122 protein-coding genes and 4 tRNA genes (2 of these 126 only partly in view) are annotated in these 111,986 nt (G+C 59.7%); 93 read left to right on the top strand and 33 right to left on the bottom strand.

What is annotated here, in order from left to right; genetic code table 11:
• Positions 1–599, top strand: the final stretch of a protein-coding gene (locus tag EL234_RS02975) for a glycosyltransferase family 2 protein (protein WP_126416071.1). 2,443 nt of this gene lie to the left of the window's left edge; 599 of the gene's 3,042 nt are visible here — the last part of the coding sequence; the start codon falls outside the window, past its left edge; its stop codon occupies positions 597–599.
• Positions 596–2,056, top strand: a complete 1,461-nt coding sequence (locus EL234_RS02970) for a DUF5719 family protein (protein WP_126416070.1) — start codon at positions 596–598, stop codon at positions 2,054–2,056. The genes EL234_RS02975 and EL234_RS02970 overlap by 4 nt, the downstream gene beginning before the upstream one ends.
• A gap of 40 nt (positions 2,057–2,096) precedes the next feature.
• On the opposite strand, the gene EL234_RS02965 is transcribed toward EL234_RS02970, so the two are convergent.
• Complete coding sequence (locus tag EL234_RS02965; protein WP_126416069.1) at positions 2,097–2,510, bottom strand: DUF3499 domain-containing protein; 414 nt, start codon at positions 2,508–2,510, stop codon at positions 2,097–2,099.
• Between the two features lie 132 nt (positions 2,511–2,642).
• On the opposite strand from EL234_RS02965, the gene EL234_RS02960 reads away from it, so the two are divergent.
• Positions 2,643–2,990, top strand: coding sequence for a metallopeptidase family protein (locus EL234_RS02960; protein ID WP_241969066.1), 348 nt, complete (start codon positions 2,643–2,645; stop codon positions 2,988–2,990).
• Here the strand turns inward: EL234_RS02960 and EL234_RS02955 are convergent, their stop codons facing one another.
• On the bottom strand, positions 2,991–3,821 hold the full coding sequence (locus EL234_RS02955) for an RDD family protein (RefSeq protein WP_126416067.1): 831 nt from the start codon (positions 3,819–3,821) through the stop codon (positions 2,991–2,993).
• A 49-nt stretch (positions 3,822–3,870) separates the two neighbouring features.
• On the opposite strand from EL234_RS02955, the gene EL234_RS02950 reads away from it, so the two are divergent.
• A complete protein-coding gene (locus EL234_RS02950; protein ID WP_164712309.1) occupies positions 3,871–4,851 on the top strand; it encodes a stage II sporulation protein M in 981 nt (326 codons plus the stop codon).
• 20 nt (positions 4,852–4,871) lie between these two features.
• Here EL234_RS02950 and EL234_RS02945 read toward each other — a convergent pair whose 3' ends face one another.
• Genes EL234_RS02945 through EL234_RS02925 form a run of 5 tightly spaced genes read right to left on the bottom strand, consistent with a single transcriptional unit; the run spans position 4,872 to position 10,085 of the window.
• Positions 4,872–6,158, bottom strand: coding sequence for a DUF58 domain-containing protein (locus EL234_RS02945; protein ID WP_126416065.1), 1,287 nt, complete (start codon positions 6,156–6,158; stop codon positions 4,872–4,874).
• Positions 6,158–7,180, bottom strand: a complete 1,023-nt coding sequence (locus tag EL234_RS02940) for an AAA family ATPase (protein WP_126416064.1) — start codon at positions 7,178–7,180, stop codon at positions 6,158–6,160. The genes EL234_RS02945 and EL234_RS02940 overlap by 1 nt, the downstream gene beginning before the upstream one ends.
• The gene (locus EL234_RS02935) at positions 7,170–8,267 is read right to left on the bottom strand and encodes a DUF4350 domain-containing protein (RefSeq protein WP_126416063.1); all 1,098 of its coding nucleotides are present in this window, start codon (positions 8,265–8,267) and stop codon (positions 7,170–7,172) included. The genes EL234_RS02940 and EL234_RS02935 overlap by 11 nt, the downstream gene beginning before the upstream one ends.
• The gene (locus tag EL234_RS02930) at positions 8,264–8,902 is read right to left on the bottom strand and encodes a DUF4129 domain-containing protein (RefSeq protein WP_164712307.1); all 639 of its coding nucleotides are present in this window, start codon (positions 8,900–8,902) and stop codon (positions 8,264–8,266) included. Before EL234_RS02930 ends, EL234_RS02935 begins: the two co-directional genes overlap by 4 nt.
• A 1-nt stretch (position 8,903) precedes the next feature.
• Positions 8,904–10,085: a glycerophosphoryl diester phosphodiesterase membrane domain-containing protein gene (locus EL234_RS02925; protein ID WP_126416061.1), complete on the bottom strand. Its 1,182-nt coding sequence runs from the start codon at positions 10,083–10,085 to the stop codon at positions 8,904–8,906.
• 136 nt (positions 10,086–10,221) lie between these two features.
• On the opposite strand from EL234_RS02925, the gene mtrA reads away from it, so the two are divergent.
• The 12 genes from mtrA to EL234_RS02865 all read left to right on the top strand — a co-directional run bounded on the left by mtrA (position 10,222) and on the right by EL234_RS02865 (position 20,798).
• Positions 10,222–10,896 (top strand): MtrAB system response regulator MtrA, encoded by a 675-nt coding sequence (gene mtrA / locus EL234_RS02920; RefSeq protein ID WP_126416060.1) that lies wholly within the window; start codon positions 10,222–10,224, stop codon positions 10,894–10,896.
• Positions 10,893–12,563, top strand: a complete 1,671-nt coding sequence (mtrB, locus tag EL234_RS02915) for an MtrAB system histidine kinase MtrB (protein WP_126416059.1) — start codon at positions 10,893–10,895, stop codon at positions 12,561–12,563. Before mtrA ends, mtrB begins: the two co-directional genes overlap by 4 nt.
• 98 nt (positions 12,564–12,661) lie before the next feature.
• Positions 12,662–14,248 carry an LpqB family beta-propeller domain-containing protein gene (locus EL234_RS02910; RefSeq protein ID WP_164712305.1) on the top strand — a complete coding sequence of 529 codons (1,587 nt, stop codon included), beginning with the start codon at positions 12,662–12,664 and terminating at the stop codon, positions 14,246–14,248.
• Positions 14,249–14,429: 181 nt separating this feature from the next.
• Complete coding sequence (locus tag EL234_RS02905; protein ID WP_126416057.1) at positions 14,430–15,134, top strand: ComF family protein; 705 nt, start codon at positions 14,430–14,432, stop codon at positions 15,132–15,134.
• A gap of 170 nt (positions 15,135–15,304) precedes the next feature.
• Positions 15,305–15,967 carry a ribosome hibernation-promoting factor, HPF/YfiA family gene (hpf, locus tag EL234_RS02900; protein ID WP_126416056.1) on the top strand — a complete coding sequence of 221 codons (663 nt, stop codon included), beginning with the start codon at positions 15,305–15,307 and terminating at the stop codon, positions 15,965–15,967.
• Positions 15,968–16,157: 190 nt separating this feature from the next.
• Entirely contained in the window at positions 16,158–17,546 is a 1,389-nt protein-coding gene (locus tag EL234_RS02895) for an FAD-dependent oxidoreductase (RefSeq protein ID WP_126416055.1), read from the top strand.
• A 117-nt stretch (positions 17,547–17,663) separates the two neighbouring features.
• Positions 17,664–17,744, top strand: a tRNA-Tyr gene (locus EL234_RS02890).
• An 84-nt stretch (positions 17,745–17,828) separates the two neighbouring features.
• Positions 17,829–17,901 (top strand) — tRNA-Thr (locus EL234_RS02885).
• Positions 17,902–17,941: 40 nt separating this feature from the next.
• Positions 17,942–18,015: transfer RNA gene (locus EL234_RS02880), tRNA-Met, on the top strand.
• A 71-nt stretch (positions 18,016–18,086) separates the two neighbouring features.
• Positions 18,087–18,257, top strand: coding sequence for a 50S ribosomal protein L33 (gene rpmG / locus EL234_RS02875; RefSeq protein ID WP_126416054.1), 171 nt, complete (start codon positions 18,087–18,089; stop codon positions 18,255–18,257).
• 176 nt (positions 18,258–18,433) lie between these two features.
• Positions 18,434–19,624: a peptidoglycan bridge formation glycyltransferase FemA/FemB family protein gene (locus EL234_RS02870; RefSeq protein ID WP_126416053.1), complete on the top strand. Its 1,191-nt coding sequence runs from the start codon at positions 18,434–18,436 to the stop codon at positions 19,622–19,624.
• A 7-nt stretch (positions 19,625–19,631) separates the two neighbouring features.
• Positions 19,632–20,798 carry a UDP-N-acetylmuramate dehydrogenase gene (locus tag EL234_RS02865; RefSeq protein WP_126416052.1) on the top strand — a complete coding sequence of 389 codons (1,167 nt, stop codon included), beginning with the start codon at positions 19,632–19,634 and terminating at the stop codon, positions 20,796–20,798.
• Here the strand turns inward: EL234_RS02865 and EL234_RS02860 are convergent.
• Positions 20,795–21,823 carry an adenosine deaminase gene (locus EL234_RS02860; protein WP_126416051.1) on the bottom strand — a complete coding sequence of 343 codons (1,029 nt, stop codon included), beginning with the start codon at positions 21,821–21,823 and terminating at the stop codon, positions 20,795–20,797. The two genes, EL234_RS02865 and EL234_RS02860, sit on opposite strands and share 4 nt — an antisense overlap.
• A gap of 80 nt (positions 21,824–21,903) precedes the next feature.
• Here EL234_RS02860 and EL234_RS02855 point away from each other — a divergent pair, with 80 nt between their 5' ends.
• Positions 21,904–23,136 carry a phosphotransferase gene (locus EL234_RS02855; RefSeq protein ID WP_126416050.1) on the top strand — a complete coding sequence of 411 codons (1,233 nt, stop codon included), beginning with the start codon at positions 21,904–21,906 and terminating at the stop codon, positions 23,134–23,136.
• On the opposite strand, the gene EL234_RS02850 is transcribed toward EL234_RS02855, so the two are convergent.
• Positions 23,133–24,335: a pyridoxal phosphate-dependent aminotransferase gene (locus tag EL234_RS02850; RefSeq protein WP_126416049.1), complete on the bottom strand. Its 1,203-nt coding sequence runs from the start codon at positions 24,333–24,335 to the stop codon at positions 23,133–23,135. The two genes, EL234_RS02855 and EL234_RS02850, sit on opposite strands and share 4 nt — an antisense overlap.
• 190 nt (positions 24,336–24,525) lie before the next feature.
• Here EL234_RS02850 and EL234_RS02845 point away from each other — a divergent pair.
• From EL234_RS02845 to rpoC, 10 genes are all read left to right on the top strand, one after another.
• Positions 24,526–24,598 (top strand) — tRNA-Trp (locus EL234_RS02845).
• Between the two features lie 58 nt (positions 24,599–24,656).
• Complete coding sequence (gene secE, locus EL234_RS02840) at positions 24,657–24,899, top strand: preprotein translocase subunit SecE (protein ID WP_126416048.1); 243 nt, start codon at positions 24,657–24,659, stop codon at positions 24,897–24,899.
• Positions 24,900–24,926: 27 nt separating this feature from the next.
• Positions 24,927–25,763 carry a transcription termination/antitermination protein NusG gene (gene nusG, locus EL234_RS02835; protein ID WP_126416047.1) on the top strand — a complete coding sequence of 279 codons (837 nt, stop codon included), beginning with the start codon at positions 24,927–24,929 and terminating at the stop codon, positions 25,761–25,763.
• Positions 25,764–25,882: 119 nt separating this feature from the next.
• Entirely contained in the window at positions 25,883–26,317 is a 435-nt protein-coding gene (gene rplK, locus EL234_RS02830; protein ID WP_126416046.1) for a 50S ribosomal protein L11, read from the top strand.
• Positions 26,318–26,391: 74 nt separating this feature from the next.
• The gene (gene rplA / locus EL234_RS02825) at positions 26,392–27,105 is read left to right on the top strand and encodes a 50S ribosomal protein L1 (protein WP_126416045.1); all 714 of its coding nucleotides are present in this window, start codon (positions 26,392–26,394) and stop codon (positions 27,103–27,105) included.
• Between the two features lie 385 nt (positions 27,106–27,490).
• Positions 27,491–27,913 carry a hypothetical protein gene (locus EL234_RS02820; RefSeq protein WP_126416044.1) on the top strand — a complete coding sequence of 141 codons (423 nt, stop codon included), beginning with the start codon at positions 27,491–27,493 and terminating at the stop codon, positions 27,911–27,913.
• A 246-nt stretch (positions 27,914–28,159) separates the two neighbouring features.
• Positions 28,160–28,681, top strand: coding sequence for a 50S ribosomal protein L10 (gene rplJ, locus EL234_RS02815; RefSeq protein ID WP_126416043.1), 522 nt, complete (start codon positions 28,160–28,162; stop codon positions 28,679–28,681).
• 60 nt (positions 28,682–28,741) lie between these two features.
• Positions 28,742–29,128, top strand: a complete 387-nt coding sequence (rplL, locus tag EL234_RS02810) for a 50S ribosomal protein L7/L12 (protein ID WP_126416042.1) — start codon at positions 28,742–28,744, stop codon at positions 29,126–29,128.
• Between the two features lie 377 nt (positions 29,129–29,505).
• Positions 29,506–32,970, top strand: a complete 3,465-nt coding sequence (rpoB, locus tag EL234_RS02805; RefSeq protein ID WP_126416041.1) for a DNA-directed RNA polymerase subunit beta — start codon at positions 29,506–29,508, stop codon at positions 32,968–32,970.
• An 84-nt stretch (positions 32,971–33,054) separates the two neighbouring features.
• Positions 33,055–37,029 (top strand): DNA-directed RNA polymerase subunit beta', encoded by a 3,975-nt coding sequence (rpoC, locus tag EL234_RS02800; RefSeq protein WP_126416040.1) that lies wholly within the window; start codon positions 33,055–33,057, stop codon positions 37,027–37,029.
• A gap of 104 nt (positions 37,030–37,133) precedes the next feature.
• Here the strand turns inward: rpoC and EL234_RS02795 are convergent, their stop codons facing one another.
• Positions 37,134–37,517, bottom strand: a complete 384-nt coding sequence (locus EL234_RS02795; RefSeq protein WP_126416039.1) for a hypothetical protein — start codon at positions 37,515–37,517, stop codon at positions 37,134–37,136.
• Positions 37,514–38,119 (bottom strand): hypothetical protein, encoded by a 606-nt coding sequence (locus EL234_RS02790; RefSeq protein ID WP_126416038.1) that lies wholly within the window; start codon positions 38,117–38,119, stop codon positions 37,514–37,516. Before EL234_RS02790 ends, EL234_RS02795 begins: the two co-directional genes overlap by 4 nt.
• Positions 38,120–38,362: 243 nt before the next feature.
• On the opposite strand from EL234_RS02790, the gene EL234_RS02785 reads away from it, so the two are divergent.
• The 6 genes from EL234_RS02785 to tuf all read left to right on the top strand — a co-directional run bounded on the left by EL234_RS02785 (position 38,363) and on the right by tuf (position 43,698).
• Positions 38,363–38,953 (top strand): Panacea domain-containing protein, encoded by a 591-nt coding sequence (locus EL234_RS02785; protein WP_126416037.1) that lies wholly within the window; start codon positions 38,363–38,365, stop codon positions 38,951–38,953.
• Complete coding sequence (locus EL234_RS02780) at positions 38,950–39,156, top strand: hypothetical protein (RefSeq protein WP_126416036.1); 207 nt, start codon at positions 38,950–38,952, stop codon at positions 39,154–39,156. Before EL234_RS02785 ends, EL234_RS02780 begins: the two co-directional genes overlap by 4 nt.
• Positions 39,157–39,414: 258 nt before the next feature.
• Positions 39,415–39,786 (top strand): 30S ribosomal protein S12, encoded by a 372-nt coding sequence (gene rpsL, locus EL234_RS02775; RefSeq protein ID WP_126416035.1) that lies wholly within the window; start codon positions 39,415–39,417, stop codon positions 39,784–39,786.
• Between the two features lies 1 nt (position 39,787).
• Positions 39,788–40,258 (top strand): 30S ribosomal protein S7, encoded by a 471-nt coding sequence (gene rpsG, locus EL234_RS02770; RefSeq protein WP_126416034.1) that lies wholly within the window; start codon positions 39,788–39,790, stop codon positions 40,256–40,258.
• Between the two features lie 94 nt (positions 40,259–40,352).
• Positions 40,353–42,422 carry an elongation factor G gene (gene fusA / locus EL234_RS02765; RefSeq protein ID WP_241969104.1) on the top strand — a complete coding sequence of 690 codons (2,070 nt, stop codon included), beginning with the start codon at positions 40,353–40,355 and terminating at the stop codon, positions 42,420–42,422.
• 85 nt (positions 42,423–42,507) lie between these two features.
• The gene (tuf, locus tag EL234_RS02760; protein WP_126416032.1) at positions 42,508–43,698 is read left to right on the top strand and encodes an elongation factor Tu; all 1,191 of its coding nucleotides are present in this window, start codon (positions 42,508–42,510) and stop codon (positions 43,696–43,698) included.
• Positions 43,699–43,969: 271 nt separating this feature from the next.
• Here tuf and EL234_RS02755 read toward each other — a convergent pair whose 3' ends face one another.
• From EL234_RS02755 to EL234_RS02740, 4 genes are read right to left on the bottom strand one after another with little or no spacing between them, the layout of a single operon-like run.
• Positions 43,970–44,218 (bottom strand): helix-turn-helix transcriptional regulator, encoded by a 249-nt coding sequence (locus tag EL234_RS02755; protein WP_126416031.1) that lies wholly within the window; start codon positions 44,216–44,218, stop codon positions 43,970–43,972.
• A 1-nt stretch (position 44,219) separates the two neighbouring features.
• Positions 44,220–44,399 carry a hypothetical protein gene (locus tag EL234_RS02750; protein WP_126416030.1) on the bottom strand — a complete coding sequence of 60 codons (180 nt, stop codon included), beginning with the start codon at positions 44,397–44,399 and terminating at the stop codon, positions 44,220–44,222.
• A 10-nt stretch (positions 44,400–44,409) separates the two neighbouring features.
• Entirely contained in the window at positions 44,410–45,054 is a 645-nt protein-coding gene (locus EL234_RS02745) for a hypothetical protein (RefSeq protein WP_126416029.1), read from the bottom strand.
• Positions 45,051–45,890, bottom strand: a complete 840-nt coding sequence (locus tag EL234_RS02740) for an ABC transporter ATP-binding protein (protein ID WP_126416028.1) — start codon at positions 45,888–45,890, stop codon at positions 45,051–45,053. Before EL234_RS02740 ends, EL234_RS02745 begins: the two co-directional genes overlap by 4 nt.
• 169 nt (positions 45,891–46,059) lie before the next feature.
• Between EL234_RS02740 and EL234_RS02735 the strand changes: the two genes are divergently transcribed.
• The 39 genes from EL234_RS02735 to rplQ all read left to right on the top strand — a co-directional run bounded on the left by EL234_RS02735 (position 46,060) and on the right by rplQ (position 72,362).
• Complete coding sequence (locus EL234_RS02735) at positions 46,060–46,701, top strand: HAD family hydrolase (protein ID WP_126416027.1); 642 nt, start codon at positions 46,060–46,062, stop codon at positions 46,699–46,701.
• Positions 46,698–47,447, top strand: a complete 750-nt coding sequence (locus EL234_RS02730) for a GntR family transcriptional regulator (RefSeq protein WP_126416026.1) — start codon at positions 46,698–46,700, stop codon at positions 47,445–47,447. The genes EL234_RS02735 and EL234_RS02730 overlap by 4 nt, the downstream gene beginning before the upstream one ends.
• 127 nt (positions 47,448–47,574) lie before the next feature.
• A complete protein-coding gene (locus EL234_RS02725; protein ID WP_126416025.1) occupies positions 47,575–48,714 on the top strand; it encodes an ABC transporter substrate-binding protein in 1,140 nt (379 codons plus the stop codon).
• A gap of 1 nt (position 48,715) precedes the next feature.
• Positions 48,716–49,630: an ABC transporter permease gene (locus EL234_RS02720; protein ID WP_126416024.1), complete on the top strand. Its 915-nt coding sequence runs from the start codon at positions 48,716–48,718 to the stop codon at positions 49,628–49,630.
• Entirely contained in the window at positions 49,615–50,457 is an 843-nt protein-coding gene (locus EL234_RS02715) for an ABC transporter permease (protein ID WP_126416023.1), read from the top strand. The genes EL234_RS02720 and EL234_RS02715 overlap by 16 nt, the downstream gene beginning before the upstream one ends.
• A gap of 33 nt (positions 50,458–50,490) precedes the next feature.
• Positions 50,491–51,594: an ABC transporter ATP-binding protein gene (locus EL234_RS02710; protein WP_126416022.1), complete on the top strand. Its 1,104-nt coding sequence runs from the start codon at positions 50,491–50,493 to the stop codon at positions 51,592–51,594.
• Positions 51,591–52,481: an alkaline phosphatase family protein gene (locus EL234_RS02705; protein WP_197718455.1), complete on the top strand. Its 891-nt coding sequence runs from the start codon at positions 51,591–51,593 to the stop codon at positions 52,479–52,481. Before EL234_RS02710 ends, EL234_RS02705 begins: the two co-directional genes overlap by 4 nt.
• Before the next feature lie 178 nt (positions 52,482–52,659).
• Positions 52,660–52,824, top strand: coding sequence for a hypothetical protein (locus EL234_RS09285; protein ID WP_164712303.1), 165 nt, complete (start codon positions 52,660–52,662; stop codon positions 52,822–52,824).
• 62 nt (positions 52,825–52,886) lie between these two features.
• On the top strand, positions 52,887–53,195 hold the full coding sequence (rpsJ, locus tag EL234_RS02700) for a 30S ribosomal protein S10 (protein WP_024963332.1): 309 nt from the start codon (positions 52,887–52,889) through the stop codon (positions 53,193–53,195).
• 11 nt (positions 53,196–53,206) lie between these two features.
• The gene (gene rplC / locus EL234_RS02695) at positions 53,207–53,869 is read left to right on the top strand and encodes a 50S ribosomal protein L3 (protein ID WP_126416021.1); all 663 of its coding nucleotides are present in this window, start codon (positions 53,207–53,209) and stop codon (positions 53,867–53,869) included.
• Positions 53,870–53,872: 3 nt separating this feature from the next.
• Positions 53,873–54,517 (top strand): 50S ribosomal protein L4, encoded by a 645-nt coding sequence (gene rplD / locus EL234_RS02690; RefSeq protein ID WP_126416020.1) that lies wholly within the window; start codon positions 53,873–53,875, stop codon positions 54,515–54,517.
• On the top strand, positions 54,514–54,825 hold the full coding sequence (gene rplW, locus EL234_RS02685; protein WP_241969065.1) for a 50S ribosomal protein L23: 312 nt from the start codon (positions 54,514–54,516) through the stop codon (positions 54,823–54,825). The genes rplD and rplW overlap by 4 nt, the downstream gene beginning before the upstream one ends.
• A 30-nt stretch (positions 54,826–54,855) precedes the next feature.
• The gene (gene rplB / locus EL234_RS02680) at positions 54,856–55,692 is read left to right on the top strand and encodes a 50S ribosomal protein L2 (RefSeq protein ID WP_126416018.1); all 837 of its coding nucleotides are present in this window, start codon (positions 54,856–54,858) and stop codon (positions 55,690–55,692) included.
• Between the two features lie 15 nt (positions 55,693–55,707).
• Positions 55,708–55,989 (top strand): 30S ribosomal protein S19, encoded by a 282-nt coding sequence (rpsS, locus tag EL234_RS02675; RefSeq protein ID WP_126416017.1) that lies wholly within the window; start codon positions 55,708–55,710, stop codon positions 55,987–55,989.
• Positions 55,990–56,007: 18 nt separating this feature from the next.
• Entirely contained in the window at positions 56,008–56,364 is a 357-nt protein-coding gene (gene rplV / locus EL234_RS02670) for a 50S ribosomal protein L22 (RefSeq protein ID WP_126416016.1), read from the top strand.
• 2 nt (positions 56,365–56,366) lie between these two features.
• Positions 56,367–57,206, top strand: a complete 840-nt coding sequence (gene rpsC, locus EL234_RS02665) for a 30S ribosomal protein S3 (protein WP_126416015.1) — start codon at positions 56,367–56,369, stop codon at positions 57,204–57,206.
• 2 nt (positions 57,207–57,208) lie between these two features.
• A complete protein-coding gene (gene rplP / locus EL234_RS02660) occupies positions 57,209–57,625 on the top strand; it encodes a 50S ribosomal protein L16 (RefSeq protein WP_126416014.1) in 417 nt (138 codons plus the stop codon).
• Positions 57,625–57,858, top strand: coding sequence for a 50S ribosomal protein L29 (gene rpmC, locus EL234_RS02655; RefSeq protein ID WP_277870838.1), 234 nt, complete (start codon positions 57,625–57,627; stop codon positions 57,856–57,858). The genes rplP and rpmC overlap by 1 nt, the downstream gene beginning before the upstream one ends.
• Before the next feature lie 8 nt (positions 57,859–57,866).
• Positions 57,867–58,154, top strand: a complete 288-nt coding sequence (rpsQ, locus tag EL234_RS02650) for a 30S ribosomal protein S17 (RefSeq protein WP_126416013.1) — start codon at positions 57,867–57,869, stop codon at positions 58,152–58,154.
• An 86-nt stretch (positions 58,155–58,240) separates the two neighbouring features.
• The gene (gene rplN / locus EL234_RS02645; protein ID WP_126416012.1) at positions 58,241–58,609 is read left to right on the top strand and encodes a 50S ribosomal protein L14; all 369 of its coding nucleotides are present in this window, start codon (positions 58,241–58,243) and stop codon (positions 58,607–58,609) included.
• Positions 58,609–58,953 (top strand): 50S ribosomal protein L24, encoded by a 345-nt coding sequence (gene rplX / locus EL234_RS02640; RefSeq protein ID WP_126416011.1) that lies wholly within the window; start codon positions 58,609–58,611, stop codon positions 58,951–58,953. Before rplN ends, rplX begins: the two co-directional genes overlap by 1 nt.
• On the top strand, positions 58,950–59,498 hold the full coding sequence (gene rplE / locus EL234_RS02635) for a 50S ribosomal protein L5 (protein ID WP_126416010.1): 549 nt from the start codon (positions 58,950–58,952) through the stop codon (positions 59,496–59,498). The genes rplX and rplE overlap by 4 nt, the downstream gene beginning before the upstream one ends.
• Before the next feature lie 2 nt (positions 59,499–59,500).
• Entirely contained in the window at positions 59,501–59,686 is a 186-nt protein-coding gene (locus EL234_RS02630; protein WP_126416009.1) for a type Z 30S ribosomal protein S14, read from the top strand.
• A 55-nt stretch (positions 59,687–59,741) separates the two neighbouring features.
• Positions 59,742–60,140, top strand: coding sequence for a 30S ribosomal protein S8 (rpsH, locus tag EL234_RS02625; RefSeq protein WP_126416008.1), 399 nt, complete (start codon positions 59,742–59,744; stop codon positions 60,138–60,140).
• A gap of 18 nt (positions 60,141–60,158) precedes the next feature.
• Positions 60,159–60,695, top strand: a complete 537-nt coding sequence (gene rplF / locus EL234_RS02620; RefSeq protein WP_126416007.1) for a 50S ribosomal protein L6 — start codon at positions 60,159–60,161, stop codon at positions 60,693–60,695.
• Complete coding sequence (rplR, locus tag EL234_RS02615; RefSeq protein WP_126416006.1) at positions 60,695–61,054, top strand: 50S ribosomal protein L18; 360 nt, start codon at positions 60,695–60,697, stop codon at positions 61,052–61,054. Before rplF ends, rplR begins: the two co-directional genes overlap by 1 nt.
• A gap of 22 nt (positions 61,055–61,076) precedes the next feature.
• Complete coding sequence (gene rpsE, locus EL234_RS02610) at positions 61,077–61,766, top strand: 30S ribosomal protein S5 (RefSeq protein WP_126416005.1); 690 nt, start codon at positions 61,077–61,079, stop codon at positions 61,764–61,766.
• Positions 61,766–61,942 (top strand): 50S ribosomal protein L30, encoded by a 177-nt coding sequence (gene rpmD / locus EL234_RS02605; RefSeq protein ID WP_126416004.1) that lies wholly within the window; start codon positions 61,766–61,768, stop codon positions 61,940–61,942. Before rpsE ends, rpmD begins: the two co-directional genes overlap by 1 nt.
• Positions 61,942–62,430: a 50S ribosomal protein L15 gene (gene rplO / locus EL234_RS02600; RefSeq protein ID WP_126416003.1), complete on the top strand. Its 489-nt coding sequence runs from the start codon at positions 61,942–61,944 to the stop codon at positions 62,428–62,430. Before rpmD ends, rplO begins: the two co-directional genes overlap by 1 nt.
• A 262-nt stretch (positions 62,431–62,692) precedes the next feature.
• Entirely contained in the window at positions 62,693–63,979 is a 1,287-nt protein-coding gene (gene secY / locus EL234_RS02595; RefSeq protein ID WP_126416002.1) for a preprotein translocase subunit SecY, read from the top strand.
• Positions 63,976–64,569, top strand: a complete 594-nt coding sequence (locus EL234_RS02590) for an adenylate kinase (RefSeq protein WP_126416001.1) — start codon at positions 63,976–63,978, stop codon at positions 64,567–64,569. The genes secY and EL234_RS02590 overlap by 4 nt, the downstream gene beginning before the upstream one ends.
• Positions 64,566–65,390 (top strand): type I methionyl aminopeptidase, encoded by an 825-nt coding sequence (map, locus tag EL234_RS02585; protein ID WP_126416000.1) that lies wholly within the window; start codon positions 64,566–64,568, stop codon positions 65,388–65,390. The genes EL234_RS02590 and map overlap by 4 nt, the downstream gene beginning before the upstream one ends.
• A gap of 212 nt (positions 65,391–65,602) precedes the next feature.
• A complete protein-coding gene (locus tag EL234_RS02580; protein WP_126415999.1) occupies positions 65,603–69,052 on the top strand; it encodes a coiled-coil domain-containing protein in 3,450 nt (1,149 codons plus the stop codon).
• 226 nt (positions 69,053–69,278) lie between these two features.
• Entirely contained in the window at positions 69,279–69,497 is a 219-nt protein-coding gene (gene infA, locus EL234_RS02575; protein WP_126417224.1) for a translation initiation factor IF-1, read from the top strand.
• Between the two features lie 43 nt (positions 69,498–69,540).
• Positions 69,541–69,654 carry a 50S ribosomal protein L36 gene (gene rpmJ / locus EL234_RS02570; RefSeq protein WP_126415998.1) on the top strand — a complete coding sequence of 38 codons (114 nt, stop codon included), beginning with the start codon at positions 69,541–69,543 and terminating at the stop codon, positions 69,652–69,654.
• Between the two features lie 170 nt (positions 69,655–69,824).
• Positions 69,825–70,196 (top strand): 30S ribosomal protein S13, encoded by a 372-nt coding sequence (gene rpsM, locus EL234_RS02565; RefSeq protein ID WP_126415997.1) that lies wholly within the window; start codon positions 69,825–69,827, stop codon positions 70,194–70,196.
• Positions 70,197–70,213: 17 nt separating this feature from the next.
• Positions 70,214–70,609, top strand: coding sequence for a 30S ribosomal protein S11 (rpsK, locus tag EL234_RS02560; protein ID WP_126415996.1), 396 nt, complete (start codon positions 70,214–70,216; stop codon positions 70,607–70,609).
• Between the two features lie 101 nt (positions 70,610–70,710).
• Positions 70,711–71,709, top strand: a complete 999-nt coding sequence (locus tag EL234_RS02555) for a DNA-directed RNA polymerase subunit alpha (RefSeq protein ID WP_126415995.1) — start codon at positions 70,711–70,713, stop codon at positions 71,707–71,709.
• Positions 71,710–71,780: 71 nt separating this feature from the next.
• Positions 71,781–72,362 (top strand): 50S ribosomal protein L17, encoded by a 582-nt coding sequence (gene rplQ / locus EL234_RS02550; RefSeq protein WP_126415994.1) that lies wholly within the window; start codon positions 71,781–71,783, stop codon positions 72,360–72,362.
• Between the two features lie 78 nt (positions 72,363–72,440).
• Here rplQ and EL234_RS02545 read toward each other — a convergent pair whose 3' ends face one another.
• The 4 genes from EL234_RS02545 to EL234_RS02530 all read right to left on the bottom strand — a co-directional run bounded on the left by EL234_RS02545 (position 72,441) and on the right by EL234_RS02530 (position 76,075).
• Positions 72,441–73,193, bottom strand: coding sequence for an amino acid ABC transporter ATP-binding protein (locus tag EL234_RS02545; protein ID WP_126417223.1), 753 nt, complete (start codon positions 73,191–73,193; stop codon positions 72,441–72,443).
• A gap of 23 nt (positions 73,194–73,216) precedes the next feature.
• Positions 73,217–74,206, bottom strand: coding sequence for an amino acid ABC transporter permease (locus EL234_RS02540; protein ID WP_126415993.1), 990 nt, complete (start codon positions 74,204–74,206; stop codon positions 73,217–73,219).
• A gap of 28 nt (positions 74,207–74,234) precedes the next feature.
• On the bottom strand, positions 74,235–75,146 hold the full coding sequence (locus tag EL234_RS02535) for an ABC transporter substrate-binding protein (protein ID WP_126415992.1): 912 nt from the start codon (positions 75,144–75,146) through the stop codon (positions 74,235–74,237).
• A gap of 134 nt (positions 75,147–75,280) precedes the next feature.
• Positions 75,281–76,075, bottom strand: coding sequence for an ROK family protein (locus EL234_RS02530; RefSeq protein WP_126415991.1), 795 nt, complete (start codon positions 76,073–76,075; stop codon positions 75,281–75,283).
• Positions 76,076–76,140: 65 nt separating this feature from the next.
• Between EL234_RS02530 and truA the strand changes: the two genes are divergently transcribed.
• Both truA and EL234_RS02520 read left to right on the top strand, forming a co-directional pair.
• Positions 76,141–77,037, top strand: coding sequence for a tRNA pseudouridine(38-40) synthase TruA (truA, locus tag EL234_RS02525; protein WP_126415990.1), 897 nt, complete (start codon positions 76,141–76,143; stop codon positions 77,035–77,037).
• Between the two features lie 307 nt (positions 77,038–77,344).
• Positions 77,345–77,797, top strand: a complete 453-nt coding sequence (locus EL234_RS02520; protein ID WP_126415989.1) for a methylglyoxal synthase — start codon at positions 77,345–77,347, stop codon at positions 77,795–77,797.
• A gap of 76 nt (positions 77,798–77,873) precedes the next feature.
• Here EL234_RS02520 and EL234_RS02515 read toward each other — a convergent pair whose 3' ends face one another.
• On the bottom strand, positions 77,874–79,055 hold the full coding sequence (locus EL234_RS02515) for a M20 metallopeptidase family protein (protein WP_126415988.1): 1,182 nt from the start codon (positions 79,053–79,055) through the stop codon (positions 77,874–77,876).
• Between the two features lie 70 nt (positions 79,056–79,125).
• Entirely contained in the window at positions 79,126–80,664 is a 1,539-nt protein-coding gene (locus tag EL234_RS02510) for an AbgT family transporter (protein WP_126415987.1), read from the bottom strand.
• Between the two features lie 296 nt (positions 80,665–80,960).
• Here EL234_RS02510 and rplM point away from each other — a divergent pair, with 296 nt between their 5' ends.
• From rplM to glmM, 3 genes are all read left to right on the top strand, one after another.
• Positions 80,961–81,404 carry a 50S ribosomal protein L13 gene (gene rplM, locus EL234_RS02505; protein WP_126415986.1) on the top strand — a complete coding sequence of 148 codons (444 nt, stop codon included), beginning with the start codon at positions 80,961–80,963 and terminating at the stop codon, positions 81,402–81,404.
• Positions 81,405–81,437: 33 nt separating this feature from the next.
• A complete protein-coding gene (rpsI, locus tag EL234_RS02500; RefSeq protein ID WP_126415985.1) occupies positions 81,438–81,923 on the top strand; it encodes a 30S ribosomal protein S9 in 486 nt (161 codons plus the stop codon).
• A 187-nt stretch (positions 81,924–82,110) separates the two neighbouring features.
• Positions 82,111–83,439, top strand: a complete 1,329-nt coding sequence (gene glmM / locus EL234_RS02495) for a phosphoglucosamine mutase (RefSeq protein WP_126415984.1) — start codon at positions 82,111–82,113, stop codon at positions 83,437–83,439.
• 45 nt (positions 83,440–83,484) lie between these two features.
• On the opposite strand, the gene coaA is transcribed toward glmM, so the two are convergent.
• A complete protein-coding gene (coaA, locus tag EL234_RS02490; RefSeq protein ID WP_126415983.1) occupies positions 83,485–84,420 on the bottom strand; it encodes a type I pantothenate kinase in 936 nt (311 codons plus the stop codon).
• Positions 84,421–84,519: 99 nt separating this feature from the next.
• Between coaA and EL234_RS02485 the strand changes: the two genes are divergently transcribed.
• The 10 genes from EL234_RS02485 to tsaD all read left to right on the top strand — a co-directional run bounded on the left by EL234_RS02485 (position 84,520) and on the right by tsaD (position 94,791).
• The gene (locus EL234_RS02485; RefSeq protein WP_126415982.1) at positions 84,520–86,016 is read left to right on the top strand and encodes a bifunctional ADP-dependent NAD(P)H-hydrate dehydratase/NAD(P)H-hydrate epimerase; all 1,497 of its coding nucleotides are present in this window, start codon (positions 84,520–84,522) and stop codon (positions 86,014–86,016) included.
• Positions 86,013–87,128: an alanine racemase gene (gene alr / locus EL234_RS02480; RefSeq protein ID WP_126415981.1), complete on the top strand. Its 1,116-nt coding sequence runs from the start codon at positions 86,013–86,015 to the stop codon at positions 87,126–87,128. The genes EL234_RS02485 and alr overlap by 4 nt, the downstream gene beginning before the upstream one ends.
• Positions 87,129–87,221: 93 nt before the next feature.
• Positions 87,222–87,806 (top strand): tRNA (adenosine(37)-N6)-threonylcarbamoyltransferase complex ATPase subunit type 1 TsaE, encoded by a 585-nt coding sequence (tsaE, locus tag EL234_RS02475; RefSeq protein WP_322787200.1) that lies wholly within the window; start codon positions 87,222–87,224, stop codon positions 87,804–87,806.
• A gap of 2 nt (positions 87,807–87,808) precedes the next feature.
• Positions 87,809–88,738 (top strand): hypothetical protein, encoded by a 930-nt coding sequence (locus EL234_RS02470; RefSeq protein WP_126415980.1) that lies wholly within the window; start codon positions 87,809–87,811, stop codon positions 88,736–88,738.
• A complete protein-coding gene (gene tsaB / locus EL234_RS02465; RefSeq protein WP_164712301.1) occupies positions 88,719–89,417 on the top strand; it encodes a tRNA (adenosine(37)-N6)-threonylcarbamoyltransferase complex dimerization subunit type 1 TsaB in 699 nt (232 codons plus the stop codon). Before EL234_RS02470 ends, tsaB begins: the two co-directional genes overlap by 20 nt.
• The gene (locus tag EL234_RS02460; RefSeq protein ID WP_126415978.1) at positions 89,414–89,893 is read left to right on the top strand and encodes a GNAT family N-acetyltransferase; all 480 of its coding nucleotides are present in this window, start codon (positions 89,414–89,416) and stop codon (positions 89,891–89,893) included. The genes tsaB and EL234_RS02460 overlap by 4 nt, the downstream gene beginning before the upstream one ends.
• 186 nt (positions 89,894–90,079) lie before the next feature.
• On the top strand, positions 90,080–90,790 hold the full coding sequence (locus EL234_RS02455) for a succinate dehydrogenase cytochrome b subunit (protein WP_206750439.1): 711 nt from the start codon (positions 90,080–90,082) through the stop codon (positions 90,788–90,790).
• A 14-nt stretch (positions 90,791–90,804) separates the two neighbouring features.
• A complete protein-coding gene (locus EL234_RS02450) occupies positions 90,805–92,799 on the top strand; it encodes a fumarate reductase/succinate dehydrogenase flavoprotein subunit (protein WP_126415976.1) in 1,995 nt (664 codons plus the stop codon).
• Positions 92,796–93,539, top strand: coding sequence for a succinate dehydrogenase/fumarate reductase iron-sulfur subunit (locus tag EL234_RS02445; RefSeq protein ID WP_126415975.1), 744 nt, complete (start codon positions 92,796–92,798; stop codon positions 93,537–93,539). The genes EL234_RS02450 and EL234_RS02445 overlap by 4 nt, the downstream gene beginning before the upstream one ends.
• A gap of 214 nt (positions 93,540–93,753) precedes the next feature.
• Positions 93,754–94,791, top strand: a complete 1,038-nt coding sequence (gene tsaD / locus EL234_RS02440; RefSeq protein ID WP_126415974.1) for a tRNA (adenosine(37)-N6)-threonylcarbamoyltransferase complex transferase subunit TsaD — start codon at positions 93,754–93,756, stop codon at positions 94,789–94,791.
• Between the two features lie 61 nt (positions 94,792–94,852).
• Here tsaD and EL234_RS02435 read toward each other — a convergent pair whose 3' ends face one another.
• Positions 94,853–96,049, bottom strand: coding sequence for a class I SAM-dependent methyltransferase (locus EL234_RS02435; protein ID WP_126415973.1), 1,197 nt, complete (start codon positions 96,047–96,049; stop codon positions 94,853–94,855).
• Between the two features lie 213 nt (positions 96,050–96,262).
• Here EL234_RS02435 and groES point away from each other — a divergent pair, with 213 nt between their 5' ends.
• Complete coding sequence (gene groES, locus EL234_RS02430) at positions 96,263–96,559, top strand: co-chaperone GroES (RefSeq protein ID WP_126415972.1); 297 nt, start codon at positions 96,263–96,265, stop codon at positions 96,557–96,559.
• 124 nt (positions 96,560–96,683) lie between these two features.
• Here groES and EL234_RS02425 read toward each other — a convergent pair whose 3' ends face one another.
• Positions 96,684–96,980: a WhiB family transcriptional regulator gene (locus tag EL234_RS02425; RefSeq protein WP_126415971.1), complete on the bottom strand. Its 297-nt coding sequence runs from the start codon at positions 96,978–96,980 to the stop codon at positions 96,684–96,686.
• Between the two features lie 235 nt (positions 96,981–97,215).
• On the opposite strand from EL234_RS02425, the gene guaB reads away from it, so the two are divergent.
• Entirely contained in the window at positions 97,216–98,721 is a 1,506-nt protein-coding gene (guaB, locus tag EL234_RS02420; protein WP_126415970.1) for an IMP dehydrogenase, read from the top strand.
• An 80-nt stretch (positions 98,722–98,801) separates the two neighbouring features.
• Here the strand turns inward: guaB and EL234_RS02415 are convergent, their stop codons facing one another.
• From EL234_RS02415 to EL234_RS02385, 7 genes are all read right to left on the bottom strand, one after another.
• The gene (locus EL234_RS02415; protein ID WP_126415969.1) at positions 98,802–100,217 is read right to left on the bottom strand and encodes an MFS transporter; all 1,416 of its coding nucleotides are present in this window, start codon (positions 100,215–100,217) and stop codon (positions 98,802–98,804) included.
• 175 nt (positions 100,218–100,392) lie between these two features.
• Positions 100,393–101,085 carry a response regulator transcription factor gene (locus EL234_RS02410; RefSeq protein WP_126415968.1) on the bottom strand — a complete coding sequence of 231 codons (693 nt, stop codon included), beginning with the start codon at positions 101,083–101,085 and terminating at the stop codon, positions 100,393–100,395.
• Entirely contained in the window at positions 101,078–101,878 is an 801-nt protein-coding gene (locus EL234_RS02405; protein ID WP_126415967.1) for a sensor histidine kinase, read from the bottom strand. The genes EL234_RS02410 and EL234_RS02405 overlap by 8 nt, the downstream gene beginning before the upstream one ends.
• A 27-nt stretch (positions 101,879–101,905) precedes the next feature.
• Complete coding sequence (locus EL234_RS02400) at positions 101,906–102,976, bottom strand: ABC transporter ATP-binding protein (protein ID WP_126415966.1); 1,071 nt, start codon at positions 102,974–102,976, stop codon at positions 101,906–101,908.
• Positions 102,960–104,408, bottom strand: coding sequence for a hypothetical protein (locus EL234_RS02395; protein ID WP_126415965.1), 1,449 nt, complete (start codon positions 104,406–104,408; stop codon positions 102,960–102,962). Before EL234_RS02395 ends, EL234_RS02400 begins: the two co-directional genes overlap by 17 nt.
• Positions 104,395–105,333, bottom strand: a complete 939-nt coding sequence (locus EL234_RS02390) for an extracellular solute-binding protein (protein ID WP_164712299.1) — start codon at positions 105,331–105,333, stop codon at positions 104,395–104,397. The genes EL234_RS02395 and EL234_RS02390 overlap by 14 nt, the downstream gene beginning before the upstream one ends.
• Positions 105,334–105,383: 50 nt before the next feature.
• Positions 105,384–106,076: an exonuclease domain-containing protein gene (locus EL234_RS02385; RefSeq protein WP_126415963.1), complete on the bottom strand. Its 693-nt coding sequence runs from the start codon at positions 106,074–106,076 to the stop codon at positions 105,384–105,386.
• Positions 106,077–106,234: 158 nt separating this feature from the next.
• Between EL234_RS02385 and EL234_RS02380 the strand changes: the two genes are divergently transcribed.
• The 3 genes from EL234_RS02380 (at position 106,235) to EL234_RS02370 (ending at position 109,854) form a co-directional block, all read left to right on the top strand.
• On the top strand, positions 106,235–107,344 hold the full coding sequence (locus EL234_RS02380; protein WP_126415962.1) for a GuaB3 family IMP dehydrogenase-related protein: 1,110 nt from the start codon (positions 106,235–106,237) through the stop codon (positions 107,342–107,344).
• A 111-nt stretch (positions 107,345–107,455) separates the two neighbouring features.
• Positions 107,456–108,841 carry a class II fumarate hydratase gene (locus tag EL234_RS02375; protein ID WP_126415961.1) on the top strand — a complete coding sequence of 462 codons (1,386 nt, stop codon included), beginning with the start codon at positions 107,456–107,458 and terminating at the stop codon, positions 108,839–108,841.
• Positions 108,842–109,167: 326 nt separating this feature from the next.
• On the top strand, positions 109,168–109,854 hold the full coding sequence (locus tag EL234_RS02370) for a ribulose-phosphate 3-epimerase (protein WP_197718454.1): 687 nt from the start codon (positions 109,168–109,170) through the stop codon (positions 109,852–109,854).
• Between the two features lies 1 nt (position 109,855).
• Here the strand turns inward: EL234_RS02370 and EL234_RS02365 are convergent, their stop codons facing one another.
• Positions 109,856–110,287 carry a GNAT family N-acetyltransferase gene (locus EL234_RS02365; protein WP_126415960.1) on the bottom strand — a complete coding sequence of 144 codons (432 nt, stop codon included), beginning with the start codon at positions 110,285–110,287 and terminating at the stop codon, positions 109,856–109,858.
• A 35-nt stretch (positions 110,288–110,322) separates the two neighbouring features.
• Positions 110,323–110,940, bottom strand: coding sequence for a TetR/AcrR family transcriptional regulator (locus EL234_RS02360; protein WP_126415959.1), 618 nt, complete (start codon positions 110,938–110,940; stop codon positions 110,323–110,325).
• A 194-nt stretch (positions 110,941–111,134) separates the two neighbouring features.
• Between EL234_RS02360 and EL234_RS02355 the strand changes: the two genes are divergently transcribed.
• Positions 111,135–111,986, top strand: partial view of an acyl-CoA dehydratase activase-related protein gene (locus EL234_RS02355; protein ID WP_126415958.1) — the 5' portion only. It continues 3,750 nt past the right edge of the window; only the first 852 of its 4,602 coding nucleotides appear in the window; the start codon lies at positions 111,135–111,137; its stop codon lies off the right edge, out of view.

Below are 111,986 nucleotides of genomic sequence, written 5' to 3'. Positions count from 1 at the left end.
GGCCGGAACCGGCGGCTGGCACGGAACAGGTGGCTCAGCCAGACTCTGATCTGGCGACCGAGCACCTAGAAACAGCAGTCCTTGGTTTATTAGGCGGCTCGGAGACGGCCGCGAGCGAGCTTGCTCAGCACTCAATTTCTGTAGTGCTCGTGCCGGCTGAACATTCCTCTGAGCAGGCACGCAATGAGCTTGTGGGGCGTTTGCAAGCCGTGCCCGGGCTCCAATATGTGTCCGACGGGGAAACGGGCGCATTTTGGCGGGTCACAGCTCCCACGGACCGAGTGTATGCCGAGGATGCCATCACGGCCTCCGGCGTGGTCGGTGGTAGCGGAGAGATCATGGCAGGCCAGGCCCGAGAACTTCGCCTATCTGAACGGGCTAATCCGCGGTGGCAGGCAACCGTGGCCGGCCAGAAACTCGAACCGGTAGGTACCGCGTGGTATCAGGCCTGGCACATTCCAGCCGGCACACACGGCCCGCTCGTGGTGAGCTACAACGATCCGCTCCACCGTGCACTCACCTTCAGCCACATGGCTGTGCTGGTAGCGAGTTTCGTGATGTCCTTGCCGATACGACGGCGTAAAGGCGGTGTTGAATGAGCTGGGTCAACAAACTGACTAAACAGTTGGTGGCAGCTGTGACGGGTGCGCTCGCGCTCGGCTTGGCCGCCGGAGCTGCAACGGCCGGATATCGCGCCGACAGGCAGGCCCCTGAGTTCATTGCCGCACCGCGAGCCGAAGTACCGCACACAGACGGCGCAATCGTGTGTACGGGTGGCGTGATCCGGGCCGTGCAGGGCGGAATCAACGTGAGCGACGTCGACGAAGCGATCACCGGCTGGGCCGGTGCCTACAGCTCACACAGTGCGGCAGCGAAGCCCCTCGGTGGCGGATCAGATACCGACGGCGCACCTACCAGCGCTGAGTTCACGGGCGTGTTACCAGCTGATGCGCTACATACCTCAGACTTGGGAGTGCCCGCACTAACGGGTGCGATCCACACCGGTGGCACTGTGGTGACCGGCGCGAACACGCACAGCGCGGCAGCAGGCGACCTGCGCGGAGTGAGCGTGAATCCGTGTCAGTGGCCGGCAAACACGGTGTGGCTTGTGGGCGGGGCATCCGACGTCGGCTCTTCGCTGAGGGTGACGATCGCCAACCCGGGTAAGACCCCGATCACCGTGGACATGACGGCGCTGTCGTCACGAGGCATACTCGACCTAGGCGCAAATTCGCAGGTGGTTCTCGCTCCTGAATCGACCCAGAGCGTGGTCTTGGATGGGCTGATCCCCGCCGATCCGCGGATCGCCCTCCGGCTGGCGAGTGCCGGCGGGGCGTTTTCTGCCACCATGCAAACAGCAACCCTCGAGGGCGTGACCCCTGCGGGGATCGACACGATCACTCAGTCCGAGGCGGGAACCAAGCTGGTCATCCCCGGCCTGGTCATCAACGCTGCCGCGGGTCAAGAAGACTCCACGCTGCCAGACCCGGCATACAGCGCCACCTTGCGCGTGGTTAACCCGAATGACGAGCCTGCCACGGTCAGTGTTGGCGTGCGCGGCACGGGCGGCACTGAGCCGCTGACAGGGGGAACCGACGTCGTCGTCGCAGCCCAATCCGTCCTCGACCTGTCACTGGACGGGATCGCACCGGGCGCCTACGCGATCGACGTCACGGCAAATCGCGGCGTCACCGCAGCCGTCAACGTCACACGAACAGACGAGGCCGGCAAGGATGTCGCATGGCTTGCCGCCACCGAACCCGTAAGCGGCACGGGCGCTGCCGCGTTCGGCCCTCTTCCAGCCAGCCTCGTGCTCGTTGGGCAACAGGCCACGTGGATTGCTTACGACGACGCCGGAAACGAACTTACCCGTGAACAGGTCACCATCGACGGCACAACGGTGGTGCAGATGCCCGAGCAGGCAGCCTTCGTGTCAGTCGACGCCGACGACGTCTACGCCAGCCTGTGGATTACGACCGAACATGGCATCGCCTCAGTTCCGCTCATCCAAGATATGAGTGCAAGCAGCTCGGTCAGGCTCACGGTCGGCAACTAAAACGTCGGCATGTTTCTCGGCAGATTCTCCCGCTAGTCAGCTAGTCAGCAGATTCGGCAGACTGGGCCGAATGTGACTCCCCACCGGGAATGACCGTAAACCGCGGGCGCGCATGCGGGCGCCGGTTGACGTCAGCTGGCCGGCGAATCTCACGCTGTGCAGGCTTGGGAGGGGGAACATCGCGCTGTGAGGCCGCCCGGATCGCATCCGCAAGGGCAAGCAGATCATTATCCGACGGCGGGGGATCATCAAACTCGGTTTGCAAACGCACCATCTGCCAGCCCACCGGAACGGTCACGGTTTGGGCATGCTCCTTACACAGGTCGAGTGCGCCCGGTTGGGCGACGGGCGCGAGCGGGCCGATCACTGCTGTTGCTTCTTTATACCCGTACGTCATGGTGGCGACGGCGGGATTCGAACAGCGATCACGGGAGCATTTTCGGATGGGACTCACGTGGTTAACCTTAATCGCTTACGTGTAAAAATCGGGCGAGGCGCTAGGGTGGAGGGTATGGATATTCCACGCAGATCACACGCCCCACGCAGGGACCGGCATGGGCGTGGGCCGCGCGGACCACTCCTGCCCATGTCCGTTCCCGCTTGGCGCACGCGAGCCGACCAGTTCGACGATCTGATAGCCTGGGAAATCGGCGAGTTCAAAAAACACCTCGGCCGGCGGATCGACAGGCTCGACTTCGGGGTGATCGACGTGCCCGGCAGCGAGCCTGCACCCTGGGAACGTGGCGTACCCCTAGCACGCTTCCTACCGTTTGAACGACCAGCAAAAATTCACGGACGGATCGTGTTCTATCGCATGCCCATCCTGCGTGCGATGAACAAAGAACCCGATCCGCGCATGTTCATCCACGTGATTGTGACCAGCCAGATAGCAAGCGCACTCGAGGTGCCACCTGAGGAGATCGACTATCTGTGACTATCCGGTTAGTCCGTAGGGCAGGTGAGTGACGTGCCTGTGCAGTCTCATACGCCGCTCGCTTAGCCGTTCGTGCCGGCGTCGTTCCACGTCATAGCGGACGACGGTGACTGCTTCAAGGAAGTGCTCCGGATTCGTACCCCACGGCGGTGGTGGCGAGACGTACTTTTCGCAAGCTGCGGCAAGGGTACGCGCGTGTTTGGCCCGGTAGTCGGGCAGCAGACGCTCGCGGTTCCTGAGAAAATCAGTGACGTTAAGCGAAAGCGCGGTAGGTAGCGGGCGGGTCTGTGCCAGGGAGGCCCATTCGGCCAGCTGCTCTGGCATCGTCACGTCCGGCTCCCACGTTTTACCCTTCGGCCACCGCACCACATAGGTGCCCGCTGCCATGTCGCCAAGGCGTTGCCCACGCTTGGACGCGAAAGAAACGATCGTTGCCAGCGTGCCGAACGTCAGGAGCACTTCGGCAATCCCCACAGTGGCACGAATGAATGATTGTTGCATGGTGACCGTGCCGCCGTCGATCGTCACAACGCGCGTTTTCGCTATTGCTTTCCCTAGCGACGAACCCCCAGTAATTCCGGTGATGAGGGCGGGCGTCAGCCAGAAGAAGACGGCGATCGAGCCAATGACGATCGCCATCGCGAGCGCTTCGGTCATGCTCCAAAAGAAGGGAATCAGGTTGATCAGGAAGATGATCCAGCCAATGACGAGCAGGCCGTAGTCGATGATGGCACTACCAACGCGGGTGAGGGCAGTTGCCGCAGGAAGTTCCAGGGCCACGCCTTCACCGGTGATAATCGCATCAGGGGGTGCGCTACTGTTAACCGTCACCCTCCAAGACTACCTGCATCTGGGGCCGAACTTGTGGCACTGTAGTGGTATGGATTCTCTCGCGTTCGCCAAAGCCCACGAAGACCAGTGGGAAAGGCTGCGCTACTTGACGGACAAACGCTCGCTGACGGGCGCCGAAGCCGACGAGTTCGTACAGCTGTATCAGGCTGCCGCCTCCCATTTAGCTACGATTCGCACGCAGGCTCCGGATCCGGATGTGGTGCTCACATTATCGGCAACCGTGTCGAAAGCTCGCGGCCAACTCACCGAACCGCGAGGCGCAACCCTTCGTAGCTTGTGGCGAGAAATCACGGAAACGATGCCGTATGCGTTCTATCGGATCCGGTGGTGGATTCACGGTGTGACGCTGGCGTTCCTCGCCGTCGCCGCGATCGTTTTCTTTTATTTCGCCACGAATCCAGATCAGATCAACCTGCTGGGAACCGACACCGCACTGCGCCGTTATGCTGACGAAGCTTTCGCCGCCTACTATCGCGAATACCCGGGATTCGATTTCGGCGGGATGGTGTGGACGAACAACGCGTGGATCGCGCTACAGGCCATCGGCGGTGGCGTGACGGGTATCTATCCGGTGTGGATACTGTTCCAGAACGCGGTTTCCATTGGGCAATCAGCAGCCGTCATGAACTACGCCGACAACCTGGACGTGTTCTTCAAACTCATCCTGCCGCATGGACTCATGGAGCTGACCGCAGTTTTCGTGGCCGGAGCAGCCGGGATACGGCTCTTTTGGGCACTCCTCATGCCCGGTGATCTGCCGCGTTCACGTTCGCTTGCCCGGGAAGCTAAGTGGACGATGCATGTAGCATTTGGGCTGATTGCCGTGCTCTTCATCTCAGCTCTCGTCGAAGCGGGCATCACCCCAAGCTACCTGCCGTGGCAAGTGAAAATCATGATTGGCGCGGCTGTGCTTGGCACATTTTGGACGTGGGTATACATCTTTGGCAGGGAGGCCAGTCGCAACCAAGAAACGGTAGCCGAACGCGAGCTGGTCCAGTACGCCGCGTAGCGCTGGGCGGCGGCAGCGTCTTAGAGCCGTCCGCGCGCTTTGAGTTCGATATAGGTGTCGACGACGGCGGTCGGCAGCTTGTCCGCCTCCGCCCGTACCACGAAGCCCCCTGCACGTTCGATCGTGCGCATAAGATTCTTCGCCTCGATCTGGGAACGCTCGTAGGCGGCTTGGTCGAACGCGTCTTTAGCTTCGGGTTTGTCTGGCCACTTAAAAGGCTCAGCCTGCGCCGAGCCAATAAGCACGGTGTGCGACTGATCGAGCTGCGCTACGGCGTCGATGAGCCCGGATGCCGGGGTGCCACCGCCGAGAGTCGTCAGAATAACCACGAACGCGGGCCTGTTCGTCATCGTCGCAATCTGGTGGGGAAGACCAGTCCAGTCAGTAGCATGCAGGCTCGGTTCAACATCGGCAAGAGCGCGTGCCACGTGGTGAGTGATCGTGGCCGAACGCTGGCTGAGCAGCCGGGCCTGAACGGCGTCGGACAGCGCCACAACGCTCACCCGATCGCCAGCACGCTGGGCAATCGCACACTGCAAGAGCGCCGCTTCAATGAACGCGTCAAACGCGGGCGCGTCCGATACCCGCAAAGCACCGGCCCGCCCGGCGTCTAAGACCACGATCACGTGCCGATCACGTTCCGGGCGCCACGTGCGCACTACGGTCTCGCCAAGCCGGGCGGTTGACCGCCAGTCGATCGCCCGCACGTCGTCGCCAGCCACGTATTCACGCAGCGAATCAAACTCGGTGCCCTCCCCGCGCACAAGCAACAAGGCACGCCCGTCCATCTCACGCAGCTGACGTACTCGAGACGGGATGTGCCGCCGCGCTGTAAACGGCGGCAGCACGGTCAGCTGCCAGTCGGTGGGCATAGACCACTGGCGCCCGGCAAAACCGAGTGGCCCGTTCGTGCGGATCGTCACAGCATCAGAATGGGCGGTACCCCGCCGGGATGGCGAGTACACAACCGGAAACGTCTGACTGCTTTGTGCTCGCAACCGAAAATAATGACGGGATGGGGAAACGTTCACCGACGGCGGCCAGGCATCACGTAAGTGCCCGGTGATCGTGCGCCTCGTAGGGTTAACGATCGTGAGTTCGGCGCGCGCCTCCTGGCCGACCCGCGTGCTGGCCGCGCCCGTGCGCGTCACGTTCAGGCGCGTCGGCGACGGGGCGAGCGCGGCGTCCAGCACGCACAGCGCCGCAACAATAATGCTCACCATCACCGCGGCAGAAAAATCGTTGAGCGCGCCGGCAAGAATCACCCCGATAAGCGAGGCGATGACGGCGGGAAGGCGAATAAACATCAGCGCGGCACCGGCACAGAATTGAGCACTGATTCGATGACGTCGGGCGCCGAAATTCCATCGAGCTCGGCCTCGGCATGCATCTTGATCCGATGATTGAGAGCAGGCTGGGCAAGTGCTTTGACGTCGTCGGGGGTAACGTACGCGCGCCCGGATAGCCATGCCCAGGCTCGCGCGCCGTGCAAAAGCGCCGTCGCACCACGCGGTGACACGCCCAAGGCGACCGCCGGCGCTTCCCGCGTAGCCCGCACCAAATCAACAATGTAGTCAAGAATCTGAATGCTTGCCTCCACGCCAGCAACCTCGCCACGGGCAGCCAGCACGTCGCTTGCCGTGGCCACAGTTTCCACCTGAGCAGACGTGAGATCAGTCGGATCGAAATTCGCGGCGTGCCGGCGCAACACCTCTACCTCAGCCTCACGGCTCGGCAACGGCAGCGACACTTTCAGCATGAACCGATCCAACTGCGCCTCGGGAAGGGGATAGGTGCCCTCGTATTCGACCGGGTTTTGCGTAGCAACCACCATGAACGGCTCGGGCAGCGCTCGCGGATCGCCGTCAACCGACACCTGGTGTTCAGCCATCGCTTCCAGCAGAGCCGCCTGTGTTTTGGGCGGTGTGCGGTTGATTTCATCAGCGATCAGCAGGTTTGTAAACACTGGTCCGGGCCGGAACGTGAACTTCCCATCCGACGAACTGTAGATGAGCGAACCAGTAAGATCGCCAGGCATGAGATCTGGAGTGAACTGAACCCGTTTCGCATCCAGGTCGAGGGTAGCGGCGAGCGTGCGCACGAGCAGTGTTTTTGCCGTGCCCGGCACACCTTCCAGCAACACGTGCCCTTCACACAGCAGACCAATGAGCAAACTGGTGACGGCATGATCTTGACCAACCACAGCCTTGGCAATCTCGGTGCGCAACGCACCAAACTTTTCTGCGCTAGCTGACTGGGCAGGCCCGTCCGGTTCAGGCTGGCTGGGCACGGGACGGAACGAGCCGTGGGGCATGAAACTATTGGACATTGAGATCCCTTTCGAATCTACGTAAATCGGTAGCGAGGTCTGTAAGTTCTCTATCGTTGTTGACGCGCCGTTCGTAGAACAGATCGGCGACGACGTCCGGCGGGTAACCGCTTGCCTGAGCGAGCGTTGAGATGACGACGTCGGGGTTCGCCTCGGCGCGGATTCCGCGGCCGCTTCCCACCCGCGCGATCGTTCCCGCACGTAGTGCTTGAGCCGCGTGCTGATGGTTCTTGCCTCGCTGGTAGAGGATCGAGCGCCCGCGCGTGGTTTCCGCGGCGGGAACCACAACGGGAAGCGGTTCGGCCACGAGTTTGCCAAAGCGTCTACTGCGGTAAAGCGCCCACCATCCCAAGCTCAGTGCCAGGGCTCCGGCCACGGGATAAAACCAGTCAGGAAGTCCCGCAGACATTCTCGAGCGCCTGGGGGCGTCCTCGTCGCCGCTGCCGGACACCCAATACACGTGCGGGTGCGCGCCGAGCTTGCGCATCAAGAACGCCGTATTGCCCGCCTGCGCGAGCTTCGCGTTAGTCAAAATCGAGGTGTCCGCCACGAGGGTCACGTGCGGGTTGTCTGCCGACTGTACCCACGCAAAGCCGCCATCAGCGGGGAAACACCCGGTCACAGAGCGTGGATCATCGGGGACGAACACGGAGGAGATCGGCCCAATCGTGCCAGCTGCCAGCGCATCTGGATCATCACATTTCGGCGTGAGCAAGGTGGGCTGAAGATAATTCACATCACCCTCGAATCCCCACATTTTAAGTAACATATCGGCAGTCACAATGATGTTCGCGCGGGTGGCGATCAGATCTTTTGCGAGCGTGTCACCCACCATGGCCTCAGGGTCGATGAGCAGCGTCGTCTCCGGCGTGGCCAATGTGAGCGCCTCAAGCGGGGTCACCTCAGACACTTTAACGCCGTGATCGCGCAGAATCTGAGCGAGCGCATGCGTGCCATCTGGCGCCGCCGACTCCGGTGACAGGCGCCTGCCTTGAGACGGCAAACGCACCACGGCGATCACGAGGATGCTGACGATCACGATCACCGCAATCACGATGGTCGAACCTGTTGACCTCCGCTTTGTCATGCCACCACCTGCGCCTGTGTGACCTGGCGATGCAACTCGTGTAATGCCCGTACGTCGTCGCCGCCCGCCTTGCCATGCCAGTAGTAGATCTCGTTGAACGTCGTCGCACACCTGGTAAACAACGGCATGTTGCCCAGCGTGTCACCGCCGGCGCGGGCCGCTTCGAACGCCGTCATTCCCGGGATAACCGTGATCAGCTCACGTTCATCAAGCAGGCGAACAATCCCGCGATATAGTTCGACGACGGCGAGGTTCAGATCGCCAGCACGCTCGGCAGCCTCAGCCGCGGCAAAAAGTTGTGCCGAGGTCCGATCGTCGTCGAACAGGGCAACCCGAGCGGTGCGGCTTGCGCGAGCCGAACCAACGCGTCCGCGGCGAACTGCTAGCACGATGACGAGCGCGATCAGAAAGAGGATCACGCCAATCACGATGTAATTTCCGGTACCGCGCTCGGTGGGATCAAGGTTGATGACGATGTCTTCAAAAATCTCGCCAAGCCAGGTGAAGAACTTGGTCAGCAGCGTGTCTTCGCCGAGGTACATCCTCTTCGACAACTCTCGTTCAGCAAGGCGGCGAGCCTCATCCGAATCCGGAGTAAGCGGAGTGAAACCGTACGGCGTCAACAGGGGGATCATGCTAGTACGCCGTCTTGTCGTCGTCGCCTGAATACCACTGCGGCCGCCCATCCCACGGTTCCGCATCGAACTGCCCGTAGCCGCCATATTGGCCATAGGAGCCCGCTGACGACGGCGGGTTGTCTGGCGCCTGAGAGCTCGGCGCCTGCTGCGCGGCTGGCGCGGTGGAAGCGCTGCCGGGGCTGTGCTCAGCATTCGCGCCGATATCTGTTGGGACGTGGAACTCAGGGCGCTGATGGAAGTTTTCGCGCTTCATCCGCATGTTGACGTAGACGAGGTTCGTGGTCGCCGTCAAAACCGGGGTAATGATCACCGACGCCGCGAGCGACGTGACCAGCGACGACACAATCGTTGACGGCATGGAACCTCCCGAGTTCAGGCCCATACCCGTCACCAGCCCGAGGATTATCGCCATCGCAACGCTGAAAAAGAAAACGATCGCGCCGAGCGCCAAGTAGAGCAAGATGAAATATCCCAGCTGGCCCTTCGTCAGCTTCCACGAGCGTACAAGCGCAGCGCCTGGCCCAATATCCTCGGCGATCATCGCCGGCACGGTACACATGAGGCGGTACATGAACACGAAAAGGGTCACGAACACGATCGCCAAAAACAGCAAGAGCCGCATCACGCTGCCCGATTCGCCACTAAGAAGCAGGTAGCCGATGAGCGCGAAACCAAGGACGAGCCCACTCGTCAACAGGAACGTGATAACGACTAGCCCGATCAGGCGCAGGAAAATCCGCCCGATCTGATTGGTGGCCATACGGAACGTCTCACCAATCGTCAGCTTTTTCCCCTGAACTGACGCTATCGTGACCCGGACGCCAGCGATCAGGACGATGAGGTAGGAAATCCCTCCAATAAGCCCCAGGATGATAAGCAAACCAAGCGTACCGTTAAGCGAGGCGTTGATAGCGCTGCGGGTCGGGTCGGTCACCACCACCAGATCGACGGGGCCGTTCAGGAACAGCGCCATAGCGAGAACCTCGATGGCGCTAGCCAGCACGTTGACGATGATCGGGAAGACGATAAACGGCGCCGGATTGAAACGCACGAGCCGCAGCGCAGCATCGAGAGTTTCGCCGACTGACAGCGGGCGCATCGGGATGACTGTGCGCCAGCCGCTGACGAATGTATGCGGATTGACCTTCACGGAATCAGGATCGTTAGCCCAGGCTGACATGCGGATACCTTTCGTCGTCGTTCTAGTGTTAATTTACCCGAATAGTAATCGTAAATCCCCGCCGTCTATCATTCGCAAGAATGAGATCTTTAACTGGTATAATGGCGATGTTTGGCAGCGCGAGGTAGGGGCTAACATGCACATTCTTGTCGTAGACGACGACCCGGCGATCACCGAAATGGTTGCGATCCTGTTGGAAACCGACGGCTACGAAGTATCTGCGTGTGCGCATGGCGACGCCGTCCTACCGCTGTATCGAGCACAGCGCCCTGATCTTGTGCTCTTGGATGTCATGTTGCCCGGCATGGACGGCGTGTCGGTGGCTCGTGCCCTGCGTGAAGAATCTGACGTGCCGATCATTATGATGAGCGCGAAAACTGACTCGGTTGACGTGATCGCGGGGCTGGAAGCTGGCGCGGACGATTACGTGACCAAACCTTTCGAAAACTCCGTGCTGTTAGCGCGCATTAAGGCGCGCCTGCGCCGCCAAGAACCTGAGTCAGACACGCTGAAGATCGCCGATCTCGTCATCGATCCGAAGGCTCACGAGGTTCGCCGCGGCGATGAAGTTTTACATTTGACCCCGCTGGAATTTGATCTGCTCAAGGTGCTCGCGAGCAAGCCCTACCAGGTGTTCACACGTGAGGAGCTGCTTGAACAGGTGTGGGGATACCGGCATTCATCTGACACGCGCCTAGTCAACGTCCACATTCAGCGCCTGCGCGCCAAGGTGGAAAAGGATCCGGAAAACCCCGAGGTCGTGTTGACCGTGCGCGGGGTTGGGTACCGAGCAGGATCTACAGAGCAGTGAACTTGCCAGCGCCGGCTGGCGGGAGGTTCCGTTCACTTACTCGCCGTATCGGTGGGCTGCGAGAACGGTGGTATTCGTCCCTATCACTGCGGGTGATCGTCAGCATCGTTGCGGCCGGTGTGATGGGAATCGTCATCATGGGATTCGCGATCACCGCACAAGTGCGTGCATCTGTTTTTGACGCCGCAGTCGACGCCGATGTCGAACAGTTTTCAACAGACGTCCAGCTCGCACAAGATCGCTTTGGTGCTTCTGCGCCATCCGCTGGGCGCACCCAAGAAGTAGCCAACACGCTCGTAGCTTCCATGTACGATCCGACGCGCGGAGTGTTGGGTGCCGTGCTATTGCGCGCTCCCGATCAGCCAGCGATGGCAACCCAGATTTTCGAACCGGCCACCGCGTCAGCAACACGTGTGCGGTCGCTCATCACCCCAGAGTTACGCGAGCTTGTGCTTGAAAGTTCCGAGATCGGCTGGCAATCAGTAGGTATTCCCGATGGCGATTCGATTCAGCCCGGCATCATTATTGGCACCACGATCGACATCCCCGGTGCTGGTCTGTACGAAATCTACGCGGCTTATTCGATGGCCAACCAAGAAGAGCTCATATCAAGCACCACCCGGGTGATGTGGATTTCTGTTGCCGTGCTGCTCTTCCTGCTGGGCGTGGTGACGTGGGCAGTGATGCGCTGGGTGCTCTCCCCAGTGCGCGAAGCGTCAGAAAATGCGCGCCAGCTTGCCGACGGCGAATTCCACACGCGCATGGAAGTCAAAGGATCAGATGAGATCGCCCAGTTGGCAGAATCGTTCAATCAGATGGCGGAATCCTTAGAAACACAGTTCACTCAAATGGAGCGGCTATCGAAGGTGCAAACCGAGTTCGTCTCGGCGGTCTCGCACGAGCTACGCTCCCCGGTGACGACCGTGCGTATGGCCGGCCAGCTCATCTACGACAAACGCGAGGAACTGCCTGCCAACCTGAAACGTGCCGTTGAGCTGCAGTACAGTCAGCTGCTCAACCTGGATGCCACGCTAGCGGACTTGTTAGAGATATCCCGATATGACGCCGGCGGCATGACCTTGGCCACCGAATCAGCGGATGTAGGCGATCTCGTGGCTGAAGTGATCGAGGCCGCCGAACCGCTCGCCCAATCGAACTCGGTGCAAGTGAGTTTTACTATCCACGGGGACACGCAAGCAGAGGTGGAGCCACGCAGGATCCGGCGCCTCGTACGAAACCTGCTTGTCAACGCGCTTGAACACGCGGAAGAAAAGCCAGTCGACGTCGTCGTGCAAGCTAACGACACCGCTGTCGCCGTCATGGTCCAAGACCACGGAATCGGAATCTCATCAGACCAGATCGAACACGTTTTTGAACGGTTCTGGCGAGCGGACGCCTCGCGCGTACGAAAGTCGGGAGGCACGGGCCTGGGGCTGACAATCGCACGTGAAGACGCCCAAATCCACGGGGGAACGCTCGAAGTGGCAGGTGAACTGGGTGTGGGAGCAACCTTCCTGCTCACGCTGCCGAAAGTTCCACACAGCTCTTTCGTGCCGCCAATACCGCTCACGCCTCCCGCTGCCTGCGAGCCACTTGCAGAAGATGAACCCGCACCGGAAAGCGAGCCTGTACCCGAAGAAGACCAGGTGAGCGGAGGTGCGCTGTGATGACGTCACGCAAAACACGGTGGATCTGCACTCTGGTCGCGCTGGTGATCGCTCTTGCCGGATGTGCAGGGCTACCGGTGTCAGGAGAACCACAGCGTGTGTCACGTCCAGATAGCCCAAACGCCGGCGTGATCATCGACCCGCAAGGCCCGGCACAGGATTCATCTCCCGAAAATCTTGTGACGGACTTCCTACGAGCCTCCGGTGCAAGTGTGGCCGGAGACTTTTCGGTCGCCCGCCAATTCCTCACACCCGAGGCTGCAGCACGGTGGAATCCGGCCACGGAGTTACGCATCTACCAAGACACCCAAAACCCGGCAGTATCGCAAACCCGCAACGGTGCAATCCGAGTAAGCGCGGCCGCAGCTGGCACACTCGACGACCGCGGCCGCTACACGAGCGCCACCCCGGATGCGATCCTCAACGCGGAGTTCTCCCTCGTCAAGAACGCGGAAGGCCAGTGGCGAATAGCCACGCTTGACGATGGCATCATGATTCCCTCCTCGATTTTCCAATCCCTGTACGCCGAAACGATCCTGTACTTTTTGACACCGGATCGCGCCGCACTCGTTCCCGAAGCACGCTGGTATTTGAATTCGAGCCAAGCTGTTTCCGCGGTAGAAGGTCTGATAGGAGGCCCCTCGCAGTGGTTGGCCACTGGCGCGCACAGCGCACTTCCCGCAGAAGCCTCGCTCACCACCCGAGGCGTGACCATCACCGACGGGGTTGCCCATGTCGATTTTTCAGCCGATGTAGCAACGCTCCCAGAAGCTGATCGCATCGCTATGGAAGCGCAAGTATCCAAAACGTTGATGAACGTTTCCGGAGTGCAGTCTGTGAAGTTAACGTCGCAGGGGGCAGAACTTGATATCCCAGAAAAGCGTGATCTGAGTTCATACCCCTATTCGTCGTACACGCTGACCGGGTTGTCCAACGGACTACCCGCCACGGTCAGCAGTGGAACAGTCACGCAGATCTCCGCTCCAGAAGGCCTAGCGCTCACGGCCATTGCGCCGTCGTATTCCGATCCGGCGTCCTGGGCAGCCGGCCTTGGTAACGGCGGCCAGACGATTTACAACGTGAGCCTTAGCGGCGACGGCGCGAGCCCGATGATTCAAGGTACCAACTTAGTGGCGCCCTCTGTTGATCGGCACGGCTGGGTGTGGACGACCGAGCGTGAAGCTAACGCGAAGATGCAAGCTTTCCACCGTGACAGCGGGCAACACGTGGTGTTCGACGTGTCCTGGTTGCAAGGCTTAACGGTCCGTGACATCGCCGTATCACGGGAAGGTGCCCGGATGGTGGTTGTGGCCGAACGTGACGGCCAAGCTCAGATGATTGCCGCGGCGATCGCCCGCGACACCGCAGGGGTTCCGATCGAGATCGGTGAACCATTGCGGTTTGGCCAATCCCAATACGATGTGGCAGATGTTGCATGGACGTCAGAGGTTCGCGTGGCAGCGCTCGCGCGTAATCAGGGGACGAGCACGAGCGGGGTCGTCACCGTGGGGCTGGGAGTGCCCGGCGCTCCGCTGGCAAGCGCAGATAACGTGGTGGCGATCGCAGCGGGTAGAGGCACCGACTCCGTCGTCATCCAAAACGCCAACAACGACCTGCTCTCCTACGACGGCGCAGGCTGGCGAGTCATTGCCGAAGACGTGACGGCGCCGGCCTATCCCGGCTGAGCGAGCCTGCATAGCTTCTTGCATTCCCGGGGTACACGTTTGCTTGCCGGGGTAGACAATTCGCCGGATTCGGTACCCCGGGAACGAAACATGTACCCCCGGAATGCGGTAGACGTGACCCCTATCCACAGCTCGCCGGATCGCCGTGCGGGAAGAGTGCGGGTCATGCCACGGTTATCCCATGGAGACAACGGAATGGCTCACGCGGCTGCGCGACGTATGGAATGACGCGCTGGATATTGTCTTCCCACGATCATGTGCGGGATGCGGACAGTGGGATGAAGACCTCTGCGCGCAATGCGCTGCACTGTTTTCAACCACGTGGTACCGGGTGGATGAGCAACTGCCCTATCTCAGCCACGTCGACCCCGAAGGAGGACCGGACATCTCGCCCTTCCCGGTTTTCGCGCTAGCTGACTACGCGGGCGCCGTAGCCCAGGCTATCGTTCGCTGGAAAAACGTCGCCGACCAGCGGCTTGACCGCGCCTTTTCGGACGTGATTGGAAGAACCGGCGTACCGCAGATTCCTGCCCAACGCGGACCCGCTACGATCGTCGCGGCTCCGTCGTCGGGAAAACGAACCCGGCAAGGTCGCTTCGTCGCGGGCGTGATTGCCCAAGCGCTCGCGGATCACACGGGAGCAAACTACGTGAACGTGCTCCGCCGCGGCCGGACCGGGCGTGTGCGAGGACTAGAGGCGCGCGGGCACAAAACACGAAACGTGGCCGTCGTTCACGGAGCGCAGTTACGCGGACGCGACGTCGTCATCGTCGACGACGTCGTCACCACCGGTGCCACACTCGCCGGGGCTTCGCGAGCGGTGAAATCTGCAGGAGGGCGCGTGATCGCTAGCTTCGCGCTCGCAGCCACTCCCAACCCACGATGAGTTCGTGCGTTGAGTCACAAAAATAGCGTATTTCTCGTATACTAATGTCATTAAAACTTTCGGTAACCAGAAGGTCAAAACTGCTGGTGGAGGTGATGAATAGCTCGCTTGGAGCGAGAACATGTTTCGGGGTTGAGACCCACATTCAACAATGGCCATAGGAGGTCATCATGGAAATCGTAGTCACCGGTAGGAACACCGAGGTCAAGGGTAGCTTCCGCGCACACGTTGAAGACAAGCTTGCGAAGATCGAACAGTTTGCGCCCCACACTCAACGAGTCGAGGTGGAGATCACGCACGAAGCGAATCCTTCCCAGGTGGAAACGTCGGAGCGGATCGAGATCACGGTTCGCGATAAGGGGCCGGTGGTGCGCGCAGAAGCGTCCGCCTCAGACAAGTACGGGGCGCTCGATCTAGCCGCCCAAAAACTGTTTGAACGGCTACGTCGCAAGCACGAAAAGAAGAAGAATCGGCGCAAGGGAGACCGGCGCGAACAGCCCGTGGCAGATCTACCCATCGAAGAATTGTTGGCAAAGCCGGCACCGGAGCCGGAGCCAGAAGACGAACGGCGAGTACCAGCCGAAGTTGGTGAAGCTGTTGAGAGCCAGCTCGGCGATTCACCGGCCGTGGTACGTCAAAAGCTTTACGAAGCTAAGCCCATGTCGGTTGAGCAAGCGATCGACGAAATGGAACTGATCGGCCACCCGTTCTACCTCTTCATCGACGAAGAGACGAAACAGCCCTGTGCCGCCTATCGGCGTCGCGGATGGACGTACGGCGTCATCCGACTAGATGCCACCACATCAGACTACGGGCCTGGTGCGGAATCGTAAGAAACGCTATGTGAGAACCGCGGTGGCGGGTGACGATTTGGTCACCCGCCACCGCCATGTCATAGGCAGAACATATCGTGCCAACTAGGATATGAGGGTCTAGACCGGGCGGCTCACTTAGCGTCCGGTGTCCCGCCGGCTTGCCCGGCACGTGCCGAACATTCGGTGCTTACGATCGGAAGAGGTTTACGTGGCCAAACGTTCACTCCATGTAGCAGTCATTGGGGCCGGCCCGGCTGGCATCTACGCGTCAGACATCCTGTCCAAATCGGGGATTGACGTGAAGATTGACCTGTATGAGAAACTGCCTGCCCCCTATGGTTTAGTGCGCTACGGCGTCGCCCCGGATCATCCCCGTATCAAAGCGATCATCAGGGCACTTTACAACGTGCTCAAGCGCGGCGATATCCGCCTGGTTGGTAACGTGGAGATCGGCGCTGATCTCGATCTTGATGAGATTCACGAGCATTACGACGCCGTCGTGTTCGCCACCGGAGCCGATCGGGACGCCCCGTTCAGCATTCCCGGTTCGGACCTGCCCGGCGTGTATGGTGCCGCCGATTTCGTGTACTGGTATGACGGCCACCCCGATTACCCGCGCACGTGGCCGTTGGAAGCCGAACAGATTGCCGTGCTGGGCGTGGGTAACGTGGCTCTCGACGTGGCACGTATGCTCGCCAAGCATCCGGACGACCTCATGGTCACCGAGATCCCGAAGAACGTGGAAGACGGCTTCCGTGCCTCACCGGTGACTGACGTGCACGTGTTCGGCCGGCGTGGGCCCGCCCAAGTGAAGTTCACGCCTATGGAACTGCGCGAACTCGGCCAGCTCAACGACGTCGATATCATCGTCTACCCCGAAGACTTCGACTACGACGAAGGTTCAGAACAAGCCATGGAAGCTTCGAAGATGACCCGCCAAGTAGTCGAGCAACTCACGGAATGGGTGTTCCAAGAAGAAGAGGACCTGACGGCGTCGCGTCGAATCCACATTCACATGCTGCAGGCACCCCACGAAATCCTCGGCAACGGCAAAGTGGAAGGCATCCGCATGGAACGCACCGCGTTGCAAGGTGACGGCTCGGTGAAGGGGACCGGCGAATACATCGACTACCCGGTGCAAGCCGTCTACCGTGCCGTCGGCTATTTCTCCTCCCCGATTCCGGGTGCGCCGTTTGACGACGAGCGCGGTATCGTCCCGAACGTCGAAGGCCGCGTCACCGACGGCCCAGGCGGCGATGTTGTGCCGGGCATGTATGCCACTGGCTGGATTAAGCGCGGGCCGGTCGGCCTGATCGGCTCAACCAAGTCGGACGCCCAGGAAACCATCGGGCACCTCATTGAAGATTACGAAGCCGGTGTTCTTCACGCGACCACGGACGCCGTGGGTTGGGAAGAAACCCGCAAGGTGCTCGAAGAGCGCGGCGTGCGATACACCACGTGGCACGGCTGGGAGTTGCTCGAAGAATACGAGAAAGCACTCGGTGCCGAACAGGGACGCGAACGGATCAAGGTTGTGGAACGAGAGACGATGACGGCGATTTCCCGCGGCGAAGAGCACGACGGCAAACTCTACTGAGAAAGCCGCCCCGTGAAAGTGTGACCAGCACGGCAGCCGTAAAGCGCTTTTTGGTTTGACACCGACACGGGTGAGTTTGCTAATCTCAATAGTCGCATATGGATCATTCCATAGCGAGGCGGATTGACCGAGCGGCCAATGGTATCTGACTGTAAATCAGACGCGAAAGCTACGGGGGTTCGAATCCCTCATCCGCCACAGCTACGAAAGTAGTCACGCGAATGGTGATTTCCATCCGTAAATGTTGGAAAGCATGCCAACACTGGTAGGCTTGCCAACGCCGCCCCGATAGCTCAGTCGGCAGAGTGTCTCCATGGTAAGGAGAAGGTCGAGGGTTCGATTCCCTCTCGGGGCTCAAACCATTCTTGGAAGGATTCCTATCCAGGAATGTTTTTGGCGAGGTAGCTCAGTTGGTCAGAGCGCACGACTCATAATCGTGAGGTCGCGGGTTCAAACCCCGCTCTCGCTACGACCGGCAGGGCAGGGTGCCTAGCCGAGAAGCAATCCCGCTTCAATCCAACCGAACGTGAGGAAAACACAGTGGCTACTAAGTCTGCAGACGTTCGCCCCAAGATCACCCTCGCATGCGAGGATTGCAAGGAGCGCAACTACATTACGAAGAAGAACCGTCGCAACACGCCGGATCGTCTCGAAATGAAGAAGTACTGCCCGCGGTGCAACTCGTCGACAGTGCACCGTGAAACGCGCTAGTTCGCGCGGCGATTCCACTGCGCAACGAGCCCGGTCAACCCGGCGTTGGGCGTGGATCAGGAAGACCTCCGCATCGCGGGGGTCTTTTTCGTATTCGGGCTGGGCGAGTGGTTGGGCTCGGCGAGTGGCTGGCCGGGCTCGGGTAGACTTACAGGCGGTAATGAAGGAGGGCACAGGTGCAGTTTGATCCCCAGGTCAGCACGGGCGAATATGATGCCTTTGTGACGGCGCAGCCGCAGTGTAACGTGTTGCAGTCGCCGCAGTGGGCGCAGGTCAAGTCAGGCTGGACGCATCTGCTCACCGGGTTGCGTGACGACGACGGCGCGCTGGTCGCCGCCGGTCTGGTACTTCGCCGCCGGCTGCCGTTCGGCTTTAGTTTTTGGTATCTGCCCCATGGCCCGATTCTTGACTATGAGCGCCCCCAGGCCTTGGAGACGTATCTGCGTGAGCTTGGCGTCTACGCTAAAAAGGCGCGGGCTGTTGCCGTGCGAATTGATCCGCTGATTCCCGTACGCCACGCACCCGTTGATGAGCTACCTGAAGAACGTGATGAGCGCGCACTTGCAATATTGAAGCGAATCGAGGCGGAGAACTATAGGCATCGCGGGTTCACGATGAGTTTTTCTGAGTCTTTCCAGCCGCGCCATATTCCGGTGGCCTATGCTCCGGATGGCGACTTTTTCGCTAGCCTTCCTAAGCGTTCGCGCACGATGGCGAACAATGCGAGAAACCGTCACGTTGAGGTCATCCACGGGGGTGTTGAACTGTTGGATGACTTCGTGGATGTTATAGCTGACACCGAGAAAGCGAAGCAGATCAATCTGCGTGCCAAGCCGTATTACGAAAAGATTTTGAGCGCTTACGGGGATGATGCCCGGATTTACCTCGCCAAGCTGGATATCGTGGCGACGATCAACAAATATCGTTCGGATATCCGCCAGGCCGAAGAGCAGCTCGAGAACACCAGCGCCGCTAAGACGGTTAATCGGCTGCGTGATCAGATAGCGGGCACCACGAAGCGGCTTGCTGAATTGGAAGAACGCCATCCGATTGACGGGGATGTTGTTACGCTCGCGGGTGTGCTCATGGTGCGTTACGGGCCGTCTGCGGAAATGCTTTATGCGGGAACCAATCGGGATTACGGTAATATCCCCGCGCAGCATCTGCTGTGGGTGGAAGCGCTGAGCGATGGGTTTGCAGATGGGATTCAGGCCGTGTCGCTTGGCGGGGTTGATGGCACGTTGGACGATTCGCTCATGCGCTTTAAGTCCCGTTTCAACCCGAAGATTTTTGAAAAGATTGGCGAATTCCAATTGGCGTTGCGCCCGCTTATTGCTCGCGCGATTGACGTGTATACCCGCAGATAGGAGCCACATGTCCTGCTCGATACCTGAACCGTCTGAACCAACCTCTACCGTTCCGCCCGTCCCGTCCAGCCGTATGACCGGCGAGGAGAGCCTTGCTCAGATGACGACGATCGCCGTGGGCGGGAAAGCCGCGCGCGTCGTCACTGCTACGACTGAAGACGAGCTCGTGGACACGATCGCACAAGCCGACCACGAGGGCACGCCCGTTTTAGTACTCGGCGGCGGTTCGAATGTGCTGGCATCCGACGAACCGTTCGACGGCGTCGTCGTGCGTGATGGCCGGCGTGAGATCACCACACTGGGCGACGACGGATGCGGGGGAGCGCAACTGCGGGCGACTGCGGGAACGCCGTGGGACGACGTCGTCGTTTACGCTGTTGAGCACGGATGGATGGGTGTAGAGGCGCTGTCGGGGATTCCCGGTTCGGTTGGGGCTGCGCCCGTGCAAAATATCGGGGCATACGGGCAAGAAATTGCGGAAACGCTGGCGTCGGTGCGCGTGTATGACAGAGCGGAGAAGCGCATCCGCACCCTATTCCTGTCGGACCTCAAGTTCGGGTATCGCGATTCGATACTGAAACGCTCGATTGGCAAGTTTGGGGCTTCGCCGCGCTATATCGTGCTGTCGGTGGAGTTGCACCTGCGTAGGGCCACGCTGTCCCGCCCGGTGGGTTACTCGCAGCTTGCGGGCAAGCTCGGTATCGACCTTGGTGAGCGCGCCCCCAGTAGCGACGTGCGGGCAGCCGTGTTGGAGTTGCGGCGTTCGAAGGGGATGGTTCTCGAAGACGCCGATCGCGACACGTATTCTCTGGGCTCGTTTTTTACTAACCCAGTGTTGACCGAAGCTGAGGCGGCGCAGCTGCCGGAGGAAGCTCCGCGCTTCGGGGTGGCCAAACATGATGCGGTCAACCAGATCGGTGCGGCCGCGCCGCAGATTCCCGGCCAGGTGAAAACCTCAGCGGCGTGGCTTATTGATCATGCTGGATTCCACGCGGGCTACAACATGCCCGGCCCGGCCGCCCTGTCCACGAAGCACTGCCTTGCACTGACAAATCGGGGCGGGGCGAGTGCCGCTGATATTGTGCGGCTTGCCCGTGAGGTTCGCGACGGCGTGCAGGCCCGGTTTGGCGTGCGGCTTGTGCCTGAGCCGGTGCTGGTCGGTCTAGAGATTTAATCCGCAGATGGATTGACTGCCAGCCAGTCGTCAACCTCGCTGAGCCAGCACTGTTTCGACTCGGCACTTGCCAGCGACGCCGTAATGGAGGCTTTCGCAAAACCGGCGAGTTCGGCGTCGGAAAAGCCCTGATCGCGTGCAATCTGGTACTGGTCGGTGAGCCGAGACAGGAACAGCAACGGATCGTCGGCTCCGAGGGCTACCTGTGCGCCGGCGTCAGCAAGGCGGCGTAGTGGCACGTCGCCTGGTGAATCGTAAACGCCGAGCTGCACGTTCGACGTCGGGCACACTTCGAGCGCGATCCCGGCGTCAACAATGCGGGCAAGAAGCTCGGGGTCTTCTGCGGCGCGTACGCCATGCCCGAGCCTCGTGGGCTGGAGGTGGGTGACAACTTCGCGGATGTGGTCGGGCCCCAGCAGTTCACCGGCATGTGGCACGGAGGCGAGCCCGGCCCGGCGTGCAATCTGGAAAGCTCCGGCCCATTGGGACGTCTGGCCGCGCCGTTCGTCGTTGGACAGCCCAAAGCCGACCACTTGGCCGGGCCCATCCCCGGCATGTTTTGCTGCGAGGCGTGCGAGTGTACGAGCATCAAGCGGGTGCTTGATCCGCGAGGCAGCCACAATAATTGCCACCTCAACTCCGGTTGCCTGCGACGCCGACGCCGCCTCGTCTAACACGATCTCAAGAGCGGGCGTGATACCGCCAACGAAAGGAGCGTACGACGTCGGGTCGATCTGTAATTCGAGACGGCGGGAGCCTTCTGCGGCGTCGTCGGCAGCGGCCTCCCGGACGATCCGGCGCATTGCTTCTTCGCTGCGGACCACTTTGCGGGCGGCGTCGTAAGAACGTTGGAAACGGAACCAGCCGCGTTCGTTCGCGGGAACTTGAAGTGCCGTGGCGTCGGTGAGATTCGCCGGCAAACGGATGTCCTGCTCCGCTGCAAGATCAACAAGCGTGGACACCCTCATTGATCCTGTGAAGTGCAAATGGACATGCGCTTTTGGCAAGGTTTTCAAATCCCGCATGGCCTCATTCTAGCCACGCCCTACCTGCCCATACACTCCGGCGGTTTGAACGGAGCCGGAAGACCTTCTATAAAAGACATATGGCAGGAACACGGAGTGAGGAGACCCGGGCGCTCAGGCTACTCACCGGCCAGTCCGCAGGAGAAATGCTACGCCTCGGATTGTCCGACCTTGGCATCGTGCGCTCGTGGCACGTTCATGCTGTCAATCACCGCCCCGGCGCAGGAATATCCGTGGGTTATTCGGTGGTGTGGGACGAGTTCACGGGAACAAACCGCAATGAACGCATCCGTGGCGACCTCTACGTCGTCGCCTCAACCGCCCGTATTGCGCCGGATCTGCTCAAACTGGCAGGCGCTCAAACCCTGTATGCCGATAACCTGCCGGTCCATGTGTGGCAGTTCCCGCACGATCCCGAACTGCCCGCACTCGAACTCGCTTGCGATCCTGAGAAGCTTGGCAAGCACGTGAACGACGACGTCGAAGTTGAGCTACTCAGTTACCGCCCAACACGCAGGGCAGTCGTCCGCGCGAGCACATCTGACCACGATATTTACGCGAAAGTGATCCGCCCGGTAGATGTGGCGCAGCACGTCCAGCGCCTGCACATCTGTGAGGCGGCACAGTTACCGACCCCGCGGCTGGTTGGCTCCACTCCTGAGGGGCTCATTTTGACAAGCGCGGTCACGGGTAGGGCGCTCTCTGCCGCTTACGTGCGCGGTGAGAACCTTGACGCCACCTTCGAATCGCTGTCAACCACTCTCGATTCCCTGCCACTCATCGGACGCGGCCTGAAACGCCGGCCCGCATGGTCCGAGCGAGCCGACCAGTACGCAAGATCGATCGCAGCGTCAGCACCGGAGCTCGCCAGCCGGGCACGGCAAGCCGCCGCAGACATCACCCAGCTCCGCGCAGACGCAGACCTCGGCCCGCTCACCGCCACACACGGCGACTTCTACGAAGCCAACATCCTCGTCTCACCCGCCACCGGGCAGGTGACCGGCCTGCTCGATCTTGACTCGTTCGGCCCGGGATACCGCGCCGACGACTGGGGCTGCCTGCTCGGACACCTATCAGTTCTGCCCAGCCTCAACCCTAAATACGCAGGGCTTGGCGCACTAGCTCAGACGTGGTTTGCTCGAGCTCGTCGCGAGGTTGATCCGGTTGCGCTCGCGGCCTCCTCAGCCGGCGTCGTGCTCTCACTCGTGGCCTCAGCACGCCAACGCGCCAGCACCAATTGGAAGAAACAGGCGCTGGCGCGTATGGACGTTGTTGATAGCTGGCTGGCACGCGCGGGCGTGCGCTGCGCCTAGCCGAAGAGCTTTTGCAGGCGCTGGGCTCCTTCGACGAGGTCGTCGTCGGACAGCGCGTAACCCATTCGAATGTAGCCGGGGGCGCCGAAAGCCTCCCCGGGTACGACTGCCACTTCGGCCTCGTCGAGGATCAACTCGGCAAGCTCCGAGGTGGTGTTAGCCACCTTGCCGTTGATCTCCTTGCCGAGCAGGGCCTGCACGTTGGGGTACACGTAGAAAGCGCCGGTGGGCATGGGGACCTCGAAACCGTCGATCTCGCGGAGCATCTCGACGAGCTTGCGACGACGCCGATCGAAGGCCTGCTTCATGTCTGCCACAACCTCTTGGTCACCTTCCAGAGCGGCGATCGCCGCACGCTGAGAGACGTTGGACACGTTGGAGGTGATATGCGACTGGAAGTTCGCCACCTTCTTCATGACGTCGGCCGGACCATGCATCCAGCCCACGCGCCAACCCGTCATCGCGTACGTCTTGGCCACGCCGTTGACCACGATCGTCTGGTTCTGTAGCTCCGGTACTTCGGCGAGGATGTAGGACATCTCGCCTTCGTAGACGAGGTGCTCGTAAATTTCATCGGAGATCACCCACACGCCGTTATCGAGCGCCCACTGGCCGATCTCCCGCAGCTCGGCGGGGGAGTAGACCGCGCCCGTCGGGTTCGACGGCGAGCACATAAGCAGCACCTTCGTACGTTCGGTGAGGGCCGCATCGAGCTGGGCAACGGTGACCTTGTAGTCCTGATCCGAACCAGCCAGCACTTCGACGGGCACGCCGCCAGCCAGGCGGATCGCCTCCGGGTAGGTGGTCCAGTACGGGGCCGGCAGGATTGCTTCGTCGCCGTCGTCAAGCAGCGAGACGAACGCCTGATAGACGGCCTGCTTGCCGCCGTTCGTGACGATAATGTTGTCCGGATCAACGACGACGCCGCTGTCCGCCTTCGTCTTGGCCGCAATGGCCGCGCGCAGTTCGGGCAGTCCCTTAGCCACGGTGTACTTGTGGTTCTTCGGATCGACCGCCGCTGCGACTGCAGCATCGACGATGTGCGCCGGCGTCGGGAAATTTGGCTCGCCCGCGCCGAAACCAATAACCGGCTTACCCTGCGCTTTGAGCGCTTTCGCTTTCGCGTCAACCGCGAGAGTGGCCGATGGTTGCAGCGCGGCGAGGCGCTGGGAAACTCTGTTCTTTGGTTCTTGTGCCATGCTTGTATCGTGGCAGAAATCGCCGGTTCGTGCACGGACGTCCGGCATGTGTCCGCAGATGAACGTGGTGAGAATTACAAGCTCGAGCCCCACCGTGCCTAGAGTTTTGGGATTCTTCTGACTACAATTGTGCGAGTTGCCAGTCTGGCAATCCTAAGGCTTCGTCAGGCATAATGAAGTGACAGGCCATAGGGTAGTGGCGCAATTGGTAGCGCACCGGTCTCCAAAACCGGCGGTTGTGGGTTCGAGTCCCTCCTACCCTGCTCAGAAGGCGGCCCAATCGATGGGCCGTTTTCCACATAGACCGAGAGGAGACAACCGATGAGCCGTGCAGCAAGCGGATCATCTCGCGGGCGTGAGTCCGTTGAGAAGAAGAGCCTGTGGCAGCGCATCGTCACGTTCTTTAAGGAAGTCATCGCCGAGTTCAAAAAGGTGCAGCGCCCAACCCGTAAGGAGTTGTGGAACCTGTTCCTCACCGTCATTTTCTTTGTGACGATTGTGATGATTTTCGTGACGATTCTCGACGTCGTCTTCAACCAGTCGATGTTCTGGATCTTCGGCTAACGCCGGTGCTAACTGAAAGTAGGGAGAATGTCTGAGGAAGAATTCGCAGTCAACGAGCTCTTTTCCGACGCCGAAACGGCCGACACCACGCCTGTGGGTGAGGTAGCTGACGCCTCGGAGGAAGTGGAACTGCCTGACGCTCCCGAAGTTGACGAGTCCGAGGCTGCGGACGACGTCGCTGAAGATACGGCTGAAGCCGAGGCAGACGGCGTCGCTGACGAAGCTGAATCCGCTGAGGAAGACGACGGCGTGGTCACCGAAGAAACGGTGCGCAAGCGTATCAAGGGCCTACCTGGCGACTGGTATGTGCTGCACACGTACGCCGGCTACGAAAAGCGCGTCAAGCAGGATCTCGAATACCGTATCCACACCCTGAACATGGAAGATTACATCTTCGAAGTACAGGTGCCGATGGAGCAGGTCTACGAGGTGAAGAAGGGCCAGCGCAAGCTCGTTTCCCGCGTGCGGATGCCCGGCTACGCGATTGTGCGTATGGAGATGACGGACGACTCGTGGCGTGCCGTTCAAGACACGAACGGTGTGACTGGCTTCGTTGGTAACGGCCGCGATCCGGTTGCGCTCACGGAGCGTGAAGTCGTGCAAATGCTCACGCCCGTCGTCGAACAAGAAGCTGCTGAAGCGGCCAAGGCTGCAGGTAAGCCGGTTGTTTCTGGCGCCCCGCAGGTGGTCGCAGACTACGAGGTTGGCGAAACCGTGACGCTCACCACCGAGCCGTGGGTTGGAATGCCAGCTACAATTTCACAAGTTGACGCGGCGAACCAGAGGCTCACCGTGCTCATGACTCTTGTCGGCCAGGAAACCCCGGTCGACCTGTCCTTCAGCCAGGTTAAGAAGATGGACTAGTTCGGGCACTCCACCCGAACTGCTGGCGGCTTCGGCCGCGGCGCCACCTCTTGATCACTGTTGGACGCCCATCATCGTTGCCATGATGATGGTTCCCTAGTAAAAAGAAGGATCAAATTATGCCTCCCAAGAAGAAGGTTGCAGGTCTGATCAAGCTCCAGATCGAAGCTGGTGCTGCATCTCCTGCACCGCCGATTGGCCCCGCTCTGGGTCAGCACGGCGTGAACATCATGGACTTCGTCAAGGCGTACAACGCTGCTACCGAGTCCATGCGTGGAAACGTCATCCCGGTCGAGATCACCGTGTACGAGGATCGCTCGTTCGACTTCATCACGAAGACCCCTCCGGCCGCTGACCTCATCAAGAAGTACGCGGGCATCAAGAAGGGTTCCGGCGTGCCGCACACCGACAAGGTTGGGCACCTCACCGCAGACCAGCTGCGTGAGATCGCCAAGACGAAAGAGCCGGACCTCAACGCCAACGACATCGACAACGCCGCCCGCATCATCGCCGGCACCGCGCGCTCGATGGGCGTGACCACCGACGAGATTTAAATCGCGACTACCAAGTTGCCGTGGTAGAGCCTGGAGCTGGCTCGTTTCCCACGACTGCCGAAGGAGAAAGCAGAATGGCAAAGCGCTCAAAGAACTATCGCAAGGCCGCTGAACTTGTTCAGCGCGGCGAAGTGTACACCCCTCGCGAGGCGTTCGACCTCGCTAAGAAGACCTCCGTGACCAAGTTCGACTCGACTGTCGAAGTGATGTTCCGCCTCGGCGTTGATCCGCGCAAGGCAGACCAGCTTGTTCGCGGCACGGTCAACCTGCCGCACGGTACGGGTAAGACCTCGCGCGTCGTCGTGTTCGCACAGGGCGCGAACGCCCAGGCGGCACTCGACGCCGGAGCCGACGAGGTTGGCGACGACGACCTGATCGCCAAAGTTGAAGCCGGCTGGACCGACTTCGATGCCGCAGTGGCAACCCCGGACATGATGGGCAAGGTGGGCCGTCTTGGCCGTGTGCTTGGTCCGCGTGGTCTCATGCCGAACCCGAAGACTGGCACCGTGACGATGGACGTGGCCAAGGCCGTGTCTGACATCAAGGGTGGCCGGATCGAGTTCCGTGTTGATAAGCACGGTAACCTCGCCTTCATCGTTGGCAACACGAGCTTCGAACTCGACCAGCTGCTCGACAACTATGCAGCTGTCCAGGAAGAAGTTCTGCGCCTGAAGCCGGCATCGGCCAAGGGCAAGTACATTCGCAAGGCCACCGTGTCCACCACGATGGGCCCGGGCATTCGCCTTGACGCTTCGAAGACCCGCAAGGATCTCGAAGAAGAGAAGTAGATTTAACTGCTGCGCTCGTGCGCAAAGCTAGTGGCAGGTGGGTGCGACTCGTAAGGGTCGCACCCACCTGCTTTTTCGGCCGGTTTCAGGCCGGTGCTCGCCCGTTTCTGCTTATATAGCAATTCTGCCGGACTCGACGCCGCCAAACGGGCTCGTTTCTGCTTATATAGCAATTCTGCCGGGGTCGAGGGCCCTGAACCTCATCGTTTCTGCTACCACAGCAATAACGCACAAGATAGATTTTCCGAAACCTATTGACACACTTTACCCACCTGCGTAATTTAGTGCCTAACACCACAACGATGTGGGGTTGTTCTCACCAAGAGGTGGTAGGCGAGTGCGCTATCACGCGTATCCGCCTATCCGAATATGTTAGGAGGCGAAGATGTCGACGAGTGAATCGATTATGTGGTGGGACAGAATTCGTTTTCTGCCATTACTCATGGTTGTCCTGAGTCCCTTCATAACTGGGCGGACGCTCGAGGTAACTAATCACCACTGGCATTGGCTGGTTATTGTCATGACCATCGCCTGTGACATCGGGCTGCTGCTGTTCGCTTTCCGGGCAGACACCTCACCGAATCCAGTGGCGTGGAGATTTCTCGTGTCAAGTGTGGCGCTATTCTGTGTTGCAGCCATCGTTCTCCTTGTGCAGTCAGCAATGACCAATTCCGATGCTGTCTTTGATCTGGCAGGTGGTGTTGGCATCGGAGTGATTGCGCTGGGATGGATGATCTACGCTCGCCACCGGAAGAATCCGACTCGCCAAACAAAGTCACCGGCACTTGTGCGGGAGACTGAATCTTAAGCCTGCGCCGTGAACTCGCGCACGTTGGCGGCCTTGGTCTTGAAAGCAGACCAAGGCCGCCACTACAGTAGGGGATGCCCAAGACCGCAGGTCTCTTCGGAGATAATTCGAGCAATCGAAGCCAGCGCAGGTGAGAGAACTTAATCAATCCAGCTCAAGCATGTCGCTGGTTGTGTTGACCTCGTACCTGTGCGTGCGAGGTTTTTTATTGCTCGAAACTGCGGCACAACATCGGAAGGAGGTCCCATGAAAAGGACCGAAAAGCAGGCTGAGATCGCGGCCCTCACGGAATCGTTCCGCGAGGCTGACGCTGTTCTGCTGACTGAGTACCGCGGCCTGACCGTGGAGCAGATGAAATCTCTGCGCCGCGCGCTTGGTGCCGGAGTGCGTTACCACGTCGCAAAGAACACGCTTGCCAAGATCGCAGCTAAGGAGGCAGGACTCGAGGCCATCGCAGATGACCTGACGGGCCCGACCGCCCTGGCTTTCGTCACCGGTGACGTCGCTTCCGCAGCTAAGACTCTCAAGAACTTCGCCAAGGAAAATGACAAGCTCATTGTCAAGGCTGGCGTGATGGAAGGTACGCGACTTGACGCCGACGGCGTCAAGGCACTCGCTGATCTCGAATCGCGTGAAGTCCTCCTCGCGAAGGCAGCTGGAGCCCTCAAGGCTTCGCTGGTCAAGGCTGCATTCGTCTTCAAGGCTCCCGCCACGAAGACTGTTCGTACCGTTGACGCCCTGCGTGCGAAGCAGGAAGCCGCTGCCTAAAAGGCAGCACAAACCACTAAGTAACTGCCTCGCAAGTAGGCATAAGGAAGGAAGGTCATCATGGCCAAGCTCACTGCTGAAGAGCTTATTGAAGCGTTTAAGGAGCTCACCCTCGTTGAGCTCAATGACTTCGTGAAGAAGTTTGAGGAAGAGTTCGATGTCGAAGCTGCGGCTCCGGTTGCTGTTGCGGCTGCTGCTCCGGCTGCTGGTGGCGACGCCCCGGCTGAGGAAGAGAAGTCGGAATTCGACGTCGTCCTCGCTGAGGTTGGCGGCACCAAGATTGCTGTCATCAAGGCTGTCCGTGAGATCACGGGTCTTGGCCTGAAGGAAGCTAAGGCTCTCGTTGACGAAGCTCCGAAGCCGGTCCTCGAAGGCGCTGCTAAGGAAGCTGCTGATGAGGCGAAGGCTAAGCTTGAGGAAGCTGGCGCGACCGTCGAGCTCAAGTAACCTAAAGCTCCATGCGAAGGCCCTCGGGGTTCACCCGGGGGCCTTCGTCATGTCCGCCTTGCGCGCCATACTTGCAATGATCGGTTTTGTGTGCGAAAGTCAATGGTGGAAAAAGGCTTCGTGTATCGAGGAACCCTGGGCAGCTACACACCCGCCCAGGTGATTCGAGGATCACGAATGTTATCAGGTGTCGTGACCCCTTCCACATGGCCGGGGCTAGACTTCCTCTTGCCTGCAGAGTAAATTAGAAAATTGCGTGAACTCTCATTTGCCGTACCCAAGTTCGTGCGGTTGCGTAGCAGGCGTTACCCGAACTTTGGCGTTTGTGCAGGTGTGAGCCGCGCTGGCCCAACCAAGTTTTCGGGAAGGATCGCCCTTTGGCTGCTTCGCGCACCTCTAATACCACCGTTGTTAACGGTAAGCTGACCTCTGATCGCGTGTCATTCGCGAAGATTGAGGAACCGCTTCCGGTTCCTGATCTTCTTGGGCTGCAGACCTCCTCTTATGGGTGGCTGATCGGCTCTGAAGAATGGCGTGCAAGCGCTGCCCCCGGTGAAAAGTCCGGCCTGGAAGAGATTTTTGACGAGGTTTCTCCCATCCAGAATACGGCTGACACGATGGGGCTCGTGTTGTCTAATCCGCACTTGGAAGAACCGAAGGCGTCGATCGCCGAGTGCAAAGAGAAGGATCTCACCTATTCGGCGGCGCTGTATGTGACTGCCGAGTTCCAGAACTATGAGACTGGTGAGATTAAGTCGCAGACCACCTTCATTGGTGATTTTCCGTTGATGACTCCGCAGGGTACGTTCATTATCAACGGCACTGAGCGTGTGGTGGTCTCGCAGATGGTGCGTTCGCCTGGCGTGTACTATGAGCAGACTGCGGATCCGACGTCGGACAAGCTGATCTATAACGTTAAGATCATTCCGTCGCGGGGTGCGTGGCTCGAGTTTGAGATCGATAAGCGTGACATGGTCGGTGTGCGTGTGGACCGTAAGCGTAAGCAGTCGGTCACCGTGTTCCTCAAAGCGCTGGGGATGACTGAGTCAGAGATCCGTGAAGAGTTCGCGGACTACCCGATTCTTATTGACACGCTCGAGAAGGACACGGTTCACAACCAGGAAGATTCGCTGCAGGATCTGTACCGTAAGTTGCGTCCGGGTGAACCTCCGACGGCGGAGGCTGGCCGTACGCTGATCAACAACTTCTACCTGAATCCGAAGCGTTACGATTTGGCGAAGGTGGGCCGCTACAAGGTCAACAAGAAGCTGGGGCTTCCGGAAGAGATCACGGATCGTCAGCTGACGCTGAACGATATTACGGCAACCATCCGCTACCTGCTTGCGCTGCATGCGGGGGAGAAGGAAACGACGACGATCGACGGCGGCCGTGAAGTGTTCGTGGAAGATGATGATATCGACCACTTTGGCAATCGTCGTATTCGCGCTGTTGGTGAGTTGATTCAGAATCAGGTGCGTACCGGTTTGGCGCGCCTTGATCGTATGGTCCGTGAGCGGATGACGACTCAGGATGCCGAAGCTATTACGCCGTCGTCGCTGATTAACATCCGTCCGATTGTGGCGGCGATTAAGGAGTTCTTCGGAACGTCGCAGCTGTCGCAGTTCATGGATCAGAACAATCCGCTTGCGGGGCTGACCCACAAGCGCAGGCTGTCGGCTCTTGGTCCGGGTGGTCTGTCGCGTGATCGTGCCTCGATGGAGGTGCGTGACGTTCACCCGTCGCACTATGGCCGTATGTGTCCGATCGAGACGCCGGAAGGTCCGAACATTGGTCTGATCGGCTCGCTGGCTACCTACGGGCGTGTTAACTCGTTTGGTTTCATTGAGACCCCGTACCGCAAGGTTGATAACGGGCGTGTGACCGATCAGATTGATTATTTGGACGCCGCTGACGAGGACCGCTACACGGTCGCTCAGGCCTCGGCTCCGATGGACGCTGATGGCAACTTTATTGAGGATGAGGTGCTCGTGCGCCTGCCTGGTGGTGAGCCTGCGCTGATCCCGGCAGCGGACGTGGACTACATGGATGTGTCTGCACGTCAGATGGTGTCCGTCGGTACGGCTGCGATTCCGTTCCTCGAGCACGACGACGCGAACCGTGCGTTGATGGGTGCGAACATGCAGCGTCAGGCAGTGCCGCTGATTAAGCCGGTGGCTCCACTTGTTGGCACGGGTATTGAGACGCGTGCCGCTGTGGATGCTGGCGACGTGCTCGTGGCTGAAGCGCCCGGCGTCGTCATCGAAGTTGATGCGGATCACGTGACTGTGGAACAGGACGACGGCACGTACCGTACCTACCGTCTGGCGAAGTTCGAACGGTCGAACCCGGGTAATTCGACGAACCAGAAGGTGATGGTCTCCGAAGGCGACCGCCTAGAAGAAGGCTCGTTGATTGCGGACGGCCCGGCTACCGAAAATGGTGAGTTGGCGCTTGGCCAGAACCTGCTCGTCGCGTTCATGGCATGGAACGGCTACAACTTTGAGGACGCGATTATCGTGTCTCAGCGTTGCCAGTCGGAGGATCTGCTGACCTCGATCCACATTGAGGAACACGAGATTGATGCTCGCGATACGAAGCTTGGCCCGGAGGAAATCACGCGGGATATTCCGAACGTGTCCGAGGAAATGCTCGCTCACCTAGATGAACGCGGAATTATTCGCGTGGGCGCGGAAGTGACCGCCGGCGACATTCTGGTTGGCAAGATCACGCCGAAGGGTGAAACGGAACTGACGTCCGAAGAACGTCTGTTGCGCGCAATCTTTGGTGAAAAGGCGAAGGAAGTACGCGACACGTCGATGCGTGTGCCGCACGGTCAGTCCGGCATTGTTATTGATGTCAAGGAGTTCTCGGAAGAGAATCATGACGAACTGCCGTCGGATATTCGCCAGTCGGTGCGCGTACATATCGCGCAGCGCCGCAAGATCGCGATTGGTGACAAGATGGCTGGCCGTCACGGCAACAAGGGTGTCATCTCTCGTATTTTGCCGATTGAGGACATGCCGTTCATGGAAGATGGCACTCCGGTTGACATCGTGCTCAACCCGCTGGGTGTGCCTTCCCGTATGAACCTCGGCCAGGTCTTTGAACTGCACTTGGGCTGGGTTGCCAAGCACGGCTGGGATGCTACCGAGGCTCGTGAAGCCGGCGAAGAGTGGGCTGTGCGCCTGCCTGAGAACGCTGTGAAGGCCGATGCCGAACGTACGGTAGCGACCCCGGTGTTTGACGGCGTGCAGTCCGATGAGCTCAAGGGTCTATTGGGCGTGACCAACCCGAATCGCGACGGCGACAGGCTGGTTGACGAAACCGGTAAGGCTCGCCTGTTCGATGGCCGTACCGGCGATCCGTTCCCGGAGCCGGTGTCGGTGGGCTACATGTACATGCTCAAGCTGCACCATCTTGTGGATGACAAGATTCACGCGCGTTCCACTGGCCCGTACTCGATGGTCACCCAGCAGCCGCTGGGTGGTAAGGCTCAGTTCGGTGGTCAGCGTTTCGGCGAGATGGAGGTGTGGGCACTCGAAGCTTACGGTGCGGCTCACACCCTGCAGGAGATGCTGACGATCAAGTCTGATGACACGGTCGGCCGAGTCAAGGTTTATGAGGCGATCGTCAAGGGCGATAACGTTCCCGAACCTGGGCTGCCGGAATCGTTTAAGGTTCTGGTTCAGGAAATGCGTTCGCTGTGCTTGAACGTTGAGGCTCTGGACGCGGGAGGCAATGCCATCTCGCTGCAGGATTCAGACGAGGATGCGTTCCGTGCCCCGCAGTCGGCGGGCGTCACCACCGGCCTTGAAGAACTCGAGACCGGCGCAGACTTCTAACAACTAAACCGTGTGTGGGGCGGCGCGCGCCCGCCGCCCCAGACGCGAATAGTAATAGGCGTAAGAACAGAGGAAGTAGGAATCTTGCTCGACGTCAATCTTTTTGACCAGCTGTCGATCTCTCTCGCGACGTCGGATGACGTGCGTGCGTGGTCGCACGGCACAGTTACCAAGCCTGAAACGATTAATTACCGTACGCTCAAGCCGGAGAAGGACGGCTTGTTCGGCGAACAGATTTTTGGTCCCACTCGCGACTGGGAGTGTGCTTGCGGCAAGTACAAGCGTCCGCGTTACAAGGGCATTGTGTGTGAACGTTGTGGCGTTGAGGTCACGCGTGCCAAGGTGCGCAGGGAGCGGATGGGCCACATTGAGCTGGCCGCGCCGGTGACTCACATTTGGTACTTCAAGGGTGTGCCCTCGCGTTTGGGTTACCTGTTGGATATCGCGCCGAAGGACCTGGAAAAGGTCATTTACTTCGCTGCATACATGGTGACCGACGTCGATGAGCAGCGCCGTCACGACGACATGGCAACGCTGACCGCCGAGTACGAGCTCGAGCGGGACAACCTAGAAAAGGAACGCGACGCCGCCGTCGAAGAATCGCTCAAAGAGGAAGAGCGTACGCTCGCCGAGGCCGAAAAAGCGGGGGAGGATGCGGCGTCGATCGCAAAGATCAAGCGGACGCTGCAGGCTAACACGCGCCGGGTGCGTACTCGTTACGAGAACGACCTGAAGAGTCTCGAAGAGATTTGGGACAAGTTCACCAAGATGAAGGTGGGCGACTTGGAAGGTGACGAGATCGCCTACCGGGAGATGGAAGCTCGTTGGGGCGACTACTTTGCTGCCTACCGTGGTGCTGAAGCGATCCAGCGTCGTCTGCGGAATTTCGATCTACAGGCTGAGCACGATCTGCTCGTTGACCAAATCGAAAACGGTACGGCTCAGCGTAAGACGCGCGCTCTGAAGCGGATCAAGGTGGTCAACGCCTTCCTGCATTCGAAGACTCCGCCAGAGGCAATGGTTCTGGATGCGATTCCGGTTATTCCGCCGGATCTGCGCCCGATGGTGCAGCTTGACGGCGGACGTTTCGCGACGTCGGACCTCAACGACCTGTACCGTCGCGTCATTAACCGCAACAACCGCCTCCAGCGCATGATCGACCTGAACGCGCCGGAGATCATGGTCAACAACGAAAAGCGGATGCTGCAGGAGGCCGTGGACGCGCTGTTCGACAACGGTCGCCGTGGCCGTCCAGTTCAGGGTGCGGGTAACCGTCCGCTGAAGTCGCTGTCCGACATGCTTAAGGGTAAGCAGGGGCGTTTCCGTCAGAATCTGCTCGGTAAGCGTGTGGACTACTCTGGCCGTTCCGTGATCGTGATTGGCCCGACCCTCAAGCTTCACCAGTGTGGTCTGCCGAAGACGATGGCCCTCGAACTGTTTAAGCCGTTCGTGCAAAAGCGCCTGGTGGATCTCGAGTTGGCGAAGAATATCAAGGCTGCCAAGCGCCTGATTGAGCGTCAGCGCGACGAAGTGTTCGACGTGCTCGAAGAGATTATTCAAGAGCACCCGGTGCTGCTTAACCGCGCACCCACGCTGCACCGCCTTGGTATTCAGGCGTTTGAACCGAAGCTGATTGAAGGTAAGGCCATCCGCTTGCACCCGCTTGTGTGTGCAGCGTTCAATGCTGACTTTGACGGCGATCAGATGGCAGTTCACCTGCCGCTGTCGGTTGAAGCGCAGGCTGAGGCTCGTATCCTCATGCTGTCGGCGAATAATATTCTCAAGCCGTCGGATGGCCGCCCGGTTACGGTTCCTTCGCAGGACATGATTATCGGCCTGTACCATTTGACGAGCCAGCGTGATGATGAGGAAGGCGCCGGGCGTTACTTCACGTCGGTTGCGGAAGCCCAGATGGCCTACGACCTGGGTGATTTGCACCTGAACGCGCCGTGCCATATTCGCTGGAAGGCCGACGAGATCGTTCTGCCACGCGGGTGGAAGGCTCCCGAAGGCTACGAAGAAGGCGATTCTGTCCTGTTGACGACGACGCTCGGACGCGCCCTGTTCAATGACGCGCTTCCGACGACGTTCCCGTTCGTTAACAAGACTGTTGACAAGAAGGTTCTCGGCAACATTGTTAACGAGCTTGCCGAGCGTTACCCGAAGGTAGACGCAGCGGCCTCGCTCGATGCGCTGAAGGAAATCGGCTTCTACTGGGGTGGTCGTTCTGGTGTGACGATCGCCGTGTCCGACGTCGTCGCACCCGATACCAAGGCAGAGATCCTGGAGAAGGCCGAAGAGCGTGCCGCGAAGATCGAACAGGACTTCCAAGAAGGTAACATTCGTGACGAGGATCGCCGCCGCGACCTGGTGGCGCTGTGGTCTGAAGTGACCGACGTCGTCGCCGATGAGATGCGGAAGAACTTCGACGACCTGAACAACATCAACCAGATGGTGAGCTCGGGTGCTCGTGGTAACTGGATGCAGATTCGTCAGGTTGCCGGTATGCGTGGCCTTGTGGCTGATCCGAAGGGCGAGATTATTCCGCGTCCGATCAAGTCGAACTACCGTGAAGGTCTGTCGGCGCTCGAGTACTTTACGGCGACCCACGGTGCGCGTAAGGGTCTGGCCGATACGGCTCTGCGTACAGCCGACTCGGGTTACTTGACCCGTCGTCTTGTTGACGTGGCTCAGGACGTGATCGTGCGCGAGTCTGATTGCGGAACGTCGCGCGGGCTGAAGAAGACGATCGCGTTGACTGACGCCGAGGGCAACGAGTTGCGTATGGCAGACGTTGACGGCGTCGCACGTGAGGTTGCGCAAGCCGAAGTGTCTGAGGACGTGTGGGCGAGCGCTGAGGTGCTGCGTGCCGCCGACATCGACACATCGGTGTACGCGCGTACGTTGGCGAAGGACGTGACCGACGCGGACGGCAACGTGCTTGTTGAGGCCGGTGTTGATATTGGCGACGTCGCACTCGAGACGCTGCTTGACGCGGGCATTATCGAGATCACCGTGCGTTCCGTGCTGACCTGTGACTCGCGCGTTGGTACGTGTGCCAAGTGCTATGGCCGTTCGCTTGCCACGGGCAAGCTCGTCGATATCGGCGAGGCTGTCGGCATTGTGGCCGCCCAGTCGATTGGTGAGCCGGGTACCCAGCTGACGATGCGTACCTTCCACACTGGTGGTGCGGCGTCGGCAGAGGATATCACTCAGGGTCTGCCGCGTGTCCAGGAGCTTTTCGAAGCTCGTACGCCGAAGGGTGAGGCACCGATCGCGGAAGCGTCCGGCCGTCTCGAAACTGAGGAGTTGGAGCGTTCGCGTAGGCTGATCATCAAGCGTGACGACGGCGACGAAGACCTCACGTACCTCGTGGGCAAGCGTGCCAAGCTGCTCGTGCCTGAGAATTCGCACGTGCAAGTCGGCCAGCAGCTCGTTGAAGGTTCGGTGGACCCGAAGAAGGTCCTGCGTATCTCTGGTCGGCGCGTTGCGCAGCTGCACCTTGTGCGTGAAGTGCAGAACGTGTACCGCTCGCAGGGCGTGGAAATCCACGACAAGCACATCGAGGTTATCGTGCGCCAGATGTTGCGCCGCGTGACCGTGCTCGACTCGGGCACCACATCGCTGCTTCCGGGTGAGCTTGTGGATGTGTCGAAGTTCGAGACCGCGAACCGTGCAGCGATGGCCGAGGGCGGTAAGCCGGCGTCGGGCCGTCCGGAGCTCATGGGTATCACGAAGGCGTCGCTTGCCACGGATTCGTGGCTGTCGGCCGCGTCGTTCCAGGAGACCACGAAGGTGTTGACTGAGGCGGCACTGAACGCGAAGTCCGATCCGCTTGAGGGGCTGAAGGAGAACGTCATCCTCGGTAAGCTCATCCCGGCCGGTACTGGCTTGGAGCAGCTGCGTAAGCCGAAGGTGGAGCCGACTGCTGAGGCTCGTGCTGAGTACGATCAGCTCAACACGTTCGCAGGGCTGGATGCTTTTGATGACATCTATGGCTATGGCCAGATGGACGACTATGACACGTCCATGGGCTATGGCTACGGCCTCGACTTCTAACCTGGCAGTGACTACCTAGCAGGTAGTGAACTCGTCGAAAGTGGGCGGGCGGTGAAAACTTCACCGCCCGCCCACTTCTTACCCAGGATTATTGGGTGTTTGGCTTAGTGGGCCTCTAAGAGAGTTACGCCTTTGAAGACCACGTGTACAGCGGAGTCGTAGTGGTTACCGCCGCAGTCGTAGCCGCCCTCGAGTGGTTTGAGGTCGGACGTTTCGAAAGTGGAACCGACCTTTAGCTTGATGCCATCGACATCGAGGGTGGCCCCGTCGTCGGATGAGGAGGCTTTATCGGAAAAGATCACGAGTGTGTCTGGCTCGATGATGGGGCAGACCTCGCCGTCTCCGACATCCAATCGTTCAATTGTGCTGGAAATGGCAATGGTGTTCCATTCACGCTCGGGAGCCATATGGGGCGCTTTCAGCGAGGCGGAACATCCTGCAAGAAAGAATGCCGCGACCAGCGTAATAGCACGTTTAACAATCATCATTCACTCCCGCTAGTAGCGGACGACACTACGGCGCCCTCAAATACAATAGGGAGTGAAGTCGGTGGTAGAGCGGAAACATCGATGTCCTGAGGATCTCCCAACAAAACGATGGTATCCGTCCATCCGTCATATTCGAGCGCGCCCGAAATTCCCTCAGCTTCCAGATAATCCTGAATAGCGTCCAAACTAGCTTCTATCTCCTCACCCGTGAATTGGGAAACCCTTAGCACGGTCTGATCCGGATCAGAATCGGTCTGAGCTGAGAAGGGAATACCAGCGATTTCGGGATGGTTGTTTCCGAATTGATGTGTGAGCACAGCACGGTCTACTGGAATAGTGAGTAAGGCCTGTCCGCGGTCATCATCGTAGACGTAGAACTGTTTGAGATCTCCGTCCTCAGAAATGAGCTCGAAGAGGTTAGGCGGGCCTACGGCAAGCTCTGAAGGATTTGATAGCGAAAGCGTGTCTTGAGTGTGTAGTGTCACTTCTTGCTCGAGAGCGTCAAGTGTTGGTGAGTCCCCAGTAGAGTCCGTGTGGGGATCCGATGTGAGGTAGGCGAGTGAAAGCGTAGTGGCACAAATAAGTGCGGTGATGGTTTTCATGGAAATCACCTCCAGGATCTTGGATCGTGCTTTAGGGATAGCTCGAGATGTCACGTCCGCGAGCCACGCCCATAATCTGATTATAGTGTGAAGGGTCACAATGTGGTAGGGTTTTCTTTTATTAATTCAACGTTCTGTATTGCAGGAAGTCGCATGGATCGGTCTACGTAGTGCGCGCAGTGCAAATGGCGGCATCCCGTTAAGCGCGACAGGAAGAGATGAGATTGAAGGAGGAGTGTAGAAATGATTACCGTATTCGATATCGCAAGTGAGTTTTTAGATCGCGCAGGTGGAAAAGTTAACGCAGTTAAGCTGCAGAAACTGTGTTTCTACGCCTATGGATGGTTCGCACATCTGACCGGGGAACCCCTGTTTGGAGAGCGGTTTTACGCAATGCAATATGGCCCCGTCGTCGGAGAGTTGCTCAGCGCCCACGCTGGTAAAAAGGAAGTAGACGCCTCCATGATGCAAACTCAGCTTGAGGAGCGCGATGTAGACCGAGAGTCGATGACCGGCTATGTCACGGCGATTCTTGATGAAGTCTGGGACTTTTACGGAAGCATGGATAGCTTCGAGCTAGCGGAATATTCCCGCGGGGAGGCCATTTGGCAAAGCTCCTGGGAGTCTAGACCGGATGACAGCAAGCGTTGCGATCTTACGCAGTCTGAACTTGTGAGCTATTTCCTGCAGAGAGCTCCTAAAGAGGGTGAGGCCCCGGGCATGCCTGCGCCTCGCCGTGTAACTGTGCCTGAAGAACTACTCCGAGACGCCGAACGCCAAGAGGCGGTCCATCAACCTTTCGTCGATGCCATCAGAGCGCTTCATGCGGTGTGATGCTCGTCAATCTCGAGGCTGCTCAGAAGGTGGATGCCATGTTATTACTTCTGGACGCTCAGCACGAGAGTCTCAGAAAATATTACAGTGACAAATTCGGCTTCTTAGAGCATCGAGACGGCGATGCCCGCTGGCGTATGTTCAAGGCAACGGCGCATATCGACGAGGAAATGCAAAAGGCGCTCGCTCACGATTTGCTTTAACGGGCGCAGACACTGTTTGTGGGTAGTGCCACTGCCCATTTACCTCACAAACTTGGACATCGGGCGCTTCGAAACGTTAATCTATTACACGGTGCCCGTTCCGTGGGTCGCGTTGCTTTGCCGAAAAGCCACGTAGTTGCACAGCGCTTTTGGCTAACGACTCGCGGACGCTAGGAAGATACGGTGTGCTTCCGAAACGCAGGTTCCTCGTGAACAGGCGGGCAGTTCGACGATCTGAACTCAAAAACAGGAGAAATAGTGCCTACTATTCAGCAGTTGGTCCGCAAGGGCCGCTCACGCAAGAAGAGCGCTACCTCGACCCCTGGCCTCAAGGGAGGCCCGCAGCGTCGAGGCGTGTGCACGCGTGTTTACACCACTACACCGAAGAAGCCGAACTCCGCTCTTCGTAAGGTTGCTCGTGTCCGTCTGTCGACTGGCATCGAAGTCACGGCGTACATCCCCGGCGAAGGTCACAACCTTCAGGAGCACTCGATCGTGCTCGTCCGCGGTGGCCGTGTGAAGGATCTTCCCGGTGTTCGCTACCACATTGTCCGTGGCGCACTCGACACGCAGGGCGTGAAGTCCCGCGGTCAGGGTCGTTCCAAGTACGGTGCGAAGAAGGAGAAGTAAGATGCCACGTAAAGGCCCAATCCGCAAGCGCCCGCTTGTTAACGATCCGGTCTACGGTTCGCCCATCGTCACACAGGTGATCAACCGTGTGCTTCGCGATGGCAAGAAGTCCGTGGCTGAACGTATCGTCTACGGCGCACTTGGCGCAGTGGAAGAAAAGACTGGTCAGGACGCCCTCACCGTTTTGAAGCGCGCTCTTGACAACATTCGCCCGTCGCTTGAAGTCCGCTCCCGCCGTGTGGGTGGTGCTACCTACCAGGTTCCGACCGAAGTCAAGCCCCACCGTGCGAACGCTCTCGCGATCCGCTGGCTTGTGGACTATGCACGTGACCGTCGTGAGAACACGATGCTTGAACGTCTCCAGAACGAGATCATGGACGCTTCCAACGGCCTGGGTGCCGCTGTTAAGCGCCGTGAAGACGTTCACCGTATGGCTGAGGCCAACCGCGCCTTCGCTCACTATCGCTGGTAAGTCGTTTACAAGGCCGGCAAGGCCTGGACAAGGAAAGTAATCAGTGGCACACGAACCACAAAAGGATCTGCGTAAGGTCCGTAACATTGGCATCATGGCGCACATCGACGCGGGTAAAACCACGACGACGGAGCGCATCCTGTTCTACACCGGTCTGAACTACAAGCTCGGTGAAACCCACGACGGCGCGTCAACGACCGACTGGATGGAGCAGGAGAAGGAGCGCGGCATTACGATTACGTCGGCTGCCGTGACCACCTTCTGGAAGCAGAACCAGATCAACATCATCGACACCCCCGGACACGTGGACTTCACTGTTGAGGTGGAGCGTTCGCTGCGCGTCCTCGACGGCGCTGTTGCCGTGTTCGATGGTAAGGAAGGCGTTGAACCGCAGTCTGAAACCGTGTGGCGTCAGGCCGACAAGTACAACGTTCCGCGCGTCTGCTTCATCAACAAGATGGACAAGATGGGCGCCGATTTCGACCATGCCATCCAGACGATCAAGGATCGTCTGAAGGCTAAGCCGCTCGTCATGGCGTTCCCGATCGGTGCTGAAGATCAGCTGGCCGGCGTCGTCGACGTCCTAGAAATGAAGGCCTACCGCTTCCCGGCGAAGGACGACAAGGGTAACCCCACGTTGGGCGCGCTCGTCGTCACCGAAGACATCCCGGAAGACCTCGTCGCCAAGGCTGAAGAGTACCGCAACGAGCTCATCGAGACCGTCGCAGAAAACGACGAGGAACTTCTTGACAAGTACCTCGGCGGCGAAGAAATCTCGATCCCCGAACTCAAGAAGGTCATTCGCCGCCTGACGATCGACGGCGAACTGTTCCCGGTCTACGCGGGCTCCGCATACCGCAACATTGGTGTGCAGCCGGTGCTTGACGCCGTCATTGACTACCTGCCGTCGCCAGTGGACGTGGAATACGTGCTCGGCACGGACGTCAAGGACGAAACCGTTGAACTCAAGCGTAAGCCGGCAGTCGACGAGCCGTTCTCGGCACTCGCATTCAAGATCGCTGCGCACCCGTTCTTCGGCCGCCTGACGTACGTTCGCGTCTACTCGGGCAAGATCGACGCCGGCGACCAGATCCTGAACGCTACCAAGGGCAAGCGCGAGCGCGTCTCAAAGATCTTCCAGATGCACTCCAACAAGGAGCAGCCGGTTGATCACGCGTCAGCGGGTAATATTTACGCCGTCGTTGGTCTGAAAGACACGACGACGGGCGACTCGCTGTCCGCACAGGACGCCCCGATCCTGCTCGAATCGATGACCTTCCCTGATCCGGTTATTCACGTGGCCATCGAGCCGAAGTCGAAGGCCGATCAGGAGAAACTCGGCACCGCGATCCAGAAGCTTGCCGAAGAAGATCCTACGTTCACCGTTCGCCTCGACGAGGAGTCCGGCCAGACCGTCATCGGCGGTATGGGCGAACTCCACCTCGACATCCTTGTTGACCGCATGAAGCGCGAATTCAAGGTGGACGCGAACGTTGGTGCACCGATGGTTGCTTACCGCGAGACCATTACCGGTACCGCGCAGTCCGTCGAGTACACCCACAAGAAGCAGACCGGTGGTTCGGGCCAGTTCGCAAAGGTTATCGTGACCTTCGAACCGCTCCCGGAAAATGAAGAAGGCGACATCTACGAATTCGTCGATTCGGTCACCGGTGGGCGTGTGCCGCGCGAGTACATCCCGTCCGTGTCTGAAGGTATTCAGTCCGCGATGGAAAATGGTACTCTCGCTGGTTACCCGATGGTGAACGTGAAGGCCACGCTCGAAGACGGCGCGTACCACGACGTCGACTCTTCGGAAATGGCATTCAAGATCGCAGGCCAAATGGTGTTCCGCGAGGGCATCAAGCGTGCCAAGCCGGTTATCCTTGAACCGCTTATGGATGTCGAAGTCCGTACTCCGGAAGAGTACATGGGCGACGTCATCGGCGATCTCAATTCTCGCCGCGGCCAGATCTCGTCGATGGAAGATGCCACCGGCATCAAGATCGTTCGTGCCCTGGTCCCGCTTTCCGAAATGTTTGGTTACGTTGGCGATCTGCGTTCGAAGACGCAGGGTCGTGCAGTGTACACCATGCAGTTCGCGAAGTACCAAGAGGTTCCTAAGAACGTCTCGGACGAGATCATTGCGAAAGCTCACGGCGAATAACTCGCTGTCAAAATTTACAAGAAAACATCAGACAGTTAAGATTCATAGGAACGAATCTTAGAAATCTAGTCCCAGGAGGGCGCAAGTGGCCAAGGCCAAGTACGACAAGTCCAAGCCGCACATGAACATCGGCACGATCGGTCACGTCGATCACGGAAAGACGACGACGACCGCCGCTATCTCGAAGGTTCTTGCGGACAAGTACCCGGAGATCAACGAGAGCCGTGACTTCTCCACGATCGACAACGCTCCGGAAGAGCGTCAGCGTGGTATTACCATTAACGTCTCGCACGTCGAGTACCAGACGGAGAAGCGTCACTACGCTCACGTCGATGCTCCCGGACACGCGGACTACATCAAGAACATGATTACCGGTGCCGCTCAGATGGATGGCGCGATCCTCGTGGTTGCTGCTACCGACGGCCCGATGGCTCAGACCCGTGAGCACGTCCTGCTCGCCCGTCAGGTTGGTGTGCCGGACATCATCGTTGCACTCAACAAGTCCGACATGGTTGACGACGAGGAGCTCCTCGAGCTCGTCGAAATGGAGGTCCGTGACCTCCTGTCCTCGCAGGGCTACGACGGCGACGACGCTCCGGTCGTCCAGATCTCCGCTCTGAAGGCTCTCGAAGGCGACGCCAAGTGGGTTGCTGCTATCGAAGAGCTCATGGATCAGGTTGACAACTACTTCCCGGATCCGGTCCGTGACATGGACAAGCCGTTCCTCATGCCGATTGAGGACGTCTTCACCATTACCGGCCGTGGCACCGTTGTGACCGGCCGTGTCGAGCGTGGTCAGCTCAACCTGAACGAGGAAGTCGAAATTCTCGGCATCCGCGCTCCGCAGAAGACCACCGTGACCGGTATTGAAATGTTCCACAAGCAGATGGATCACGCCGACGCCGGCGAGAACTGTGGTCTGCTGCTTCGCGGCACCCGCCGTGAGGATGTGGAGCGCGGCCAGGTTGTTGCTAAGCCGGGTACGATCACCCCGCACACCAACTTCGAGGCTCAGGTCTACATCCTGAAGAAGGAAGAAGGCGGCCGTCACAACCCGTTCTTCTCTAACTACCGTCCGCAGTTCTACTTCCGTACCACGGACGTCACCGGCGTCATCACGCTGCCTGAAGGCACCGAGATGGTCATGCCTGGTGATAACACCGAGATGACGGTCGAGCTCATCCAGCCGATCGCTATGGAAGAGGGCCTCGGCTTCGCTATCCGCGAGGGTGGCCACACGGTCGGTTCCGGTCGTGTCACCAAGATCATCAAGTAACTTGTTGATCTAGAGATCATGGAGGGAGCCCCGGGCGTACTGCTCGGGGCTCCCTCGTGTCTGCGTGTGGGAGCAGGGAGTCGGTTACCTGGGGAGGGTCCCTCCCCGTTTCTGCTACCACATCAATAATGAGAGCGTTTTGAGGCCGCGAGTCCGGCGTTATTGCCATATAAGCAGAAACGCGGCACTTTAAGCCCCTCGAGCCCGGCGTTATTGCTATATAAGCAGAAACGCAGGCTTGCTGGCGACCATCCGGTAGAGCCAGCGCAGGTTAGCCGATGGGATCGAATGGTTCGAGGCTGAACACCGACTCGACGGGGACTCCAAAGTAGGCGCCGATTTTCAACGCAAGGGGGAGGGAGGGCAGGTATTCGCCGCGCTCGAGATAACCAATAGTTTGGTAGTGCACGCCGAGTGCATCTGCGAGGTCTCGCCGGGAAATTTTCCGGTCTGCACGGAGCACGGGTAGCCTGTTGTAAATCTCCGGGTTACCGGCCTGTGAGGTGTTCTTGTTAGCCACGTCAGCTCATCCCCATGTACTTTTCCATTCGTGCATTGGATACTATCAGCGTGCCGATAGTTTCCTTGGTGAAGGATTTTTCGGTGAGCCATGCAGCCACAACAGAGCCGACGACGAACCAGAGGGCGATCACAGCAATCGCAATCCATGGGGAATGGACCGTCGAGCCGAAACTGGCCACTACCGCCTCGTCAAAAAGCGCTTGGTGGGAGAGCTGCGTGGACCAATAGCCGGGGAAGATCATCGCTACTGGCGTGACCCAGTCGGGCAGTAATGACAGCGGATATAAGGCCCCCCGAGATCAACAGCAGCACCAGTCCGGCCGCGTAGGCGAGGAGGGCTGTCCAGATCCCGCGCGCCCAGGTGGAGACGATAAATGCGAGCGGTATATGGGCCAGGATGCTGATGATGGAGACTGCGATGACCGCCGGAATTTTGCTTGAATCACCAATGAGCACGACGACGCCCACGGTTCCCACAATGAGAGCCTGCAAAAATACGAGTGCGCCAGCGGATAGGGCTTTGCCGATCATCCAGCTTGGCACGCCGTGCGGAAGTGTCTTGACCCGCAAGAGAGTGCCATTGAGGTGTTCCATGTACACTTCGCTTGCGACCTGCATGATAAGGATCGTGCCAAATGCGCCGATAAGCCCGGATATGAGGAAGCTACCGACGGTGGTCTGAGTTTCAGCTAGCTGCCGGCCATCGAGGAATTTAGCGATGATGAGCAGTAGTGCCGGTGTGAAAATGAAATTGACTAGGCCGATGCCCATGAGGTTCGGCCGGATGTCAGCTTTGGCTTGCCGTAGTCCGGTGGACACAATGTTGCGGATCATGAGCGGTCTCCAATCAATGCGAGGTAGGAATCTTCCAGGGTGTGACGGCTGATCGTGAGATCGGCTGTCGAATCGGGGAGTGTGCGAACGAACGCGAGGGGCTGATCGGTCACGTGGACGTGGCGTTCTCCGGCGTCGTCGCGCCACCGGATTTCGGAGCGCGTGTCGAGCCCTGCGCGTAATTCTTCGGCGGAACCGTTGGCGATGATTGCGCCGTCTTTGAGGATGAGAATGCGGGAACCGATCTTTTCAGCTTCGGCCAGGTCGTGTGTGGTCATGAGGACGGTTGCGCCGGATAGTTGAACGGAGTCGATGAGTTCGTGGACGTCGTTTCGTGCGACGGGATCGAGCCCGGTAGTGGGCTCATCGAGAATGAGGAATTGTGGGTGGGTGAGTGTGGCGGCGGCGAAATCTACTCGGCGGCGTTGCCCGCCGGAGAGTTTCCCGAGTTGGTGGTCGGCGAAGTCGGCGAGGCCTACTTTTTCTAAAGCGTCGTGAGCGGAGGCCACGGGATCTCCGGTGGTGCGATGGGCGCTGGCAATCCATTCGAGCTGTTGGCGTGCCGTCCACTTCGGATGATCGCGCCACTGCTGTTGCACGAGGCCGATCTTCTTCCAAAAGTCGGTGCCGCCAGCGCGCGGATCGTGGTTTAAGACCCGGACGCTTCCGCGGGCGGGGCGTAGAAAGCCGACGATGAGCTCGATGAGGGTGGTTTTGCCAGCGCCATTCGGGCCCAGTAAGACGACGATCTCGCCGGGGTCGATCGACATGGACAGGTCGGTAATCACCTCGTGATTGCCGTAGGAGAACGAGATATTTTCGAGCGCTACTACCATGGCAAGCCTCTCTGTGTGTAATCCAAAACAACTAAGCAACGCTACTAAATGTAGTAGACCTACTACATCACGTCAAGTGGTTGCTATGCTCAGTTGCGCTAGGCGCTGTTCCTCAGCCACGGCTTAAACAGGCCGTGGGAAAGTGCGCACTGCTTGATAGGCTGAAGCCATGGCTGTCAACGACGTGTTTGCCCAACTTGGGTTTGAAGGAACGCCCGCTGCCGTCTTATGGGACATGGACGGAACGATCATGGACAGCGAGGCCGAATGGGTGGAGATGACGGCCGAAGTGGTGCTCGCCGTCGGCGGCGTGTGGGACGACGACGATTCGGTATACATCGCCGGAGCCAACAGTCATAACCACTCGATGCGGATGGCCGACGCCGTCGAGCGCGGCACGGGCACGCGCCCGGACCCGCACCAGATTTTCGCCGTGCTGTCCGAGCGGCTCAAGAACGAGGTCTACTCCTGCGCCCAGCTGCTGCCGGGCGCCCACGAGCTCCTGACCGCGTTCCGCATGGCGGGCATCCCACAGGCGCTCGTGACCGCGACGGAAAAGGAGCTCGTCGACGTCGCCCTCGGCGCGCTGGACGACACGTACTTCAACGCCGTCGTGACCGGTACCGACGACGTGCCGGGCAAGCCCGATCCGGCGCCGTATCTGCTGGGTGCGCAGCGTTTAGCGGCAGATCCGGAGCGTTGCCTAGCGTTCGAAGACTCCAAGACGGGACTCGCTGCAGCGCGAGCTAGCGGGGCTCACGTGGTGAACGTGAACGAGACGCCGTTGGTTAAACTGGCTGCCTTCTTGTGAGCGTCAAGAAAAGACTGGAACCCACGGGTGCAGGCAAACCCGTTTACGTGCGGATAGCTGAAGATTTACGCACCAGAATTGACGACGGCGATATTCGCCCGGGCGACCAGCTCCCGCCCGAAGTCGACCTGGCTGCCATGTACGGCGTCGCTAGAATGACATTGCGCCAAGCGCTCGATGTACTAGAGTCCGAAGGTCTCATCGAACGCAAACGTGGGCGCGGTGGTGGCACGTTCGTGTGTGCGGCTCCGCCACGAATTGAACTCAACCGTATCGACGGGATTTTGCCTCAACTGAGAAAGCGCGGCCAGCGTGTGGAATCGGTGGTCATGCACGCGGCAGAAGAAGACGCGAGCCCCGAAGTCAGCCATGCGCTCGAGATCGCGGAAGGCAGCGGCGTGTTCAACGTCGTCCGCCTCAGAAGCGTGCGAGGCGTACCCACCCTCCTAGAAAACTCGTATTTTCCGGCGTCCCTATTTCCGGACCTGTTGGAACGCGACCTCTCGATGTCGATCTACGAGTTGCTAGGCGAATATGACAGGCGCCCGGTGTCGAAAGTGGAGGAGCTGGTGGTGGCCCGTTGCTCGGCCGCGGAAAAAGAACTCATGGGAGTCAATTACGCCCGCCAGCTACTGAGAATCCAACGGGTGGCGCGGGATAAGAGCGGCGCGGTTGTCGAATATTCTGAGGATCTCATGCGATTTGGGGCTGGCAGGATTATCGTGCGCACCGAGCCAAGTGAGTGATTGGCAACATTTTCTAAAGGTCTAGCTCAAATTTCTTTTTATTTACTTTCGCGAAACCAGCGTGTTGTTTCACCTTGACACACTCCCTACTAGACGGCGAACAGAATCGCCTCTGGAAAGGAAACTCATGTCTTTCACACATACGCGTAAAGGTTTGAAGCGTACTCTGAGCCTCGGTGTCGCAGCTGTCATGGCATTCTCGCTAGCAGCATGTGGTGGCGACGACGGCGGTGCCACGGATTCTGACAAGATCGGCAAGGATTTTGACGAGATCGCAGCAAAGGCGAAGGAAGAGGGCCAGGTCCGCCTCATTGCTTACCCTGAGACGTGGGCAAACTACGCTGGCCACTTTGCAGGTTTCGAAGAAAAGTACGGGGTCGAGGTTGTCGTCGATTCTCCGGATGCGTCGTCTGCTGAAGAGTTGCAGGCGGTGGAGAACCTCAAGGGGCAGAGCACGCAGCCTGACGTTCTCGATATTGGATACTCGTTCACGAACGCGGCGATTCAGCGTGGTCTCGTGGAGCCGTACAAGCCGTCGAACTGGGATTCGATCCCGGACAACCTGAAGGATCCGGATGGCAATTGGGTGGGCGCCTACTATGGTGTGATCTCGATTGGTGTGAACATGGACCTCGTAGACGAGGTGCCGAAGACGTTCGACGATCTGCGTGATCCGAAGTACAAGGGCCAGATTGCTATCCCGGGTGACCCGCGTCAGGGTGCTTCCTCGATTGCTGCGGTGTTCGCGGCGTCGCTGGCTAACGGTGGGTCGCTGGACGACATCGAACCTGGTATTGACTTCTTTGCTGAGCTGGCGGAAAGCGGAAACCTCGTGTCCGTCTCCAGTGCGGCTGCCGGCATGACGCAGGGTGAAGCTGCCATCATCTTCGACTGGAACTACAACTGGCTTGGCCGCGAGGAGCAGCTGAAGGCTGACGGCGTGAACTTCGAGTACTTCGTGCTTGAAGACGGCGTGTTCGGTAACTACTACGCTCAGCCGGTCACGATCAACTCTCCGCAACCGAACGCTGCACGCCTGTGGGTGGACTGGCTGACCTCGGATGAAGGCGCCGAACAGTACGCACTGGGTGGTGCTATCCCAGCTCGTTTCAACGAACTAGCCGAGGCTGGCAAGCTCTCTGACGAAGCTCTGGCGTCGCTGCCGGATCCGAAGATCATCGAGAAGGTTAAGCTGCCGACTGCCGAGCAGGGTGACGCAGCCAACCAGGTGATCGCAACCCAGTGGGCGCAGAAGGTGAAGTACTAAAATGACATCCATAGCCCATCCTGCTGAGCAGGAGAAGGCTCATGGAAAGCGGCGTAGGCGCCTGCCGTGGAAGTCGGTGACCACCGGCTCGTGGGCAGGCGCTCTGCCGTTCCTTCTCTTCATGGCCTTCTTCCTCATATTCCCGCTGATCGCCAATCTCATCACGGCTTTCCAAGGTCCTACGGGCGGTTTTTCGCTTCAGACCATGGCGCAGGCGATGGATGAGACTCATCGTTCGGCGTTTATCACGACGGCGAACCTGTCCGTTATCACCGCGTTCATTGGTGCTGTTTTGGGTGTCCCGTTGGCGTGGGCGCTACAAACCGCGCGTAAGCCGAAGTGGCTGACCTCGCTGGTCAACAGCTTCTCGGCGCTTGCCTCGCAATCGGGTGGTGTCAACTTGGCCTACGCGTTCGTGGCCTTGCTGGGCACGTACGGAATCATGACGACGGCGGTTAACAAGATCTTCCCCGGGCTGCTGGACAACTTCTCGTTAACCGGCTTCTCCGGAGTTGCCCTCGTGTACCTGTATTTCCAGATCCCGCTCATGGCGATCTTGAAGCTGCCCGCGCTGGGTGGAATTAAGAAACAGTGGGCGGAAGCCGCACAATCGTTGGGTGCGACGAAGTCGCAGTACCTGCGCGACGTCGTCATCCCAGTGCTCTGGCCGTCCATTCTGGGATCGTTCCTGCTGCTGTTCGCGAATGCCTTCGCCGCGTATGCGACCGCCTACGCGCTCGCAGGTGGCTCGTTGAACCTCGTGCCGATCCTCATCGGCTTCTACATCAGCGGCAACGTCCTCCTCAACCCGGGTCTGGCAGCCGGCCTCGTCACCTGGATGATGATCATCATCTTGGCGGCGATGGGCTTGCGCTTCTACCTCACGAGAAAGAGTGATCAATGGCTGAGCAACTAGTGACCACCCCCGCTTCGGCGAAACGGCCCGCCGGCAAGGCTCGGGGGCTGGCCGCCTCAGGAGACTACAACTGGGCGTCCTTAGCTATCCTCGCCGTGTCATTGTGCGGGCTGTTACTGCCGTGGATCGCGGCGGCGACCTATGGTTTTTCACGGCCGGGCCAGCCCTTCACATTCGATCCGCTGATTGAAGTGTTCGGGCAGGGTAGGGCGAGCGAAGCGTTGGTGAACACGCTGCTACTTACAGCAGCTACCACCATCCTCATGCTTGTGCTCCTCGTGCCGACCATCGTGTTCCTCAACATCAAGGCCCCGCGCTTGGCGAAACTTGCTGAAGTGCTGTCGATTCTGCCGATGGTGGTTCCCGCGGTGGCGCTCGTTTCTGGCGTGTCCGAGCTGTATCGGACGCTCGTCCCAGGTTTCATCACGTCGCTGTGGTCGCTCGTGCCGCTGTACGTCGTCATCGTCATGCCCCTGTGCTACCGGGCGATCGACGCCGGCGTGAAATCACTGGACCTGCGTACGATATTCGCCGCCTCGTCGTCGTTGGGAGCCAACACGTTGACGACGCTCCGCGAAGCCGTCATCCCGAACCTGCGCGTAGCAATGCTGTCAGCAGCGCTGCTGTGCATTTCGGGCGTGCTCGGCGAATTTGCGATGGCGTCCCTCCTTGGCCACTACACCTTCCCGGTGTACATGGTGGAGGTCTCCTCGAATTCACCGAAGGGCGTGGCGGCGCTGTCCTTCATTGTCACAATCATTACTTGGCTGCTGCTCGTCGCGATCTCAGCGCTTGCCAACCAAACAAAGCGGCGCCAGCAAAAATAATGCGGGCACATCCCGCAGAAAGGAAAGCGTGACATGGCACAGCCACACGTTCAACTTCGACAAATCGTCAAATCTTTCGGTGATGTTACGGTGCTTGACGGCCTCAACCTCGACATCGAGGAAGGCGAGCTCGTAGCATTACTCGGCCCGTCCGGTTCCGGAAAGTCCACGTGCTTGCGCGTGCTTGCCGGGCTGGAAACCGCGGACTCCGGTGAAGTGCTCATCAATGGCGTAGATGTGGCAGACAAGCCAACCCGGGAGCGCAACATGGGCATCGTCTTCCAAGCCTATTCGCTGTTCCCGCATTTGAGCGCCACCGACAACGTTGCATACGGGCTCAAAATCCGAGGCAAGGATACGAAGGAACGGCGCTCGCGGGCACAAGAACTGTTGGAACTGGTGGGCCTTGAAGACCAGATGGATAAGTTCCCCAGTCAGATGTCCGGCGGTCAGCAGCAGCGCGTGGCGCTTGCGCGCGCACTGGCCATCGAACCTGACGTGCTCCTTCTTGATGAACCGCTGTCCGCGCTCGATGCGAAAGTGCGCGTACAGCTGCGTGATGAGATTCGTAGAATCCAGCAGTCAGCAGGAATCGCCACTCTCATGGTGACCCACGATCAGGAAGAGGCCATCGTCATGGCCGACCGCGTGGGTGTGATGAGCAACGGGCAGATCGAGCAGATCGGCACTCCGGAAGATCTGTATCTCCACCCGCGTTCGCCGTTCATTTCGCAGTTTGTGGGTGTTGCCAATCGCGTGATCGGCAAAGTGAAGGCAGACACCCTGCGGGTGCTCGACACCGATCTGCAGATTGTTAACGCCGGCTCGGAAGCCGCGCGCGGAGAATTGGCCACCGCGCTGATTCGCCCGGAACAAATCGTCATGACCCGGGATAACAGTGCGCGCTACACGGTGATTGATAGTCAGTTGCGCGGAATGTTTTCCTCGATCACGGTGCAAGGCGAACTGGGTAAGGGCTACCTGCGTATCGACCTGCTCGCCCGCGATGCTGCCGAGTTTTCGGTCGGCGACAAGGTTGCGTTGCACATTGCCCGCCATGACACGGTGGTTGACGTGCCAACTGAGGACGAGGTTGCGGTCTACCGGCGCTTGGAAGAAAGGTGGGCATCGGCGTGAACGCCTTCGCGCGTAACGAGCACACAGGAGCCGCGATCGCTCCGAGGCAAACGCAGCTACCTGCACAGCCCGGCGATCCCAAACGGCGCCTGTTACTGATCGGCGTGGATGGTACTCGCTGGTCGATTGTCGCGGAAGACGGCGTGGGCGAGGCGATGAGCCGTCTTGCTCGCGAGGGCTCGTGGCATCGCATGGAGATGGAAGTGCCCACAATTTCGGCGCCCGGTTGGGGATCGATCCTCACTGGGGCTACCCATGCTGAGCATGGCTTGCGTGATAATTCGTGCGTGGGTGGGCGGACGTGGAACTATCCCGACTTCCTTTCTCAAGCCTTCTATGCCGATCAGAGCACGCACACGTTCGCAGCCGCCGGCTGGCCGGTACTGGTGGATCCGCATGGCCTCGGCCCGATTATCCACCCGCGTATGGAACAGCAGTATGCAGGCTTGCATAACGTGATTGTTCGCGACGGCGAAACATTCGGCTACGAGCTCGTCGACGCCCAGATTGCGGATATTGCCGCAGCCAAGTTACGTTCGGCGCGCGCCTTCGACGTCGGCTTCGTCTATTTTTGCGACGTCGACGACGCCGGACACGTCTACGGACTGCTCGGCGAGGAATATCGCGCGGCAATCAGGCGAGTGGACAAGCATGTCGAACGGCTCGTGTCGATCATTGCGCAACGCGCGGAAGACAATCCTGCCGAAGAGTGGCTGGTAGTGGTGACCACCGATCACGGGCACCGTGACGAAGGCGGACACGGCGGTGCGAGCGACGCCGAACGCGAGTCCTGGGTCATAGCATGGACCCCTGACGGTGCGCTGCCGAGTTGGCCTGAGCGTATCGAACCGTGGGAACTTGCTGGGCTCATGCTCGCCGCCAGGTAGCTGAGCAAGCAAGAAACCAAAACACGGGTGGGGAGGCACTACAAGCCTCCCCACCCGTGTTTCGCTTCACAGGAGCTTCGACTAGACCGAGCCGGCCGTTTTTAGGTAAAGTAGGTGGCCGAGCCAGAACGGGTTCTGGCACGTGATTGCCGTCAAAGGCAGCTAAGAATCAGTGTGATTGACCACCATCATCGCGCCGAACTGGCGAGATGCCGCAGGTTTTGCCATACTGAACAAGTTGCTCGCAGCAAGCGGGCTGAAGAACTTGGCCGAGGAGCAAAAAGCCCTCGGCACATTAATGGGTTCACAACAATCGCATAGGGCTTCGTTACTACCTCGCTAGAGGTGCGACACGCCCGGGTGCGGGGGACGTGAACACCGAGGTAGAGAGAGGGAGACGACGCCATGGCGGGACAAAAGATCCGCATCCGTCTGAAGTCATATGACCACGAGGTCATCGACAACGCAGCGAAAAAGCTCGTCGACGAAGTTACCCGTACCGGAGCGTCGGTCGTGGGGCCGGTGCCGCTGCCAACCAAACGCAGTGTTTTCACCGTTATTCGCTCGCCCCACAAGTACAAGGACAGTCGAGAGCAGTTCGAAATGCGCACGCATAAGCGACTGATCGACATTGTCGATCCGACTCTGAAGACAATTGACACCCTGCGTCGCCTGGATCTCCCGGCTGATGTCAGCGTCGAGATCAAGCTCTGAGGTAACGCATCATGACGAAGAACAAGACCGCCGCCAGGCCCGTGAAGGCGCTGCTCGGCGTAAAGGTAGGAATGACTCAGGTGTGGGACGAGAACGCTAAGCTCGTTCCCGTCACCGTGGTCAAGGTTGGCAAGAACGTTGTCACCCAGATCCGCACCGAAGAAAACGACGGCTACAGCGCTGTTCAGATTGCTTCGGGCGAGTTGAAGAACAAGAACGTCACCAAGCCGCTTGCGGGTCACTTCGAAAAGGCCGGTGTGACTCCGCGCCGCTTCGTTGCTGAAATCCGCACCTCCGATGCCGACTCCTATGAGCTCGGCCAGGAGCTCGGCGTTGACACGTTCGAGGTCGGCCAGCTCGTGGACGTCGTCGGCAAGTCGAAGGGCAAGGGCTTCGCTGGAACCATGAAGCGTCACGGTTTCGCAGGTATCAGTGCATCGCACGGTGCGCACCGCAACCACCGCAAGCCTGGCTCCATTGGTGGCGCATCCACGCCGGGTCGTGTTTTCCGCGGCCAGCGCATGGCAGGGCGCATGGGCAACGCACGCGTCACCGTCCAGAATTTGACCATTCACGCAATCGACACCGAGAACGACGTTCTCCTCGTGTCTGGTGCCATCCCGGGTAACAAGGGCGGCGCCGTCGTGATCCGTACTGCCGTGAAGGGAGCCTAAGCAATGGCAAACCTGAAGGTTGACGTTATCGATTACTCTGGCAAGAAGGCTGGCGACGTGACTCTCGACGAGTCCGTGTTCGGCGTCGAGAAGGCCAACATCGCGCTCTTGCACCAGGTTGTGAACGCGCAGCTCGCCGCACGCCGTGCGGGCACGCACAAGACGAAGACCCGCGGCGAAGTCCGCGGTGGCGGCATCAAGCCGTGGCGTCAGAAGGGTACCGGCCGCGCGCGCCAGGGCTCAATCCGCGCGCCCCAGTGGGTAGGTGGCGGTGTCGTTCATGGCCCGCAGCCGCGCGACTACTCGCAGCGCACGCCCAAGAAGATGATCAAGGCTGCACTCGTACAGTCGCTGTCGGATCGCGCCGCACACGGCCGCATCCACATCGTCAAGGGTTTTGTTGAAGGCGACAAGCCGTCCACCAAGACCGCGCTCAAGCTTCTGCTCGACGTGACGGAAGGGCGTACGAAGGCGCTCGTCGTCGTTGATCGCAGCGACGAGATGTCGATCCTGTCCCTGCGCAACGCACAGGAAGCACACATTATTTACTTCGATCAGCTGAACGCTTACGACGTCCTCGCGTCTGACGACGTCGTGTTCACCGAAGCTGCCTACGAGGCATGGACCGCGAAGAAGGAGACGAAGTGACAGACCCAATCTTTCACAACAAGGATCCTCGCGACGTAATCCTCGAGCCGGTCGCCTCCGAAAAGGCAGCTCGTCTCGAAGATGAGGGCAAGTACACGTTCATCGTGCACCCCTCCGCGAACAAGACGGAAATCAAGATCGCCATCGAAAAGATCTTTGGCGTCAAGGTGGAATCCGTCAACACTCAGAACCGCAAGGGTAAGACTCGCCGCACCCGCGACGGCCTTGGTCGGCGCAAGAACACCAAGCGCGCGATCGTTACCTTGCGTGAAGGCCACATCGACATCTACGGCGACATCGTCGGCTAGTCCGACGCAAAGATTGAGGAATAAGAACTCATGGGAATTCGCAAGTACAAGCCGACGACCCCGGGTCGTCGCGGTTCGAGCGTAGCCGACTTCGTCGAGATCACCCGATCTACGCCGGAAAAGTCGCTGCTGCGCCCGTTGCCTAAGACAGGCGGCCGTAACAACAACGGCCGTATCACCACCCGTCACATTGGTGGTGGCCACAAGCGCCGCTACCGCGTGATTGACTTCCGTCGTCACGACAAGGACGGCGTGCCAGCCAAGGTTGCGCACATCGAATACGATCCGAACCGTACCGCTCGCATCGCACTGCTGCACTACGCGGACGGGGAGAAGCGCTACATTCTCGCACCGGAAAACGTCAAGCAGGGCACGATCCTGGAAAACGGACCATCTGCTGACATCAAGCCGGGCAACAACCTTCCGCTGCGCAACATTCCGGTCGGTACCGTCATCCACGCGGTTGAACTGCGTCCGGGCGGTGGCGCCAAGATTGCTCGCTCCGCAGGTGCCTCCGTGCAGCTTGTTGCTAAAGAAGGCAAGCTCGCACAGCTGAAGATGCCCTCCGGTGAAATCCGCAACGTTGACGCACGCTGCCGCGCCACCATTGGCGAGGTCGGCAACGCCGAACAGATCAACATCAACTGGGGTAAGGCAGGCCGTAAGCGCTGGAAGGGCGTCCGCCCAACAGTCCGCGGTGTTGTCATGAACCCGTTCGACCACCCGCACGGCGGTGGCGAGGGCAAGACGTCCGGCGGACGTCACCCTGTCTCCCCGTGGGGTCAGAAGGAAAAGCGTACCCGTCATCCAAACAAGCCCAGCGACAAGCTCATTGTGCGCCGTCGCAAGACTGGCAAGAAGCACTGATAGGAGTAGTTCGCTATGCCACGTAGTTTGAAGAAGGGTCCTTTCGTTGACGATCACCTTCAGAAGAAGGTCGATGAGCAGAACGAGAAGGGCACGAAGAACGTCATCAAGACCTGGTCGCGCCGGTCGGTTATCACCCCGGACTTCCTCGGTCACACATTCGCAGTCCACGACGGACGCAAGCACGTGCCGGTGTTCGTCACCGAATCGATGGTTGGCCACAAGCTCGGCGAATTCGCTCCGACTCGTACCTTTAAGGGTCACGATAAGGACGATCGCAAGGGTCGTCGCCGGTAAGGCAGGAGAGGCAGGAAAATGGAAGCCAAGGCACAGGCGCGCTACGTCCGCGTCACGCCCATGAAGGCACGCCGCGTGATCAACGAGATCCGTGGAATGAATGCATCCGATGCCCTGGACTTGCTTGAGTTTGCACCGCAGGCGGCCGCCAGGGATATTCGCAAGATCGTTCAAAGCGCTATCGCGAATGCTCGCTACACAAGTGAGCAGGCCGGTGAACGTTTTGACGAGGGCGAACTGAAGATCGTTGAAACCTACGTTGATGAAGGCCCAACGATGAAGCGTATCCGTCCGCGAGCCCAGGGGCGCGCGAACCGGATCCTCAAGCGTACGAGCCACATCACCGTGATCGTTGGAAACGGAAAGGGAGCCTAAGAATGGGACAGAAAGTTAACCCGATTGGGTTCCGTCTGGGAATCACCACCGAACACCGGTCCAAGTGGTTCACGGATTCCACCAAGAAGGGTCAGACCTACGCCGATTACATCGGTGAAGACATCAAGATCCGTGACATGCTGCGCAAGAATCTTGAACGCGCCGGCATCTCCCGGGTGAACATTGAGCGCAGCAGCGAACGCGTGATCGTCGACATCTACACGGCCCGTCCGGGCATCGTTATCGGGCGGCGTGGCGTGGAAGCCGATCGTGTCCGCCAGGATCTGGAGAAGCTGACGGGCAAGGCCATTCAGCTCAACGTGCTCAACGTGCAGAATCCTGAAGCTGACGCCCAGCTTGTTGCCCAGGGTATCGCCGAGCAGCTTGCTTCGCGTGTGTCTTTCCGCCGCGCCATGCGTAAGGGCATCCAGTCCGCGCAGCGCGCAGGCGCCAAGGGTATTCGCGTGCAGGTCTCTGGCCGCCTCGGTGGCGCAGAAATGTCGCGTTCCGAGTTCTACCACGAGGGCCGCGTGCCGCTGCACACCCTTCGTGCAAACATTGACTACGGCTTCTACGAGGCCCGCACCACGTTCGGCCGTCTTGGCGTCAAGGTGTGGATCTACCGTGGAGACATCACCGACGCCGAATACTACCGTTCGCTGACCGAAGCTCCGCGTGGTCGCGGTGGCCGTGGCGGCGAACGCCGTGGTCGCGGTGGTCGCGGTGGTGACCGCCGTGGACGTCAGAATCAGCAGGCCAAGCAGGCCGCAACCCAGGCGCCAGCCGCCCCGGCCGCACAGGCTGAACCGGCTGCGCCAGCTACCCAGGAAACGGAGGCCTGAGCATGCTCATTCCCCGCCGGACAAAGCACCGCAAACAGCATCGCCCAAACCGTAAGGGCATGTCCAAGGGCGGCAACAACCTGGCTTTCGGTGAGTACGGTATCCAGGCTCTTGAGCCGGCCTACGTTACCAACCGCCAGATTGAAGCTGCACGTATCGCAATGACCCGCCACGTCAAGCGTGGTGGCAAGGTCTGGATCAACATTTTCCCGGACCGTCCGCTCACGAAGAAGCCTGCCGAAACCCGTATGGGGTCCGGTAAGGGCTCGGTCGAATGGTGGGTCGCAAATGTTAAGCCTGGCCGAGTTCTGTTCGAACTGGCCGGCGTCGACGAGGGGCTGGCCCGTGAGGCGCTTTCCCGCGCCCAGCACAAGCTCCCGATGAAGACACGTTTTATCTCCCGTGAGGATGGTGAATAATGGCTAAGGGCATGACCGCCGACGAGCTGGATAAGCTCACCGATGCCGAGCTGGCAGAGCTCCTGAAGGAGTCGAAGGAAGAACTGTTCAACCTTCGCTTCTCCGCTGTGACCCATCGTCTGGAAGATTCCGGCAGGCTCAAAGAGGTGCGGCGCAACATTGCACGCATCTACACCGTGGCACGGGAACGTGAACTCGGAATCCGTACCGCCCCGACGGCTAAGAAGAAGTGAGGTCGCTAATGAGCGAGGAAACGAAGACGACGCCGGAGGCCCCCAAGCGTGGAAACCGCAAGGTTCGCACCGGCTACGTCGTCAGTGACAAAATGGACAAGACCGTCGTGGTTGAGGTCGAAGACCGCCGCAAGCACGGCCTGTACGGTAAGGTGATGACCCGCAGCAAGCGGTTCAAGGCTCACGACGAAACTAACGAGGTTCGCGTTGGCGATCTCGTTCGCATCATGGAAACCCGACCGCTTTCCGCGACCAAGCATTTCCGCGTGGTCGAGGTAATCGAGAAGGCCAAGTGATTCTTGGGGTACGCCCCGAGGAAGACAACCCATCCGTTCGGCAAGGCTCAGCAATGAGAACCGGCACGACGACAGGAGATATGTAAATGATCCAGCAGGAGTCGCGGCTTAAAGTCGCCGACAACACGGGTGCCAAGGAAATCTTGTGCATTTCCGTGCTCGGCGGTTCAGGCCGGCGCTACGCCGGAATTGGCGACGTCATCGTCGCCACCGTCAAGGACGCAAGCCCTGGCGGAAGTGTAAAGAAGGGCGATGTTGTTAAGGCAGTCATCGTCCGCGCAAAGAAGAGTACGCGCCGTCCTGACGGCTCGTACATCAAGTTTGATGAAAACGCAGCTGTCATTCTGAAGAACGATAGCGAGCCGCGCGGTACCCGTATTTTCGGGCCCGTTGCTCGTGAACTACGCGACAAGCAGTTCATGCGTATCGTTTCGCTCGCACCGGAGGTGATCTAATGGCGAAGATTAAGAAAGGCGACCTGGTCCAGGTCATTGCTGGCCGCGATAAGGGCCTGCAGGGCCGCGTCCTGGCTGTCGACACCGCCAAGGATCGTGTGATCGTTGAAGGCGTGCAGCGAGTCAAGAAGCATACCCGTGTAGGCCGCACCGATCGTGGCGCAGTCACCGGCGGAATTGAAACCGTTGAAGCCCCCATCCACGTGTCCAACGTGATGCTCGTGGGCCCGGATAAGAAGCCGGTTCGTGTTGGCTTCCGGGAAGTTGAAGTGGAGCGCAACGGCCGTAAGAAGATCATGCGCGAACGTGTTGGTCGCCGTGGCGGGAAGGAGATCGAACTGTGACTCAGCCTCGTCTGAAGATCAAGTACCGCGAGGAGATCCTCCCGGCGCTGCGCGAAGAATTCAACCACGCTAATGTGCACACCGTCGGTGGTCTAGACAAGATCGTCGTCAACATGGGCGTGGGCGAAGCCGCACGCGACTCGAAGATTCTCGACGGCGCAATTGCTGATATCACGGCAATCACCGGCCAAAAGCCGCAGGTGACGAAGGCCCGCAAGTCGATCGCCCAATTCAAGCTACGCGAGGGCCAGCCGATCGGCTGCCACGTCACGCTGCGTGGTGATCGCATGTGGGAGTTCCTCGACCGCCTACTGTCGACAGCCCTGCCGCGCATCCGCGATTTCCGCGGACTGAGCCCGAAGCAGTTTGACGGCAATGGCAACTACACGTTCGGCCTGACCGAGCAAACAGTGTTCCACGAGATCGACATGGACAAGATGGATCGCGTCCGTGGTATGGATATCACCGTGGTCACCACTGCGAAGACCGACGACGAGGGGCGAGCTCTGCTCAAGCATCTCGGTTTCCCGTTCAAGGAGAACTGACAATGGCAAAGACTGCTCTGAAGCAAAAGGCGGCACGCAAGCCGAAGTACGCGGTGCGCGCATACACGCGCTGCCAGCGCTGCGGTCGTCCGCATTCCGTATATCGCAAGTTCGGCCTGTGCCGAATCTGCCTGCGCGAGATGGCCCTTGCGGGTGAACTCCCAGGCGTTAAGAAGGCAAGCTGGTAAGAAACTACGTCGAAGGTCCGCGGAGGAAACCACGACGAGGAAGGGCTGAGGCCCGATGTCTATGACAGACCCAATTGCAGACATGCTCACGCGTCTGCGCAACGCCAACTCGGCGTTTCACGAGACGGTAGATATGCCGTACTCGAAGATGAAAGCATCCATTGCTGACATCCTTAAGCGTGAGGGATACATCGACGGATTCGACGTCGAAGAAGCGAAAGTGGGTAAGACCCTTACCCTCAAACTGAAGTACGGTCCGAACCGTGAGCGTTCGCTCGCTGGTTTGCGCCGTATCTCGAAGCCGGGACTTCGCGTGTACGCAAAGTCCACCAACCTTCCCCAGGTGCTTGGCGGCCTTGGCGTGGCTATTCTGTCCACGTCGTCGGGCCTGCTCACCGATAAGGAAGCTAAGGACAAGGGTGTAGGTGGGGAAGTCCTCGCCTACGTCTGGTAAGCGAAAGGAGTTTAAACAATGTCTCGTATTGGAAAGCTCCCGATTGCGATTCCGGCTGGTGTTGAGGTCAAGATCGACGGCGATACCGTCGTCGTCAAGGGCCCGAAGGGCGAACTGAGCCACTCGGTGCCAAGCCCGATCACTGTTGAACTCGACGGCGAACAGATCCTGGTCAAGCGCCCCAACGAAGAACGCGAGTCGCGTTCGTTGCACGGGCTGACCCGCACGCTGATCTACAACAACATCGTCGGCGTCACCGAGGGTTACAAGAAAGACCTCGAAATTAACGGCACGGGATATCGTGTACTGGCTAAGGGCACGGACCTCGAGTTCTCGCTCGGCTACTCGCACACGATCACGGTGAAAGCCCCGGAAGGTATCACCTTCGCGGTCGATGGCCCCACCAAGTTCTCCGTGTCCGGTATCGACAAGCAGCAGGTCGGCGAAACCGCCGCAAGCATCCGAAAGCTCCGCAAGCCAGAACCTTACAAGGGTAAGGGCATCCGGTACGCGGGTGAACACGTGCGCCGTAAGGCTGGAAAGGCTGGTAAGTAATGGCTACCAAGGCAAAGTTTGCAGCGCGCAAGCGCCGCCACCAGCGTCTACGCAAGCGTATTGCTGGCACCCCCGAACGTCCGCGGCTCGCGGTTTCCCGTTCGAATCGCCACATGATCGCCCAGGTGATCGACGATTCGAAAGGTGTGACGCTCGCATACGCGTCGAGCCTGGAGAAGGACTTCCCGTCCGAATTCGACTCGAAGGTTGCTGCAGCTCACGAAGTTGGTCTGCGAATTGGTAAGCGTGCGGTTGATGCCGGCATTTCCGCCGTCGTTTTCGACCGCGCTGGAAACAAGTATCACGGTCGAGTGGCCGCGGTTGCCGACGGCGCCCGCGAAGCTGGCCTGACCCTGTGATCTGGAACGAGAGGATATAGACATGGCTGCAGAGCAGCGTGGACGCCGCTCCGAGGGCGACGGCGAAGACCGCCGCCGCGATGGGCGTCGCAATGAGCGTCGTTCCGATCGTCGTCAAGATGACAGGAACGCATACATTGAGCGTGTCGTGACCATTAATCGTGTTGCTAAGACCGTCAAGGGCGGACGCAACATGTCGTTCACGGCACTCGTCGTGGTCGGCGATGGCAACGGCACTGTTGGCGTGGGATACGGCAAGGCTAAAGAAGTTCCTGCCGCTATTGCCAAGGGCACCGAAAAGGCGAAGCGGAACTTCTTTAAGGTTCCGCGTATCGGCACCACGATCCCGCACCTGGTTCAGGGCGAGGATGCTGCAGGAGTTGTTCTTCTGCGTCCGGCATCCCCCGGTACCGGTGTAATTGCCGGCGGTCCGGTTCGTGCCGTCATGGAGGCAGCAGGTATTCACGACATCCTGACCAAGTCGCTGGGCTCGTCGAACGCGATCAACATTGTTCGCGCAACGATTGCTGGGCTCAAGCAGTTGGAGCAGCCGGAAGCAGTGGCAGCACGCCGCGGTCTTCCGCTCACCGAGGTCGCACCTCATGCGATGCTGCGTGCCCGCGCCGAACATGAAGAGAAGGAACGGCAGGACGCCGAACTTGAAGCGCAGCGCGAAGAAAATGAAGCTGCCGCGGCAGGAGTTGGTGCGTAATGCTGAAGATTACTCAGAAAAAGGGCCTTATTGGCACCAAGAAGAACCAACGTGAGACGATGCGTTCGCTCGGTTTGAAGAAGATTCACCAGACCGTCACGTTGCCGGATAACCCTGCCGTGCGCGGCATGGTTCGTACCGTTGCGCATCTGGTTGAAGTGGAGGAGGTCGACTAATGGCTGATTCGACAAACACGCCTGAGACTCAGGCTGCGGGGCCGATCAAGCTCCACGACCTGCGCCCAGCTCCGGGTTCGAACAGGCCGCGTAAGCGGGTCGGACGCGGCGAAGGTGGCAAGGGCGGCAAGACTGCCGGCCGTGGCACGAAGGGCACCCGTGCTCGTAACACGGTGCGTCCGGGCTTCGAAGGTGGGCAGATGCCGTTGCACATGCGCCTTCCGAAGCTGCGTGGTTTCAAGAACCCTGCGAAGGTCTACTACCAGGTAGTCAACCTTGATGCTCTTGGTGAGCTGTTCCCAGAGGGCGGCGATGTTACCGTTGCTGATCTGGTTGCCAAGGGCGCGGTGCGTAAGAACCGCCCGGTTAAGGTGCTTGGTTCTGGCGAGATCAACGTCAAGGTCAACGTGACCGTGGACGCCTGGTCGAGCTCGGCACAGCAGAAGATTGAAGCGGCTGGCGGATCGCTGACGAAGCGGGATGCCTAGTTTCTAGTATGGTGGTCGGCTCTCATCGTTGAGATGGGAGCCGACCTCATTTTTCCCGATTCTCGCGATTGTGTGGCATATATGGCACCAATCGAAGGCTTGGAATGCTCGAGTATCGGGGTATAGTGTAACGGTGTCGTATGCGCACCGCAGGTGCCGTGCGGCACGATACATACCTGGTAGTTACCGAGCTGCTGGGTAGTGACAGCTCGCTTGCGAGCACACACGGGACGGCCACGAGGGCCGGCAATGGAGGAACGTCTTGTTTAGAGCACTAGTATCAGCTTTCCGGACGCCGGATCTGAGACGCAAGCTTCTGTTCACCATGTTGATCATGGCGATCTATCGCCTGGGTACCTTTTTACCTGCACCGTTCGTTTCGTACTCGAACGTGAAGGTGTGTTTGGATCAGCAAGGTGAAGCTAACTTGCTGACGATGATGAACATGTTCTCGGGTGGAGCGCTCCTCCAGCTATCCGTATTTGCGCTTGGAATCATGCCGTATATTACGGCGTCGATTATTGTCCAGCTCATGAGGGTGGTTATTCCGCGTTTTGAAGAGCTCCATAAGGAAGGCCAGACTGGTCAAGCCAAGCTCACCGAGTACACGCGTTACCTCACCATTTTCTTGGCTATTTTGCAGGCCTCCGTCATGGTGACGACGGCGAACAGCCTGTTGTTCCAGCTGTGCACGGTTGATCCAATCCCGAATGCCACGCCAGGCAAGTACTTGATCGCTATTTGTACGATCACTGCGGGCACGGCGCTCGTCATGTGGTTGGGCGAGCAGATCACCGAGCGCGGTATTGGCAACGGCATGTCGCTCCTGATCTTCACCGGTATTGCGGCGTCGTTCCCGAGCATGCTGGTCAACGTCTACCAGTCGGACGGCGGTCTGAGCCGTCTGCTCATCGTGCTCGCAATGTTCTTGGCGATCACGCTCGTCGTCGTCTTCGTGGAACAGTCTCAGCGCCGTATTCCAGTGCAGTATGCGAAGCGAGTGATTGGCCGGCGCACGTACGGTGGTACCTCCACCTACATTCCGATCAAGATCAACATGGCGAACGTGATCCCCGTGATCTTCGCATCCTCGATCTTGGCTCTTCCACAAATGATCATGCAGTTTGGTGATCAGAACGCCGGTTGGGTGCAGTGGCTGGCCCGTAATTATGTGGCAAGCTCTCCGTGGTATTTGGCCACGTACTTCCTCCTCATCGTGTTCTTCGCGTTCTTCTACACGTCGATCACGTTCAACCCTGAGGAAATTGCTGACAACATGAAACGCTACGGCGGTTTCGTACCCGGAATTCGCGCCGGGCAGCCAACAGCTGACTACCTGAGGTACGTCATCAACCGGATCAACTGGGTGGGTGCCCTGTACCTTGCGACGATTGCGCTCATCCCGCAACTCGTGTTCAACGCTATGGGTATTCAGTCCATGTCGTTTGGTGGTACGTCGATTATTATTCTCGTGGGCGTTGGCTTGCAGACCGTCAAGGATGTTGACGCTCAGCTCCAGCAGCGTCACTATGAAGGATTCCTACGATGACATATCGTCTTCTCATCATGGGCCCGCCGGGAGCGGGCAAGGGCACGCAGGCGAAGAACGTCAGTGCCGATCTGGGTATAGCCTGGATTTCCTCTGGCGAGCTATTCCGCCAAACCATTCGTTCTGGTTCCGAACTTGGCGAACAGATTGCGTCCTATATCAACAACGGTAATCTGGTTCCTGACGAGGTGACTGACCGCATGGTCGCTGATCATCTGCGTGCTCTCGACCCGCGGGTTAACGGTTTCCTGCTTGATGGATATCCGCGTACCCTATCCCAGGTTGGGGCTTTGGATCGGATTCTTGCCGAGTACGATGCTCCGCTAGACGCCGTCATTGAATTGGAGATTCCCGACGACGAAATCGTTTCTCGCCTGTTGCTTCGGGCTGAGAAGGAAGGCCGTGAGGACGACACCGAGGATGTCATCCGCCATCGGATCGAGGTCTATCACGAAAGCACTGAGCCGTTGCTAGCGGTCTACCGCGAACGTGGTTTGCTTGTAGGAATCGACGGCATGGGCACGATCGATGAGGTCCGCGAGCGTCTTGTGACCAAGTGTGAAGCGTTCCTCGCGTCGAAGAATCAATGATCGAATATAAGTCGCCGGAACAGATTCGGCGGATGCGCCGTGCTGGCCTCGTGGTCGCCGATATTCACGACGCGCTTCGGGAGCAGATCGAGGTTGGGATGACCACGGCCGATCTCGACGCCGTCGCTCTTGAGGTCTTGGAATCTGCTGGGGCCGTCTCGAATTTTTATGGCTACTACGGCTATCCCGGGCAGATTTGCACATCGGTCAACGAGGTCATAGTGCACGGCATTCCTGGCGAGCGCGTGCTTGAGCCGGGGGATTTGGTATCACTCGATTGCGGCGCTGTTGTTGATGGTTGGCATGGCGACGCCGCGTTCAGCGTGGTGCTCCCGGGTGGTGATCCCGAGGTTCGCGCGACTCGCGAGCGGCTGTCCGAAGCTACCCGGGGTGCGATGTGGGCGGGCATTGCCGCGATGGCTCGCGGAAAACGTGTGAACGATATTGGTGCAGCTATTGACGACTACGTGAGCGACCTTCCTGAAGATGGCCGCCCGGACATCGTGCGTGATTACGTGGGCCACGGTATCGGAACTGCGATGCATCAAGAACCCGACGTGCTCAACTATCGTGCCCGTGGTCGTAGCCCGCGGCTGAAGAACGGCATGGTCCTGTGCATTGAGCCGATGCTGACGGCGGGGGACCAGGCCAACACGGTGCTTGCCGATGAGTGGACGGTCATCACTCGCGACGGCTCGGACGCCGCGCACTGGGAACACATGGTCGCTAAACATTCCGGTGGTATCTGGGTGCTCACCGCTAAAGACGGCGGTGCGGAAGGGCTTGCCCCGTTCGGTGTCACGCCAGTTCCGCTTTCTTAACATCTGGTGATCGCGCTACCTGCGCTTTTGTTGCTGGACTCAGAATGAGTCTTGCCTTTTGGCACAGTGGATCGTTTTACATGCCGTTAAATGGTACTCTTAAATCGCACGTTTGCCTCATTGCTGACTTTGGAAGGGAGCCAAACAAATGAGGAAGAATGGTGTGGGGCTACTGAAAAAAAGCAGGTGTTGCCCTACTTGTTACTGGAGCGATGACGCTCGGTGTTGTCGGCGGCGTCGCTGCTGATCCCGGGGACGACCACGCACGTCAGGTCAAGCAAAGCGAAGAGAATCTCGCAGCTGCAAAAGAAGAGTTAGCTGACGCGGAGGCCGCACTTGCGGCGTTAGAAGAGGACATCCAAGAGATGTCCTCTATTGCTGCGGACGCCGAGGCCAAAGCGGCTACCGCCGAGGGTGCCGTTACTCAAGGTGAATCGGCAGCGTTGAATGCTCTTGCCGACGCGCAGGCAGACGCCAAGGAGAAGGCGGCTGCGGCTCAGGAAAAATTGGACGCCGCGAAGGAACAACTTTCCGCTGCCGAGAACACGATCACGGAGCTTGACGGCAAGGTCGCACAAGCACAAGCCGACAAGGATGCGGCAGACGCCGCCGTGGACGCCCTGCCGGCTGACGCGCAAACGGCTGTCACCGAAGCTCAGGCGGATGTGGACGAAGCTACGCAAAAGCAAGAGGCCGCAGCAAGTGCCGCACAGGCGGCTCAGGCTACCGCGGCGGACAAGCAGGCAGAACTTGAGCAGAAGCAAGCTCACAAGGAGCAGGCGGATGCCACCGCGGCAACGGCTCTTACCGAGCTGACTGAAGCTACGGAAGCGCTTGATGCGCTCCGTGTCAAGCTCTACGACAAGGACGTCCAGTGCACGGCCAAATATGACGAGTTGAGCGAGGCCACCAAGGATGCTCGCTCTGCGTGGCAGAACGCTCAGGCGGTCACCGCATTCGAGAAAACTAAGCTCGATGAACTCGAAGCAGAGCAGACGTCGGCACAGGCCGCGCTCACCGATCTGCAAAAGGGACTTGATGAGGCTAAGGCAGAACTTGACGATCTGGAAGCCGCACTTGCGGCAGGCGAGGCAAAACTGACTGAGGCCCGGAATGCCGAAGCTGCGGCGCAGACCAAATTCGATGAGGCGACGTCAAAAGCAAGTGCTAGTGCAGACAAAGCAAGCGAAGCCAAGAACGCGCACGATTCAGCAGTCGCAACGAAAGGCACCGCTGATCAGAAGCTCGCTGATGCTGAGACGGCTTTAACGGACGCTCAGCAGGCGCTGACGAGTGCGCAGGATGAGGAAAAGAGTGCGCGTGAAGCGTCGGACGCGTCGAAGGGTGAAGCTCAGAAGAAGTGGGATCGTGGATCACTCGCATTCTTCGAAGAAAACGGATCGCAGGCAGCTGTGGACGTGCTGACGAAGGATCGCCAGGCTAGCGATGGTTCGAGCTATCTGCAGCCGACGTTCGATGCTACCCCTGCTGAAAGCGCTACGTCGCTCGATAATATGAAGCACTCGATCGCGCAGATTAATACGATCAACGATAAGCGGCAGTCTGATGGGGGCATTGATGGCCGGCAGCTGTCAGTGGTTGGAGTCAACGACTATGTGATGGCCGTGGCTCAGGCGAACGCGAACTGGTCCCATAATAAGCTCGGGCATGCTAGTGCCTATAGTCCGCCCTACGAGAATCTCCATTGGGGGTCGAACACGGCGAGCGACGCTCTTGAAGGCTGGTGGGACGCCGAAAAGGCCCAGTTTGACCGGCTGCGCGCTGAAGGCGTGACGTCTCGCACCCAGATGGACGCGGAACTCAAGGCGAATCCTGTCAACGACGTAATGTCTGTGGGTCATTACACCAATCTCGTCGATCACCTCATGTGGCCGGAAGCTTTTTCGGCGAAAGATAGCGTTGTGGCTGGCTACGCCGTTCGTTCCGGAGACATGCCAGACTGGGACTTCGAACACTACGTGCAGTCCGTTGTTCTTTCTCCCGAGCACACGGGTACCTCCTACTCGGTTGCCGATTACGAGCAGCGCTTCATGACGTACTACAACGAGCTCAATGAGGCGCGCACGAATGGAGATGCGGCTCTCAAGCAGGCTCACGCCGACGCCGTCGCTAAGCGTGAACAAGCTGAAGCAGAGGTTACTGCTGCCAACAATCTCGTGACGGAGCTGACGTCTGCGCAACAAGAGGCTCAGAAGCTGGTCACGCAGACCAAGGAGGCGGCAGACGCGGCACAGCAGGAGGCACAGGAAGCTCAGCAGGCTGTAGCAGCAGAAGAGGCCGCTCGTGATTCGGCTGTGGATAGCCGTGAAAAGGCAGAAGCCGAGGTCACACGGTTAACCGACGCGAAGAATACGCAGGCGGATAAGGTCGGCCAGTACGCACGTAATGTAGAGACGGCCCGGTCGCGAGCAGAGAGTGCGGATAGTGCACTCACCGCTCAGCAAGCTGCAGTTGCAGCTGCTGAGGAGAATGAGAAGAATCTCTACGACGCCTATGTGGCAAAGACTGACGCCGCTGAGCTTCAGAAGTGCTACGAGGAATTCGATGAGCTCACTAAAGAAACACAGGCGGCTATGCAGGCGCAGGATACGGCAAGCACGGCTCATGCTGAAGCGGCAGAAAACGCGCAGAAGGCAGCTGACGACGTCGCGGCCGCCCAAGCTGAGCGTGATGTAGCTGAGGCAGAAAAGGTGAGCGTGGAGGCTGATCTTGCCGCTGCTAACGCTGTGCTCGAGCAGGCGAAGGCCACACTCGAGCAGGCGGAAGCCGAGCATGCGGACGTCGCAGAGACTCTGGCACAGCAAGAAGCTGCAGCCCAGGCGCTTGCGGACGTTCAGGCCGAGCTGGCGGCAGCACAAGAAGCACGAAACTCCGCTGAAACGGCTCGTGATGACGCACAAGCTGCACGTGACAGCGCCAAGGCTGTTGCCGACAAGCTGGCAGACATCGACGGCGCTCAGGCGCTCGCAGATGGCATGCCCACTGACGACGACGTGCTCAACGCCTACAACCTGCCCGAGCTGTTCAATGCAGTGGAAAGTCTGAAGGCGGATGCCACCAACGCGCGTGCAGCTGCTACGGACGCCGCCGCGGATCTTGCCGACGCCGAGCATGACCGTGCACCTGCGCAAGACCTCGTTGCGCAGCTGCGGACGAAGGTGGATGCCGCGCAAGAGGTGTACAACACGTTCCATCCGGTCGCAGTGAAGACCGATAGGGCTCAGTACGCGCAAGGCGGAACCATCACGTTTGTGGCAACTGGTTTCGACCCCGGGGAGCTCGTGGACTTCCACGTGTACTCCAACCCGGTCTACGCGGGCCAAGCACGTGCAGATGACACTGGTACTGCCACCCTCGAGTGGACGATCCCAGAGGATTTTGCTGTAGGCATGCACAAGGTGGTGGCCACAGGCTTGTCCACCAAGCGTACAAGCGCCTACGAGTTTGAGGTGCTGACGCTCTTGGGCAAGCTCACCTCGCCGGATCCCGCATCGCAAGGCGCCAACCAGGGCAAGCCGGTTGCCCAGGCAGAGGCCCCGAAGCTGGTGCGCACGGGTATCGACACCCGCGGTCTCGCACTCATCTCGCTTCTGGCAATGGGTGCAGGCGCGCTGATGATTCGGCGCGGTAAGGACGCCTAATCGGGAAGTGAACCCATAAACGTGTGGGGCGGCAAGAGCACTTGCCGCCCCACACTCATCCACTTATGGTGTAACCGAGCTACTGTGAGCCAGGCGGGTTCGTGACGCGATCCACCACGATACGCCTTTAAATCCGTGGGTTCTTTCCCGTACACTAGATCGGTGGTGCCCATAGGGCCCTCCTTGTAAGAACCCTTACATGGAACACATCAACAAAGCGGGGGACATGGCGAAAGAAGGCGTCATAGAAGTAGAAGGCACGGTCCAAGAGGCCCTGCCGAATGCAATGTTTCGAGTCGAGTTGGAAAACGGGCACGTTGTGCTCGCGCATATCTCTGGCAAGATGCGTCAGCACTACATCAGGATCCTTCCGGAAGACCGCGTCGTCGTCGAGCTCACGCCCTACGACCTCAACCGTGGCCGGATTGTCTATCGCTACAAGTAACCCGCAATCGACCGCCGGATATCCGGCATAGGAAACACCGTATATGAAGGTCAAGCCTAGCGTTAAGAAGATCTGCGATAACTGCAAGATCATCCGGCGCTCCGGTCGCGTCATGGTTATCTGTGATAACCCGCGGCACAAGCAGCGTCAGGGTTAACCAGCGTTATCCCAGAATCGTCAGTGGCTCAGCATGTGGCACTGACACGAATCGCAGTAAATTGCATTACCAGTGCGAAAGCACAACCCTCAGTCCGGAGGCTGAGGCCCGGGCGTTCCCGCCGGGGCGGTAGTGCTCCACACCTTCGGAATAAGACAAGGGAGCCAAGAATGGCACGTCTTTCAGGCGTTGACCTCCCGCGCGACAAGCGCGTCGAGGTTGCGCTCACATACATTTTCGGCATTGGCCGCACCCGTGCCCGGGAGTCGCTCGAAGCAACAGGAGTGAACCCGGATACGCGCGTGCGTGATCTGACAGAAGAAGATCTGGTCAAGCTCAAGAACCATATCGATGACAACTACAAGGTAGAAGGCGATCTGCGCCGCTCAATTCAGGCTGATATTCGCCGCAAGGTTGAGATCGGCTGCTACCAGGGCTTGCGCCACCGCAGGGGCCTGCCAGTGCACGGCCAGCGCACAAAGACGAACGCGCGCACCCGTAAGGGTCCGAAGCGCACTGTCGCAGGTAAGAAGAAGGCCTAGTAGGTTCAGGAGTATCAATGCCACCAAAGTCTCAATCGCGCCGTCCGCGCCGTACCGGCCGTAAGAACGTCCTTAATGGACAGGCGCACATCAAGTCAACGTTTAACAACACGATCGTCTCGATCACCGATTCGAAGGGCGAGGTCATCGCTCAGGCGTCGGCTGGAATGGTCGGGTTCAAGGGATCGCGTAAGTCGACCCCATATGCTGCTCAGCTTGCCGCTGAGAACGCTGCACGCCGTGCCATGGATCAGGGCCTGAAGAAGGTTGACGTCTTCGTTAAAGGACCGGGTTCCGGCCGCGAGACGGCGATTCGTTCGCTCACCGCTTCCGGTCTTGAAGTGACGTCCATTTCCGACGTCACCCCTCAGCCGCACAACGGTACCCGCCCGCCGAAGCGTCGTCGCGTTTGATCGATTCAGCACCGAAAGCCGCATGGCTTTCAGGGGGATGATCCCCACGTTAAAAAGGTTTGGGTGTCATATAGCGGGCACCCGATGAAAGGACATCACCAGTGATCATTGAACAGCGACCCACTCTCACGGAAGAGAAGATTTCCGATACGCGTTCGCGTTTCACGCTCGATCCGCTCGAGCCGGGTTTCGGCTACACGCTGGGTAACTCCCTGCGCCGTACGCTGCTTTCGTCGATTCCAGGTGCAGCTGTCACGTCGGTACATATCGACGGCGTCCTGCACGAGTTTTCGACGATTGCTGGCTGCAAAGAAGATGTTGCCGAGATCATTTTGAACCTGAAGGAACTCGTTGTGACCTCTGAGCACGACGAACCGGTTCTCATGTATCTGCGTAAGCAAGGGCCAGGCGAAGTGCTGGCTTCGGATATCACCCCGCCGTCGGGCGTGGAAATCCACAACCCGGATCTGGTTATTGCCACGTTGAATGACAAGGGCAAGATCGAGGTTGACCTGACTGTCGAGCGTGGCCGCGGGTATGTCTCTGCCGCGCAGAACAACTCCCCGGACTACGAGATCGGTCGGATCCCGATTGATTCGATCTACTCGCCTGTCGTCAAGGTTTCCTACAAGGTGGAGGCCACCCGTGTGGGCCAGCGTACCGATTTCGACAAGCTGATCGTCGACGTCGAGACCAAGCCGTCCACTGCGCCTCGTGACGCGTTTGCGTCAGCCGGTAAGACGCTCGTCGAACTGTTCGGGCTGACCACCGAGCTGAACGAAGAAGTCGAAGGCCTCGAACTGAAGGAAGCCCCGGTTGTCGAGCAGCAGTCCTCGGACCTGCAGCACCCGATCACGATCTTGAATCTGCCTGCTCGTTCGCAGAACTGTCTGCAGCGTGAAGGTATTCACACGATCGGTGAACTTGTGATGCGTTCTGAAGCTGATCTTCTTGATATTCGTAACTTCGGTGCGAAGTCAATCGAGGATGTTAAGGACGAGCTTGCCAAGCTTGATCTGCGTTTGAAGGATTCGCCTGCCGGCTACATGTCCGGGTTCGGTGAAGAATCCTACGGCATGCAGTTCAGCGACGACGCATAAGTCTGGATTCGCCCCATGGGGTGGCGGCGATGGCTTAGCGTCTAGCCGCATGGAAAATTTTAGGAGAAATCATGCCCAAACCCGCGAAGGGTCCACGTCTCGGAGGCAGCCCGGCCAACGAGCGTAAGATTATTGCTAACCTGTGCAAGGCTCTCATCCACAATGAGGCCGTGGTGACCACGGAGGCTCGTGCACGCCGGGTGCGTCCGCACATGGAAAAGCTCATCACTAAGGCTAAGAAGGGTGACACGTACAATCGTCGTCTGGCCCTCAAGGTTCTCGGTGACCGCGAGAGCGCCTACATTCTATTCGAGGAGCTCGCTCCGAAGTTTGCGGAGCGTAACGGCGGCTACACTCGCCTGACGAAGCTTCCGCACCGTAAGGGCGACAACGCGCCGATGGCGATGGTTGAGCTCGTGCTTGAGCCGGTGTCGCCGAAGCAGGCAGTTGTTAAGGAAGCGGAGAAGGCTGCACAGAAGGCTGCTGCCGCTGAGGAAGAGGCTGCACAGTCGGCAGAGTCTGCTGAAAGTGCCGAGAGCGCCGAGAGCGCTGAGTCGGCGCCGAGTGCTGATTCACCGGAGTCGGCAGACTCCGCTGAGTCGGCTGACTCGGCTCCAAGCGCTGATTCCGCTGACGAGGCTGACAGCAAGTAATTAGGCGCGATAGCGCTCGCTGACATACAGGTGGCCCGGTGTTTGAAAAACACCGGGCCACCTGCTGCTGTGTATCTTTTAGAGCACCTTGCCGAGGAAATCCTTCGTACGCGGGTTCTTCGGATTATCAAAAATGTCTGCAGGCGATCCGGCCTCGACGATCATTCCCTCGTCCATGAGAATCACCTGATCGGAGACTTCGCGGGCGAAGCCCACTTCGTGGGTGACCACCACCATCGTCATACCCTGAGCTGCCAGGTTCTTCATGACAGCAAGAACCTCACCGACGAGCTCCGGGTCAAGTGCAGATGTAGGCTCGTCAAAAAGCATGAGCTCTGGCTCCATGGCCAACGCCCGGGCGATCGCCACGCGTTGCTGCTGGCCGCCAGAAAGCTCACTGGGATAGTGTTCGGCACGATCCGCCAGGCCGACCTGCGCCAGCAACTCGTTCGCCGCGGCTTTCGCCTCGTCTTGGCTCAACCCCTTGACCTGGACCGGAGCCTCCATAACGTTCTCCAACGCTGTCATGTGTGGAAACAGGTTGAACCGTTGGAACACCATGCCGATATGGCTGCGCTGCTTCGCGATTGCCTTGTCACTCAGCTCGTAAAGCTTACCGTTACGTTCTTCGTAACCCATAAGTTCGCCGTCGACGACGATCGACCCGGCCTGAATCGGTTCGAGCACGTTGATACAACGCAAGATCGTGGATTTACCAGATCCAGACGGGCCGAGAATCGTGGTGACTGATCCTCGTGCGACGTCGAAACTCACCCCGCGCAGCACGTGCAGGTCCCCAAAAAACTTGTGAACGTCACGCACTTCTACCATGTTCTGCATTGCTTCGCCCTTCCTTACGGGGTGTACTCGATGAACGGGTCGTCGGAGGTAGTACCTGCCGAGTTGATCGCAGCCTGGCGCGACTTGCGCAGCCGCGCCTTGCCTCGCCGGGACAGGGTGTCAACGTTCGCGTCTTTCACGCCCTTACCGTAGTACTGTTCGATGAAATGCTGGCCAACCATGAGCACAGATGTGATCACGAGGTACCAGATCACGGCGATCAGTAGCCAGGGGATAGGCCGCAGCGCGGCGAAGCCCATGGCGTTCGTAACGTACGTGAGGTCGAGAGTGAAAGGGACGGCCGAGACGAGCGACGTCGTCTTCAGCATCGAAATCGTCTCGTTGCCCGTAGGCGGAATGATCACGCGCATCGCCTGCGGGAAAATGATCCGGCGCAACACCTGAGAACGCGACATGCCGAGCGCTCGTGCGGCCTCTTCTTGGCCGGCGTCGACCGAGTTGAGCCCGGAGCGCACGATCTCCGACAGGTAGGCGCCCTCGTTCAGCCCGAGGCCAAGCACAGCGTAGATGAACATGGTGCGCTGCAGATCACCGGGTACGAGCCGGTTCGGGTCGATCGTGAAGAACTCGACGCTCGTCCACGGAATGCCCACGGTGATCGTCGTGTACAGGGTTCCGATCAAACCCCAGAAGATCAGCTGCGTGTAGATTGGCGTGCCGCGGAAGAACCAGATGTAGGCCATCGCCACCCCACGTAGAACGGGATTGGTGGAGCGGCGCATGATCGCCATCGTCACCGCCATGATGATGCCGAGCACCATGGCTCCGACCGTCAGGGCGAGGGTCCAGCCCACGGCCCGCATGACTTCGGGGCGGAACAGGTTCTCCCACACGACGTCCCAATGCCAGTTAGGGTTGGTGATCAGCGCGTTGGCGATCATGACGGCCACGATTGCGGCGATGAGCGCCGAAATGTAGCGGCCCCAGTGGCGAACGGGTACGGCGTCGATAAGCTCGATCGACTCGCCTTTCTTGCGGTGCATGAATTCTCCTTTGGTGGGCAGGCTCCGGTTAGCTTGCCGGGTTGACAGCCACCTTCGTCGACACGCCCTCGGTGATACCCCAGGTTGCGAAGATGTCAGCCATGTGGCCTTCTTCCATCAGGTGGTTCATTGCGGCTTCGATAGCGGCAGTCAGTTCAGCATCGTCTTTAGCGACGACGACGCCGAAGCCCGCCGAGTCTTCCACTTCGCCAACACGTTCCACCTTGCCATCCGTGATGGATGCGGCGTAATCGGCGACGGGCGAATCGGTGTACATGGCATCGATCTGACCTGAGGCCACGCGCATCGTCACAGCCGACTGTTCGGACAGTTGCTGAACCTGGATCGGGTTGCTCGCGCACGTCGTCGTGTTCATCTCGGCAAGCACCTCGTCTTGGTAGGTGCCGGACTGGACTCCGATGACCTTGCCGCACACGTCAGCAGGGTCGAAGCCCTTCGGGTTCCCTTGGGGGACTGCCCATGCGGATCCGGCCTCGAAATACTGGAGCATGTTGACAGTCTCTTGACGTTCGGCATTGATCGTAAAGTTCGCGATACCGATCTCGTAGCGGGTGCCGATACCCGGAATGATCGAGGCGAACTCGGCCTGCTGAACCTCGTATTCAAGACCGAGCACCTGGGCGATTGCCTTGCCCATGTCGATGTCGTAGCCCTGCGGAGTCACGCCGTCAGGGGCATAGAATTCGGCGGGGGCAAAGAAAATATTCGTGCCCACTGTGAGCTTGCCATCGGCAGCTACCGATTCGGGGACCATGGCCGCGATCTCGTCGACCTTCTTCACGCCGGAAAGATCGGTGGCGAGGTAGCCTTCCTGAGGTGCCTCGGATCCCGTGTTGCCAGAACCGGAATCGCTGTCAGAACAGGCGGCCAGTGCTAGTGCGAGTGTTGCGGCCGTGATGGCCGCTGCGATGCGCTTCATTTTTCCTCCAAAGTGTGCAGGCGCCAACGGCGCGAAACTAACCCCAAGTATATGCGCAGGCGCGTATAACTATTCAAGGTGGTTCGCGTGAGATGTCTAACGGAGCCACAACGCCTACGCGAAGCGCGATAATTTTAAAGTGCGCGATCCTCACGGCTGACCATCGACCAAGCGCGCACCCCGCCCTGCATGCCCGCCATGTTCGGCACAAAATTAACTTCTGGCATACGCGCACGCACCGAATCTGAAATACGGCAGGCATTACCACCGCCAATGTAGAGGGCATCCCAGCGGAACACCGGCCACAGCGACTCCACCGCCTTAAGCACGCGACGCGACCACGCCGAATCACCAAGCCGGATCCGTTCATGTTCGCCCACGACGTCGTCGTAAACGAGACCCCACCGCATCGGAGCGTGTGAAATCTCTAAGTGAGGTGCGAGCACGCCGTCGTCAAGAAAAGCAGAACCAAGCCCGGTGCCCAACGTGAGCACGAGTTCCAGTCCGCGCCCGGACACAATACCTGCTGCGGCAACTTCGGCGTCGTTGAGAACAAGCGCTGGGACGCCGAAGCGTGCTTCGAGAGCGGCCTGCATATCCTGACCAGTCCAGGCATGCTCGAGATTCGGCAAAATCCGTGTGTGCGGCCCGGCTCGGCGAATGTAATGCGGGGTATAGACGACCACTCCGCGGCGAATCATCCCGGGCATTCCCAGAGTAATCCGGTCAATGTGAGCCGGGGTTCCTTCCCCAATTTGTGCGAGCTGATCTTCCACCACGTGCAGCAAATCAGCTGGTGAGAACGGGTATGGAACAGGCGTGCGCACCACGCCACTGATCTGGAAGCCGCCCGCATCCAACAGGGTCGACTTAATGCCGCCCCCGCCGCAATCAACGGACAGCGTCACCAGTGTCCCTTCTTGTTCCATACGTTAGACGGTAGCGCAAAAACGCCGATCTGGGATAATCTCCGGGCGCGCCGTAGGCTGGGAACATGCGAATTCGGATTGACCTCAGTTACGACGGCGCGGGCTTTCACGGCTGGGCCGCCCAACCCGGCCTGCGCACCGTGCAAGGCGTGCTCGAAGAAGCTCTCTCGATGGTGTTGCAGGAGCCAATTGTTCTCACCGTGGCCGGGCGTACCGACGCGGGCGTGCATGCCGCCGGGCAGACCGCACACTTCGACGTGGCCGAAAGCGCATGGGCTAGGCTTCCCGGGCGTTCCGACCGGGAGCCGGGGGAGTCGCTCGTGCGCAAACTCAACGCGATCACCGCCCGGGGCGCGGATGGGCCGCCCGGGTATACGGACGTCGTCGTCAAACGTGCAATAGAGGTAAGTAGCGATTTTGACGCCCGCTTTTCCGCGCTGTGGCGCAGCTATTCCTACCGGATCGCCGACGGCGTGGCGAACTGGGATCCCCGCCGCTCAGACGTGCTGTGGCTGGAGAGCGAGCTCGATGTCGACGCAATGAACCGGGCAGCCCAGCCACTACTAGGTGAACATGACTTTTTGTCCTTTTGTAAGCCACGCGAAGGAGCGTCCACCGTGCGGACGCTGTTAGACCTCGGCTTTCGCCGAGAAAGCGCTGGGAGCGCAGCCGGTGGGGCTAGTTGTGAGACTGGCGGTGGCGGGTTGATTGTCGGTTATGCGAAGGGTGATGCGTTCTGCCACTCGCAGGTGCGTACGCTCATGGGCACTCTGATCGAGGTCGGCAGGGGAGCCCGTAGCGAAGACTGGCCAGCACACAGGCTTGCGGAGGCTGCTCGCACTGGAGAAGTGATTGTGGCACCGGCTCACCCGCTCACCTTGGAGGAAGTTGGCTATCCGGATCCGGCAAACTACGCACAACAGGCCCGCGCGGCTCGCCGATACCGAGGTAACAGGGGTTGAGCGAGATTCAAATTGAGATTTTGCGTTTCGCTGCAACTATGTGCAAGACAGGCGAAAATCTCAATCTGAAGCTCGGCAAGGGGCCGGGCACAGGGTGGGAGCCAGCGCGGCTGGGCCGGTGGTGGCGAGAATCACCGGATCAGAACTTACGTCTGCGCGCCACCGGCGGTAGTGTGGTCTGCGCAAGGAAGCCCCTCGGCACAAAGCCGAGGGGTTTCGTCTTGCCCGCGGCACAGCCCGCGAACCCTGCCGGGCATCCGCCTGGCTCGGCCGTAAGGCTGACACAAGAAAAGGAAAGAGGTGTCATATGAGAATCGCGCTTGTTGCCCACGATGGTAAGAAGCAGGAACTGCTGGAATGGACGCAGTACAATTTCCCCGTGCTCAAGGAGCACATTTTGTGCGGTACGGGAACGACGGCGACGCTGATTCGCAACGAGACAGGCCTCGACGTTGAAATCTTGAAATCCGGCCCGAAGGGTGGCGACGCCCAGATCGGCGCACGAATCGTAGAAGACCGCCTAGACGCGCTGTTCTTCTTCTGGGATCCCGAAGCGGCACAGCCGCACGATCCTGACGTCAAGGCGTTGCTACGCCTTGCTACCCAATACAACATCCCGGTCGCGATGAACCGCGCAACCGCCGACATCCTCGTCGGCAGCCCGCTGTTCTACGAAGACGGCTATGAACGTGCACTGTACAACCCGCAGATGCGCGATCCTTACGCCGTGATCGACCAGGCCGAGCAAGCAGTCATCTAAGAGGCGGCCAACAAAGAACTGCCGGGGCGGGAAGTACACACTTCCCACCCCGGCTTTTTGCTTAGCGTGCGGGCGCCTAGCCGGAGGCGAGGCGCTCGCGATTCTTCAGCACGTCAATGGTCAATTGCAATGCAATTTCTAGCGAGTCCTCGTCAATCCCGAAACGCGGGTTGTGATGGCCCGCATCGAACCCCTTATCCGGGTTGCCCGCCCCCACGAACACGTAAGTAGACGGGGCCACGCGGGAGAACTCGGCGAAGTCTTCACCGCCAAGCATGGCCGGCTCGGTGACGATCTTGCCTGGGAAACGCTCCTCGGCAAGCTCGTGGACGATCGCGGTGCGTGCAGGATCGTTCCATACCATCGGGTATCCCACAAGGTAGTCGAGCTCGATCTCCATGCCAGGGTTGGCTCGCTCCGCGCCGGCAATCAGGTCGCCCATCACGTCGCGGACCTTCGCCTGCACGTCGTCGGAGTGTGTGCGTACCACGCCACCGATTTTTGCGGTCGGTGGGATGACGTTGAGCGCGTTAGCACTCCCGGCTTCCATGTAGGTGGTGGTGACGACGGCGGGCTGCAGTCCGTTCACGCGTACCGCGGCGATGCTCATGAGCTGACTGGTCATGTTGGCGGCGGCAATAACCGGCGAGATCGAATCCTCCGGCGTGGACGCGTGTGCGCCCTTGCCGGTGAACGTCATCTGCCACAGATCGGAATTGGCTGACGCCGGGCCTTCCTTGATGTCGATCAGGCCGGTGGGCATGGTCGACCACAGGTGGAACCCGAAAATGAAGTCGAAATCATTGAACAGGCCGGTTGCCACCATTTCCTTAGCGCCGCCTGGCGGGGTTTCTTCAGCGTGCTGGAAGATGCCGACGACCTGGCCGTTAAGATCGGCCAGGTTGTCTTCCACCCAGGCCATAGCAGACAGCACAACGGCCATGTGCCCGTCATGCCCGCAGCCGTGCATCCGATTCTCGTTGCGCGATGCGAACTCAAGATCGGGGCGGTCTTCTTGCATGACGAGCCCGTCAATGTCCGAGCGGATCCCGATCGTCGGGCCCGGCTTGCCGGTATCAAAGGTAGCGAGCAGAGAGGTGGGTGTAGGGTTCGACAGCTTCGCGCTCGGGGCACGCTTCGTGAGCACGTCACGCAAATAGGCGACGGTCTCGTGCTCCTCAAAAGAAGCTTCCGGATACATGTGCAGATGCCTGCGCCACGCAATCATGTCGGGTACATATTTTGCTGTTTCACTCATGAGTCCACCTTTCTTCTTCCGATGATACCGCCGCTTGGCAGCCCCCGTGGCCGGAGTCTTTGCGGCATTACTACAGATAGATCGGTCCGCCCGGGCCCAGTGGCAGGCCGAGCAGGTACCACACGATCATCATGGCAGTCCACACCACGCCCACTGCGATCGAGTAGGGCAGTAGCGTTGCGATGAACGTGCCCATGCCAATCTTCTTCACGTAGCGCTGTGCGACGGCCAGCACCAGTGCGAAGTAGGGGAACATCGGCGTGATCGGGTTCGTGATGCCGTCGCCGATCCGGTAGATCATCTGCGTGAAGGCCGGATGGTAGTCGAGTAGCATCATCATCGGCACGAAGATCGGCGCGAGGATTGCCCACTTTGCCGAGGCCGAACCGATGAAAATGTTGATAAAAGACGAGATGATGATAATCCCGAGGATGAGCACAATCCCGTGCTGGCCCTTGAGCAGGTTGGCTCCGTGAACGGCCAAGATCGCGCCCATGTTAGAGGCCGTGATGTAGGCGAGCATCTGCGAGGCGAAGAACACGATGACGATGAACGATGCCATCTGCGCCATGGATTCAGTCATCATTCGGGTGGCGTCCGAAGACTTCTTAATCGTGCCTGCCTTGATGCCGTAGATGAGGCCGGGGACGAAGAAGAAGATGGCAAGCAGCAGTGCGATACCGTTCATGAGTGGCGAATTCGTGGTCAGCGAGCCGGTTTCGGCATTGCGCATGAACGAGTTTTCCGGGATGCATAGGGCAACGAGGATCACGGCCATGACCGCGATGGACACGAAGGCCCACCGGTTTCCAGACCGTTGCGCGGCATTGATCTCAACGGAGCTGGACCCGACGTCGTCGCCGTCGGCTGGGTTGTAGACGCCAAGCCGTGGGATCGTGATTTTCGAGGTGACGAACCAGAACACGGGCAGTAGTACGAATACGGAGGCTGCGATGAAGTACCAGTTCATGGCCACGTTCGTGGTGATGGTCGGGTCGATCATTTCGGCGGCCGGCTGTGTGAAACCTTGGACGAGGGCGTCGGACATGCCGATCATCAGGTTGGCTGCGAAGCCGCCGGTGGCGGACGCGTAACCGAGCGCGATACCGGCCACTGGGTGCCAGCCCATCTTGAGGAAAATCATTGCGGCAAGCGGCGGCAAAACGATGGGAGCGGCGTCGCCAGCAATGTTGCCGAGCAAGCCGATGAACGCGATCGACGGGATGATCAATACCTTCGGTGCGGACGTGGCCGCATTCTGCAACGCGACTTCAAACCACCCTGAACGTTCAGCCACGCCGATGCCAAGCATGACGATAAGCACCATGCCAAGCGGCGGAAACGCACCGAAATTCTTTGTGGATTCGCCGATCACGAGGCGCATGCCGTCAGTTGATAGAAGATTGACGGCCGTGATTATTTCGCCAGTTCCAGGGTGGACCGCACTCCAGTTGGCGAGCCCGGCGACGGCGGATAGGCCGAGAACACCCACGCACAAGAGGAAGAAAATAACAATGGGATCCGGGAGCTTATTGCCGGACCATTCAACGAAGTTTAAGAACCTGTTGAGAAGACCTTTGCGTGGCGCTGTCTTAGATTGCTGTGACATGTGAGCCTCCTTACGATGTCCTTAGACAATAAACTAAGAAGTCGGTACACACGAGAGATTTCGGGATATGGACTTAAAATTTTCGCGATATGAACGCGCTGAGGGGCATGCGTGGGTTAATCTTGCCACACAGAGCAATTGACCTTTGACCTCGTTACCGAGAGCCGATTAGAATTGACAACCGTTGTGCCCTGATGCAATTCCCACTCCACAGGGCGCGGCGAACAAGATTTGACCATTGGCATATAGCGGTTAAGCCATCCCGCTAGCCAGACATAGAAGAAAAGGCTACGCAAGTGCGCACTTTTACACCGAAGGCTGGAGACATCGAGTCGAAGTGGTACGTCATCGACGCCACCGACGTCGTTCTTGGCCGCTTGGCAGCTCAGGTTGCCCCTCTGCTCCGTGGGAAGCATAAGCCGACCTTCACGCCGAATGTTGACTGCGGTGACCACGTCATTATTATCAACGCTGAAAAGGTCGCCCTGACCGGCATGAAGCACGAGCAGAAGATGGCCTACCGCCACTCCGGTTACCCGGGTGGACTCAAGGCCACGTCCTACGCTGAACTCCTCGAAGAGAACCCCGAACGCGCCGTTTACAAGGCGATCGCGGGCATGCTTCCGAAGAACACGCTGGGCCGTACGCAGCTGAAGAAGCTCAAGATCTACCGTGGCAGCGAGCACCCACATAGTGCTCAGCAGCCAGAAGTTTTTGAACTCAAGCCGCCAGTCAAGTAATTCTGGCCAGAACTTTTATTTGTAAGGAGAACCGTGGCTGAGACCACCGTCGAAACTGAAGAGCTCGAAGATCTGAGCTCGTACACAACTGAGACTGCCGAGGAACAGACCGGCCAGGGCGCTTCGCTCACCGCGCCGGGTGCTGGCCTTGGCCGCCGTAAGGAAGCGGTCGCCCGCGTCCGCCTCCTCCCTGGCACCGGCCAGTGGAAGATCAACGGCCGTACGCTGGAAGACTACTTCCCGAACAAGCTGCACCAGCAGCTCGTCAACGATCCGTTCACGCTTCTTGACCTCAAGGGGCGCTTCGATGTTGTTGCCCGCATCCATGGTGGCGGCACGTCCGGCCAGGCCGGCGCGCTGCGCCTCGGCATTTCGCGTGCACTCAACGAGATCGACCGCGAGGCGAACCGCCCGGCCCTGAAGAAGGCTGGCTTCCTCACACGCGACGCCCGCGCAGTTGAGCGTAAGAAGGCAGGACTGAAGAAGGCTCGTAAGGCTTCGCAGTACTCCAAGCGCTAAAGAATCAGCGAACAAGGGCGGCTCCGCACGGCGGAGCCGCCCTTTGCTTTCCCCACCGGCCGGCTTTCCCGGCATGCGCACCTGACGTGAACTTCGGGGCGCCTGCCAAAGATGTGGGCTAAACGTGCGATAATTTTCGCGTCTAGTTATCGCCGCGCGAACGTGCGTGGATGCGAAGGAGAACTATATGGCACGGTTATTTGGAACCGACGGCGTTCGCGGGCTTGCGAATCGTGAAATCACTCCGGAGTTTTCCCTCCTGCTCGGTCAGGCTGCCGCGCGGGTCCTTGCGGAGGATGCGACGGGGCGGCCGAAGGCGATTATTGGGCGTGATACTCGCCAGTCGTCGGCGATGCTCTCGCACGCGGTGGGCTCCGGGCTTGCATCGGCAGGTGTGGATGTGGAGCACGTGCGTGAAATCCCCACACCCGGAATTGCTTACCTGACGTCCGAGCGTGGTTACGATCTTGGCGTCATGATCTCCGCTTCGCACAACGCGATGCCGGATAACGGCATTAAGTTCATTAACGCGGAAGGCTTTAAGCTCGACGACGCGATTGAAGACCGTATTGAAGCGAACATGTCTAATTCGTGGGAACGCCCGGTTGGCGCGGACGTCGGCCACATTTCTGAATCGTCAGAGGTCTCTGACCGGGTGTACATGGATCATCTCGTGCGCTGTGGCCAGCCGCTGGAGGGGCTGAGTATCGTGCTTGATTGCGCGAATGGTGCTGCTTCTCGGGTCGCGCCGAAGGTGTTCCAAGAGTTGGGCGCTGACGTCGTCGTGATTAATGCGAGCCCAGACGGCCGCAACATTAACCTCAACTCCGGCTCAACGCACACGCATCGTTTGCAAGCAATGGTGAAGGCTGCTGACGCCGATATGGGATTTGCGTTTGATGGCGACGCCGATCGGTGCCTAGCCGTTGACCATTATGGGAACCTCGTCAACGGCGATCAGATTATGGGTCTGTTGGCACTCGCGATGAAAGAGCGCGGGGAGTTGCGCAATAACACGCTCGTTATCACCGTCATGTCGAATCTGGGTTTGCGGCTCGCGTTGCAGGAAAAGGACATCAACTACAAGATTACCGGCGTGGGTGACAGGTATGTGTTGGAGGAGATGCTCGCCGGTAACTATGTGCTTGGTGGCGAGCAGTCCGGGCACGTCATTAATCTTGATCATTCGACGACGGGCGATGGCACGCTGACCGCAATTCTCATTGCTTCTGAGGTTGCTCGCCGGCAAGAAAAGCTCGCGCAGGCGGTGTCATTCGTGGAGGAACTCCCGCAGCGCCTGATCAATGTGGCCGACGTCGACAAGACGCGTGTCGATGAGATTTCTGATGCTGTGGACAAGGCGGAAGCGAAACTGGGTGAGGCGGGCCGTGTGCTGATCCGCGCGTCGGGTACAGAGCCACTGATTCGGGTGATGGTCGAGGCGAAAACCCAGGAGCTCACCGACGAGGTGGCTGAAGATTTGGCTGCGCTTGTCAAGGAACGCCTGTCGCTCTAACCGGCGCGTGCGTCAGCCGGCTGATAAGTAAGGCCGCGAGCCTGACTAGATTTTGCGCAGTTGGATGCGTTCGATGAGGTGGTCGGCGCCTTTCGTGAGGATGACTTTCGCGCGCGAGCGCGTGGGGGCAATGTTCTCGCGCAAGTTGGGCAGGTTAATGGACGACCAGATTTGCCGCGCCGTGGCTGTGGCTTCCTCATCGGACAGGTTGGCATACGAGCGGAAGTAGGATCGTTCGTCAGAAAACGCTGTTGAGCGTAGTGAGCGGAAACGGGAGACGTACCAGTCAACCAGGTGGGATTCGGCGGCGTCGAGATAGATGGAAAAGTCGAAGTAGTCCGAAACGGTGAGCTGCGATCGTGACTTGGGATGTGCCGGTTGGAGCACGTTGAGGCCTTCGACGATCAAAATATCTGGTTTGCGGATGACGATCTTTTCGCCGGGCACGATGTCGTAGGAGACGTGGTCGTAGACGGGAACGGTGACTTCCTCTTCGCCGGATTTGACTCGGTGGAGGAAGTCGATGAGCGCCCGCCTGTCGTAGGATTCGGGGAATCCTTTGCGGCCCATGATGCCGCGTTCGTGGAGGACGGCGTTCGGGTAGAGGAAGCCGTCGGTGGGCACGAGGTCGACGTTGGGTGTGTGCGGCCAGCGGGAAAGTAGCTGGCGTAGCAGACGCGCGGCAGTTGATTTGCCGACGGCGACAGAGCCGGCGATCCCCACGATCCACGGCGTGCGTTCCACGTCACGGCGGAAGAATGCGCTTGTTTCCCGGTACAGGCCAGAGGTGTGTTTCGCATATGTTTGCATGAGAGCGGATAGTGGCCGGTAGACGGCGTCGGCCTCCTGCAAATCGATCGGGTCACCGAGCGAAGAGAGTCGGTCCAGATCAGCCTGGGTGAGCGGCAACGGCGCGTTCTGGGCGAGCTCGGCCCATTCGTCGTGCGAAAACGTAACAAAAGCGGAACTTCCATCGGCCATTCTTAAATCTTGCCAAGATCGCCGCGCTTTCGCACGTTCAATAGGCAGATCAAAGCCGAACCATTCGGCGTACAGTAGGGGAGTAGGGAAGGGAGTGGAATGATTCGAGCGTTTTCGGCTGAGGCGGTACGGTCTGCTGAAGCGCCGCTGTTGGCGGCCGGCGAGCCGCTCATGCGCAGAGCATCGTATGCGATCGCGAACAGGACAATCAGCTACCTGCGGGCTGGCGGTTTTACGATCCCTGGCTCGACCGTGCTCGCCCTCGTGGGGCCGGGCAACAACGGGGGAGATGCCCTATTCGCATCCGCGTTTCTCGCCGACCGCGGCCTTGACGTGACCGCGCTGTATACGGGAACGGTTCACGACGCCGGGCTCGCCGCGGCTAGGCGGGCAGGCGTGCGGCTTATCGAACTTGTTGAGCCGACGTCGGCCAGGTCCCTTGCCGAGCTACGCGATTGGGCGGCCTACGGTGGCATTTGGATCGACGGCCTGCTCGGCATCGGCGCGCGCGGGGCAGCACGCGAACCATTCGCCACGTGGATCTCAGTACTCGACGCCGGACGCCGCGCCAGCCCCGACGAACCGTTCATCATCGCCGTCGACGTGCCATCCGGGGTGAGTGTTGACGACGGCGAACTGCCCGGCCCGGTGCTTCCCGCCTCGCTCACTGTTGCCACCGGGTGTGCCAAGCCCGCACACCTCCTGCCTCCTGCGAGGTACGTGTGCGGTGATGTCGACGTCGTTGACCTCGGCTTTGACGCGCATCTGCCAGCCCAAGCCGAAGTATGCGAGCTATCGGATGCCGACGTCGCAGATTTGTGGCCCGTACCCGGCCTGGCAGATCACAAATATACGCGCGGAGTGGTCGGCCTGATCACCGGCTCGCAGACCTACCCGGGTGCGGGTGTGCTGAGCGTGGCCGGAGCGCTCGCGGCTGGGCCCGGCATGGTGCGCTACTGGGGTGGCAGCCCGCACGTGGTGCAGGCTTATCCGGAGGTCGTGCCCGGTTCTGGGCAGGTGCACAGCCTCGTAGTCGGAAGCGGGTTGGACGACCTGACTGGCGTGGCTAACGAGGTCACGGCTGCACTTGACGCCGGTATTCCCGTCGTCCTCGATGCCGGCGCAATCGAGCTGGCCTATACGCGCAAACTTCCCGAATGGGCGGTCCTCACCCCGCATGCTGGCGAACTCACAGCGTTGCTGAGCGCTCGCGGCCTGCAAACGGATCGGGCGGAGGTTGAATCTCGGCCCGCGTGGGCTGCACGCACCGCGGCCACGCTCACGGGAGCGAGCGTCGTCGCAAAATTCGCAACAGACGTGATCGCCTCACCAAGCGGTCAGCTGTATGCCCAAGGAGGTGCGCCCGCGTGGCGGGCAACCGCAGGAGCGGGAGACGTACTTGCCGGCCTCATCGGAACCGTGCTCGCCATGAACGCCGAGCACGCGTGTGAACCTGGCCAGGCGAGCCTGCTGGCTGCAGCTGCCACGCACATTCACGGGCAGGCCGCCGCGCTCGCGGCAGGCTCTGGGCGACCAATCAGGGCGCTCGACATCGCTGCCCACATCCCGCCGGTGATTGAAAGGATACTGACGTGACCGACTATCCAGCGCGGGCGTTGATCTCGCGAAGCGCGCTCGAGAACAACCTCAACGTGCTTCGCAGCCTCACAGCGGCTGACGCCATGATCGTGGTGAAAGCAGATGCTTACGGGCATGGTCTTGAGTGGATTGCCAGATGGGCTCACGCGGCGGGCATCAACTGGTTTGGGGTCGCCCAATTGACCGAGGCGCTCCAACTTCGCCAACATTTGCCACATGCCCGGATTTTGACGTGGATTTTCACTCCGGGCGCTGACCTTGCAGGAGCGCTCAGGGCGGATGTGGATCTGTCGATCGGGAGCCGGTGGGCTTTAGAGGAGATAGAGGCGGCCGCCCGAGCCACGGGTATCACGGCTCGCGTACACATCAAAGTTGATACGGGTATGGCCCGTGGCGGGCTCTCGCTCGCCGAGTTTGCCGACGTCGCCGATACTATCGCCCGGCTTGCTGCCGAGGGCGTGGTGGACGTGGTCGGCTTGTGGTCACACTTGGCATGTGCGGACGATCCGGATAGCGGCCAGACTATGCGTCAAATCGACGCGTTCGAGCAGGCGCGTGGCATAGCGCAACAAAGTGGGCTCACGCCGTCGCTGTTCCACCTTGCGGCCTCAGCCGGAACGCTGTGGCATCCAGCCGCGCACTACGACATGGTACGTCTAGGGATCGCCACCTACGGCGTGAGCCCGAACCCGCAGGTTCAGCCTGCTCACGAGATCGGGTTGCAGGCCGTCATGCGCGTGGAAGCTAGCCTGCTGACCGCTCGTGATTTTGACGCCGCAACCGGCGTCTCGTACGGGCATACTTACGTCACCCCGGATCGTGCACGGTTGGCCGTGGTGCCGCTTGGCTATGCGGACGGGATTCCGCGCCACGCCTCGAACAGGGCCAGTGTGCAAGTGGGGGCAGCGCGGTGTCCGATTCGTGGGCGAATCTGCATGGATCAATTCATTATCGAAGGTGAAGATCTTGCTGCTGGTCAGAAGGCCGTACTTTTCGGCGATTATGCCGACGGCGTGCCCACCGCAGACGACTGGGCCGCGGCTGCAGGTACGATCGGCTACGAGATCGTCACGCGGATCGGCGCGCGGGTGCCCAGGGTCGGCGGCTAAAAGCACGCCCCAACTAGTCCTCAGCAGCAGAGTGAAGGAGAATATGTTCCCGGGCGCTAGACGCGTAGAATAGGGCAAGGCAGCGCTGGCAGCATGTCGTCATACGGCGAGCAGGGTGCCGGGCGTGGGAAGAATGGCGATAAGCCGAGAAAGGCAGTGGTTATGGTGCGGATCGTGGCACCGACGGTTGAAGCAATGCACCGGGTTGGTCAGGCCATCGGAACCCATGCCATGCCGGGTGATCTCGTCATGCTCAGCGGGCCACTTGGGGCAGGGAAGACGACGATGACCCAAGGGATCGCACGCGGCCTTGGCGTGAGCGGCCACGTCTCATCGCCAACATTCGTCATTGCACAGATTCACCAAGGACGCTTCGACCTCGTCCACGTGGATGCTTACAGGCTTGAATCCATGGATGAACTGGACGCGCTCGATCTTGATACCTCGCTCGATGAATCTCTCACGGTTGTTGAATGGGGAACGGGCAAGGTGGAATCTTTAGCGTCTTCGCGGCTCGAAATTGACATCGCCCGGCCGCTCGGAGGTGCAGATTCGAGCACAGACCTAGCAGCAGACGAGCCGCGTACGCTGACGTTGAATCCTGTTGGCCCCAGAGCCGAAGCACTTGCACGTAGCGTTGTCGATGCGGTTGGCGACCTTGTGGAAACGGCGGAATAAGCATGATCTCCCGGCTGCTGTCACTACTGCTAAGCGCGTTCCTCACCGTCTGGTGGGGGATCGGTGCCGTGCAGCCGAGCCACGCCACGCCGACTCTGCCCCCGCCGGGTGAGATCCCGGCCGAGGTTAACGCTTGGTTTAAGGACAAGGCATCCGCGACTGTACGGTCGTATGGTGCCGATGCTTTCCCCGAGTACAGCGTGGAACAAGTGGCTGGGTTTGTGATTGGCACGCCTACCCCTACTGTTGTGCTGGGTAAAGAAACGGGCGGGCAAGTAGCGATCGATCCGGCTACCCGGTGGATTGCACCAATTTCTGATGGGGATACCGTCGTCGGCGCAATATCAGTGAATGTGACGGACGGGATAGCGAGCGATGAGATCGTGCGCGGAGATGCCCGCCTTGGTTCGACCGTCGCCCGCGAAACAGAAGCACGGCTCATGTGGGATCCGGAGCTGAGCGCATGGTTTTTACTGCGGGCAAATACGATTGAGCCGGCTGATTCTGCCGCGGCGAAAATTTTGTTGGGCGGCGTTCCGACCAGCGATTTTCTTCTTCAGCGCCAGCGCATTATCTCGAATACTGATTCTGTGAAGCCTGCGAATGAAGATCCTGTGGGTCCCAAAGAATCGGAATCGCGAAACTTGCCGTTGACGCTCGCGGCAGTTTTGATTGCGACAGCCTTGCTTATTGGATCGCTCGTGTGGTTGCGTTCGGAAAATGACTCAGATGAGTCTGACGCCGGCTCTACTGTGAAGAGTGCGGGCCGGGCGCCTGGCGCTGACGCGGGTGAGCAACACGCAAGTGGCCAGGTTTCCGAGGGCGTGACGCAGGATCGCGGCACTAAGAGAAAATTCCGGGATTCTGCCACAAAAGTGAATGTGTATCGCACGAAGAAAACGAAGGACGACAGTGCATTATTTGACGATTGATACCTCGACCACGATCGTGGTGGGAGTGTGCCAGGTTCACATGGGAGAGTTTCGTGAGCTCGCGGTGAGCTCATCTGATTCGACTCGGGAGCACGCCGAAAAGTTGGCTCCGCTCGTGCGTGAGGTCATGGAAAAGACTGGGATAGACGCTCCGGACGCCGTGATTGTTGGCACCGGGCCGGGCGCGTTCACCGGTTTGCGTGCCGGGCTAGTCACTGCGCGCACGCTTGCCCGGGCTTGGGGCGTTCCGGTTTATGGCGTGTCGTCTCTAGAGGTGGTGGGACTGGCCGCAGCGGATCGGGGAGCGCAGGAGATCGTCCCGATGATTGATGCGCGCCGCCGTGAGGTGTATGCGATGAGACTGCGGCCGATGGGTGCCGACGACGTGACGCCACTGGCTCCGTATTCGGTGATGAAGCCAGCAGATCTTACACAGATTTTGGGGCGCCAGCCCGCCGTCGTCGCAACGACGAACCCCGATCTGTATCCCGAACTTGGCGAGGAACCGGGTGCCGAGCGGGAGGTTGTGCAGATCTCGCCGGCGGTGATGGCCCGCCTCGTGGAATCGCGACTCGCCCGGATTGCGGCCGGTGAAGAACTAACTCTCGATACTGAGCCGCTCTATTTGCGCCGCCCGGACACCCACGGGGGTAGCCCGCAGCCGGCTGCTACAGCATGAATCTGCCCGGATTCGAACTCGTCACGCCGGAGCCTGAATCGTGGCGGGCTATTGCCGCTTTCGATCGGAAAACCTTCGGCATCGACGCTTGGCCGCGTAACATGTGGCGCCACGAGCTTGTGGCAACCGACCGCAGTTATCTCGCGTTAATGTCTGAGCCCAGCCCGATTCGAGGGGCGCGTACGCTCGTTGGGATGGGCGGGATCACGCATGGCCCCGAATCCGAAGTGCTCACGATTGGAATAGCGCAGCCCTTCCGTGGCCGCGGTCTAGGTAAGTTCTTGCTGTCCCGACTTCTTGAGATACCCCGAACGCATCGGGCGCAGGCCGTGTTTTTAGAAGTGAGAGCCGCCGACGACGTCGCCCAGCATCTTTACGAAAAAGCGGGTTTTCGCCGGGTCGGATTGCGTAAAAACTACTATCACGGCGACGACGCGGTCATCATGAAACTCGACCTCGACGCTCTAGGTGAATAACGCGCCTGAAGTCTCACGAAATTCAGGCCACAAAATTTGCTCCTTAAGCCGTCAAAATACCATGTGAATACTCGCTGACTTCCGCGTAAAGTCAAGGAAAACTCACTGTTTTTGGTCTTTGGAGCCGTCCCAGAAAACGGGTCTTTAGTGGCGGTATAAACCGGAATATTTTGCTAAATTCAAAACGTGGGTACTACTAAAGATCATGTGAGAGCTCGTCGCACCACCGTGGCGCTTAAGATCGCCATGGCCGTCACGGGCACTATTTTTGTTTTGTTCTTGCTCGTACACATGTATGGCAACCTCAAGATGTTTGTGGGCGCCGACGCCTACAACGGCTACGCGGGGTGGATGCGCGAATTCGGATATCCGTTCATCCCTCACGAAGCGCTGTTGTGGATCTTGCGCGTCGTCTTGGGCGTGTCGCTCATTGTGCATGTGTTCTCTGCGATCACGCTGTGGCGGCGCGCGAATACTGCACGTGGCCGGGCTTATAAGATCAACACGGGTAAGAAAGTAACCACGGCACAGAAGTACACCGGCACGATGATGCGGGTGGGTGGCCTTGGCATCTTCTTCTTTATCGTGTTCCACATCCTGCACTTCACCACCTTGCACGTAGAGGTGGGGGAGAACTTCCGCGAGATCACACCGTACGAGCGCATGGTGCAGTCGTTCTCGCCAGAGCACTGGTACATCTACGTCATCTACTTTGTGGCACTGGCGCTTATCACGTACCACATCCGCCACGGCGTGTGGTCCGCTCTGGCAACCCTCGGCCTGTCGCGCACCCGCCGCGAACGTGCCTACAAGATCATTGCCGATCTGGTTGCGCTCGCAATCTTCGTTGGTTTCCTAGCGCCGCCCACCGCTATTCTCGTCGGATTTATTTCCTAGGGGGAGTGTTAAACATGACTGAACTGATTAACGGCCTATACCGCGAAGGCGAATCGATCGCGGATACCAAGGCGCCCTCTGGTCCGTTGGCGCAGCGTTGGGAGAAGCGCAAGTTTGAAGCCCGGCTCGTGAACCCGGCTAACCGCCGTAAGCTCAACATCATCATGGTGGGCACTGGCCTGGCAGGCGGCGCTGGTGCTGCTTCGCTTGGCGAGATGGGCTACAACGTCAAGGCGTTCTTCTACCAGGATTCCGCGCGGCGCGCCCACTCGATTGCCGCTCAGGGCGGTATCAACGCGGCGAAGAACTACAAGAACGACAACGATTCCACCTACCGGCTCTTCTATGACACGATCAAGGGCGGCGATTTCCGCGCTCGCGAATCGAACGTGTACCGGCTCGCGGAAGTCTCGGCCGCGATTATCGACCAGTGCGTGGCGCAGGGCGTACCGTTCGCACGCGAATACGGCGGCCTTCTCGACAACCGGTCATTCGGTGGCGTGCAGGTATCCCGTACGTTCTATGCGCGTGGCCAGACGGGCCAGCAGCTACTCATCGGCGCATACCAGGCGCTCATGCGGCAGGTGAATGCCGGCACGGTGAAAGCCTACGATCGCCACGAGATGGTGGATCTCATCGTCGTCGACGGGCGTGCCCGCGGCATCATTGCCCGCGACATGAAGACTGGCGAGATCGAAACTCACTTGGCCGATGCCGTCGTGCTAGCTACCGGTGGGTACGGAAACGTGTTCTTCCTGTCGACGAACGCGATGGGCTGCAACGGTACCGCCGTGTGGCGGGCTCACCGTAAGGGCGCATACTTCGGCAACCCGTGCTACACGCAGATTCACCCCACATGTATTCCGCAGACGGGCGAGTCGCAGTCGAAGCTGACGCTCATGTCCGAGTCTCTGCGTAACGACGGGCGGATCTGGGTTCCGAAGAAAGCCGAGGATTGCACGAAGGATCCGCGCGATATTCCCGAAGAGGATCGAGACTACTACCTGGAGCGCATCTACCCGGCTTTCGGTAACCTCGTGCCGCGTGATATTGCTTCGCGGCAGGCGAAGAACATGTGTGACGAGGGGCGTGGGGTTGGCCCGGCGATCGCGGAAGTTGGCCCGGATGGCGTGGCACGCAACGTGCGCCGAGGCGTGTACCTCGACTTTGCAGAAGCCATTGAACGCATGGGTAAGGACGCGGTGTCTGCCAAGTACGGCAACCTGTTTGACATGTACGAGCGCATCACGGACGAGGACCCTTACGAGGTGCCGATGCGTATCTACCCGGCCGTGCACTACACGATGGGCGGCCTGTGGGTGGATTACGATCTGCAGTCCACGATCCCGGGACTGTTCGTGACGGGCGAGGCGAACTTCTCCGATCACGGAGCAAACCGCCTGGGTGCGTCGGCGCTCATGCAGGGTCTTGCCGATGGCTACTTCGTGCTTCCGAACACGATCAACGACTACCTGGCCGACGGCCCGTTTGAGAAGCTGTCCGAGGATCACCCGGAGGTTGCGAAGGTCCGCAAGGGTATTGAAGACCGCGTGGACTTCTTCATGTCGAACGACGGCAACCGTTCCGTTGATTCCTACCACAAGGAACTCGGCACGATCATGTGGGAGTACTGCGGTATGGAACGTACCGAGGCCGGGCTAAAGAAGGCGATCGGCATGATCCGAGAGCTGCGCGCTGATTTCTGGAAGAACGTGCGCGTGCCCGGCAAGGCTAACGAGCTTAACCAGTCGCTGGAGAAGGCCGGCCGTGTAGCCGACTTCCTCGAGCTGGGAGAGCTCATGTGTATTGACGCCCTGCACCGTGAAGAGTCCTGTGGTGGGCACTTCCGGGCAGAATCCCAGACGGAGGAAGGCGAAGCCCTACGCCATGACGACAAGTTCGCGTACGTGGCAGCGTGGGAGTTCACCGGCGACGGCGAAGCGCCCGTCCTCCACAAGGAAGACCTCAATTACGAATTCGTCGAGATGAAGCAGCGGAGCTACAAGTGAAAATTAACCTGGAATTTTGGCGGCAGAGCGGCCAGGGGGACACCGGCCACTTCGATACTCATACCCTCGCGAATGTTGATGAGGACTCCTCGTTCTTGGAGATGCTTGATCAGCTGAACGAAGAGTTGTTTGCGGAGGGTAAAGAGCCCGTGGCGTTCGACTCGGATTGCCGTGAGGGCATCTGTGGCCAGTGCGGCCTCGTGATCAATGGCGACCCGCATGGTCCGCAGGTGACCACCACGTGTCAGCTACACATGCGCACGTTCAAGGATGGCGACACGATCACGATTGAGCCGTGGCGCTCCACTGCGTTCCCGGTTCTCAAGGATCTCGTGGTTGATCGCACGTCGCTTGATCGTATTGTGCAGGCCGGCGGCTACATTTCCGTGAACACGGGCGCGGCCCCGGATGCTCATTCGGTGCCAGTTCCGAAGGAGAACGCGGATCGCGCGTTCGAGGCGGCAGCGTGCATCGGCTGTGGCGCGTGTGTGGCCGCGTGCCCGAACGGTTCGGCGATGCTGTTCACCTCGGCTAAGGTCATGCACCTCGGGCTTTTGCCGCAGGGGCAGCCCGAGCGTTACGACCGCGTTGTCAACATGTTGGCACAGCACGACGCCGAAGGCTTCGGCGGGTGCACGAACGTGGGTGCATGCCACGATGCGTGCCCGAAGGAGGTTCCGCTCGAGCTCATCTCGCTGCTGAACCGCGAGCTGATGAAAGCCGGCGTACACGGTAGATAGACGTTCACCAGGCAGGTGTTAACTCAAAAGAGGGGCGGCACGGGAATCATTCCCGTGCCGCCCCGTCGCATGCAGTTGAAAGAGGAGCACCCCTATCGCAGAGCCTCCTTGCTCATGAATACCTCGTGTTCTTTCTGCCGTACTAGCATGATGCTGATCGCACGATAACCGATCGGCGTTTAACCGCTGGCCGTGGAGGGGTAGACTAACCCCTGTGTTAGTTCTTGGTATCGAAACCTCATGCGACGAGACGGGCGTCGCCCTCGTCCGCGATGGCGAGCTGCTTACCGACGTCACCGCCACATCGATGGACGAGTATGCGCGATTCGGCGGCATCATCCCTGAGATCGCATCTCGGGCACATCTCGAATCCTTCGTGCCGACTCTGGATGCGGCTCTTGAGAAGGCGGAAGTCGAGCTCGGCGACGTCGACGCGATCGCCGTGACGGCAGGCCCGGGTCTGGTCGGCCCGCTCACCATCGGCGTCTCTGCCGCAAAAGCACTCGCCCTCGCACTGGGAAAGCCGCTGTACGGCGTCAACCACATCGTTGGCCACCTCGCTGTAGATCAGCTAGTCAACGGAGAATTCCCGGAGCGTTTTATCGGGCTCGTGGTCTCCGGCGGGCACTCGCATCTTCTGCGAGTGGGCAACATTGCCACCGACATCACGGAACTTGGCGGCACACTCGACGACGCCGCTGGTGAAGCCTTCGACAAGGTCGGCAGACTCCTTGGCCTGCCATATCCGGGCGGGCCGCACATCGATCGACTCTCCCAGCAGGGCGACCGCTACGCGATCGGATTCCCGCGCGGGCTTTCGCGCGGCAAAGACAAGGTGCGCCACCAGTTCAACTATTCGTTTTCCGGTCTCAAGACGGCTGTGGCCAGGTATGTTGAAGGCTGTGAAGCCCGCGGCGAAGACATTCCAAAGGCCGATGTGGCAGCAAGCTTCTCCTACGCCGTCGTTGACGTGCTCTTAGAAAAAGCATTCAACGCGTGCGAAACTTTCGAATCGGACACGCTCGTGATCGGTGGCGGTTTCTCCGCCAACTCGATGCTTCGGGAAATCGCGGCCGAGCGTGCAGCCAAGTACGGCGTGACCGTGCGGATCCCGCCCATCCGTTACTGCACGGACAACGGTGCGATGATCGCGGCCCTGGGGTGGTCGCTCGCCCGCGAAGGTGTAGACCCCTCGCCGCTTAGCGTCACAGTCAATACCGGGTTGCCGCGCGAACAGATCGTCTTGCGCTAGGAACGCTCGATACTTCGCCGTCGTGCGCGAGGCGTGTGCACGTGCCCAGAGTCCAGATGGCCTAGGCGCGCTCGCAGAGAATGGCCCGGTGTTTGCCAGAAATGGTTGGCGTGGCGATGAGTGTCATCTCGCCCGGCAGTTTGGGGTCAAGCTTGAGTTTCTTGCGGAACTTTTCCGGATCGAGATCGGTGCCCCGCTTCTTGATCTCCACACGCCCGACTCCCAGCTCGCGCAGCGCCCGGCGAATCGGCTTCGGCTCCAGCGGGAGCGTGGTGGCAACCGTAAAGTTGGTGAGGAACGGCGAATCGATGATCTCATTGCCGGTCAGATAGGCGATCCCGTCTGCAACGGGGGAGATCCCATATTTTTCGCATAGTGTGGCGATAGACCCGGAGCGGATGATCGCCGGATCCGGTTCGTAGATGACAAGCCCGAGCGCGTCCGGGATCACTTGGGTTGCTGGCAGGCGCGGGTCGCTGACACCCGAATCCCACCGTGCCGCGCCTGATGTCGCTCCCACGGCAAGCGCGTGCCTACCCGGCTCCGGAGCGCAGCTGCCGAGCCATATGACGGCCTCAACGAGATCGCCGCCGGCCGATATCCACTCGACGAGCGCGTCCTCGGGCAGTTGCGCGTAGTCAATCCCCGGACCCACCTTGATACCAGCGGCAGGGAAGTGACGGGCGAGCGCGACGGCGTCGTGGAGCGAGGGCATCCAATCCGCGGGATTTTTCAGACGCCTCCCGTTTAGCCTGCGTGCTGGATCAATCCATATCGCATCAGCATCCAAGGCCGCGAGGTCAACGCTAAATCCGTCCGCGTGGATGACCTCGACCTCCGGAAAAGGACGCAGGTTATGAGTGGCTGCGGCTGCGGCGACGTCGTCCATCTCAATCGCCGTCACCCGCAGGCCGAGCCCTGCAAACGCCATCGAATCTGCGCCAAGTCCGGCACCGAAGTCGATGACGTGCGTGGCGCCGGTCTCGAGGAAGCGCTGTGCGTGAAAGGCGCCGACGGACAGCCGTGTGGCCTGCTCAAGGCCGTCCTTGGTGAACACCATGCGCTGAGCGAACGGGCCGAACTTGTCTGCGGCCCGCTCACGTAAACGGGACTGGGTGAGTGCCTCCGCCACGAGCCCGGGAGCATACCCTTCCCTTTGTAACTGTTCAGACAGCGCCATGACGTTGGCAGGATTGTAAGGCGGAAGGGAATCGAGAAGCTCGAGCCCATCGACAGTCAAGAGTTCGGATAAAGACACAGCTTAATCGTCTCACACTATGTGTTGGCGCGGCAGCGTTCGCAGTTAGCGAGGCGCGCCAGTACGAATTGGCACTCGCCTTGACCGAGTGCCAAAACCGGCTTAGCCTTATACAGGTAGCAAAAGCTACGTCTGGTTTTTACCGACCCCCGCGACGGCGGTTAGCCAGCGAGATAATCGAGAAAGAAGATTCGAGAAAGAAGGGGGAACCGAATGTCGGTCTCCATTAAGCCGCTCGATGACCGTATCGTCATCCAGCAGGTTGCAGCTGAAGAAACCACCGCATCCGGACTCGTTTTACCGGACACCGCCCAGGAAAAGCCGCAGGAGGGCACTGTTGTCGCAGTTGGCCCCGGCCGCGTTGACGACAACGGCAACCGCGTGCCCGTGGACGTTGCCGTAGGTGATACGGTGATCTACTCCAAGTACGGAGGCACGGAAGTCAAGTATGGCGACGACGAATACATTATTCTCAGCCAGCGTGACGTGCTCGCAGTTGTAACTCGCTAAGCGTCAAAATTAAGGGCGGGCTCTCGCAGATTGCGGGAGCCCGCTTTGCTATCTGGTGTCGGCAAAGCTACCTAGTGCCGGCGGCGCTGTGCCGGCCAGGCGAGCCTGGTTGGCACGCGCTGATCTAGCTTGCGCGTGAACGACGCCGCCGGTTATTTTCGCGGCTGCGCTCTTCTTCGCTCATACCGCCCCACACGCCGTAAGGTTCACGGTGATCGAGCGCGTACTCGCGGCAGTCGTCAATGACCGGGCATGATTGGCATATCCGCTTAGCTCGTTCAATCCTGCGCCGCCGCGGCCCGCCCCTTTCACCTTCCGGATGGAAGAAGAATTCGGGGTCCATCGTGTTGCACGATCCCAACGACTGCCAGTCCCAAAAATCCACGAGCGCGCCCTGCACGTCCCTGATGCGAGCTACCACAACCACGTCCTTATCATGCCCTTGCGGGCGTCGTGCACGTTAGTCACCGCTGACCACCTGCGAGTCATCGCTGACCACCTGCGTGAAACATACATATGAGAGTATCGGAATTTCTTGCTTTTTGGAATAGTCCAAGTTCACATTTTGCTATCTGCGCGAAAATGCAGGTGGCGCGGCGTGTCGAGTTCGGCTAAACGTCTTGGGTGAAAGGCTGTTCCATGCTTAAGATGGGAGTGTGAGTGCAGATCCCTTTGGCCTTATCGGCTTGACTTATGATGACGTTCTTCTTCTTCCCGGGGCCACGGATGTTGTGCCCTCTGAGGTTGATACCACTTCCCACCTGACTCGCAATATTCGGGTGAAGGTTCCGCTGCTGTCGGCTGCGATGGATACTGTGACTGAATCGCGGATGGCGATTGCGATGGCACGGCAGGGCGGATTTGGTGTGTTGCATCGCAATCTTTCGATTGCTGATCAGGCTCATCAGGTGCGGGTGGTGAAGCGTTCGGAGTCGGGGATGGCCTCAGATCCGGTGACGATTTCGCCGGATGCTACGGTCCGTCAGTGGGACGAGCTGTGTGGCCAGTACAAGATTTCTGGCCTGCCGGTGGTTGACGCGGACTCTAAGCTGCTCGGTATCATCACGAATCGTGACATGGTGTTCATCCCTGAGTCGCAGTGGGACACGATGAAGGTCTCCGAGGCGATGACTCCGATGCCTCTTGTCACTGGGGGCACGCACACGACGCGCGAAGAAGCAGCTGAACTTTTGCGCAAGAATAAGATTGAAAAGCTGCCGTTGATCGACGACGACGGCCGGCTCACCGGTTTGATCACGGTCAAGGATTTCACCAAGTCGGAAAAGTATCCGAACGCCACGAAAGACGCCGATGGCAGGCTTCGTGTCGGTGCGGCGATTGGCTACTGGGGAGATGCGTGGGAGCGCGCAGTTGAACTCGCGCAGGCTGGCGTTGACGCGCTGGTGGTGGACACCGCAAATGGTGAGGCCAAGCTGGCATTAGACATGATTGCGCGCATCAAGTCCGATTCGCGTTTTGCTGGCATTGACGTGATCGGCGGCAATATTGCTACCCGTGAGGGCGCGCAGGCGCTTATTGATGCGGGTGTGGACGCGGTGAAAGTCGGGGTTGGCCCAGGTTCGATTTGTACCACGCGTGTGGTGGCAGGCGTGGGCGTGCCGCAGGTGACGGCGATCCAACTCGCGTCTGAGGCGTGCAAGCCTGCTGGTGTACCTCTGATTGCCGACGGCGGGCTGCAGTACTCGGGTGATATCGGTAAGGCACTGGCAGCTGGCGCGTCCACTGTGATGCTCGGATCGCTGTTGGCTGGCTGTGAGGAATCGCCCGGCGAGCTCGTATTCGTGAACGGTAAGCAGTTCAAGGCATATCGCGGGATGGGCTCGCTTGGTGCGATGAGCTCGCGTGGGCGCGTGTCGTATTCGAAGGATCGTTACTTCCAAGCCGACGTGGCTTCTGATGACAAGATTATTCCGGAGGGGATCGAGGGCCAGGTGCCCTATCGCGGTCCGCTTGGCTCGGTGATCTACCAGCTGGTTGGGGGTCTGCATCAGACGATGTTCTACACGGGTGCGCGTACGATCCCAGAGCTGATGGAGCGTGCCAAGTTCGTTCGGATCACGTCTGCGGGCCTGCGTGAATCGCACCCGCATGACATTCAGATGACTGCCGAGGCGCCGAACTACTCCTCCCAGCAAAAGTAGCAGTCACCATAAGACATAAGAGGGGGTGTGAACCATTGCGGTTCACACCCCCTCTTGTGGAGGCCCTGCTCAGGCAGGGGTTAGCTGGTGCGCATCTTGTGATCGTCCATGAGGCGGCGTTCATAGCGGCCTACGATGATCATGAGCACCACAGCGAGGATGACGACCACGCTGAGCGCAATGTAGGTGACGTCCCAACCGTAGTTGTGGATAAGCACACCAACACCGGTCGAGGCGAGCGAGGCGCCGAGCAGGTAGCCGAACAGACCGGTGAACCCGGCGGCCGTGCCCGCCACATACTTAGGTGACAGGTCGATGGCCTGCAGGCCGATAAGCATGACCGGGCCGTAGATGAGGCCGCCGATCACGCCGATCAGCGTGTAGTACATCCATAGCGGAGCGTCCTGGGGGAGCTGCCAGTAGATGACGATGGCCACCCCGGTGAGGACGAGGAAGAGGATACCAGCGCCGGAGCGCCAGCCCTTGAAGATCTTGTCCGAGACCCAACCGCACAGGAGCGTGCCGACAATGCCTGCGAGCTCGTAGATGGCGAAGCCCGCGAGGCCGGAGGTAATGTTCGCGGCTCCCACTTCGTCGGTCAGGTAGACCGGGATCCAGTTAAGTACGCCGTAGCGCAGGGTGTAGACGAACACGTTGGCTACCGCTAGCAGGATGATGACCGGGTTGGTGAGCACGTGCGTGCGCACGATGTGCCACCACGAGCCCTGAGCTTCTTCAACGCTGCCTTCAACCTTGGCCGGGTCGTTACGCCATTCTTCGACGGGTGGCAGACCCATGGCTTCCGGGTTGTCGCGCATGAGGAGGAAGGCGATGAACGCGACGACGATCGCGATCGCGCCGGGGAACCAGAAGGCTGGAGTCCAGTCGGCGGGCGAGGCCGCCCAGTGGTGTAATGCGTATGCGGCGGCTGCACCAACGCCAGCGCCGCCGACGTTGTGTGCCGTGTTCCAGATGGCGGTCATTGTGCCGCGTTCGTTGGTTGAGAACCATTGGACGAGGGTGCGCCCGCTTGGCGGCCAGCCCATGCCTTGCACCCAGCCGTTGATGAACATCACCGTCGCAAAGATACCGACTGTTGCGCTGAGTGCGGGTACCGTTCCGATGAGGATGTTAATGAGGCCGGATAGCGCGAGGCCGATCGGCAGGAAGAAGCGTGCGTTGGCTCGGTCGGACAGCATCGCCATGAAGAATTTGGATAGCCCGTAGGAAAACAGCACGGCGTTGGCCACGATGCCGATGCCTACGGTGTTCATGATGTCGTATTCTTTGAGGATTCCTGATACCAGCGATACGTTGTTGCGGATCAGGTAGAAGCCCGCGTAACCGATGAAGATGCCCAGGAAGCTTGATGCTCGGTATCGGCGGAAGGTGGAATCGATTTTTTCTTTAGGTAGGCGCGGAGCCGGTGGTGGGGCTGCTAAAACGCCCCATTTGGATTTTGCGTGGCGGTCCGAGCCGCCCTCGGTGTGTGCCATGTGAAGTCCTCCATTCAAACAGCATCGTTTGTGCGTTGAACTCCATTGTTGGTCTGGGCCGGTGGCAAAAATACTCGACTAAGTAACAGTTGGTAACGACGCCGTTACCACAGGGTTCTTGATGTGGCGGTGTTCTGGTGGCGCGGTTAAGGTAAGCGCGCTCACGTCGTCGTTGTTAATCAGTGGAAAGTTGCGCGCCGACTAGTTGGTAGCCGCTTGGAACTGTGGCGATCGCGACGTCGTCCACGCAGTGGTGGTCTAGTTTGCGCCGCAGCCGATAGATCGTTGTTTTGATCATGTCAGCGCCGCCGGAAAGTGACGTCGTGCCCCACACTTCGTTGAGTAGTCGGGTTCGCGACACCGGTTTGGGTGCGTAGCGGATGAGGACGGTGAGCAGGTCGGCTTCGCGTGCGGTGAGCGGAAGTAGGTCCGCACCGCAATACACGCCCTGATCAGTGGCTACGAGCTGGCCGAAAGAATGTTTGGGCGGTTCGTTGGTGGCCGTGCGCCGGTAGATCGCTTCAGCGCGTAACGCCAGTTCGCGCGGGGAAAACGGTTTGGTCACGTAGTCGTCCGCACCTGCTTCGAGGCCGGCGATCCGGTTGTGTTCGGCGTCGAGAGCCGTGAGCAACATAATCGGCGGATGTGCAGATCGGGCTCGGATTCGACGCGTGAGATCGAGTCCGGAGCCGTGGGGGAGCATGATGTCAAGCACCACGAGGTCGAATTTCGTGGTGCTCAGCAGGTTCCATGCCTGGGCAACGTCTCCTGCGGTGCGAGTGTCGAATCCTTGCGTATTCAGTGCGAAGGTGACGATTGCCAGCATCTGTTCCTCGTCGTCGACGACGAGCGCGAGCGGCTTAGCCATGGCCAGAGTCTAGCAATGTGCGTTCGGAAGGCGCGTGGGGCAGGACGACGTGGATCGTGGTGCCGCGTCCAATTTCGGAGTCGACGATGATCTGCCCGCTGTGGGCGTCGACGATGCGTTTGGAGATCATCATGCCGATTCCCGCGCCCGGGCGCCGCGCGGACCCGGACACGAACGGGACGAAAAGCTGCTCGAGCTCCTCGGTGCTCATGCCCCGCCCGTCGTCGGAAATACGCAAGTGGAGGCCGCCGGCCTCGCCGTTAGCTACCCGCACCCGGATTCGCGCATCCGGCCCGGCGTGGCGAACCGCGTTGTTGACAAGATTCCACACCAGTTGGTGGATGAGTTGTGGATCGGCATAGATCGGTAGGAGGCCGCCGGGCGCGTCGACTTCAATGTTGACGTCAGTAAATCGGCGCATGTCGCGAACTGCTCGGGCGATAATTTGACGCACGTCCACCCGCGATACCGCGATGTGCGTGGTGGACAGGCGTAGGTCGGACACGAGGTTTTCGGCAATATCGATAGCGAGCTGGCTGTTGGTGACGATAGTGGAGACGAATTCGCGTTGTTGGCGATTGAGCTTGCCGGGGCTTTCTTCAGCCAGCAGTTCGCCGGCTCCGCGAATGAGCGCGAGTGGGGTGCGTAGCTCGTGCGAAATAATGGCAAGAGGCTGGGTCTCCGCCGGCGCAGGAGCAGTGGCCCGGGCGCGGCGTCGTTCCCGCCACAGGTACACGCACGCGATCGCAAGCGCCCCACACACGAGGGTGAGGCACGTGAACGCAACAACCATCGGTTTTCCTTTCTCTCCTATTCGCCGTTAGCCGCGCGGACCATCCGGGTCATCGCGGCGGGAGTTCGCTGGTGCGACGACGTCGTCGGGAATGATCCACGCGTCCGTGATGTCGAGGCGGACTTCGCTGCCAGCGGGAAGTTCGCAGGAGGTGTCTGTTTGCACGTGAACTGTTCCGACGTCCGTTTCAACGTTGTACCACATGTGCGAGCGGACGAATCTTGCGTGTAACACATGCCCCGGAATCTGCCCGCGCGGACTTATCCGCACGGCTTCCGGTGCGAAGCTCACGAGCGCCTGGCCGCGCTGAGCAGATCCGCGGGCGTGAATGTTGTGCTCGCCAACGAGCACCGATACCCGCCCGGAACCGTCCGAGTCACGCACATAGCATGAAAAAATGTTCGTGATTCCGAGCATGTGAGCAACATGGCGTGAGGACGGCTGCCGGTACAGCTGCGCTGGCGTGGCCACTTGCAGTAGGCGTCCGCGATACAGGATCGCGATTTTATCGCCCACGTGGAAGGCCTCGTCGACGTCGTGGGTCACGTAGATCGTGGCTGCGGCGTGCTCCCGCGTGTAACCCACGAGTACTTCTTGTAGATCGGGGCGGAGGTGGGAGTCAACGTGGGCGAGCGGTTCGTCAAGGAGGAGGATCTGTGGGCGGCGGGCGAGCGTGCGCGCGAGGGCTGTGCGTTGGGCTTGGCCACCAGACAGGGTGTTTGCCGAGCGCGCCGCAAGCCCGGTGATTCGCATGTCTGCGAGCGCGATGTCGATCCGGGCTGTACGGACGTGGTCGGCCATATCGGCGTCGTCGAGACCAAAACCCACGTTGGCAGCCACTGTCATTGCGGGAAAGACCACCGGGGTTTGCGAAACCAGTCCCGTCGGCCGCTCTTGCGGAGGCAGATGGGAGATGTCGTGTCCATTCCACGAAATTGAGCCACGAGCCGGGATGAGACCGGCGATGGCTTCGACGAGCGTGGTTTTCCCGCTTCCTGAAGCCCCAACGACGGCGAGCACCTGCCCGGCACTGACATGCAGGCTGCCTGCGAACCTGCCCGGTACCCGCAAGTCCGAGATACTAAGCCCGGTTGGCATGCGACCTCCTGAAGATAAAACCAGCAAACGCGAGCGCGATCAGCACGCTCGCCCCGAAACCGACCAGTGAAAACGTTGCGAGTGCCGCGTGGTCGCCACTCCCAGCAGCCAGCGCGATCACGTGCCCGAGCTGCGGCCACGCCGGGCTGTCCACAAAAATCGTGGGAGCGGCGTGAGTCATAAAGAATGAGGCTAGGCCAGCCCATGCGGCCACCCAATACTTGCGCGTGGCGGGTAAGAAAACGGTGGCGAAAACACGAAGCGGGCTGGCACCGGCGTCGTAGGCAATCCCGATGGTGGTGCGGTGCCGCTCCCGTAACGCAGCCATGATGAGGAAGAACACCGGATAAGCGAGCAGGAATTGGGCACACACGATGCCCAACGCCCCGCCGGCAAACCCGGCCCCGCCAGCGAGTGGAGTAGCGCCCATGTGAATGAGACCGCGGGAGAGCGCCGCGATAATGAGGCCGCCGCCCGTGAGGCCGAGTCCAGCCAGCCACAGGTGAGCCGCGCGCAGCGGCCAGCGTGCACTGACATTCAACCACCAACTCCACGCCGCACACCCACTTGCCACGCCAAGACTCACCGTGATCAAGATGAGTGACGTGCCGAGCGTGCTCACCGCATCGCCAAGATGACTGCCTGCAACATGAAAAGCCAGGTTCACCACGATCGCGCCGTAGACGCACGTGGCCACTGTGCAGATAAGACGGGCGAGAATCGTCAGCCAACGCGGCGGCACGAAGCGCCAATGCGAAGAATCGTTATCGGTGTTGGCAGATGAGCTTGCCCTAGGTGCCAGTGCGAGGACCAGCCATGCGCTCGCGATGGCACACAAAACGATGATCGTGCCCGGGGCCGAAGGTGCGGCATAGTAGGAGATCGAATCGAGGATCACCCGCCCGAAAACCGGTTGCGAAGTGCCGGCGGCAAGTGCCAGACCGGGGTCGAATGCCATGACAAGGCTTGCGACAACGGCGGGTCCGAGCAACGAGCGTGACAATTGGCCGGGGTAGATGCGCCACAGCGAACACAGGCTCGCACGTGTGCTGTGGCTGGCCAGCATGATCGCCGTCGCTGACACGTGGAAGGTGGCGTACTGGACCAAGAAAGCCACCGGAAAACTCGCCAGTAGCAAGGTGGCTACAAGAATTGGCCGCGAGAAGGGCACCAGGAAGATGGAAAGAACATGCGTGATCGCCGGTATAGGAATGAGCACGAAAGCGACCGCGGCACCGGCCATGTATGTGCCTGCCGGCCGGTGGAATCCGCGCCCGTACACCGTGATGGGAAGGGCAATAATCGAGCAGGCCAATGCCACCGGGAAGGTCACGGCTAGTGAGGAGAGCAGCGCGCGTAGGGCGTCGGCGTCGATTAACCAGGCCGCGCCGAGCAACAGGAGGCTACCGGCTGCCACGCTACGGGCGCGCATGGTAAACCTCCCGCTCCCACTGTTCGACGAGGCCGGTCAGGGTTTCGGACAGCAGGTAGGGATCGGTGTGCAGCACCGGCACGGCCAGCCCGTCGAGCTGCTCGTACAGGGTGGGCTGGCGCGTCGACGCGATCGGCGCCTGAAAGGCCGCCTCGGCGCTGACGTGTTGGCCGTGCGCGCTCAACGCGAACTTGAGGAAGGAGATAGCGATGTCGCGGCGCGGCGACCCGGCCAGAACCGCGGCCCCGCCCACCTCGTAGTCGGTTCCCTCGCTGGGGAAAACGGTTCTCACCGCCGCCCCGCGTGCCCGCGCCGCGTCGCAGTAGGGAGCGAACGTGATGCCGACGTCGGCAAAACCGGTGGCCACGAGCCGGGCCGGCGCCATTCCGGAGTCCGTGTAGGTGACAACACGCGCGTCGACCCCGCGCAAATACGGGGTGGCGTCCGGCAGGCGCATGTGCTGCAGCGCGAGGAACGTGGCGGCCGTGCCCGAGGTGAGCGGGCTGGGCGCGGCGATGCGCAACGGCCGGGTGGCGAGTTCCTCCCAGGAGCGTACGTCATGATCGGCCGCCACACACAGGGAGAGGATCCCGCCGTAGACTTCGAACCAGGAATTCGTTGCCGATGGCCCGGCGGGCAGGTCCGGCAACGGCTCGAGCAGCCCGGCGGCCTCCGCCGTCGCATAGGCGTGCGTCGGCCCGCCGATCCACACGTCAAATTCGCTCGACTTGCCGGCGCCCTTCAGCCTTTCCAGGGCCTGCGACGTCGACACGCGCAGGATCTTCACCCGGTGCCCGGAGCGGGCAGAAAAGCTATCGGCCACTGCCTCGCATGAGTCCAGATTGTTCGAGCACAGCACGGTGAGGTCCGGGCGCGGCGACAGTGCCACCCCGCCCGTGATCGCCAGCGCAACCACCGCGAGCACAAGCCCGCCACGCCGAATAAAACGCCGCCCCCACCGCGACCTGACGGCTCTCATTGGACTGTGGCAACGGGCCACCCGCGCGGTTCATTTGCCGCCCGGCGGTAGCGCCGAGAAATAAAGTCCTGAAACTCGTTGTAGGCCACGCGCTGATTGGCGTCGAGCACGTCGAGCGGCATCTCGGCTAGTTGCGGATACTGCTCCAAGATCGCGTCCAGGACGCGCAGGGTCATCCGCACGTCGCCCTCGGCTTCGTGGAATGTTTCGTCGGCAGGCACCTCGTAGTGGGCGGCAAGGTGGGCGAGCGTGCGCTTGCCACGCCGGTAGCGGTCCACGTGCCGGTCCAAGAAATACGGGTCAACAACGGGGTAGACCCGCCCGCCAAGGCGATCTTCAAGCGTAGCGATACCGTGGCGGCGCAGTTCGTTTTCGAGCAACGTGAAATCGTAGGACGCGTTATAGGCGACCACCGGATTGCCACCTGCCATGTGGTGCTCCAAGATGTCCGCAATTTCGGAGAGCACTTTCTCCGCCGGCTCGCCGTCGCGCTGGGCGATCTCCGTGGTCACACCGTGAATGGCGGCGGCACCCTCGGGGATCTCCACGCCCGGATCGGCCAGCCACGTGTAGCGTTCTTCGGTTTCGCCGTCGTCGATAATAATCGCGGCCGTGACGATGCGATCGGCGAGGACGTTAACGCCCGTCGTCTCCGTGTCGAATCCGGCGCGTGGCAGGGTGGTCCACATGTCATCTCCTTTTTAGTTGCCTACCAGCATATGCCGATTTGGCGGGCGTATGCGAAGTTGCAGCACCTGCGAGCAACTACGGGAACGACCGTGGGGAAAATCGTGGCGGGGCAATTGTGATGGGGAAGTCGGACGGCGGGAAGCGGTAGAGTGGCAGCGTGAGCGAAATTGATATTGGACGCGGCAAACGCGCACGAGTGGGCTATTCCTTCGACGACATTTCGGTGGTGCCCTCACGGCGCACTCGGGATGCCGCGGACGTGTCAATCTCTTGGCAGCTCGACGCCTCCCTACTCGACATCCCCATCCTGTCCGCCCCGATGGATTCGGTGACCTCGCCGCATACCGCAATTAAGATCGGTGAGCTTGGGGGAGTGGGCGTGCTCGACCTAGAAGGCCTGTGGACGCGCTACGAGGATCCTGAGCCGTTGTTCGAGCAGATCGCCGCCGAGCCTGCCGCTACTGCGACTGCGCTCATGCAAAAGATTTACCGGGAGCCGATCAAGCCGGAGCTCATTGTTGAACGCCTGGCGCAGATTCGGGCCTCCGGGCAGCTGGTGGCCGGCGCGCTTTCGCCGCAGCGCACGCAAGAACACTGGCGTACCGTAGTCAACGCTGGTGTCGACCTATTCGTTATCCGGGGCACCACCGTGTCCGCCGAACACGTGTCGTCGAACCGCGAGCCGCTCAACCTGAAGCGCTTCATTTACGAGCTCGACGTGCCGGTTGTGGTGGGCGGCGCGGCGTCGTACACGGCGGCACTGCACCTCATGCGCACGGGCGCGGCAGGCGTTTTGGCCGGGTTTGGCGGCGGGGCGACGACGGCGAACCGGCGCACAGTCGGCGTCGCGGTTCCGATGGCAACGACGGTGGCCGACGTCGCCGCTGCTCGGCGCGAATACATGGACGAAACCGGCGGGAGGTACGTGCACGTCATCGCCGACGGGCAGGTATCCACGTCGGGTGATCTGGTAAAGGCGATTGCCTGCGGCGCCGACGGCGTCATGCTCGGCACCGCGCTGGCCAGGTCCACGGAAGCACCTGGGCGCGGATACCACTGGGGTGCCGAGGTCTACCACAAAGACTTACCGCGCGGCGAGCGCGTGGAAGTCGGCTCGGTCGCCAACCTGGAGACGATCATTAACGGCCCGTCCACATCCGCGAACGGACTGACGAACTTCACCGGCGCGCTCCGGCACGCAATGGCGATGACCGGCTATTCGGATCTGAAAGAGTTCCAGCGCGTGCTCGTCTCCGTCGGCGTATAACGAGTACATAGTCTTCTTGCCGATGGCTGAACCTGCGCGTGGAGGCTAGAACGAGTGGGCTGAGCATGGTAAAAACGAGGTACAGACACTATCAGGTCTCAAAGGAGAGTTATGACTGAGTACCGGATCGAACACGACACGATGGGCGAAGTGAAAGTGCCCAAGGACGCCCTCTACCGGGCACAGACCCAGCGGGCCGTGGAGAACTTCCCGATTTCTGGTAAGAGGCTCGAACCACCGCATATTCACGCACTCGCACAGATCAAGCGTGCGGCCGCGATCGCGAACAACGAACTCGGCGTGATTTCGGATGAGCGGAAGGATGCGATTGTTGCTGCTGCCGACGAGGTGATCTCCGGCAAGCATGACGATCATTTCCCGATTGACGTGTTCCAGACCGGCTCGGGCACGTCGTCGAACATGAACATGAACGAGGTGATCGCAACACTCGCCTCAACTGACGAACTTGAGATCCACCCCAACGATCACGTGAACGCCTCGCAGTCGTCGAACGATGTGTTCCCGTCGTCGATCCACATCGCGGCGCTGGCTGCTCTGCGGGAGAACCTCTACCCGAAGATGGAAGTTCTTCTTGCTTCCCTCGAGGCGAAGGCTGACGAGTGGAAGGACGTGGTTAAGGCGGGCCGCACCCATCTCATGGATGCCACGCCGATCACCCTGGGTCAGGAGTTTTCCGGCTACGCTCAGCAGATCCGCTACGGCATCGAGCGGGTGAAGGACACGGAAAAGCGGCTGGCCGAACTGCCCTTGGGTGGCACGGCCGTGGGTACCGGTATCAACACGCCGGAGGGCTTCTCGCAGCGTGTGATCGAGCTGATCGCGGAGAACACGGGTCTGCCGTTCGTGGAGGCAGCCAACCACTTTGAAGCGCAGGCGGCGCAGGACTCGCTGGTGGAGACCTCGGGTGCGCTACGCGTGGTTGCTGTTTCTTTGGTGAAGATCGCGAACGACCTGCGCTGGATGGGCTCTGGCCCGCGCGCCGGCATCGGCGAACTGCACCTGCCCGATCTGCAGCCGGGCTCGTCGATCATGCCGGGCAAGGTCAACCCGGTGGTTCCGGAAGCGGCCGTCATGGTTGCCGCTCAGGTAATCGGCAACGATTCTGCGATCGCGTTTGCGGGTGCTCAGGGCAACTTCGACCTGCTCGTCATGCTCCCTGTGATGGCACAGAACCTGCTCGAATCGATCAACATTCTGGGCAACATGTGTGAGGTACTCGCCACCAAGACCATCGACGGCGCGGAGGCGAACCGCGAGCGCGCGCTCGAACTTGCCGAGTCCTCGCCGTCGATCGTGACTCCACTGAACCGGCACATCGGCTACGAGAACGCGGCGAAGATCGCCAAGCACTCGGTGGCCGAGAACATCACGGTCAAGGAAGCCGCCCTCGATCTCGGATTCGTTGAGCGCGGGGAGATCGACGAGGAGACCCTGACGAAGGCACTCGACGTGACCACGATGGTAGGCGACTACTAAGAACCTGTGAGCTGGCTTATCGGCCAGTGGCTAGCTGGTGATCTGCCAGCTACAAGCTGGTGAAAAGCTGGCGGACTGTAAGCGGGGGCGAACGCGGTGGCGTTCGCCCCCGCCCCTTCGTTTCTGCTTATTTAGCAGTAATGGGGGACTCGAGGGCTCCCAACCCTTTCATTTCTGCTTATTTAGCAATAATGGCGAGGACCACGGCAATAACGCCGGGCACCACAGCAACAATGCGGGGCGGCTCGTCTGTTAAACGCGGCCAAGGCTAGAACCTGCCGTGATAGGTTAAGGGGACGGCAAAATTAACTGATCGAGGTGGACCAGTGATTCTCAATCTTCCTTCGCTAGCTAACTGTGACCTGATGGAATTGCCTGAGCAGGTCGATGAGCTTGTGGCAGCTGGCGTGACGATGTTCCATATTGACCTGATGGACGGCCACTACGTGCCAAACCTGTGCTTCCCCGTCAGGGTGATCTCCGATATTAAGCAACGGCATCCGCACGTCCAGTTTGATGCTCACATGATGGTGGACAATCCGGCGGATTACATCGATGAGTTAGCTGACGCGGGCGCCACGCACATGGCGTTTCATGCGGATGCGACGTCGTTCGCTGTGCGCACGCTGAGTGCTTGCAAGAAGCGCGGAATGGGTGCGGGTGTGGCGATCAATCCGTCGATGCCCATCGACATCATTCGCCCGTATGTGCACCTTCTTGATTACGTCATTCTTATGACGGTGGAGCCGGGCTTTTCCGGGCAGCCTTTCCTTGATGGCTCGCTCGAACGTCTTTCGGAGCTGTCGGCTCTGCGTGCGGAAACCGGAAGTGATTTCAAGATTGAGATCGACGGCGGCGTGACCCCTGAGCTTGCTCCGGAGCTTGTTAAGCGGGGTGCAGACTGGCTGGTCACGGGTATCTATGTGACGTTCAATCACCCGGAAGGTATCACCGCGGCCGTGAAGAAGTTTGCCGACCAGATGGAGCAGGCCGAGCGCGAGTTCCGCAGCTAGGCTAGTCCGTCTTCGTGTAGCGGTAGACGTTGGTGTCGCGCCGTTCGAAGCCTGCACGCTGGTAGAGCCGGTTCGCAGCTTCGCGTGCCGGGCGGGAGGTGAGGTCGACTGTCTTCGCTCCGCGCTTGGCCGCCAGTTCGAGTGCTGCTTCCACGAGCTGCATGCCTGCGCCTTGCCCGCGTGCTGCGCTATCAACGACGACGTCCTCGATCCACGCACGTGTACCCGTGGGGATGGTGAATGTGACGAGGGTGAGCATGCCTTGAATCTTGCCGGCGTCGTCTTTGTAGAGGATGAGGTCAGAGGCTTCTTGGCTGAGCAGCTCGTCGATCTCTTCTTCCACCATCGGCGTGGTCGACGTCGAGAGTTGGGGGATGAGCCTTGCGAAGGCTTCCTCGAGTTCTGGCGTTGCGAAGCTAGCGAGTTCAATCATGGCGTTCCTTCCGCGTTGTGCTAACGAAGTAGATTCTACGGGGAAACGTTGGTTTGCGGGAGTTTACCGAATAGGACGGCGTCGACGAGCGGGCCGTAAATGTTGGCGACTTGCTCGCGGGGAAGGGATGCTAAGGGTTCGCGGGCGAAAACGTAGCGTGCCGAGCACAGGCCGATGACCTGGCCGAAGGCGAGTTCGGCGCGTAGTTTCGCGTTCGAGACGGGCAGTTTGGCGGCCATGGGTTCGAGCATTTCGTTGACCACCCACGAAGAGAACATCTCGAACGTGGATTCTGAGGATAGAAGCGTGGAAATATAGATTTTCGCGTAGGAGGGGACGGTGGATTCTTCCCAGAGTTTGAGGACGGCGAGGCATACGCGTTTGCCGACGCCGGGGCGCCCGTCGCCGAAAGCTTCGTGGATGACTTCGATGGGGTCGTGGGGAAGGGACATCGCCTCGCGGAAGAGCCCGGCTTTGCCGCCGAAGTAGTAGTTGATGAGCCCGGCGTCGCAGTCTGCTTTGGCTGCGATTTCACGGAGTGTGACGGCGGAGAATTCTTTTTTCGTAAACAGTTCGCGACCGGCTTCGATGAGCCTGTTGCGGACTTCGCCGCGCCTGCCCGCGGGCCCTCGGGTTTCTGTTGTGCGTGTCATGTTCCTCCCTGAAGCAAGACTAATTTCAACGCCGCTGAAACTTTAGGGCAAAAGTCCTAGTGAGTTTACCGCCTTAGGTCAGCGGTTTCGTCGTTTAGCAGAACTAATTTCACTGCCATTGAAATTGATATCTTGACTGGTTACGGTCTAACTATTGGTCACGACCATCTTCTTTGGCAGTGTGGGGGTATCGGATGGTGTATCGATTAGGGATTGACGTCGGGTCGACGACAGTCAAGGCAGTGTTGCTCGACGGCGAGGACATCGTTTTCGAAGACTATCGGCGCCACCATGCCGACGTGCGTGCGGAGCTTGCCAAACTGCTGTCCGATATCGCGTTCGAGCATCCCGGTATTGATGTGAGTGCCGCGGTGACGGGCTCGGGTGGTATGGCTGTTGCCAACGTGCTCGACATCCCGTTCGTGCAAGAGGTCATCGCGGAAACCGAGGCCACCCGCCGCGCTTACCCGGACACCGACGTCATCATCGAACTCGGCGGCGAGGATGCCAAGCTCACCTACCTCAAGCCCACCCCTGAACAGCGCATGAATGGTACGTGTGCGGGAGGCACGGGCGCCTTCATCGACCAAATGGCCTCCCTGCTCAACACCGACGCCGCCGGGCTGAACGAACTGGCCAAGAATTACGAAACGATTTACCCGATCGCCTCCCGCTGTGGAGTGTTTGCTAAGACGGACGTCCAGCCGCTGCTCAATCAAGGTGCGGCGCACGAAGACCTCGCAGCGTCCATCTTCCAGTCGGTGGCAACGCAGACGGTGGCTGGCCTTGCGAACGGCCGTCCGATCCGCGGCAATGTTATGTTCCTCGGCGGTCCGTTGCACTTCCTGCCCGAACTGCGTAAAGCTTACGAGCGCATTCTCGACAAGGTCGAATCCTACGTTACTCCCGAGCGCGCACAGCTCTACGTTGCAATTGGTGCTGCCATGCTCGCTGACGAAAACAACGTTAAACAACTCGACACGATGGCGACCACCCTGCGCGAGGCAGGCAACGCCGGGATCGAGACGAACCGGCTTCGTCCGCTT

Source organism: Trueperella bialowiezensis, assembly GCF_900637955.1.
In the GTDB taxonomy this organism is placed as follows: domain Bacteria; phylum Actinomycetota; class Actinomycetes; order Actinomycetales; family Actinomycetaceae; genus Trueperella; species Trueperella bialowiezensis.
This window is presented reverse-complemented; position numbering and strand designations above follow the sequence as displayed.

Excerpts from the sequence above, each read along its gene's own strand:
- EL234_RS02970 (WP_126416070.1), top strand. The coding sequence starts at position 596 with ATGAGCTGGGTCAACAAACTGACTAAACAGTTGGTGGCAGCTGTGACG.
- EL234_RS02960 (WP_241969066.1), top strand. The coding sequence starts at position 2,643 with ATGTCCGTTCCCGCTTGGCGCACGCGAGCCGACCAGTTCGACGATCTG.
- EL234_RS02950 (WP_164712309.1), top strand. The coding sequence starts at position 3,871 with ATGGATTCTCTCGCGTTCGCCAAAGCCCACGAAGACCAGTGGGAAAGG.
- EL234_RS02945 (WP_126416065.1), bottom strand. The coding sequence starts at position 6,158 with ATGTTTATTCGCCTTCCCGCCGTCATCGCCTCGCTTATCGGGGTGATT.
- EL234_RS02940 (WP_126416064.1), bottom strand. The coding sequence starts at position 7,180 with ATGTCCAATAGTTTCATGCCCCACGGCTCGTTCCGTCCCGTGCCCAGC.
- EL234_RS02935 (WP_126416063.1), bottom strand. The coding sequence starts at position 8,267 with ATGACAAAGCGGAGGTCAACAGGTTCGACCATCGTGATTGCGGTGATC.
- EL234_RS02930 (WP_164712307.1), bottom strand. The coding sequence starts at position 8,902 with ATGATCCCCCTGTTGACGCCGTACGGTTTCACTCCGCTTACTCCGGAT.
- EL234_RS02925 (WP_126416061.1), bottom strand. The coding sequence starts at position 10,085 with ATGTCAGCCTGGGCTAACGATCCTGATTCCGTGAAGGTCAATCCGCAT.
- mtrA (WP_126416060.1), top strand. The coding sequence starts at position 10,222 with ATGCACATTCTTGTCGTAGACGACGACCCGGCGATCACCGAAATGGTT.
- EL234_RS02905 (WP_126416057.1), top strand. The coding sequence starts at position 14,430 with ATGGAGACAACGGAATGGCTCACGCGGCTGCGCGACGTATGGAATGAC.
- hpf (WP_126416056.1), top strand. The coding sequence starts at position 15,305 with ATGGAAATCGTAGTCACCGGTAGGAACACCGAGGTCAAGGGTAGCTTC.
- EL234_RS02865 (WP_126416052.1), top strand. The coding sequence starts at position 19,632 with ATGTCCTGCTCGATACCTGAACCGTCTGAACCAACCTCTACCGTTCCG.
- EL234_RS02860 (WP_126416051.1), bottom strand. The coding sequence starts at position 21,823 with ATGCGGGATTTGAAAACCTTGCCAAAAGCGCATGTCCATTTGCACTTC.
- EL234_RS02855 (WP_126416050.1), top strand. The coding sequence starts at position 21,904 with ATGGCAGGAACACGGAGTGAGGAGACCCGGGCGCTCAGGCTACTCACC.
- EL234_RS02850 (WP_126416049.1), bottom strand. The coding sequence starts at position 24,335 with ATGGCACAAGAACCAAAGAACAGAGTTTCCCAGCGCCTCGCCGCGCTG.
- secE (WP_126416048.1), top strand. The coding sequence starts at position 24,657 with ATGAGCCGTGCAGCAAGCGGATCATCTCGCGGGCGTGAGTCCGTTGAG.
- nusG (WP_126416047.1), top strand. The coding sequence starts at position 24,927 with ATGTCTGAGGAAGAATTCGCAGTCAACGAGCTCTTTTCCGACGCCGAA.
- rplK (WP_126416046.1), top strand. The coding sequence starts at position 25,883 with ATGCCTCCCAAGAAGAAGGTTGCAGGTCTGATCAAGCTCCAGATCGAA.
- rplA (WP_126416045.1), top strand. The coding sequence starts at position 26,392 with ATGGCAAAGCGCTCAAAGAACTATCGCAAGGCCGCTGAACTTGTTCAG.
- EL234_RS02820 (WP_126416044.1), top strand. The coding sequence starts at position 27,491 with ATGTCGACGAGTGAATCGATTATGTGGTGGGACAGAATTCGTTTTCTG.
- rplJ (WP_126416043.1), top strand. The coding sequence starts at position 28,160 with ATGAAAAGGACCGAAAAGCAGGCTGAGATCGCGGCCCTCACGGAATCG.
- rplL (WP_126416042.1), top strand. The coding sequence starts at position 28,742 with ATGGCCAAGCTCACTGCTGAAGAGCTTATTGAAGCGTTTAAGGAGCTC.
- EL234_RS02795 (WP_126416039.1), bottom strand. The coding sequence starts at position 37,517 with ATGATGATTGTTAAACGTGCTATTACGCTGGTCGCGGCATTCTTTCTT.
- EL234_RS02790 (WP_126416038.1), bottom strand. The coding sequence starts at position 38,119 with ATGAAAACCATCACCGCACTTATTTGTGCCACTACGCTTTCACTCGCC.
- EL234_RS02785 (WP_126416037.1), top strand. The coding sequence starts at position 38,363 with ATGATTACCGTATTCGATATCGCAAGTGAGTTTTTAGATCGCGCAGGT.
- rpsG (WP_126416034.1), top strand. The coding sequence starts at position 39,788 with ATGCCACGTAAAGGCCCAATCCGCAAGCGCCCGCTTGTTAACGATCCG.
- fusA (WP_241969104.1), top strand. The coding sequence starts at position 40,353 with ATGGCGCACATCGACGCGGGTAAAACCACGACGACGGAGCGCATCCTG.
- EL234_RS02745 (WP_126416029.1), bottom strand. The coding sequence starts at position 45,054 with ATGATCCGCAACATTGTGTCCACCGGACTACGGCAAGCCAAAGCTGAC.
- EL234_RS02740 (WP_126416028.1), bottom strand. The coding sequence starts at position 45,890 with ATGGTAGTAGCGCTCGAAAATATCTCGTTCTCCTACGGCAATCACGAG.
- EL234_RS02735 (WP_126416027.1), top strand. The coding sequence starts at position 46,060 with ATGGCTGTCAACGACGTGTTTGCCCAACTTGGGTTTGAAGGAACGCCC.
- EL234_RS02725 (WP_126416025.1), top strand. The coding sequence starts at position 47,575 with ATGTCTTTCACACATACGCGTAAAGGTTTGAAGCGTACTCTGAGCCTC.
- EL234_RS02720 (WP_126416024.1), top strand. The coding sequence starts at position 48,716 with ATGACATCCATAGCCCATCCTGCTGAGCAGGAGAAGGCTCATGGAAAG.
- EL234_RS02715 (WP_126416023.1), top strand. The coding sequence starts at position 49,615 with ATGGCTGAGCAACTAGTGACCACCCCCGCTTCGGCGAAACGGCCCGCC.
- EL234_RS02710 (WP_126416022.1), top strand. The coding sequence starts at position 50,491 with ATGGCACAGCCACACGTTCAACTTCGACAAATCGTCAAATCTTTCGGT.
- rpsJ (WP_024963332.1), top strand. The coding sequence starts at position 52,887 with ATGGCGGGACAAAAGATCCGCATCCGTCTGAAGTCATATGACCACGAG.
- rplC (WP_126416021.1), top strand. The coding sequence starts at position 53,207 with ATGACGAAGAACAAGACCGCCGCCAGGCCCGTGAAGGCGCTGCTCGGC.
- rplD (WP_126416020.1), top strand. The coding sequence starts at position 53,873 with ATGGCAAACCTGAAGGTTGACGTTATCGATTACTCTGGCAAGAAGGCT.
- rplB (WP_126416018.1), top strand. The coding sequence starts at position 54,856 with ATGGGAATTCGCAAGTACAAGCCGACGACCCCGGGTCGTCGCGGTTCG.
- rpsS (WP_126416017.1), top strand. The coding sequence starts at position 55,708 with ATGCCACGTAGTTTGAAGAAGGGTCCTTTCGTTGACGATCACCTTCAG.
- rplV (WP_126416016.1), top strand. The coding sequence starts at position 56,008 with ATGGAAGCCAAGGCACAGGCGCGCTACGTCCGCGTCACGCCCATGAAG.
- rpsC (WP_126416015.1), top strand. The coding sequence starts at position 56,367 with ATGGGACAGAAAGTTAACCCGATTGGGTTCCGTCTGGGAATCACCACC.
- rplP (WP_126416014.1), top strand. The coding sequence starts at position 57,209 with ATGCTCATTCCCCGCCGGACAAAGCACCGCAAACAGCATCGCCCAAAC.
- rpmC (WP_277870838.1), top strand. The coding sequence starts at position 57,625 with ATGGCTAAGGGCATGACCGCCGACGAGCTGGATAAGCTCACCGATGCC.
- rpsQ (WP_126416013.1), top strand. The coding sequence starts at position 57,867 with ATGAGCGAGGAAACGAAGACGACGCCGGAGGCCCCCAAGCGTGGAAAC.
- rplN (WP_126416012.1), top strand. The coding sequence starts at position 58,241 with ATGATCCAGCAGGAGTCGCGGCTTAAAGTCGCCGACAACACGGGTGCC.
- rplX (WP_126416011.1), top strand. The coding sequence starts at position 58,609 with ATGGCGAAGATTAAGAAAGGCGACCTGGTCCAGGTCATTGCTGGCCGC.
- EL234_RS02630 (WP_126416009.1), top strand. The coding sequence starts at position 59,501 with ATGGCAAAGACTGCTCTGAAGCAAAAGGCGGCACGCAAGCCGAAGTAC.
- rpsH (WP_126416008.1), top strand. The coding sequence starts at position 59,742 with ATGTCTATGACAGACCCAATTGCAGACATGCTCACGCGTCTGCGCAAC.
- rplF (WP_126416007.1), top strand. The coding sequence starts at position 60,159 with ATGTCTCGTATTGGAAAGCTCCCGATTGCGATTCCGGCTGGTGTTGAG.
- rplR (WP_126416006.1), top strand. The coding sequence starts at position 60,695 with ATGGCTACCAAGGCAAAGTTTGCAGCGCGCAAGCGCCGCCACCAGCGT.
- rpsE (WP_126416005.1), top strand. The coding sequence starts at position 61,077 with ATGGCTGCAGAGCAGCGTGGACGCCGCTCCGAGGGCGACGGCGAAGAC.
- rpmD (WP_126416004.1), top strand. The coding sequence starts at position 61,766 with ATGCTGAAGATTACTCAGAAAAAGGGCCTTATTGGCACCAAGAAGAAC.
- rplO (WP_126416003.1), top strand. The coding sequence starts at position 61,942 with ATGGCTGATTCGACAAACACGCCTGAGACTCAGGCTGCGGGGCCGATC.
- EL234_RS02590 (WP_126416001.1), top strand. The coding sequence starts at position 63,976 with ATGACATATCGTCTTCTCATCATGGGCCCGCCGGGAGCGGGCAAGGGC.
- map (WP_126416000.1), top strand. The coding sequence starts at position 64,566 with ATGATCGAATATAAGTCGCCGGAACAGATTCGGCGGATGCGCCGTGCT.
- EL234_RS02580 (WP_126415999.1), top strand. The coding sequence starts at position 65,603 with ATGACGCTCGGTGTTGTCGGCGGCGTCGCTGCTGATCCCGGGGACGAC.
- infA (WP_126417224.1), top strand. The coding sequence starts at position 69,279 with ATGGCGAAAGAAGGCGTCATAGAAGTAGAAGGCACGGTCCAAGAGGCC.
- rpmJ (WP_126415998.1), top strand. The coding sequence starts at position 69,541 with ATGAAGGTCAAGCCTAGCGTTAAGAAGATCTGCGATAACTGCAAGATC.
- rpsM (WP_126415997.1), top strand. The coding sequence starts at position 69,825 with ATGGCACGTCTTTCAGGCGTTGACCTCCCGCGCGACAAGCGCGTCGAG.
- rpsK (WP_126415996.1), top strand. The coding sequence starts at position 70,214 with ATGCCACCAAAGTCTCAATCGCGCCGTCCGCGCCGTACCGGCCGTAAG.
- rplQ (WP_126415994.1), top strand. The coding sequence starts at position 71,781 with ATGCCCAAACCCGCGAAGGGTCCACGTCTCGGAGGCAGCCCGGCCAAC.
- EL234_RS02545 (WP_126417223.1), bottom strand. The coding sequence starts at position 73,193 with ATGGTAGAAGTGCGTGACGTTCACAAGTTTTTTGGGGACCTGCACGTG.
- EL234_RS02540 (WP_126415993.1), bottom strand. The coding sequence starts at position 74,206 with ATGCACCGCAAGAAAGGCGAGTCGATCGAGCTTATCGACGCCGTACCC.
- EL234_RS02535 (WP_126415992.1), bottom strand. The coding sequence starts at position 75,146 with ATGAAGCGCATCGCAGCGGCCATCACGGCCGCAACACTCGCACTAGCA.
- EL234_RS02530 (WP_126415991.1), bottom strand. The coding sequence starts at position 76,075 with ATGGAACAAGAAGGGACACTGGTGACGCTGTCCGTTGATTGCGGCGGG.
- truA (WP_126415990.1), top strand. The coding sequence starts at position 76,141 with ATGCGAATTCGGATTGACCTCAGTTACGACGGCGCGGGCTTTCACGGC.
- EL234_RS02520 (WP_126415989.1), top strand. The coding sequence starts at position 77,345 with ATGAGAATCGCGCTTGTTGCCCACGATGGTAAGAAGCAGGAACTGCTG.
- EL234_RS02515 (WP_126415988.1), bottom strand. The coding sequence starts at position 79,055 with ATGAGTGAAACAGCAAAATATGTACCCGACATGATTGCGTGGCGCAGG.
- EL234_RS02510 (WP_126415987.1), bottom strand. The coding sequence starts at position 80,664 with ATGTCACAGCAATCTAAGACAGCGCCACGCAAAGGTCTTCTCAACAGG.
- glmM (WP_126415984.1), top strand. The coding sequence starts at position 82,111 with ATGGCACGGTTATTTGGAACCGACGGCGTTCGCGGGCTTGCGAATCGT.
- coaA (WP_126415983.1), bottom strand. The coding sequence starts at position 84,420 with ATGGCCGATGGAAGTTCCGCTTTTGTTACGTTTTCGCACGACGAATGG.
- EL234_RS02485 (WP_126415982.1), top strand. The coding sequence starts at position 84,520 with ATGATTCGAGCGTTTTCGGCTGAGGCGGTACGGTCTGCTGAAGCGCCG.
- tsaE (WP_322787200.1), top strand. The coding sequence starts at position 87,222 with ATGTCGTCATACGGCGAGCAGGGTGCCGGGCGTGGGAAGAATGGCGAT.
- EL234_RS02470 (WP_126415980.1), top strand. The coding sequence starts at position 87,809 with ATGATCTCCCGGCTGCTGTCACTACTGCTAAGCGCGTTCCTCACCGTC.
- EL234_RS02460 (WP_126415978.1), top strand. The coding sequence starts at position 89,414 with ATGAATCTGCCCGGATTCGAACTCGTCACGCCGGAGCCTGAATCGTGG.
- EL234_RS02450 (WP_126415976.1), top strand. The coding sequence starts at position 90,805 with ATGACTGAACTGATTAACGGCCTATACCGCGAAGGCGAATCGATCGCG.
- groES (WP_126415972.1), top strand. The coding sequence starts at position 96,263 with ATGTCGGTCTCCATTAAGCCGCTCGATGACCGTATCGTCATCCAGCAG.
- EL234_RS02415 (WP_126415969.1), bottom strand. The coding sequence starts at position 100,217 with ATGGCACACACCGAGGGCGGCTCGGACCGCCACGCAAAATCCAAATGG.
- EL234_RS02410 (WP_126415968.1), bottom strand. The coding sequence starts at position 101,085 with ATGGCTAAGCCGCTCGCGCTCGTCGTCGACGACGAGGAACAGATGCTG.
- EL234_RS02405 (WP_126415967.1), bottom strand. The coding sequence starts at position 101,878 with ATGGTTGTTGCGTTCACGTGCCTCACCCTCGTGTGTGGGGCGCTTGCG.
- EL234_RS02400 (WP_126415966.1), bottom strand. The coding sequence starts at position 102,976 with ATGCCAACCGGGCTTAGTATCTCGGACTTGCGGGTACCGGGCAGGTTC.
- EL234_RS02395 (WP_126415965.1), bottom strand. The coding sequence starts at position 104,408 with ATGCGCGCCCGTAGCGTGGCAGCCGGTAGCCTCCTGTTGCTCGGCGCG.
- EL234_RS02385 (WP_126415963.1), bottom strand. The coding sequence starts at position 106,076 with ATGTGGACCACCCTGCCACGCGCCGGATTCGACACGGAGACGACGGGC.
- EL234_RS02375 (WP_126415961.1), top strand. The coding sequence starts at position 107,456 with ATGACTGAGTACCGGATCGAACACGACACGATGGGCGAAGTGAAAGTG.
- EL234_RS02365 (WP_126415960.1), bottom strand. The coding sequence starts at position 110,287 with ATGATTGAACTCGCTAGCTTCGCAACGCCAGAACTCGAGGAAGCCTTC.
- EL234_RS02360 (WP_126415959.1), bottom strand. The coding sequence starts at position 110,940 with ATGACACGCACAACAGAAACCCGAGGGCCCGCGGGCAGGCGCGGCGAA.